We start from the raw sequence: 115,343 nt of genomic DNA on the forward strand, positions 1-115,343 counted from the left end.
GCATTTTCATCATGCGTTGGTTTAAGTGATTAAGGTGGTATGCGGGAGCTTCGGCATTGTGTTGCTCACACCTTAACAGGGCGTTATACGACCCTGGCGAGGCATAATTCTCCCAGGGCTTTGTACTTTTATCATCTTGAATTATTTGAAAACCTAATTAGCATAAAAAATAGTATGTAAAGAGCAATGTTTGCAAAAATAAGGTTGTTTAAGTCATTATCTATTAAATTAAAAAATCGATGTTCATATATTTTAAAATAAGAAATGTATGAACGGGAAAATAGCAATAAACAACGTTCAAAAGCTTTGGTCGGTCTATAAATGCAGTGGGATTTATAGTCGTTAAATATATCTTTGTATTGTTTCGCAAAGAAGAAAGGAAGTAGAAAAAGGTAAAATAGGACGTATTGTATTGTTTCTGCCAAAATTAGTTCCTCTTATTAGTAATTATTGATTGGGTAAAATTCAGACGTAGAAGTGCCCTCGCTATTAATCTGCGCAGTTCATCTTGGTATAGTTGAATTTGTTTTATCCAGATAAACGTAGCTCTCGCTTTAGGTAGCGCAGTGCTAGAGGTCTAAATGAATATACTTAGGGAAAGGACCGACTCGTCAGTTTAATGAGTGGCTTATATATATTTTAACACTAATGATAATTATTATCAACAATGATTCGTATAACAAAGCGTTTAAGACGGATTCACAACGCTTGGCATTTTTGGTTTGAATCAACTTTAGTGTTTACGGCACAATAGATTAGGTAGGGTGGTAGCGTTGCTCACCACTTAACGCGGCGTTAGCACTACAAGGTTAATTTAGGAGTTCATATGACAACGATTTACAATGGTTTGGAATTCGATACTGAACTAGAAGCTATTTGGGCTTCTTTTTTTGATTTGGCAGGTTGGCAATGGTGGTATAACCCTGTTGCTATTGATAACTGGAAGCCAGATTTTAAAGTTACTTTCCCATGTGCTCACTCGAGTGTGGTGGTAGCCATACACTGATGGTGTCAGTTGTTCCAACCCGTGATTTAGAAAGTCAATCATCACATCCTAGCTTGTCCTACTCGTATGGTGTTTATGACAAAAACAAGCGATATATAGCAGATGGAGGTGCATTAGTCGGTATGTCTCCAATAGTTTCAAAATGGGAAATTTCTCATGGTTCAGGCGGTGGTGTTGAGGACGTATTTTTCCGAGTTGATAATGCAAATGAACTGTGGGAAAAGGCTGTAGCATCAATCATGTAGTGCTAACAAACTGTTTAAGAGGGACTTTAAATGTAGGTGTAAATATATGATTGTTAAGATATTTTCACTAACTAGATTCCGAGGGGGTAACAATTGGGGTGACAGCAGAATAAAGTGCGTAAATGTGATTCATGTCACGCAGTTCGTCTATTTTATTCATTGTGACATACTGCTCGATTGTGTTTAGTTGAATATCAACTAACAACCTATTGATGTAAACTCTATTGCCATAAGTAAAAATAGTTACGGGCGTAAAAATGGTAACCCTTCTCAGTTGGCTTGGCAGGACAGATCTTGATCAAATGAAGCAGGATAAGCCTGCTTCAATTGCAACGATCGCTCTTAGCGGAAAAACTCTAGATAGCATTATTATCCTTGCCAGTACATGGGAAGATGAATGGCACGACTATCAAGAGTGGTTGGAGAGAAAGCTAGCTTATGCAGGGCGCTCCAAGACCTCAGTGACTATCCAACGCGTTCGATTGGCATCACCAATAGACTATTCATCTATAACCCGGGTGATGCAAAAACAACTGAGTGAAGCTTCCTCTAACTCTGAACAAGTTTATCTTAACCTCACTTCTGGAACGCCAGCAATGGCTGTTGTTTCTGTCTTGCTCGGTAAGAGCATTGGGAAATGCCAGTTACTTCAAACATCACCCAAAGGTGAGTTAATTGAAGTTGATATACCTGTCGATTTCGCGACGGAATACACCAAATCCTCCACTAGCGCTATACAGTCACTAACATCAGACAGCCCTAAATTAAATCCCGCTTTTGAAGCTATAACAGCAAAGTCAGGCATCATGCAGCTTTTAGTGAAAAAAGCTCACAGACTTGCATTATCTGATTTACCTGCACTCGTACTGGGTGAAAGTGGATCAGGCAAAGAAGTCATGGCAACAGCAATTCACAATGCAAGCTCTCGCGCTGAAATGCCATTTAGAGCCGTTAACTGCGGTGCATTACCAGAGAATTTGGTCGACTCAATTCTCTTTGGTCACGTCAAAGGGGCGTTTACTGGAGCGGATAAAGATCACTCAGGGCTATTTGAACAGGCAAATGGCGGCACCTTGTTCCTTGATGAAGTGGGCGAGCTGCCACTCAATGTCCAAGTTAAATTACTTAGAGCGTTGCAACAAAAAGAAATTACGAGAGTCGGTGACGTTAAATCTAAGGTTGTTGATGTGCGCATTATTGCGGCCACGCACCAAGATTTGTTTCAGATGACATCGCAAGGAGCCTTTCGGGAAGATTTGTTTTACCGACTTGCCGTCGGGGTTATTGAAATGCCACCACTTAGAGCAAGAGCGGAAGACATTCCAGAACTCATATCAACACTAATGAGTGATATCAATCAACAGGCTAAAAAACATCCTCTGTTCAAAAGTAAGAAAATTTCCGCTGATGCAATAAATTTTGCAAAATCTTATCCATGGCCAGGAAATATTCGGGAGCTTTGGAATACTTTAAATAGAGCAGTTTTGTGGTCTGAATCGAATACGATTTCTGCCGAAGACCTCCGTTCGTCAGTGTTAAGTGCGGGAATGAGCCAATATTCACAGGGTGAATTTTCTGTACCAGGAGACATTCAGCAATATATTGATAATATTAAGAAAGATGCGGTTGAATTAGCATTAGAGTATAGTCGTAATAATAAATCCAAAGCAGCTGAAGCTCTAGGTCTAAAGAGTCATCAAACGTTAAGCGGTTGGATGACAAAATTAGGTATTGAAGAATAAGCAAGTAGGCTAAACAGGGTTGGCATACCCATTGCTCATTGAGGTCAGGAGTACAATAAGAGTGAAAACGTCAGTGAACTTTGAACATCTTAGAAAAGACTGGCCAGAACTGGCTGAACTGGGCGCATTTGCCGAAGCTTATGCAGTGACTGATCCTCAAAGCTCAATGGTTAAGCTTCGTTGCTATGTCGAAAAAATCGTTGGTTATCTTTACCGAGAGCTACGTTTACCTGTTTTGCCGAATGCGTCGGTTCACGACAAGCTGACCAGTGCCTCGTTTACTGCCATCATTCATAAAGATATTCTTGATAAGTTTCACGCTGTACGCAAAGGCGGAAACAAAGCTGCCCATGACGGATATGTCAATCAGCACGATGCGCTCTGGTTACTCAAAGAGTCTTACCTAATTGGTTGCTGGCTTTTCATCGCCTATGGCGATGGCTCCCAAGAAGAATGCCCTCGCTATACTCAACCTAATAATGCTCCGTTAGAGGGTGAGTCTAAAGCGGACTTTAAACGCAAAAACAAACAGCTGCAGCAAAAGCTCGCCCAGAATAATGAGCAGCTTACACAGGCATTAAAAGAGCTTGAAGAGGCGAAAGAAGCCCAGTTGTTGGCCCAGCAGACTGCTAGCAAGCTCAAGTTGGAAGTTGATCAAACCAAAGCTGATAAGCTAAAGCGCAACACCCTCAAGTTGAAAAACAGCTTTGACTTTAACGAAGCGGAAACTCGTAAACGTCTAATCGATTCTGAGCTAAGAAGTGAAGGCTGGGACGTTGCACTGGCAGAAGTAAGCACCGAACAAGTATCAAAAGAGTACGAAGTGGATGGTCAGCCGACTCAATCAGGCAAAGGTCGTTGTGACTACGTACTTTGGGATGACAACGGCAAACCACTGGCAGTTATCGAAGCGAAGAAAACCCGAGTGGATGCGAGAGCAGGGCAGGAGCAGGCCAAAATTTACGCTGATGCGTTAGAAAAACAAACGGGCCAACGTCCAGTTATTTTCTATACCAATGGCTATGACATCTGGCTATGGGATGATGTCCAGGGTTACGTACCACGCAAACTGTTTGGCTACTATTCTAAAGACAGCCTGCAATACCTGATCCAGCAGCGTGCGCTGAAGAAAGATCTCAACAGCACACCGATCGATACAGAAGTCGCAGGGCGACTCTATCAAATGGAGTCGATCACTCGTGTATGTGAACGATTTAGCGATAAGCACCGTAAAGCGCTGATCGTGCAAGCAACAGGTACGGGTAAAACGCGCGTTTCTATTGCATTGACCAAGCGTTTACTTGATGCAGGTTGGGCAAAGCGAGTGCTGTTCTTATGCGACCGTAAAGAGCTGCGCAAACAAGCTGCGAACGCATTTAATGAATTCACCAAAGAGCCGCTATTCGTTAAAGGAAAAAGTAAAAAAGATCTCGCGAGTAAAGCGCGTATCGTGATCGCGACTTACCCAGGTATGATGCAAACCTTCGAAGAGTTCGATGTCGGTCACTTCGATCTTATTATTGCCGACGAATCGCACCGTTCCATCTACAACAAGTATGGCGAGCTGTTTAAGTATTTTGATGCGCTGCAAGTGGGTTTGACGGCAACTCCAGTTGAGATGATCTCTCGCTCGACTAGCCAGTTGTTTGGTTGTGACTACAAAATGCCAACAGCGAACTACCCGCTAGAGCAAGCGATAGAAGAGGGTAACCTTGTTCCTTTCAAAGTCGTTTCCCATACCACCAAGTTCTTACGTGATGGCATTAAAGGCAATGAGCTAACTGATGAGCAGATAGCAGAGCTTGAGGATCAAGGTATCGACCCGAATGAGCTCGATTTTGATTCAAAGCTGGTCGATAAAGCGATCTTTAATAAAGATACCAACCGCCAGATCATCCGTAACCTGATGGAGCGCGGTCTTAAAGATGCCGATAACCAATTACCGGGTAAATCGATCATCTTTGCCCGCAGCATAAAACACGCAGAACTCATCGCGGACTTGTTTGGAGAAATGTACCCCGACCTTGGCGGTAACTTTTGCCGAGTCATCCACTCCAAATATGAACGTGCGGATGAATTGATCGACAATTTCAAAAGTGCTGAAGGCAACAAAGAAGAGATCACCATTGCGGTTTCTGTCGACATGCTCGATACCGGTATTGACGTACCAGAATGTATCAACCTCGTGTTTGCTAAACCAATCAAATCGAAAGTGAAATTTTGGCAAATGGTAGGTCGTGGCACCCGTTTGTGTGAAAACCTATACGGTCACGGTTTAGATAAAAAGCATTTCTTAATTTTCGACCACTGGAACAACTTTGAATACTTCAAAATGAACCCAGAAGAAGATGAAGGTGCAAAAGGTAAGTCTCTCGCGCAAAAGGTATTTGAAGCGCGGCTAAATTTGGCTGATGAGGCACTTAAACGCGCAGAAATGGATATCTTCGATTCGGTGATCCCGCAGATTAAAGCCGATATTGATTCGCTTAACGACAAAACCATCGAGGTGCGTGAAAGCTGGCAAATCAAAGCGCAGTTAAGTGATGAGAAAACTCTGCATCAAATGGCACCAGACACCAAAGAGTTACTGCGATCCACTATGGCACCTCTAATGCAATGGAAGCCGATTACTGGCGAGAGTGAAGCTTTGCGTCTTGATCTCCAATTCTTAGAGTTAGAGCTCATCAAACTCAAGCAGCCTTCCAAGGTCGATATTGTTGCGATGCCTATTATGGAAAAGGTAACCACACTTTCTATGCACCTTAACGAGGTGCGCAGCAAGGCCAATTCTATCAAGCAGGTGCAGCAGCCAAACTTTTGGAACGATGCTGACCATAATGTTTTAGAAACATGCCGAAGCGAGCTGCGAACGGTTATTCATTTGCGTGATAAAGGCGCGACACCGCCAACTAAGCCAACACCAGTATTGGACGTAAAAGAAGAAGCCGCTGAATATCGCACTGAAGAAGTGAAAACCGATATTGTGACGGTGGACTACCAGATCTATAAGCAGGAAGTCGAAAAAACGCTTTCACCACTGTTTGAATCTAACGAAGTGTTGCGGAAAATACGTGCGGGGCAATCGGTAACAGAAGCGGATTTAGATACGCTCAATGCGCTTGTACATACCCATAACCCAAGTGTCGATCTGGAAATCTTGAAAGAGTTCTTCCCTGAATCGACAGCAGGGCTCGATCAAATCTTACGTACCATCGTTGGAATGGACGCTAAAGCTATTGAGAAAGAGTTCACGGCCTTTGTGCAGCAAGTACATACGCACCTTAACTCAAGACAACAACGATTTATCGGCATGCTAAAAAATCACCTTTGCCGATATGGCAGTGTCGATATTGAGCAGTTGTACGACGCACCATTCAACCAAATCGATGATGCTGGTTTAGATGGAGTGTTCCCAATCCAAGCGCAAGCGGACGTGGTGGAACAGTTTGTTCGCCGCTTTAGTGTCCATTTGGGTGAGAAACAAGCAAGTGTCGAGAAAGTAGTGAATTAACCCTTTGGCAAAAGGAACCGGCTAAGTACACTACAACCAATTACATTGGTCGCTGCTTTTTCAGGTAAATAGTGAAACTGCCAGCGTCAATTGCCATAAAAGAATATAGAGAATAGATAATGATTACATCAGGCGCATTGAAGAGCCAAATTGACAAACTATGGGAAGAATTTTGGACAGGCGGGATCACCAACCCGCTAACCGTAGTTGAGCAAATCACATATTTGATGTACGCCCGCATGCTTGATATGAATGAGCGTAACGACGAAAAACGTAGTGCTCGTACAGGTAAGGCATTCTCACATAGATTCCCTGATGATAAGCAGCACATCCGCTGGGAAAACTTCCGCCACCTTGGGGCAGAGCAGCTTTACCCATTGGTAAAAGACGAACTCTTTCCGTATTTCAAAGAACTCACATCTGATGACACGCTGTTTGCAGACTTTATGAAAGATGCTCAGTTAATGATCCAAAAGCCATCGCTGTTAGTGAAAGCGGTTGAGCTAGTGAGTGAATTACCACTGGAAAACAAGGATGTAAAAGGTGACTTGTACGAGTATTTGCTGTCTAAATTGACTACCGCAGGTATCAACGGTCAGTTCCGTACGCCGCGCCATATTATTCGCGCCATGATTGAAATGCTCGATGTAGAAGAAACGCACCGAGTGTGTGATCCAGCTTGTGGCACGGGTGGCTTCTTGTCTTCGACCTACGAATACCTTTTAGAAAAGTACTCATCGCCTGAAGGTGTAGAGAAAGAGCAAGCGTTTGATACTGAAGGTAAGCCAGTACTCGACGTTCAAGGTAACCCGGTGTTTAACTACTTATACGCAGGTGACTTACTGTCTAACCGTTGGCATATTGATGAAGATATGTTCCATGGCTTTGATTTTGACTCAACAATGCTTCGCGTTGCGGCAATGAACTTGGTGATGCACGGTGTTAAACAGCCAGACATTCACTACCAAGATACCCTAAGCCAAAGTTTTATTGAGCGTTTCCCTGATGAAGCGAAAAACGGTTTTGATATCATCCTCGCCAATCCGCCATTTAAGGGTAGCTTAGATGAAGAAGATGTCGATCCTGCGATTCTAAAAGTGGTCAAAACCAAAAAGACCGAACTGCTGTTTGTCGCACTGATCCAACGTATGCTAAAAGTGGGCGGCCGCACTGCCACCATCGTCCCTGATGGGGTGTTATTTGGTAGCTCTAAAGCGCACCAAACGCTACGTAAACACCTAGTTGAAGATAACCAGTTAGAAGCGGTGATCTCGCTGCCAAGTGGCGTATTTAAGCCTTATGCGGGCGTTTCAACCGCTATATTAATTTTCACCAAAGGTGGCAGTACCAATAACGTTTGGTTTTATGATGTACAGGCTGATGGTAAGTCGCTCGATGATAAGCGCATCCCAGTCAAAGACAATGACCTGCCAGACTTGGTTAAGCAGTACAAAGCCTACCAAGCGGCGGTAGCCGATGGGCAGTCAACTGAACAATGGGCAGACAAAACACAAAAAGCCTTCTTGGTAGAGAAAAACGACATCAAAGCGAACAAATATGACCTGTCGATCAACCGCTACAAAGAAGTGGTCTATGAGCAAGAAAGCTATGAAGAACCCAAAGTGATTCTAGGTAAACTCAAAGCACTAGAGAATGAGATTCTGGCTGATCTTACTGAGTTGGAGTCGATGCTATGAGTTGGCCTTTAGTATCACTGCATGACTTATGCAGACCGAAGCAATGGAAAACTATAGCCTCAAGTAAATTACTTGAAAGTGGATATCCAGTTTATGGAGCAAACGGCACTATAGGCTATTACAGTGAGTTTACTCATGAACATCCTACTTTGATGATTACTTGTCGTGGAGCTACTTGTGGGAACGTCCATATTTCACGCCCGAAATCGTACATTAATGGAAATGCGATGGCTTTGGACAATCTAGATGAAAGTCAAGTATTTCTAAAGTATTTGTTTTATTACTTTAAAGCTCGTGGTTTTTCAGATGTTATTTCGGGTTCAGCACAGCCGCAGATAACGGGACAGGGTTTAAAGAAAGTTCAAATCCCACTCCCACCACTAGACGAACAAAAACGCATCGCTGCCATTTTGGATAAAGCCGATGCTATTCGCCAGAAACGCACACAAGCCATTGACCTTGCCGATGAGTTCTTACGCAGCGTGTTTTTGGATATGTTTGGTGATCCGGTGTCAAATCCGAAAGGGTGGGATACTAGTACATTAGACGAGTTGGCAATAGGGAAGTTTCAAAATGGGGCATATTTCCCTAAAGACCAATATTCAACGGAAGGTGTTGAGATGGTTCATATGAGCGATGCTTTTTATGATTACGTCCCAAGAGGCTCAATGAAGCGCGTAATAGTTGGTGATGCAGATCTTAAGAAGTATGAAGTAAACGCCAAAGATCTATTGATTTCTCGACGTTCTTTGAACTACGAAGGAGCAGCTAAGCCATCTCTGATAGAAGCTTCCGATGCCCCATTACTATTTGAAAGTTCATTGATTCGTATTACACCAAACCCTCAGTTAGTTAACAAGTTGTACCTCTTTTCCTATCTGTCAAACGAAATAGTGAAAGAGCATAAGATTCGAAAATATGTTACTGGCGCAACAATCAAAGGTATTAGTCAAAAGAACTTAGAAAAAGTAGAAGTGTTAGTTCCCCCTGTTGAGTTACAGGAAAAATTTGCTCAGATTTTTATTAAGATTGAAAAGATTAAAACTCAACTTCATCAACCTCTATTAAATAGGGATGTATTTGAGTCACTTTCCCAAAAAGCCTTTTCAGGCCAACTATAAATTTAAGAGGTATCTTCGGATGCCTCTTTTTTGATCAAAGGTTAGGTAATAATGAAAATAACATCACTTACCGTTGGTGGGTTCAAAGGTATTAAGAATAAAGCCACGATTCCACTCGCACCCATTACGTTGTTCTTTGGCGCGAACAGTACTGGCAAAAGTACCGTTTTACATGCATTACTGTATCTGTATGAAGTGGTCGCCAAACGTAATTTCGATGCGCAGTACAGCTCAATCGCCGGGGATTCACTATACTTTGGCGGTTTTCAAAATATTGTTCATGGTAAGGATTTAAATGGAGTTATAACCCTTGGCGCAACTTTGGATTTTAGAGATAGCACAACGGATATTTGGGATGATTATTTATCAGAGTCTGAACGTTGGTTGCTAGAGAGTACACTATTCTTCACACCAGATTCAGACGCTGACATTTTATCCTTCGAGTTAGATATTAAATGGGACCATACCAAAAACCGTGCGTACATCAGCCGATATGTATGCAAAAGCCACGGCATTGAGTATTTCAAAACAACAGCTCAAGCAGGTCGACCAGATTGCCAAATTACTCACTATCAACCATTACCGCGTTGGGAAGTAGATGAATCATTTAAAGTTGAAAATCTTTTTGATTCTGGCCAGTGGGAAGATGTCTCCATAAATGGTCAAGATGCGTTGCCGAATATCTACAAGAGGCTTGACCTATCTAATGCTCCTTTCGATTGGTCTAATGTTTTCGAAGACCACCCATTAGCTGCCCAGTTGTTTGCCGAAGCTGTTTTATCACAGGCTGCGTTTGCACCATTAAAACTATTAGTGAAAAAACTTGAAGACTTACTTCACATTGGGCCGTTACGTATTGTGCCAACACGAGCAACCGTTTTGAACAAAAAGACTAACTCTCAGCGTTGGTATGACGGAACAGCGGGCTGGGAGACCTTCGCCTTTTCGAGTGAAAGGGTAAAAGCTAAAACTAATGAAAAGTTCGTCAGTAGCCAGTTCTTCGGCACTAATTATTGCTTTGAGTCTCCAGCTTACGGCGAAGCAAGTTTGAGTGAAAAATCAGTTATTCTTAAAGACTCTCATACTGACATCCCTTTATTGCCTTCAAGCGTTGGTGTCGGCGTATCGCAAGTGTTTCCTTTTGTAGTTGCTACATCGCTTGAGCAAGACCATATCGTATCGTGCGAGCAACCCGAACTGCATATTCACCCAAAGTGGCAGTTAGCCTTAGGGGATATGATGCTAGAGGCAACTAAGAAAAACCCTGACCGTATGTTCTTGGTTGAGACCCACAGCGAACATTTGTTACTGAGGCTGTTAAAACGTCGCCGCCAAACCGCAGATGAAGAGATCGAATACGAACCATTTGGTTGTAAGAAAAGTGATGTACAGATAGTTTTCTGTGAGCAATCCGAGGGTAAAACTCGTTTAATTCCAATCAAAACAACTGACGAGGGTGAGTTTGATGCACCTTGGCCAAATGGCTTCTTTGAAGAAAGAAGGGAGGAGTTGTTCTGATGTTGCATTTGGAGTTTGCGGTTGCGCCTAGTCAAATTAATTCTTTGATGGATCTTGTGATACTGGAAGCAAGAATGGGCTACGAGAAAGGAGCGGTGTTATCGCGTTTTCCCAAAGCCTGGTTTAGAGAAGTCCCTCAGCAGCTCAATGCTGAACTTGATGGAACCAAACTAGATAGAGCAACTGAAAAGCTCAGAGCTTTACAATCAAGCAAGTTAGTTTCATTTGGAAGAACGTTTGACGGAGAAGGTTGGGTTGAGGCTGCTAGAAATAGCCACGATGCTAAGTTATTCCATCGGTTGGTTGAAGACTCCTTCAATGATCTGCCTGTATTTGTTCCATCACTTTTAGATTTGGAGGATGCGGACTTTGCGTATGTATCTCTTTACACGCGTGAAGCCGAGTCTTTAGCAAGTGCAGCTTCCGGTCTTCTCTTTGGCGCAGAAAAGGTAACAATCTACGATCCATATATTTGCGCAACTAAAGCTGGTAGCCGCAAGACACTATTGGAATTGATGAAGCTATGTGAGAAAGGTGAAGTAGAGTTTCACGTCTTTTCGGAAGAAGATAGAAAACCTGCTTGGGAGCTAACAGAGCAAGCTCTCGTTGAGTTTAAGGAAGCTATGCCTGAAAACATTAAGCTGTATTGGTATTGCGCCGATGATAAAGACTCGGGATTTTTACACTCTCGAGGTTTATTTACAGCGAAGGGTGGGCTTATTTACGACAGAGGATTCTCAGAGCCAGGCGCTGTTGACCAGATTCAAGAGTTGACGGAGATTACGCCGATGCCAATTGATTTGCTACAAGCAAAAGCTAGTTCTTATAACGCCTCTCTTCAATATGAAGATTTTGAACTTGTTAGAGGTGTGTGGTCTTCTCATCCTTGATTAGCAATTGGAGTTTGCAACTTGATACGATACATGTGGCTGGCACTATTAAACATTGTTTCGAGTAGCTTAGGATTTCTTTATGCAACTTCAACTCAGCGCTACCAATGCACTCAACAAATGGCTGAAAGCTGATTTCCCTCGTTTGCCAGTGGAAGAGGGCAAACAAGCCGGGGTTAATAAACTGAGCTCGGATGCCGCTACTATGAGCTGGCAGGTGCACCTGATTGAAAACCGTTACCAATCCTCATAGAAGACTTTGATCGTCTGCGAAGCCAACAGCCGCTTCACCTATTTTATTCCGCTCAATCGGATGATTTTCTCGCCCGACGAACTCGCTGAACGGTTAAAAATAGAGTGGCAATTTGCCTTTGTTGAAGCTTTGGAAACTTATGCTTTGGAAAGTAACGGCTTAATTAGCCATTATGACATCGCCACACTGCTATCAAAGCTCAATGACATTCAGTTCTCAACGAAGTGGATAAAAAACACCGACCCGAGTGTTAACGGCCATATAGCCGACGCCGCCCAATGGGTTACGCAAACCTTAGAGGAGAGAAATCTCGCTCGCTTAAGCCAGCCACTGGCATTTGAGATTTCTAGCTATATCAATTGCCAAACCAAAAGCATCAAAGTGAACAACAAGAAGCAGCGCTTCATCCCAATCGAGCGATTGCTTGAATACGTCCAGCAAATCACGGAAACAACCCCACCTTCTGTTGACATGAGTAATGTTGTTCCCTTTAGGCGCTAGCGATGTCTTCACACACTCCATTTTACTCTCTCAATGTAATATCAGTTACCATTAGTAATCTTTCTTGCGGCTTTTCTCGGTAACCTTGTACTAATTTCAATAAATACAACGGGATAAGTTTTGGCATGTAACTTGTCTTAGTTTTCTACTCAAAAGCTATCTATCGATACCGCACACATTTGAAGTTGTTGATTGTTATGTGACAAGTGACATACAAATGTGTGATGTGGAACGTTAGAGAGCGTTGTTTTTATTGATATCATGTGAATACACAATAAAAACATAGAACTTCCATTTCAATACAAAGGCTGGGTAAAAAATGGATTTGAATATTCCTCCAGTGGAGGGGCGTATCGATGCAACAAGTAATTCGATATTGCCTATCACTATCGATGATTGGTTGACGAGGCTTTTGCATAGAAACGAGTTGTCATTACCAAGTGGGCAACCACTTTACCAATATCACGTTACAGAATCGGAATATATCGAGTTGCGCGGTATTCTAAGACGGATAGGTAAACCTCAATCAAGCAAAAATTGGTGCGCTGCTTTCTCAATTTTTTGTTCAGAATGGTATCGTCGCTTTTACATGGGGGGCTGGACTTGGTTTGGGATTTGGGAGTCATTAGGCTATGAACTCGATGCTAACAGTAGACAGAATGTCGTTGAGCGCGGGTTAAAAGCGTACTGGGGACGTCCTATTAGCCAATATCAAGACGAGAGAAACAGCTATCTTGGTTCTTTGTTTAAAGAGGGCGGTCTTCCTTATGGGCTCCTTGCCAGTGAGGGTAGCCGCTTTCAGGCAATATTCAAACGCATATTAAAGTCTTATGAAGATGCAAAAGACTTTGGATATTCGCCAGTAGAATTAGTGACCGAGTGTATGGACTCTTTACCCGAGGCATTTAAACAAGAGACCACAGTTAACTTAATTACTCGAATGACTGAGTTGTTATTGCGTCTAACTGAAGACTACGATTTGGATGAACAGAACAATCCAGCTGCATATCTGGATGATAACGCTGGCGGTTGGCGTGAACTGTTTCCTATCCCATTGGACGGCAATGCTGGTAACGAATTTTTGTCTGGTTTGCTTTCATCTGCATCACAACAACATCGAAATAAAAAACAAGCAGATAAGAGGATTACATGCCAGCAATGGCTCGCTAATACATCAGAATTCCAGTTTGTCACCCAGATCAAGCTCGCCAAAATAGTAGATATGCCTTTTAGGCGTGAAGATACGGTTACTAGTCGTGTAGAGCTATTTATTTATGAAGGTTGTACGCCAATTGCGGAAATCGGCGTTGGTCATATTCATAGTGATACTGGCAAGTGTAGCGTCGTTTTAAGGTCCACGTCTTGTCGTTTCAATCGAGTTGACCCAAAACAAACGCTGTACCTAATTGTACTTCAGGCAGGTAAGTTACTTCATAGAGAAGAAATATCTAATTCGGAAATAATGATTGGTGAGGTACCGGTAGTACTATGTTGCATCGATGAAAAAATGATGTTTGTTGGTACAGGTAGCATTAGTACTCGAGCGGAGTCGTTGACCGTGTTATGTCCACCAAATGCGGTACTAGATGAATCAGAAGCTAAAGATGCAAATATTAAGACAGACTATGGTTATACCGTAGGCACATTTAGCGGTACGTTGAAAGTCTCTGTGGATAATGGGCTTGAAATAGATCGTTACCTGATAAAGACCTCAGCGAACAACACTCAGTATGATGATGTCAGAATAGATGGAAAAATACTTCCGTTTAGTACCGAAAAAGGCCAGCCAGTTTATCTGGGGTTACCCAAAATTACTACGCAGGACATTTGCTCTCAGGTTGTAGTGGCAGGTGAGCCCGTGGGTGGGGGACATAAGGCAAGCATTTTTGGTTTACAAAGTATAAAAGTAAAGTCCACTAAAGGTCACACGCTTTTTCAAAAGAGATTAGCGATTTTGCCCAAGTCATTTGAGATCAGGTTAAGCTCTTCCGAAAACGCAGACAGAGGGAATATTGAACTCCATTGCATGAACCGATTTACCGTTAAGGTATTGAATGCTGCAGTTGATGTAGTCGCTCGTTCAACAGAGTATGGTAAATGCCTAGAGATCATATCAGCTTTAGGTATGCCTCCTCGTGAGCTTTTGTTAGAAATCACGACCAATTTAATGGCTGCTCCGGTTGTGGTAAGCGTGCCTTTTCCTTCAACGGGTGTTTTAGCTTACGACAAGGATAGCAATAAACTGCCCCAGTTACTGACAGTGGCGGACTTGCTGGGTAGTCGGCTTATGTTGTTTCCTAGGCTGGGTAAAAAACAGTGCAGCTATAAGATTGAACTTAGCTCTCCGAACAGTTCTCGACAGGCTTACTACTTATGGGAATATAAGGTTCAGGATCAGCCACTAGAAATCAGTTTGTATGAATTTAGACATAATGTACGAGAACTATTGGCTACAAATGGGAACCTGGATGATCTAGTCAGACTTGAGATAAGCGGGGCATGTAAGACTGTGCAATTTCAGATTGGACGCTATTCTTCTATGACTCAATTTGAAAACTCATGCATCAAGTTTGAAGGTGCGATTAAGGATTTTGGTAAGATTAAGCCAGTGCTAATTGATCTTACGAATCCAGCGGTTCACCCCAAACCATTGACCCAAAGAGAGTCTCAAGGTGTAGCTACTGGTATTTTTGAGCTTTCTTCGTCTCCTGAAAATCCATCTCTAATCGTACCATCACCTGATTCTGAAGTAGCATTTCGAGCTAGATTTGTTCCCGGAAGTAAAAATACTGAGAACCGAAACGATGTCCGAAGCTTACAGAAAGCCACAACAGTTTGTCATGTCAATCCTAATGCTATAGATGAAGTGTTGGGGCAAATGGTTGTGGATTTTGAGCATAGTGGCTGGACATTTCTTACTGACCTTGAAACAAGATTTGGCTATTTGCCGCTAGCAACGTTTGAAATCTGGAAGTCAGTAGTAAAAAGGCAGGACGTATTGGCAGCACTGGCATTTCGGTTTGACAACCCTATTCCTATGATGAGTAGGTTGCAGTCTGAGTTCAACGTAATGTGGGAGCTAATACCGATCATTGCTTGGAAGCGCGTTTCTCAAAATTTCATTCAAGGAATTCGTGATGACGGTTACCCAGAAAGGATTGTCACGAAGCTAATTAACCAGAAGCTAGACGATATATCGCAAATATGCCCTGTTTTCGAATCTGATTGCAGACATTTGGTTCTTGATAAAGCAATTATCCCTCAAGAGAATCTCAGAGGCGTACTACAGTACTTCTCGGCTCATTCAGTATCGGAAGTTAGAAGCTTACACACTAGTGACCGACGCTGGCCGACGATGTTTTCAAACGATATAGAAGAGTGGTGTCTCGACCATTACCAAGACCTTGTGACATTTTCTATCCCCGATGGTAAAGGTTTTCAAAAGGCGGTGTTGTACTTTCCATTGTATGCATCAGCTTTGGTTTTACAAAAAACAACGCTTTCCGAAATTGGTATTAGCGATGAGCCTGCGAATGAGTTTTTTCTTCGCCAGCTCATTGAGTTTGACCGTCAGTGGTTTGTTCCTATGTATAAATTATTACTTTGTATTATGGCTGGTGAGAGAAAATGAAAGGCTATTTTTCAACATTAAAACAACAAGCAAACAATCGTGCGAAAGAGTCAACATTGAGTGTTCTCGGTATCAGCAACCCCTCATTGCGTAACCACCTAAGCGAACGATTTGAAACAGTTGAGCCCTTTGTTCATGGCCCTGTTTTTGAGCAAACCTTTGCCTGGGAAGAAAGTAAAGTTCAAATGAGCGATCTGGTCTCAGAAGGACTCCTTTCAAAGGAGCTAGTAACAGCATTAGACGATGATATTAACGGAAGGTATGCATTTAAAGCTAAGTGGTCTCCATTCAAGCACCAGCTTGCGGCATGGCGAGACTTACTCAACCCAGAGCCTAAATCTAGAATTATTACCAGTGGTACAGGTTCGGGGAAAACCGAGTGTTTTATGGTTCCTGTCCTTGAAGACTTGGTGCGGGAAGTAAAAACCGAGGGGAAAGCACTAAAAGGCGTAAGAGCGCTATTCCTTTACCCTTTAAATGCATTAATCAATTCACAGAAAGAGCGTCTAAACGCTTGGACGCAACATTTTGAAGGTGATATCCGCTTTTGCTTGTTTAATGGCAATACTCCCAATGACCCAAGCGCTAGCCAGAGTCAAATACAGATCAAGCAGCCGCAAGAAGTGTTGTCACGTAATCTAATGCGCGATAACCCAGCTCCAATTTTGGTCACGAATGGAACAATGCTTGAGTATATGTTGGTGAGACAAGCTGATGCTCCTATTATCGAACAATCGAAAGGAAAATTAAGGTGGATTGTTTTAGATGAAGCGCATACTTACGTGGGTTCTCAAGCTGCTGAACTTGCGTTGCAACTTCGCAGGGTAATGCAGGCGTTTGAAGTAGAACCGGAAAATGTACGTTTTGTGGCTACATCGGCAACAATCGCTGGATCAGAGGCTGAATCACAACTTAGAACGTATTTAGCTGAGCTTGCTGGTGTAAGTGAGGCTCAAGTTGATGTTATTGGTGGTAAGCGAGCAGTACCGAAACTTCCTGATTACCCATTTAATAACAAAGATATCTCAGTCCTAGAGAGCATTGACCCTGACGGAGAGTTGCCTGAAAACAAAAAAGATGTCCAAGACCCTTATGTTTCGGCAAGTCGCTATCGAGCGTTATGTGAATCTGAAATTGCGAAAAGGATAAGATCTGCGTTTACGACCAACGACTCTAGTCCGCTACTCTTTTCTGAGTTAGCCAGTAGTTTAAGTCCAATCAATTTGACCGAGAATGAATTGTATCGTTGGTTAGATATATGCACTGGAACGAAAGAGTCATACGATAGAAATGCACAACCCTTCCTTAAATTGAGAGCTCATTACTTTCAACGAACTTTAAACGGACTTTGGGCTTGTATTGACCCCAATTGCTCTGAAAAGTCAGGCACCCATCTCAATCGAGATTGGCAGTTTGGTCAGGTGCTTAGTGAGCAAAGACAGAAATGTGACTGTGGTGCGCCGGTACTAGAGCTGTCATTTTGTAGCGAGTGTAATGAACCGCACTTGTTAGGTGTAGATAAGAGCGGGGTACTTACTCAATGGACAGGTAAGGTAAGTGATGAGTTTTCTCTCTTAGAAGAGGGAGAAAAACACATAGATGAGGAAAGAACAGACCAATATAGCGCTCTTAAAGCTAGCGATAGTATGCTGGTTCTCTCAGCTACTGAAAACCAAGAAAATATGTTTTTTGAAACTATTTATGACCACGATGGCAAAGAAGCGAGTGTTAAGTCGGGCAGTATACGGTTAGCTAAATATCTCGATGACGGAGAGCAGTGTAGCAAATGTGGATTCTCAGGTAGAGGACAACATGCTAAAGCATTACGACGAGGCTTATTAGGAGCTCCATTTTATACAACAACCGCTGTACCAACCGTTTTGGAGTATTGCCCCGATATCGAAAAAGATAAAGACACTGGCTACGGACCATTAGATGCTCCAGGGCGAGGTCGTCGCCTTATTACTTTTACTGACAGCCGCCAGGGCACTGCGAAAATGTCAGTTCAAATGCAGCAGGAAGCGGAACGTTCTCGACTACGCGGTTTAGTTTTCAAGGAGTTAAGGAAGCACGTTGAAGAGGAACTTGCGATCGATGATGAGTTGTTAGATATCGTTCGTCCATATATCGAGGATTCAACGGTTGAGGATATCGAAGAATTTATCCTTATTGCAGGGAAGAGGAAACCACAAGTTGCTGAAGCGCTAATTCAATACCTTTCAGCACTCGAGAAAGGAGCGTCAAGGTATTCTCCAAAAGCGATTTCTTGGAAGGAATTAGCCGATAGAATTAGCATGGATAAGGATTTACAGAACTCAATTTTGACAGAGAATAAGAGACTGTCTCCTGAGGTGTTTGACGTAACCACTGGCTCTTTAAAGCTCGCTAACATGTTATTGACAAGAGAACTTGCTAGGAGACCGAAGTTTAAAAACAACCTTGAAACACAAGGATTGATAAGGTTTGTTTATCCAGAAGTTGAAAAACTAAGTAAAGCTCCGGAGCAATGGAAAGAGAAAGGTGGTTTGACTCTGTCTGACTGGAAAGACTACCTAAAAGTCTGCCTTGACTTCTTTGTTCGTGAAAATACATACGTGAACATAGATAGGGAGTGGGGACGTTGGATCGGGATGCACTTTGCACCGAAAACCCTCATAGCTCCAGATTCAAAAGAAGAAGAAGAGAGCCGCATTAAGAAGTGGCCTCAGATAAATAAAGGTAGAAAAATTCAACAAAGATTGATCACGCTGTTGCGTGTAGCAACGGGTATCGATATAGAAAAAACGGAAGGAGAGCAGTTAATTAACGGGTGGTTGCAGGATGCTTGGAAGACGTTAACCAAATTGCAAATTCTTAGAGATTCAACTTCAGACAAACAATATAGCCTTGATTTGAGAGAAGTTAGTTTTGCTTTGTTAACTGAAGGGTTTATTTGCCCAGTTACAAATAAGGTGTTGGATACAACCTTTAGAGGCTTAACACCATACATTCCAGCGAATGGTAACTATTCAGACTATCAGTGTACTCGCGTTAACCTTCCACCAATTTGGAAGTTTGAAGGTAGCGATCGAGGGTATGACGAGTCGCTCCAATCAATACGTGCTGATATTGAGGAATCGCAGGAAATTCGTTCACTTAGAGAGCAGAATGTATGGACGGATATCAACGATAGAACCGTGGAAGGTGGTTTTTATTACGCAACTGCTGAACATTCGGCGCAGCAATCGGCAGAGCGCTTGGCAGACTACGAAGAGAAGTTCAAGAGTGGTAGGAAGAACGTTCTCAACTGCTCAACAACTATGGAAATGGGGGTTGATATTGGTGGTATTACTGCTGTTGTAATGAATAATGTGCCACCGCATCCGGCTAACTTTCTTCAACGAGCGGGGCGTGCTGGCCGTTCAAAAGAGTCTAGAGCTCTCAGCTATACGATATGCAAGAATAATCCTCATGACACATTAGTCTTTAATAACCCTAAATGGGCATTCACCACATCCATCCCTGCACCGCATGTTGAATTTAGTTCTAAGAAACTTGTGCAGCGTCATGTGAACTCCTACTTATTAGGACGCTATCTGGTCGATGTTATAGGCCCAACAGATAAAGAGAAGATTAACCTGAATCTTGAATGGTTTTATCTACCTGACATTGGGGTTAAGTCAGTTGCGGAACGTTTTGCTCTTTGGGTTATGAGTCTTGAAAATTCATATCTTGATGGTGTCAAAAAGTTAGTTAAGGGGACTGCTCTGTCGGGAGTGTCGCCTGACATTTTAGTAAAGCAGACTGCTAAAAAAATTCTAGAACTCAGTGAAAAGTGGGTTGGGGAATATAAATATATTCAGACAGAGCTTAATGATACGGCTCCAAATGGCCCATATGCTCATAAGCTCGACAACGAGAAGTCTCGCTTATGTAGAGAGTATCTGCTAAGGGACTTGGCAACAAAAGCATTTCTACCCGGTTATGGCTTCCCTACCGATGTTGTAAGTATAGATACGGACAACGTAGCTGATTATATTCGTGAGAAAAAATTCAAAAAGAACAAGAATAAGCTTGAGCGTGAAGACAACGTGTCAATTAACCGTGGCCTCCCTTCTCGAAACTTGTCTGTAGCTATTCGGGAATATGCACCAGGTTCGGAAATCGTCATTGACGGTAGAGTTCATCGTTCTGCTGGAATTTCTTTGAATTGGCAAAATGTTCATGTTGAAGGCTCAAGAGATGTCCAGAAATTTGATCTTGCATGGCGTTGTCCTCACTGTGGTCAGACAGGGTATGAGTCTAATCTGAATAAACAAGTTAACCTCGAGTCATTAACGTGCAGTAATGTAATGTGTGGAAAAGTTATCCCTATAGATAATGAGTACAGGAAAAAAGTTATCCAACCCACTGGTTTTGTGACTGATTATTATATTGAGCCGACTAACAACATTGCGCATCAAACCTATGTTCCAGTGCAACCTGCTTGGGTAAGTGCTAAGGGGGTTCCTGTACCTTTACCTGTCTCTGAATTAGGTTATATGATTACTGATCATCAAGGTAAAGTGTTTCATTATAGCTCGGGAATGAGTGGGACTGGATTTGCACTGTGCATGGCTTGTGGGCGGGCTGAATCTATGACATCAACGGGAGAGCTACCAAAAGCGCTAAACCTTGAACGTACACATAAGCCACCGCGGCCAAGTAAGTTTGCCAAAGATGAAAATGATCGGCACGGGGATTGTGATGGCTCAGGAAGAGTACTAGAAAGCATTCATCTTGGAGTTCATTCACAAACTGATGTGTTCGAGTTAGTTTTAAAGCACCCTGACACTGGAGAATATATCCCTGATAGTGATGAAGGTAGGGTCATTGCAACATCACTTGTTGTAGCGTTACGAAAAGCACTGGTAAAGACTTTAGGCATCTCAGTCAATGAAGTTGAATACAGTGTACGCCCAGCGGTTGTTGGTGAAAGTCAGCATGCGATGGTTTTACAGTTGTTTGATAGTGTAAGTGGTGGAGCTGGTTTTGCTACATCCACATCACATCACATTACTCAAGTATTGCGTCAAATGTTACGAGAGCTTGAATGCCCCAAGGCTTGTGATGCATTTTGTCCGGATTGTTTACTAGAGTCGGATTCAAGACACGACACCGACAAATTAAACAGACAGATTGCGCTCAAATGGTTGGGCGATAATTTTACACACCATTTAAATTTACCATCGAAGTATCAACGATTGCTAACTGAAGCTGAATATTGCCCTTTGAGCATTAAGGAGCAGCTTACATCCGTGGTTGCTGGCCAGGTTAGCGAAGTGAAGTTTGTTTTATCAAGCAATATAGAACGTTGGGATACGTCAGTAAACTTGCTCAAATCTCGAGTTTACGAAATGTTGAGTAATAATATTGATGTGTCATTTGTTGTTCCAGACGTCGATTATCCAGACGACATAAAATTATTCTTGGAGAACATCAACAATATAGGCGCGTCACTATACCTTACCAAGGACGATACTGGTCTGATGGTATTTCAAGCGCAAACTGATGTCGGCTGTTTTTCTTTAGCTAACCTAGAGGATAGTGCGCGAATACCTGGTATTGAATGGCTAATGTCTGACGATATCTCTGTCATCTCAACTGTTGAACCGGAACTTTCGGTAATTCCATACACTATCGAAGTAGAACCAGAGAACTTGTCTCAAGTTGGGGCTATCCAGATAGAAGCTCTCAAAGAGCTGAATGGAACGCTGACTCAATTAGGTGGGCGATTTAAGCAACTGGTGTGTGATAGTGATAGCCGTGTGAAGGAACTGCTATCGAGTGATGTTATAAAAAATGTGCATTATTCAGACCGTTACTTGCAAAGCCCGTCAGCCGTAATGCTGGTATCTGAAGCAATAAAGGGCTTGGTTTGTGGACATCATGATTGTGAGGTGTTGGTAGATACCTGTTTTGATGAAAAGAACGGAAGACCGCCAGCATTTATCAGTCACGATTGGGACTACAAAGCAGACTTTAGACAGATTTTTCAGGCTTGGTTAGAGAATGCTACTGGTAGAACAACTAAGATAAATATCGTTGAGGGCAAAAAGACAATTCAACATAGAAGGGTATTAACCATTAGCTTTGAGTCAGGTAACACAGTTCAGATAACTTTAGACCAAGGCTTTGGGTACTGGTGGCTGGAGTTAATGCATGGCTTGCACCGATTCGACTTTGAAAGAGATTGTCTCGATCAAGTTAAAAGAATGCTCGAAGTGCAAAAAAAGGCAAGCGTTAATAACAGTGCAGATTGGCCAACGTTAATAACGACAAGCTTGCTTTAGTTTGAAACTTCATGGCAATGGCAACTCGCAAATAAGTGCTTCGATTTGGCAATATAGCTAGCGACTTGAAACCGCCATCCATAGGGTGGCGGTTTTTTATGCACCAATAAGCAATAGTAAAATAAATAACTAATGGTAATATTATTTACTTTATATTTTTATGGGTTAAAGGTTATATACAATAAAAACAATGACTTAAATCTTGGCATGCTAGTTGATCAGTAACTCTTAACTTTCATAGAAAAAGGAAAAAGTTATGGGTTACGAAATTGATTTTTTAGGTGTTGGTGAAGAGTCTAAGAGTGGTGATGCGATCGCACTTCGCTACGGGAATCTACACGGTCCACGTGACGAGCAAACGGTGGTTGTGATTGATGGTGGCTTTCAAAGCACAAGTTCAAAGATTATTGATCACATCACCACTTGTTTTGGCACTTCTAAAGTGGACTTGGTCATTAATACTCATGCTGATCAAGACCACATTAACGGTTTGGAAATGGTCCTTAATGAACTCGAAGTACAAGAGCTTTGGATTCATCAGCCTTGGCTACACAACCAAGGGCTTGCTGATAAATTCAAAGATGGACGCGTAACGGACAGCAGCTTAGGGGAACGTTTTAAGCAAAACCTCGAAAAAGCATGGTCACTGGTTAGTTTGGCTGAATCGAAAGGGGTAAGTGTACGTGAACCTTTTACTGGTTTAACGGACACAGGCGGTGGTATTAAGGTTCTCGGCCCTTCTGTCGAATACTACGAATCCCTCATTCCTGACTTTGATGGCATGCCTGAAAAAGCCACTGCAACAAATGCTTTAGAAAGCTTTTTTGAAAAAACGGCTGCATCTATTCGTCGTTTCTTTGCCACTTGGGGTGAAGACCAGATTGATGATGAAGGGGTAACATCGGCAAAAAACAACTCGAGTGTGATCACCCAATTAGTCGTCGAAGGAAGACGCTCTGTTTTTACTGGGGACGCAGGCATTCAGGCTCTGGAACACGCGGCAGATCAAATAGATCAGTGTACAAGTGGAGCAGACCTTCGATTTATGCAGATCCCCCATCATGGAAGTAAGCGCAATATTGGGACGACCGTTCTAAATCGTTTAGTCGGGGAGCCTATTAGCCAAGGTGTTTCACGAAACATCACGGCAATTGCTTCTACGGCTAAAAATGGTGAACCTAAGCACCCACGGAAAGCTGTGATGAATGCTTTCACTCACCGAGGTGTTAACGCACTAGCGACGAGAGGTTCTGGAATTCGTCATCATTATAATGCGCCTGGGCGTGATGGGTGGAATAGTATGAACCCTGAGCCATATCACTTCGATTATGAAGAAGAGGTGGCATAATGATGGGGATCTCGATGAAAGCCAATAACATTGTCCCGCTCTCAGTATTGATGGTACTTCAGTTTGCAGTGGTATCACTCGTAAATCAAAGTGCTTTTGATATCAGTTATGTCGAGATGCTAAAAGACACGAGTGGTGCGATGTTAGCAATAGGTGCGGTTTCGGGGTGGCTTAGCCACCTCATGCCTCCTGACCTCAAGAACGTCTTGGTATTTTGGCGATGGAACAATGTGTTACCAGGGCATCGCTTTATTCAGTTATCAGAGAGAGATCGACGTATTGACACTGCACTCCTAAAGGCTCGCGTGTCCGAGTTTGAACTTTTGAAGCAAAATAATAGCGAGCAGAACAGTTATTGGTACAAAGAGTTTTATCGTCCATCCAATAAGCAGGACGAAGTGGCTTCAACTCACAGAGCTTACTTATTATACAGGGATGCAGCTGCTGTATCTTTTGTCAGTGCCTTTGCGCTGCTGGTCGCGAAGCAATTCTTGGGCGAGTATTTTTCAGAGGTAAGTTATCAGTCTTTGTGGGTATTTGCCTTGGCAATCATAGGTTTTTCAATCGCAGCAAAAAATGCGGGGAACAGGCTCGTAACAACGGCTGTAGCAATAAACTTAAGTGCTTAATAGATCGTTCAGATTTTAAATTTAACAAGGAAAGAGTTGGTTAGTAGTATGAATGTGAAAAGTAAAGAATATCAAACAAGCAAAGACAGCAAAAATATAAGAGTAGCCGCTCAGCCAGAAGTAAAAAAACGTATAACTCAACTATTGGAGCAGATCGGTGAAGGGTTACATGAGAGAGAGCATATTCTTTCTGTATCATTATTGAGCACGCTTAGTGGACAGAATACTTTCCTATTCGGTCCTCCGGGAACTGCCAAAAGCCTAATTTCCAGAAGGTTAGCATGTGCATTTGAGTCACCAAAGTATTATGAACATTTGATGAATCGGTTTACAACACCTGAAGAAGTATTTGGGCCTGTGTCAATTCAAGAACTCAAACAGGATAAGTATGTCCGTAAGACGGAAGGTTATCTTCCTGACGCAGAGTTTGCATTTCTTGATGAAATTTGGAAATCCAGCCCAGCGATTTTAAACACTCTGCTCACCTTAATTAATGAACATGTTTTCAAGAATGGCAGTGAAGTTATCAAGGCACCTATTCGTTCGGTTATTGGTGCCTCGAATGAAGTGCCTCAAGAAAACCAAGGGCTAGATGCTCTTTATGACCGATTTATTACTCGTTTAATGGTTCCGCCAATTGTACTTGAAGATAATTTTAATTTGTTGCTTAACGCGAAGCCTTCGACTAGTGAGCCTAATGTTGATGAGGAGCTTAGAGTATCTCTTTCAGAGCTTAGTCAGTGGAATGAAGCGATACATAACGTTGAGCTGAGTAAAGACACTTTGCTTGTTATCAAATATATACGTAATGAGATCAGTGAAAAAAATGAAGAGTTAGGTCTGTATGTTTCGGATCGACGTTGGCAGAAAGCTGCAATTTTGTTGAAAGCATCTGCGTTTTTCAACGAGCGTAATTATACAAACCTGACCGATACAATACTTCTAAAGCATTGTTTATGGACTTCTCCAGAAAACAGGGTTTGTACCGAAGAGATCGTGATGGACGCTATCGAGTCATGTGGAATTGCTGGTGATATCAATTTGGCTGCTCTTGATAATAGTAAAGATAGCTTAGAGAAAGAGATCACTAAGGAACTTTTCTATAAGGACGATGTATATGACGTAATTTCATTAGGTAATGAGGAATATTTTAAAGTAGTAGCAAAATTCAGAGAGCATAATTCATATTCTTATGGTAATCCGGAAATTAAGCAGAAAACGGTTCATATTCCTTTTAATAAATTTAAAAGTAATATTTCTTTTCATCCTGTCGACATATCGGGAAATGACATAAAAGAAGTTACATGTGAATTCGATGAGCAGGGATCTTGTACACTATCATATAGCAATAGACATTATGGAAATCGATATAACGACTTTGAATTCACCCCTTCTATTCTTTTCCACAAAGGAGATAAAAGAAGTGATGTAAATGAGAGGCTGATTAAATCTCTTTCAGGTTCAGTTGGTAATCTTAGAGGACAGCTAAAAAAAATTCTTAAAGAGACAGAAGATAAACTGCGTGTATATAAAGTGGAGCTGCATAGTCCGTTTACTACAAGCGCAGATACAGATGTCGCCTTGAAAGGTGTTCTTTCTCAAATAGATAAACTCAAAATACGAATTAAAGACTGTGAACGTCTGGAGGCTCTATGCCAGTAGAACTTATCCATAAGCAATCAGATAATCTGCTGAAAGAACTCACAAGTGAAAGAAGTGTATTGTTGGGTAATTTAGATGCGCTGTCATCTAAGGTAGAAGCCAAAGTTAGTGCTTGGAAAGTAGGTGTTGAACGGTCATTAGAAGTGGACAACCCTTTTTCCGATGATCAAGCGAATCTGAAAATATGGATGAATAATCACGATGTTAATGGATTACTAAAAAACTATATCTCATTTTGTCAGAAGGCTAAATATCACGTTGATTCTTCCTTTTGGCACAAAGAGTTGTTAGAGAAAAAGCCTAATGATACAGCTAGAAGTCTCCTGCTGTTAGATTGGCAGAAGAAGCTGGATAAATCTGTATCAGAGTGGTACTTCGAAACTCTGTCCAGAATGCGTGAAGAATTTTATAAACAGATTAGTGAATGGCTCAATTTGCTGGAAGAGTTGATGTACAGCTTGGAGAGTTTAGGTCTTGAGCCAGGAATGTACCTTGATTTATCTGATGCTGAATTAAAAAGTGGAAGTATAGAAGCACTAAAGAGATGGGCGGACTACCTCAAAAACGACAAAGGTGCCAAAAAGGTATCTGAGCTTTTAGGGAAAGTAAGGCAAATTGAGTCATCAACTAAAATTGAAACAGTATTGAAGTCGGTAGCATTCAAACAACCAGTTGTTGATATCAATTCAAAGGAAGAGATTGTAGGTGTGGTTCAAGGGAAGGATATTGAGCATGCGCTACCCTCTGAATTGGCACTTCTTTCGGATCCTGAAACATCAGTTCTTTTTGACCTTAAATATCTGGAATCACGCCTATTGAGTTTTGAAATGCAGGGCATTACAGAAATAGATCAGGAGGAGAGTATCCCCGTAGATGAATCTGTTGAAGAGGATTCGAATTTAGGGCCTATGATTTTATGCATAGATACGAGTGGTTCAATGTACGGTGCACCTGAACACATAGCCAAAGCTATGGCCTTGTACTTGTCTACTGTCGCTAGAAAGCAGGACCGAAATTGTTATCTAATTAACTTCTCAACATCTATTGTGACTTTTGATTTGACGGGTAAAAAAGGGCTGGAATCTTTGATTAAGTTCTTGAGTTCCTCTTTTCATGGAGGAACAGATGTTGCTCCAGCACTCCGTCATGCGACTGAGCTAATGAAGAGGGAGTTTTATGAAAACGCAGATGTTTTGGTTATCTCTGATTTCATCATGGGTGAACTACCAAAAAACGTTATGAAGAGCATTGAAGAGAAGAGAGAAAAAGGGAACAAATTTAATTCACTAGTCATCGGTGATTGTTTTATGTACCAACGGTCTAAGACGCAGTTTGATTTGGAGTGGATATATAATCCACATACTAGCAGTATTCAGGAGCTAGTTAACTTCAAACAAAGCATGAGTTTAGTGTAGATTGAAATTTACCACTCCGAGGGTTGCTCAACAAAACTGATGTCTTGCTAGTGAGCGATGGTGAATTTCCAGTTCCCTCGGGATTAAATAGGAAAATTAGCAACCGAAGAGAGAAGCAGGGGCTACAGGTACACGGTATACAAATCGGTAATTCTCACTACACATCAATGAGCAAAATTTGTGACCCTATTCATTACTGTTCGGAGTGGGTTGATTTAAAGCGTTAGCCGCTCGTTGGTGGTGCCAATCTTCTTTCAGCGCGATTAGCAGCCAAAAGTCACTAGCTTATTGAAGTAACTCAACTTTATTGAACCTAGTTATCATTGATTTAATCCTAAATATGGTAAATTCCACTTTATGCATATAGTCATGATAACTAGGACAAGGGATGTCAGAAGCGAAAGCCAATTTTGAGTACGCGATCTCAGACGCAGAGCAATTATTAGAGTGTTACGATCAGTTAAACGGATGCAACTCCAATTCTCAACCTCCAGAGGTGCTCAAGAGAGCCACTTTGATTATGACTCTTACAGCTTGGGAAACCTATGTAGAAGACATAGCAAAAGAGCTTGTTGATGCGAAGTATGGAGTCGTTAAGGGGTCTCAACTTGGGCGAATAGTAGAAAATCGGCTTGAGGAGCACCTCAAGTACTTCAACAATCCAGGCTCCAAGAAAACGAAAGCGCTATTCGAAGAGTTTTTTGGTATTGATGTTACTGAAGCCTGGATCTGGGCTAACTACATAACCGCGGATGAGTCTCGAACACAGCTTAATAAGTGGCTAAAAAAACGAGGTGAGGCTGTTCATCGCGCTCAAATCGACAGAACCGAAGCTCATATCGTCAAACGCGAAGAGTTGGATAAATGTATCCGGTTTTTTAGAGAATTAGTTACTGTTACTGATACACGGTTGGCGTTGTTGTAAATTTGTTTACGGTATTCAGATTACGAAAATCGATCGTCAAAATTTGAGCTACTACAGCCAAAACTATCATTGAACAAATTAGAGTCATTGAAGCAATCGCTGGTGGTGTCATCGAATATTGATGAGGAAGTTAACGAATCTGATGAATTCGTACGCCATTGCGATGATTATGGCGTAAACAGACGAGCAGATGAACTCAGTGTTTTGGTCGTTATCTGGCATGATTACCTTGGCGACAGTTATTGATATGGTTTGGCCATCATTCAAACGTTACTTGAAGAATCGAAATTCCTAATAACTTGAAAGCTTGTCTTATGCTTAATTCATTGATTTAAATGCAATTATAGTCCTTTTTGATTTGTCTTCACAATAGTGGACCTCGCCTCCAAATTTTGATAATAAGTGCGGTATTTCCATTGTTTCAACCAGGTGAACTTGGATAAAGCTCTTTTAAGCACTTTGGCAGTATATAGGGGTTTGATGGTTTATTGTGTTTGGAGCTATTGTTAGCTTACAACGGTTAATTAATGAGTATTCTAATAGGGTTATGATCAAATGGTAGAACATTTTACTCATCGTTCCAGATGCGTGGTAAATCGCTTTTTCACACTCATATATAGCCCTCACCACCGCTCTGTCTCGGGTTGAGCGTATTTTGGCATACTCAAACCAGTATTCCACTTCAGCTTCCATTGCCGCTTCTTGGCTTCGAGCAAATGAAAAGAGGAGGTAACGGTATTGCTGATGCTCGTATGCTTCGATGTCCGCTTTTAGTTTTTCAGCGTGCTTAATTGCCAGACTACGAATTTTGTTAAAATGAACCGTAGCTTGTTCCATGTTTTCATCGTGCTTATTGTAGTTGTCGATAAATAGAGCCTTGGCATCCATCACACCATTTTTAATGAGTTTGCCTAAGGTGTATTTGTTACCACTGCGTAGAGATGAGCCAGCAAGGCGATATTGATGAAATCGGTAGGCGATACCTTTAAATTGAGTGTTTGCGCTGTCGGGAATGAGTTCGATTTCAATGCCTTGGTTGAGAAGTGCCACTTCAAACTGAGCCAACGAGCAAGCAGAAGGGAGAGTACGAATCGCCGCATCCACTTTTCTTCTCATCATACGAATCACCGTTTTCTCTTTTTCGCCTTGTACATCAGTGTCGTAACTTGAGTGGAGTTCCTCTGAGCTTTGCACTGTTTGTAGCCCTAGCGTAACTTCTTGCTCCCTCATAATTTCTTGGGCTTTGAGGTGTGATTGCCAGTTCGAAATGATTTTACCTGTCAGTAAATCAGTCGTAGACGCTACAATATGGACGTGTTCATTGTCGGTATCGCAGTGTTTGAATGCGATATAACGAGCATTTCCATACCCTAGGTGCGTCATGAGCTTTTTAATTGTCTTTCGCCATTGGACTAGGGGTAACTGTTCCCCTTCCGCCAGGGAGACAACAAAGTGGCGAAAGGGCTGTTTCGTATTAGTATTAGCAAGATAAGCGCTTTGCAGTTCAGCAATAGCACGGCTCCAATCAATGTCTCGGGCATCTTGGTTCTTTGCATTCAGGGGAACCGAAGCGATTTCGTTGGCGCAGATAAACTGCGATGTTCCCCCGAGCTTGTCACCCTTTGAGCGACTTGAAGAATATTCAACCAGCAGTGTTACATCATCACTTTGCTTGGCACTATATTGAACTAACTGCGTGGCATCATGCACCGTTTGTTTATCATTCTTACATTGTAATTCCTCAAATATCATTACTGGCGTTCTCCACTTCTAGCTTGTTGCGGTAAAGCTCACGCAACGTACGGCTGTCCAAAAATTGCATGGCCAACAGCTCGGCGGTTTGAGAATTATGAGCGTCGATAGCGAGATTTCGGGTGAGTTGTAAATTCTGTTTTAGTTCATACAGAGCATCACCTAGTTGACGGGCTATTTCGTGGTCGTACGCAGGGTTACCTTCGTCAATGAGTGACTCCATCACTGTGGCGATGCGCTTTGTTTGCTTAAAGTACTCTGTGATTTCATCACTGCGTTGAGGTTTGACTGTGAGTTTTTGAGTTATGACCTCTCTCAGGAACCGACTCACTGATTTATAATTATAGCTGTGCATGACCTCAAGTAACTGCTGGTATTCGCTTTCAGTGAGATTGGTTTTCACTGCTTTGCAATACAGCTCTTTGTCACTTTTTCGTTGTTTTTTAAAATTCGCCTGAACGATACGAATTAACTTGCGTGCATTCATCAGCTCATTTTTATCGGCGTCATTGGGATGTTGGTGGAGATATAAAGCGTGAGAAAGCTCTGAAATAAAGGTTTGGTGTGAAGCGATGGCTACCCCAGATTCAATCGGCGAGGGTAACAGTCCTGCGAGTAGTGTAGTCAACTCATCTGCTGAGTAGCTGTGACTTTCAATGAATTCCGATAGTATTTGTTTATGTTTTCTAGATGTGCAGCGAATGACAGTTGCTGCGACTGTGTTTATATTAATATCCATTTTTTAAATTCTCTATTTATTATTTTAATTATTTAGAGTGTTTTGTGTTTTCAAGCGATAACGCCGAAGGCTGTTAGCGCAACCTCACCATGTGAGGCAAGTTTTCGTGCGTTTTTATTTGGAACAAATAAGGACGAGCGATATCAGCTTGTTACTGTTTTTGTTCTGAGTGTTTTTATTATAACGATATAATCAATGAGATTGGAAGTGTTTATTTTAAATAAGTGAAATGGAAATTATATGACGATTTTAATAATCCTGTGTTTACTGCGTAATATGACACGGAATTTGTCGAGTGCGACAGGGAAAGTGCGCGTTACGACATTGCAAATGCCGTTTGCGACAAAGCATTTGCGCTGCACTATCATTGTGTCTCTGGTGCTTTCAGTAGCTTTCAGGCTGTCTCACTGGAACTGAGTAAGTCGTTGTCGGGGCGGATATTACATAGATTAAGCTGAGTTTTATGGGGCGTAAAAATAAACGAGAGGTGTGATTATTGAGTGAAATGAATTAATAGAGAGGTTGTGTTAATACTTATCTATTCTTGATTGCTATAGCAGGCTATATCGATATGATGTTTAATATATGAAGTTTATATATTCTGCCTTCCGTGAAATATATAAGGCATGTATATTTACTTCTGGTTAAATAAATACGAAAAAATGATTGATTTTCACTTTAAAACTCGAATATTATATTTTTAACGGCTCCTTGAGCCATAATAATAAAAATAAACGGAGGCGTCTCATGGCGCTTATACACCCAATTAATCAACTGAAAATAGAAAAAAAGGCTGACGTATTAAAACGCGTTGGTTTATCTCAAGCTACCTTACATCGCCGAATTAATGATGGCACATTTCCGCCCGCAGTACAACTGGGTCCAAAGGCTGTGGGCTTCATGTCGCATGAAGTCGATGCGTTTCTTATTGCCTGTGCAATAGGAGAAGACAAAAAACGTGTGGTCGCTGAGCTGCTTGCTCAGCGTCAGACGCTCAAACAAGCGAATCCGCTCCTGCAATATATGAACTTTCAGTAAGAGGCCATCGAGCTCTGCGCTAAAGCGCAGAGCTTAATTCAGAAATTGAACGCCTATTCATTTCAAGACAGTAAAGGCGTTTCTCCGTCTTTCTAGTGATAGGCGTCTTATCTATACCTGATTAAAAAACAATAATAAAAATAGGGATTAATATATGACTTATCGAATTACCAGCGAATTGACCATAAGTGGCGATTCAGAAAGGTGCAAAGCACTGTACCATAATATTGTTGACCACTTTGGTCAAATTGACTTCAACAACATTGTCCCGATGCCAGCGGCGATACAAAACGCCACGGATTACTTTATAAAAGAGCCGTGGATGATGCGTCATTGGGGGGCCTGCGGTGTATTTGAATGCGGTGTGCCTTATCGATGCTTTAATCCATGGAAAGATGATTTTCCTGCAGATATGGGGGACTATATTAATTTGCTTCGGTTTCAGGAAGCATGCGAAGAAGGGGCTCCGCATTTAGAACCAATCATATTCACCACACTAAATACGTATCCTAAGGAGATAGTTTTTGCTTTGTCAGACCAAAACCCGGGGTTAACGTTTGACGTTCGTTTTTATGACGAGCATTTCAGTTGTGCCTGTGGTCGGATGCGAATTTGCGATGGGAGAGTTATTCAGTCTAAGGTAGCGCCACACCATGAATTTATGACGAGAGAGCAGTGTCAGTTTTGGGAAAACTATGCGCATCAGTTAGCGGGATTATTGCCATTTGAAGCGACGTTTTAAGCCATCGGTACACTATGTGATGTTGTTTGGCAGAGGTTTGAGAGTAACAAGTGTATCGTATAGCGGGTTTTGGCAGCGCTGTCCACGCATCGACGAAAGAGTTTAAAAGCACAAATTGACAGCAAATCCAATGACGCTTTGGACCTAGGAATATTTGACGCATCTCAATTAATCTCTCCATCAAAACAAACGCTACTACAATCACCTCTAACCCCTATAGGGGATAAAGTGATAATATCCCCTATAGAGGATAACTTTTACATTGGAGGCAGATATGCTCATAACAAGTCCTATGCAACTGGGAATATACCTACGTGATGTACGCAGAACTCAAGGACGCAACCAGACTAAAGCCGGCGACATTGTTGGGTTAAAACAGACAACAGTATCAAAGCTTGAACGCGATCCGGCCTCTTCTAGCATCGAAAGTCTGATGCGCCTTCTGTCATCTCTCGACCTAGAGCTACATATTCAAGATAAAGCTGTAAGCCGACAAGAAGCAAAGCTTCGTGAGCCAGATGATTGGTAAAACGCTGTAAAACAAAGCCAGCTTTATAATTAGGTTGTTCTCTCACAATCATCATCGGGTTAGCAAATCGATGAATGTGCGACCAGCTTATTTTTCCCCATTCCTCACTGGCAACTAAGAAGAAATCCTTCTCAGTTGCTTCCCCCAGTCACCGCGACAAACTTCTGCCCCATTATCAGTTTCGACCAAGATTTCGCGTTCGCAGCTGGATTTGCCTAAAGAAAAATCATCTGATGAATGCTAGTCTTATGTGGCTTTGGTGAGAGTTTATGCGGTCATTGAGGAGGTAATTAGAGATAAACTGCACAAGTCATTTCGATTTGACTAAAGCATGTTACATAAAATCGTACTTCGCTAGAGTTAGAGTCTGTCGACTGATACGCCACACATTCAACCTTTAAAACTTTCCTAGTCATGCGTCTTTCATTTCCCACCTCGTAAGCTTATTAACTCATTACCTCTTACTGAATAATTATCAAATAGCCACGCCAGAAGAATACATCTAGTGCCATATTGGTCTGTTTTTATTCTGTGGTTCAGTGCGAAATGTGATGAATTTCAAGGATATGGAAAATTCAAATCTAATGCTAAAGTGTTAGGTTTAGCTATTGTGTCAGGTGTTGTATAACAATCGAATCCATATTAGAACAAGCAGTATTCGAAGCTATTAAAGGAACGATTATGTTTTTGAACCGTTTATCAATAGATGAAAAGGAAGCATTTCTTGCTCTTGCTCATCATGTTGCGCATTCTGACAATGACTTTTCAATGGAAGAAGAAGTCTTGATTGCAAAGTACTGCATGGAAATGCAAATGGACGATATTGAGTATGATGCAGTAAGGTTTGATCTAGCATCAGTGCTCAATACTTTTGAGTGTGATAGCCATCAGAAAATTGCGTTACTTGAGTTAATGGCGCTTATTTATGCGGATGGAGAAGTTGCCAAGCAAGAGCAGCAACTATTGAATGATATGATTACGCACTTTGGACTTAATCCAAACTTGGCGATTGTTTATCGTGAGTGGTCTAAGAATATCTTATCTCTATTCACCCAAGGTGAAGCATTGATCCACCTATGAGTTACCCGTGCACCCGTTGCGGCTTGTGTTGCCAACAAATTCAACATGTACCTGAGTTGAAAATCTTTCACAACGGTGATGGTATTTGCTTGTACTTCAATGCTGATGTTGGCTGCACAATATATCAAGAGCGACCTTTAGTGTGCCGAATTGATGAAGGGTATCAGCAGCTTTTTGAAAACCAGTTTTCATTAACAGATTACTATCTTAAAAATGCTGAAGTTTGCAATTACATGCAATTGGAAGCCGAGCTTCCAAGTCATTACAGAGTTAAATTAAAAGATGGACAAACATAAACTATTGCAGTTTTTACCAACGGATGAGCAGAATGTAAACCGTTTGCTGTACTTGAAAAATAATGCGACTAAACCACGTATAGCAGTGTTTGGGAAATATAATCACGGTAAAAGTACATTATTAAATGCTATGGTAGGCGAAGCGATTTTCAAAGCAGCAGATAAACGCGAAACCATTGAGAACAAAGAGCTTGAACAAGATCATGTTATTTGGATTGACACCCCTGGGCTTGATGCCGATGTGCATAAACAAGATGACAAAGCTGCCATTAAAGGTGCGTTTGAAATGGCTGACTACTTGTTTTTAGTTCACCAAGCTCAAGCGGGTGAGCTAGATAAATATGAGATGCAAATTTTCCAACAATTAGCACGTCAGGACAAGAATTACAGTAAGAAGATGTTTTTAGTCTTAACGCAAATCGATCAAAAGTCTGCCGATGAAGTAGCTATTGTTGAGGAGAAAATTCGCCAACAATTACTAGGGAGTCTTGATTTACGTGATTTACAAATCATTTCTGTGTCAGCGCATCGTTATAACAGAGGTCTTCAAGAGGACAAAGCGGTTTTCTGCGAAAAGAGTGGTATCCATGCGCTCTTTGATCTGACTGCTACTTTAGTGTCTGAGATTGATGAATTACGCAAGAAAGAAATGAAACGCTTGAAGTCTAAACTATTGCTGGATTTTTCTGCGCAAAAAGAGGCATTGAATGCAGAGTTAAAAGGGCTACGCTCTCAGCAGAGCAGTGAACTTAGTATGTTAAAGCGTGACGTAAAACAATTATCAGCAGCCTTGGTTTAACCAAGAACAGTAATGTAAATAGTAGGAGTTAATTATGGCTATTCCTTGGTTAATTGGCGCTGCAGTGGTAGGTGTCGTTGGTGTTGTCGGTGCCGCATTATCTGATGATGATTCAAGTTCGAGTGCTAGCTCGGGCTCACGAGAATTAGAGCGAGAGAGAGAAAGAGCAGAATCTGAACGAAAAGCAAAAATAGCACAAGCCGAACGAGAAGCAAAAGAGCGGAAAATTACAGAACAAAATCGAGCGCACGCCAATCGTTTTATTAATAAATATAGCTTGTCGATTTCAGCAGATTCATTAGTCGCGGCATCAAAAAATAGCAATCTTGAAGTTACGGCAATTCAAGCATTTCAAGAAAGCAAAAAATCGACTAAACAGGCACGACAAATCGAACAAATTAGTAAGCAGCTAGAAGAAATGAAGCAGCTTGAAAACGATTTAATCAATTTGTAAGAGAATGGAAAAATGACCAATAGCAACCCATTTCTTACTGCGTTAGAAAAATTTAAGTCAGACTTCAAATACATATCGGATAAAGAGCAGGATTTAGTTGCAATAAAATCCGCTTTGGTTGTAGAGCTTACCCAAGCAGCTCAGTTTAGTAGCAAGCGGATCAATGAGCAGCATCCATTGTTTAAATTGGCGACACAACTAAAGGCTTCCATCTATCAAGGGGTGCTAAGTTGGGATGCAAAATTAGAAGAGGCGTCACCAATGCGAGCGCTCAGCGAGCAGTTTGCTGATCGTGTTATTTTACTTGTATTTGGCAAAGTGAATGCAGGTAAAAGCTCGTTTTGTAATTACTTAACGAATCTATTTGCTCCTGAACAGATTAAGCGTTTTTGCTTTAAAGACGGCAAAGTTAAATATTTTGAGGGTGCGTTTGCCGAAGGTGTCACCGAGACTACCGCTCAGATCCAAGGTGTAGAGCTGGGCTCAAACTTGGTGCTATTAGATTCACCGGGGCTTCACTCGATAGTGGATGAAAACGGTGATCTCACTCGTCTCTATACCGACAGCGCAGACGCTATTTTATGGCTTACGCCATCAAGTTCTCCAGGGCAAGTACAAGAATTGCAAGATCTCAAGCTTGAGCTTGAAAAGAAAAAACCATTACAACCCGTCATCACGAAAAGTGACGTATTGGTAGAGGATTGGTGTGATGAGGCGCAAGACCTTATCCAAAAAGTGGAAAATAAATCAGCCCAAGTTCGCCAATTGCAGCAAGAAGATGTGCATAGCCGAGTCACGGCATTAGGCGGTGTTGATGATTTGAAAGAAGCGGTATCCGTATCGGTTCATGCGTACAAAACACTTACAGCGACCTCTGAGAACGCATTACAAGAGGCTGGCTTGCAAACGCTGTTTGAACGCCTGGTAGTAATAGTGAACGAAGCTAACCAATATAAGGTGGTTAAAGCTAAGCGCCAAATGATTAACTTCTTGGATGGTGAAGTACTGCATTCATTGAATGAAAATGTTTTACCGCAAGTGCGAGAGTTGCAGCAACTACTAACAAAAACAACGTATAACTTACGCCAAAAGCAAAATGTGATGTCGAGCCAGATTCTTGATAACGTACTGTGTGAAGTACCCTTAATCGTCGATAAGCACATGAACAACCGCGATAAAGAAGCGATAAGTCGTGAGCTAAACCAATTAATTGAAGAGCAAATCAGCAATACGTTGACGCAGGAGCTATCTGGCTACGTTAACAATATTCAGCGTGTTTCAGGCGACCTGTCGAGTGGCAGTTTAGGTGATTTTGATGATATCACTATTGACGTTAAACAGGTCACGGGTAGGCGAGCGTCGAGTATCGCTTCGAGTGCTGGTGGATTAGGCGGGGCAGCTGCTGGGTTTGCGGTGGGTGGACCTATTGGTGCTTTGATTGGTGGTGCGATTGGCTCTTTTGGCGGCAATAAACTCGGTGAACGAATCTTTGTCGAAATCTCCACTCACAAAGAAGCGGTTGGGGTCTCGCCAGATCAAGTCATCCTAACCACATCAGCAGCAGTACGTCAGCAATTGCCACAATTGGTAGAACACGTCTTTAGTGATGTGCAAACATCTTTCATGCCCTTACAGCAATACGCTGATTCCATAGTAATTGCGATTGAAAACTGTGCTTCAAAAACTCAAGCATTGAAGGTATAAATTATGAGAAATCCATTTATTGAAATTACTCAGAACCTTGATGAATCAAAGTGTTTAGTTGGCGCCTATCATCCGAATAATCAGATTGAACGTGTTTATGCCGAGTTAAAAGAAAAGCTAGATGATAACACTCTGCAAGTCATGCTTTATGGTGCGTATAACGCAGGCAAAAGTACATTGATCAATGCGCTTATTGGTCAAGAGAAAGCAACCGTAAATGACATTCCGACCACCGACACGGTTGATTACTATGATTGGAACGGGTATCGACTGTTAGATACTCCAGGAGTCAACGCTCCCATTGAGCATGAACAGACTACAATTGAGCAGATTAAACGTACTCAAGTGATGTTGTTTGTCATCCGAGAAGGGGACCAAGATTCAAAGGATCTTTATCATCGATTATTTGAAATGATTAAGCTGAATAAGAAAATTTTCATTGTACTTAACCATCAGCTTACGAACGATTCAGATAAAGCAACAGCTTATCAGAAGATCCTTCAGATTCTTTGTCATAAAGCTTCTGAATATGGCGTGAGTAATGAAAGCATTCAGCATATTAAAGTGTTACCAATGAATGCGAAAACGGCATTGACGGGACGTTTAAAAGATAATCACCCTCAGTTGCTTGAACGCTCTGGTTACAGTGAGTTCATTGAGGTGTTTAATGACTGGTTAAAATCAACAGACAACCAAGACAATCAACTGTCAGCAATTCAGAGTGCAGTTAATGAACTTTGGTACCAGCCAGCGGTAAACCAACTGTCCACGACAGACACCTCAGAACATAACGAGATATTGATGCGTTGCCGAGAAGATAAGCAAATGCTTGTAAGTCGCCAACGCTCGTTAGTAATAGAAGCAAGAAATATGATCAGTCATGAACTGATGTTGATGAAGTCTGATATCAGTGGCTGTATACAGAGTACACAAGATCAAGCGCAACTTGATAGCCAGTTGCAGCGTTTAATTGACCCAATTGGAGACAAGCTAGAAGCGTGGATCAACGATAGTTTGGGTGAAGTTAAGGGTCTACTAAACGTTGAGGTTTCTCACCGCTTACAACAAAGTTTGAGCTCAAATAATTCTGAGTATCTAGACAAGGTGGTTAAAGGGCTTGGAAATATGGGCTCCGCTGACAATATCAAGGGCTTACTACTTCAAGGTCGTAAGTTAAAGATCCCGGGTTTAAAAGGACGATGGGAGAAAACGTTGGGTAAATGGGCAGGAAAAGGTGCAATCGCTGTTCAGCTACTTACCGCGTTATGGGATGTGTATAGCGAAGGCAAGGCGCAAGATCAGCAAAACGCTCAAGAGCGTCAAGCGGCTGTTAGTTTATATCAGGCAGTTGATGAGATCTGTTCAGTGGTTAAACGTGAGTATGGCAATACTTCTGAGCGGGTGATTACCGAAATCCTCAATGCTCAGATTCGCGCACTTGATGATGAAATCGCAAAAATTACAGCAGAAGAAAATCAAACTCAGCAAGATTTGCAACAAGTGCTGGACTTTCAGAATAAACTCAACTCGATTGGTTATTAGGACGAAAGAAGAGGTATTCACTCAAAACATTACTCATAAGCTCACGAACACCGCCCATAGAGTTCTGCCGTACTAAGTGAGGATGTAGCTCTCGCTTTCGGCTGTGTGTATGAAGGACGATGGTAAATCCCAACTCACCTTGGTTTTGCCTGTGAGCAAAGTCTTTTAACGTAGATGAAGCCACACGGAACATGGCTTGATAAAGCGCTCGGGGAGCAGATCGAGCTAAGCTTCTCAGTTCATAAGGTAATGTGAAGGTTACCATGTAGTAATGAACTGGAAGCGGCTTACTTTTCTGTCTTTCAAGCCAGTCGGATGTTGTACGATGCTGACATTGAGGACTGTGACGATTTCCACACGAGAGAGTGAGACGGTCGTCATGGTGGCAGTGGGAGCAATACCACTGCGAAAGTCCTTGTTTCTCTGTTTTACACCGTAGCATGGCAGAGATGGATCGTTTGATATCGCTGTTAAAGTGATGCCCATAGTCTTGTTCAAGCTCGTGACGATGTTGGCGTAACAGGTCGATAAAAGTGCTCACACGGTCAACTTCCAGTCGAGATGCAGGCGGTCAGCCAGTTGATTGAGGGCTTGATTAGCATCATGTAACTTGAGTTGTGTGAGTTGAGTATAACGAGCCGTTGTATTTCAACTCGCATGACCGAGAAGTATTTGCAGTGAACGCAGGTCAAGCCCTTGCTCTAAGAGGTGGGTTGCAAAGCAATGTCGAAGTGAGTGAGGTGTAATTCGCTTATGAATACCACATCCTATACAACCTGTTTAAGCGCTTTTTGTGCTCCTTGATCATTAAAAGCGACATCGCAACACTTACCTTTGCTTAGGAATAACAGTTGGGGATGTCGGTGGGAACACCAGTATCGGCGTAAAGTATGAAGCGTTCTGTGAGGGAGTGGGACCAATCGATCTTTGCCGCCTTTTCCATAGCGAATATGGACTTGCATATTATGATTGTCGATATCAGCGATGTGAGATTGAGAGCCTCATTAATCCGAAGCCCCATCGTGTATAAAGTAAGAATAACACTCGGTAACGGGGTTCACGGGTGGTGTTAATAATCTGAGCGGCTTGCTCAGGAGAAATGATATTCGGAAGACGTTTGACTTTCGGAGGCTTGAAATGCCGATCCATTCCCACTGTTTGTTGAGCGTATGTTTGTATAAGAATTGAAGCCCACAGCGGTCAAGTTTAATCGTGCTCCAGGAGACCTGCCCAATCAGTTGACTGAAATATCGTTGCAGGCCTTCAATGGTCAGGGTATCAGGATACCGATCAAAGTTCTCGGTGATACGTCGCACAGCCAGAGAGTATGCAGAGATGGTTTTTGCTCGCTTACCTTGAAGCTTGAGTTGGGTAAGGTGTTGTTGATATAAGGCGTCAAAGCGCTCCTTTTCAGACGGGGTCATAGTGTTTTCTCTCCAGTAACACACCACCGACATGATGGTGTTACTAAAGAGTATGATTGTTGGTGCTTATTCATTTCTGCCGCGGGGCGGCTTCGTTCAACTCACAAATGTCCAAAAGAGAGTAAAACAGCTTTCTTAAAAGAAAGCTGTATCTCTAGTTCTAATGCCATGTTTGAGATGTTCAAGGTGTCTAAGTTGGTATTCTGGTGTTACGCGTGTTTCTCTCAATCAAGGTTTTAAAATCAAGAATCTTCTTCTGATTTCTGAGCTTAGTCATGGCTTGAGCGTCATCCACGACACAAATCCCTGCTGCCGTGTTTTGACAAAATTTCGAAGCGAGGCAACGTACCTCTATGACGGCAGCTTTATCTCGGCGATGCGCTTGTAAAGTCAGGAGCGATTTCGGTTCGTCATACTCAATGAATTCGTAATCTCTGAACAGTAAAGCAAAACTCACCGCTGCTGCTTCGGCGTCTGTAGCGGGAACAGTGGCATAATGGCTTCGGGTGATAGGAACGGAGTGAATTGAGTAATCATCATTGAGTAATACCGATAAGTTTGGATGCATGTCAGCAATATGGCCTTGAATGTAGTCTCTGCGTATATCTTGATAAAATTTCTGGTATTGGAAGTACGAGAGCGTAATGCCGTGGCTAATATCCCAATTGTTATCTCGTAGTAAATCACTAAAACAATAATCATCAATCTTCAACAGTTGCTTGAAGTTGTCAAAACCACCCAACACACGTTTAATCTGCCTTGGACTCACTCCACGATCGAGCAGGTCAGTTTCATTGAGATATGGTTCAGTGCGTAATATCGTGGTGACTAGTTCAATGAGACCGATGTCTACCGCACTGATACCTTGCATCAGAAGCGGCGCAAAGTAGTCTGAATGGGAGTAAGCTAGGCCTTCATCGAGTGCAGAAATGACGCTGAGGCGTATCGGGTTAGTCATCATCATGGTTAAACTCCTAATTAAGAGAAAAGGGGACGTGTCAGTCTTGGGGTAGTGCAATAGCCTCGATAGGTCAGCCAGCGAAAGTAAAAGTGTACTGCATCAATACGCTGTTTTTGCTCTTTGTGGCATACGTTAGATTGGCGGAGTGACTCACGATATTGACGAATGTCTTGTGTCTGTATGTATAATCTTTCATTGCTGCTGGAGTGGTTGTCGTCAACGAAGCGTAAAAAATGATGAAGGTAGTCTGCAATCTGATTGAGTCTGAATTGAGACATTCCTGAATGCTCACGCTCTGCCATCAATTCACTTAACCAGTTGAAGTATGGAAAACGAAGTTCCTCTTCTGAATAGCTCAAGTCTAGAGGGGGCAAGGTTGGGAAGTCGCCTTTTGTCGGTTTGTGTTTGTAAGCACGAACCACAGGAAAATGCTTAGCCACTAAGTGTATTTGCACTAATAATTGCTGACTCAATGACAGAGAGTCGGGAAGGGCATGGGGGTTGTTTTGGAAAAAGAACTTAGCTTGTAAGCGCACTGCTTTCGCTCTGCTTATTGCATGTTTCGGTTCGTCTGTTTTCAGTGCTACAAAATAGTGGGGCTTAATATGGCCTGATATTTTTAATGAAATCGGCGGTGTGATTTTGACTTGATAAATGCCATGCTGATTGGTGGAAATATGATGGGCGCGAAGCTGACGGTGTTGTTTTACTCCGATGTTTCCGTTTTGACGGGGCAGGGCAAGGCGTCCTTTTCGACGTAAGCGGCGCAGTGCTTGCATTTCACTAAAGCGAGGATGTTCGCTGATGGGTTTTACCTCAAATTGGCTTAAGTGAGTTTGATGTAAGTTCGAATTTGGCATAGGCGTGATTCCTTCTTGGCTGAATTTAGGATGCAGAAAGCTGCACCCTAAACTGGTTGAGGGTGTCATAAGTGACGGTGAGTTAAGTGGTGTCAAGCCATTCAGGCTCAGTGGTAATGCATGCTGAAGCGCTGGTTATGCGCTCTGTTTATTCTCCGCTTGATATTGTCCTGCAATCGAATAGTAGTTGCCTGTCGATTCCACAATATAATCGCTCCAGAATTGAAGAATTTCGTATCGTTCATCGAGATACAACGCACTGTTGTATGAAGCTCGAGTGGTGTTCTTATCTAAATGAGCAAGACACATTTCAATTGCATCTTCACGGAACTGTTTGTGTTCATTGAGATACGTGCTAGCAATGCCCCTAAACCCATGACTGACGAGCCTTCCTTTTAAACTAGTGAGGTTGAGTGATGAATTCACGGCGTAAGGACTTATGTGCGGGAATTTGGTATTCGGCTTGTCAGATGGAAATACGTGGACGTGCTCTCCTGATATTGGTCGAATGAACTCTAATATCCCTAACGTGTAGTCATTCAGCGGCACCAAATGCTCACGTTTGCTTTTAGTGTAGAAAGCTGGGATTGTCCAAAGTTTATTCTTAATGTTGATATCACACCAGCGCATGGCAGCGAGTTCATCTGCGCGAGTCATCGTGTGCATTTGCATTTCGAACGCGCAACGGGTGACGGGTTTCATTTGGTTGTTTGACATGATAGCCATCACTTCACCAAGTTCGTTTGGCGGTACTTTGAGCATGTGAGTGACTTTCGATTTGGCAAAGTTGTCTTTAATATAGGCTAAGCAATTAGATTTAATGATGTTTGAGTTTACCGCGAATTTCATCACTTGATTGGCAATGCAGCATGCACGCTTAACATTTTCTAATTGTCCTTTAGCTTGCATAGGTTCGATGACCGAAATGACTCCAGCGGCGGTGATATAGGCCATAGGGAGGTTGCCTAGTTTAGGATATAGGTTACGTTTTAAGAAAAGACGCTTGCGATGTGACGAGCGTACTTTGTTGGTGATGCGGTCGATTTCATCTTGCCCGAATACCGTGCCGTTAATTCTAGCTCTCTCACGTTCTTCGACAATCAGCTTTTCTCGGTTAGTTGTCTCTTGAATTTCTTCTTTCAGAAGCATCTTTTCTGCGACCGCTTTAAAGGTCTGTTGGCTTTCAACCAAATGGTCTAACTTCTGCTTTTCACGAAACAGTTTTGGGTCAATACCGTTCGTCATTTGCTTACGAAGCTCTTTAGCGACCTTGCGTACTTCGTCCAGCGTCATATTAGGGTATGAGCCAAGCCCCATTTTTTTACGCTTTTTAGTGCTAAAGTCTGTGTAGATAAATAACCAGTTCTTAGAGCCGTTTTTACGTATTCTTAGGTAGAGGTTTCCACCATCTGATAGTGAATATTCTTTGTCACTTTTCGCTGCATTCTTGATTTGTGTATTTGTTAATTTATTGATAGCCATGCTGCTACCCTCCTGTTTATCTATTTGTTCCCCTTCAAATTATCAATCGATTTTGGGGTACGCAAGGGGGTGCTAGAGCTGTGAGATGTAGTGAGAAAAGGTGACTGTGAAAGAGTGTTATGTTATTTTAAATCAAACGGTTAGGTTGTTTTTTGAGAGGTGGTGAGTCATGGTGATTAGTGTCTGGGAATTCTTAAGAGGGATTCGCAACGCGTGGCATTTTTACTATGCGTTGGTTTTTGTGTTTAAGGTGGTATGCGGTGGCTTTTGTATTGCGTTGCTCACCCCTTAACAGGGCGTTAGCTTTCAAGGAGGAAAATTGAGCGCGAGTGACTATATCAAAGAAATTCGTTCCAAAATTGGAACTATGCCGTTACTTATCCCTAGCGTGGCGGGTGTCATTTTAAATGAAAACCAAGAGTTACTGCTTCAACAGAAATCAGATAATACATGGAGTCTTCCTGCCGGAATGATTGAACCTCAAGAATCTCCAGTACAAGCATTGGTTAGGGAAGTTCGTGAGGAAACCGGTTTAGCTGTTAAAGTAGAGCGTCTACTTGGTGTATTTGGCGGTGAGGGTTTTGGATTCACTTATCCAAATGGCGATCAAGTTGATTACACCGTAATCATGTTTAAATGTGTGGCAGACAGTCAGTTACAAACTGCAACCGACGATGAAACAGTGGCTTTAAAATGGTTTTCAAAGGGTAATTTGCCAACGCTTGAGCTACCTTACCCGATAGAGTGTTTGTTTGCAGAAAATGATTCAGTGTATTTCGTTGGCTAGAAAGCTAACAAGTTGCTTAAGTGTGATTCAGCACGCGTGGCATTTTTAATATGCGGTGGTTTTTGTGTTGAAGTGCCATGCAGATGCTTGGCCATTGCGTGCTTCACACCTTAGCAAAGCGTTAGTTGCCTTATCAATATCGCATGTTCAATTTACTGTACAAGTAGAGTGGCGAGGACTATACTTGTTCCATTAAACGTACATGTGGAGGTTCTTATGAGAATCGTATCTTTTACTGAAGCAAGAAATGGTCTTAAAGCTGTTTTGGACGGTGTAGTTAATGACGCTGATACAACAGTTATTACACGTCGTGATTCTGAAGATGCTGTGGTTATGTCCTTAGATTACTACAATAGCCTTATGGAGACAGTGCACTTACTACGCTCTCCTCAAAACGCTGAACACTTAAACCGTTCTATAGCACAGTACCGTGCTGGTAAAACAACAGCACGAGAGTTAATTGATGAGTAGTAGTCAGCGTTTACTGTCGTGGACTGATGACGCTTGGGATGATTACCTGTATTGGCAAACTCAAGACAAAAAAACACTCAAGCGCATCAATAAACTCATCAATGATGTTAAGCGTTCTCCATTTGAGGGCATCGGTAAACCTGAGCCATTGAAAGAGAACTTATCTGGTTTTTGGTCTCGTCGTATTGATGATACTAATAGGCTTGTTTACGCAGTCGATGATCAGGCCATAACGATAATCTCGTGTCGTTACCACTACTAAATTAGGTTCAGCGATCTGGCATCTAACAAACAATTTAAGAGTGATTCCCCACGCTTGGCATTTTTGGTTTGGGTCTAGTTCAGTGTTTATGGCGTCCATATTAAGTATTGTGGTAGCGTGGCTCACACCTTAATTGGGCGTTAGGTGTCTCCTTAAATCTTTACATAACAAAAATATTGGCTAGGAGTTTTTATAAAGTGAATACCAAGAAAAGAACGGTTGCTAAACCGCATAAGAAAGAATATCTCACGACCAGCTTTGGTCGATTTGTTGATTCAATTTCATATCCGAAGCTACTGCTAAGCACATTTTTCATATGGTTAGCAGCTGGCTTGTACTTTATGGAAGCTACATACTATCAACAAGGTATGAATTTTGATCCAGAGTGTGTTCTTGACACTTCAAAAGAATGTGTCCAACTAACTCGATTGGAAGTTGCTCAGTCATCATTTTATTTTGCAGGTGTTACTTTAACAACTCTAGGCTATGGCGATATTTCTCCGGTTGGCTTTGGTCGAGTCATCGCGGTTTTATTGGCAGTCTGTGGCTTAACCATCATAGCGATTTTAATTGCGAAAATTTCTTCAGAGCGCCAATCATCATTGCTACTATTACTGCACACTAGTGACGTAGAACGCAGAATGTCAGAGTTTGTAAATCAAATTGAATCGTACATCGTGCTATTGAATGAAAGTCGTGAACAGAATGAAATCGATAAGGCGTATAAAGAAATTAGAGGATTAAGATCATTATTAGAGGCTATTAGTAGCTATATTGTTTTCCATACGAACCAATCTCTATTCTTAGAAATTGGTACAGACACAGCAATCAAGGCGTTAATGTCAAAACTTGGTGATGCTCACGATGTACTCGTTACTTTTGATCAGATGGCGATCTCCACTGGAAAAATTGAAACAGCGTGTCTAAGCACATCTAAGAAAATGATGGATATTGAAGCATTACTCATTGCGCACAACGAGCATAAGGGCACTAATGTTAAAAATATAGACATCGCCAAGCTTAGTAAGAAATATGATGCTTTCGTTAAAAAGCAAAAAACGACCTTAACAGAGGCTAAAATCTCTGGAGTATATAAGCTGTTGCCTAAAACTCCGCGAGGACAGTGGCCCAAAAACCTTAATAGAACGATAGCAAATGAACTGAAAATTTCGGTACAAATGGTTCGAAAGTGTATTGAAGAACTGAAAGTTAGAGGTCAGTGCTAGCATATACACCTAACAATCTGTTTAAGAGTGATTCGCAACGCTTGGCACTTTTGCTATGCGTTGCGTTTTGTGTTTAAGGTGACATGCAGGAGTTTCGGTATTACGTTGCTCACACCTTAACAGGGCGTTAGTTGCCTACGAGGAAAACGCAGCTTAAGCAGAATGTTTAGAATTAAAATTAGTGTGTTTTTGGTGGCGTTTCGTACTTAAATTTTGAATCGTTCGGGTTCGTGAAAATCGTTCTCAGGTTTCTTTTGTGGTTGGATTTTCTGTTTCAGAAGCCGATTCGCTTGTTGAGAGTCAGCTCTGTGATATTGTCTTTTCAAATGGGCTTTTTGGTGTTGTTAGGCTGTATTCTACGGCGCTGTTTGTTCCGAGTGGTTTCAGTGACAGGCGCTTTGAAACTGCGCCTGATTTGAGTTTTTCAAAGCACATAAAACTAGTGTTGGCAAAGCGGCAATCAATTTCAAATCAAAGCTTTAGGTTTGGCAACTAACAAAGCATTCAAGAGGGATTCACAACGCTTGGCAGTTTTGGTTTGAATTAGCTTAAGTGTTTACGGCACAATGGGTTAGTTCGGGTGGAATGCGTTGTTCACCCCTTAATGCGGCGTTATAAGCTATCCGTAGTTGTAGGTTTGGAGAGTTAGGTGTACGAAACCCGTAAAGCTGAAAATAGTGACTATGAGTTCCTATTCGAACTTAAGAAATCAGCAGAATTTGAACCAATCAAAGCTGTATTTGGTTGGGACGAAAGTGTTCAAAGAGAAATTCATCACAATGAGTGGGTCGAAGAAAAGCCAACCATCATCGAAGTCGATGGCGTCGCCGTGGGCAGTTACTTGGTGCAGTACCATTCTGAGAATCTGTACTTTGGTCGCTTTTTCCTATTACCAGAACATCAGGGTAAAGGAATTGGTAGCCAAGTATTAAAAGCTGTCATTGAGCTTGCTGAACAAAAGTCGTTACCGATAAAGCTTTGCTACTTACAAGGAAACCGAGTAGGGCAACTTTACAAAAGGTTTGGCTTTGAGGTTACAGGGCAGGACGAACAGTTCGTGCACATGCTCAAACCACGCTTATAACAAACTGTTTAAGAGTGATTCGCAACGCGTGGCATTTTTACTATGCGTTGTTTTAAGTGATTAAGGTGGCATGCGGCAGCATCGGTATTGCGTTGCTCACACCTTAACAGGGCGTTATACGCCAGAGTACTCCTCGTGCTAGATAAAATATAAATTGAGTAATAAATGACGACACAACAATACCCGGCAATCAACTACGATGGCGCCCGAAAAGTATACAAAGAGCAACCAGGAAATATTGCAGCTTTAACAGATATCATTACAACTGAGTTGGCAGAAAGTGAGGGGTGGAATTATGTCAATCCAGGAGATTTGGGGTTTGCGATTTACACTAGATCACTATATTTAAAACTTGCGGACATTGACAGTGCGTTGCACTCTCTTGTCGCTTGGCAATATTTTGAATCAAAAAGTATTGAATATGCCTTACTGGAGGATGGCGAAAAGATTACTATTTCGTTACCAAATAAAGAGGTGTCATTTGGTTTTCACACAGACAGGGATTATCGGAGGATTCAAGGTGGTGATCTCTATGGTTTAACGTGGTTCTCTCTGTTGTGTGAAGATTTTGATAGCGCAAGACGCTTCGTCAAAACCGTGGATCACCCGCAAATTAAATGGCTAGGTCAATCTGGTAAAGTTTTACTGAGGTTGATCGGGTGCGTTTTCGGTTTGAGTGATGGTGAGCCCATGGATTTGATTCAGGAGTACGTCAACCTTAGTGCTTCTGAACCGGTGAATCACGGTGAGCCTGATGCTGTCACCTACCTTCATTTACCAATGATCGATGTGATAATGAAAGTATTTGGTGGAGCTGATGAAAAAACCTACCAAAAGGCAATGTTCTCGGCAGTTCAAAATCACCATGAATATTGGAGCCAGCCACGTTTGAATGATTCAAAACACGGCTATTTCTCCATGCAACTGACTACCCTGGCCAAAGTCGCCTTTGCAAGGTATGGTTACCGCATTGGTTTTGAGACTGACTATGTACCAGAGGCGTTCTATACCCGACCACTACCCACGTTGAGCTATGATTTTTTAAATAAATACACAGCACAAGAACACGACTAAACGGTATTGCCTCTTCTGATTTGCGTATAACAAACTGTTTAAGAGTGATTCGCAACGCGTGGCATTTTTACTATGCGTTGGTTTAAGTGATTAAGGTGGTATGCGGCGGCTTTTGTATCGCGTTGCTCACACCTTAACAGGGCGTTATGCGATTCATGAAGTCAGCGAAAGGAATAGAGATTTATGTACAAAGTTGGCGTTGTTATATTTGATGATTTCACAGATGTAGACTTTTTTCTTATGTATGATTTGCTTGGGAGAACAACCGATAGTTGGACGGTCAGCATACTGGGAACTAAACCTGAACATCATTCCCACCTTGGTATGAAAGTTATAACAGACGGGCATATTTCAGAGGTGACGAACCAAGATGTCGTTCTTATCACTAGTGGTAAACGTGGTATTCCAGCAGCGATGAAAGATGCTGAATTTATGTCAGCGTTGAGCCTTGACCCAAATAGACAGCTAATTGGCTCGATATGTGCTGGTTCATTTATCCTTCATGAGCTCGGTTTACTAAAAGGTAAGCCATTAACAACCAATCCAGATGCTAAAGGTGTTCTACAAAAGATGGGAGGAGACGTTATGGATCTACCTCTAGTAGTAGAAGGTAACATAGCCACTGCAGGAGGTTGTCTTTCACTGATGTATCTCATTGGTTGGGTAGCAGAGCGGCTGTTTGACTCAAGTAAACGAAAAACTATTCAGAATCAATTAATTCCAGCCGGTCAGTTAGAAATTTTTGAAGAGCTCATTACCACAACTATTCAGTCAGCAGAGTTGAAAAATTCGCATAACAAAGCGTTTAAGAGTGATTCGTAACACTTGGCATTTTTAATTTGCGTTGGTTTTGGTGTTTAAGGCGCAATGCAGAAAGTTCGGCATTGCGTTACTCACACCTTAACGCGGCGTTAACTAACTCCTTGGATCCGGTTTATAAATTAAAGAGAAATGTTTATATGACATCAAAAGAACACTTTAAACCAATACCATGTCATGCAGACTACCTAAAGAGACTTTCTAACCCATATGGGATGAAATGTAATCGACTGCTTGATGACTTTGATTTTTACTATGAAAGTGGGAAAGTCGATTTATATGATGTGAGCCTTGCAGGTCTTTCTCTAACAAGTTGTCTCTACCACAAGATTGGTGACATAGAATCGAGTCTTAGAGCGATGGATATGCATCAGTACTTTGATATTAAATTAGTACAGTCACAGCTATTCAGTGATGGAGAGACGATTTCGGTGGTACTCCCTAAAGCAAAGGTGACTTTAGGAGCGAAGACAGTTCAACACATTGCCCTAAGTGGAGCACACCTGATAGATTTAGCTTGGCTATCTTTGTTCTGTGAGCAAGTGAGCGATATCGAATACCTTGCCGACTCAGCCGATCACCCAGACACTGAGTGGTCTAATATTCGGTCCCATACCTTCTTTGAACTCCAAATGGTCATGCTGGGAATAAAATCTGGCGACGTTAAGTCGTTAATTCAGAAATTTATTGATGTTAGTACGCCTGAATACCTTGAGGGCTTAGCCTTCGAACACGCAAACCTTATCAATTTACCAACGATTAATGTGATGACAAAAGTTCTAAATAAATCAGGTTGTGGTGAAGTGGAATACCAAGAAGCGATGTATGAAGCGGTTAAAGGGCATCACAAGTATTGGAGTCAAAAAAAACTAAAAGAAGAGCTAACTGGCTATTTTTCTATGCCGTTACTGGCACTTGCAAAGCTTGCTTACCAGAAATACGGTTTTCACTTGGGGTTTGAAACGGATTATGTTCCAGAAGCCTTCTATACACGTAATATGCCCGAGCCGAGCTATAGCTTTCTAGATAAGTACAAATCGTAGTTAGTTAACAAACTGTTCAAGAGGGATTCGCAACGCGTGGCATTTTTACCATGCGTCGGTTTTAGTGTTTAAGGTGGTATGCAGCGGCTTTGGTATTGCGTTGCTCACCCCTTAACTGGGCGTTATGTGATTGGAGGAAATAGTGACTTTATCTGCAAAAGAGTTTCCAGAGTTTATGGAGTCAGTGCAAGAGCATGTAAATAGATTAAGTAAGGGAACGAAAGCCGAATCTTTAGGTAAAATTATAGATTTTCGGAAAACTATAACAGCGGAGTCCGATAGGGTTGTGCTTTGATGGCAGCAGCTTACATTGACGAAATGCCCAAAGACTTGTTAGATTCATACTTTGTTGATGACTCGACGGTATTGAAACGTTTACTAGGCAATAGCGGTGGACTAACTAGCTTCTCTGCGAGAATCGATCTTTCTTATGCTCTTGGACTACTTCCTAAGAATATCATGCGCGATCTATCTATATTAAGGAAAGATAAGAAATGATTTCGCACATGTGTCTAGTCCAGTAAGTTTTACCGATGAAGCGATGGTTTCAAGGTGTTTAGAGTTAAAGTGTGCCTTTGTCCCTAAAGAGTTCGACGCTCGGTCTAGGTTTTGTAGGGTAATGGTCGTTGCAGCAACACAGATTGAGTTAACTAAATGTTCATTAACTCGCTCTGTACCTATGGCAGACTATGATGACATTAGCTCAAGGGTGCAGCTCGATAAGTTCGTCAAATTCGTACAAGACAAGTTTAATTTAGATCTATCGCAAGACGTTTAGAATCACATAACAAAGCATTTAAGAGTGATTCGCAACGCTTGGCGTTTTTGCTTCGCTCAAGTATAGCCAAGAGCCGCTCACACCTTAATAATACGGCGTTATGTGCTTTCTCGGAAAATCATAAAATAGCGTACAATCAGCGTTTTGAAATAGCGGAAATTGTCATGTCTAAAACTGTTCAGCAGCAAATTGGAAACATCGCTCTAGTCGTTGAAAATTACGACGATGCTATTGAGTTCTATACTCAAAAACTTCAATTCACATTGGTTGAAGATACTGACTTAGGTGGTGGTAAACGCTGGGTTCAAGTTTCTCCTCCAAATTCCAGTGGTACGAACCTGCTTTTGGCTCAAGCGAGTACACCAGAACAAATGCAAGCAGTAGGGAATCAAACGGGTGGTCGTGTGTTCTTGTTCTTACAAACTAACGATTTCTGGCGAGACTACGAATTAATGAAGACAAATGGCATTGTATTTAATGAAGAGCCACGAGTTGAAGAATACGGGACAGTGGTGGTATTCCAAGATCTCTATGGTAACAAATGGGATTTACTGCAACTGAACAGAGCAACCAAATAGCATGCACATAACAAAGCGTTCAAGAGGGATTCTCAACGCTTGGCGGTTTTGGCTCAAAGTTTAGTTTTTGTGTTTATGGCACAATGGATTAAGTTGGGTGGTATAGCGTTATTCACCCCTTAACGCGGCGTTCTGTGCCAGAAGGAGTACAATTGAAATTTGAGTTTTTCTCTGATACTGAGAACTTTGCATTCAAGGTTGACGAGCCAACACAGTGCTCAGTTTGTTTTAAAGTAGGCATATGGTTCGACGCTGGAATGTACCCAGGGCAAACTGACATCGAGTGTATTTGTGATTCTTGTTTGTCTTCTGGCGCTTTGATAGAACTAGATATTGAACCTAACGATTGCGCTGAGAGTGATACAGAAGACTCAAAGACGATCACCTATAAAACTCCATCCTTACCATGTTGGCAAGACCATGAGTGGCCATTTATTAGTAGTGGCCAGTATCCAGTTTTTGAGCGAATAGCTTCAAAAGAGGACTTCACAGATAAACTAGAATTCATTGAAGCTTATATTCCGGAAGATACCGATGTAGACTTTGATTGGTTATGGGCAACGTTACCGAATGAAAGGCTTAAGAATTACACAGAGGCTGGTAATGTATCAGTATATTTGTTTAGTCTTGGTAAACGGAAATATTGATTTTTCGATTGTAACTAGCACATAACAAAGCGTTTAAGACAGATTCCCAACGCTTGGTATTTTTCATCCCATCGTTGGTTTTTGTGTTTACGGTGGTATGGTCAGGTTTCGTGGTGGCGTTGTTCACCCCTTAACGGGCGTTAGGCTTCAAGGAGGAAGTTGTTAGTGTTGATACCACAATGGGAATCCAAAAATTTGGTTTTCACTGAGTTTTCAAGTGATGAGGCGGAGCTAGCCAAGTCAATCTTTGACAGTAACTTAAATGTAAAAGCAATGGACCCAACGTTTAGGGAATGGTCTATCACCGAGTATGAAAAATTAATAGCTGAAAGCAACAAGTCAAAATTATCTGACGAGCAAGGTGCATTTTACCTAAGAAAAATTAGCACAAAGAAAGGTCATGTGGTTGGTTACGTACAGATGGAGTTTCATGCTCCGTCAACTGGCACACTTTGGCTTCCTATGTTAACAATTCTACCGAGTTTTAAAGGTAAAGGCTTGGGTTCAGAAATAGTTAGTAGCGTTATCGCCGTAGCCTGTGAGTACGCAAATCTACAAAACGTAGGTTTAAATGTTTATGCAGAAAACATTTCTGCTTTTAGGTTCTGGTACAGACAAGGTTTTACGCAAATTCGAGCTTTCGATCAAGAAATAGAATTCGGCAAAGAATACAATTGCTTAGTGCTATATCGTGAGCTAGAAGCCTAACAAACGCTTTAAGAGTGACTCGCAACGCGAGGCATTTTCACTATGCGTTGGTTTTAGTGTTTAAGGTGGTGTGCGGTAGCATCGGTGTTGCGTTGCTCACCCCTTAACAGGGTGTTAAATTCATGGAGGATAAATGGAACTCGTAATTGCACCAGTGGTGGTTTTCTGGATAGTGCCATTCTTTTTTACCTAGCGTATGGGGTTCTATCTTTTGATGGATAAACCTTGCCTACCCTGTATATTGACAATTATTTTTGTAGCATTACTTAGTGTACTCACATATGTACTTTGGGGTTTGTTTTCCTTTAAAGGTCGCAGCGAAATTTGGGACTTTGAAATCCAATGGTTTTTTCCATTAAATAAATATGCAATTGTGTAATTTCTTTTATCACTGATGGCTTATTTGTTTGGAAGTAATGTTTTTAACAGTGACATATCAAAGGCTGTAATTTTTATTATCGATTTCTCGGTTACGTTGGGGAGTTTGATCGGGTGTTTTAGCTCTAGTGCATTTATACAAAAGTACAATATTTCAGTGACGTACTAATGAATTTAACAAACAGTTCAAGAGGGGTTCAGCACGCACGGCATTTTTGGTATGCGTTGGTTTCGGTGTTGAAGTGCCATGCAGCAGCTTAGTCATTGCGTGCTTCACCCCTCAACTGGGCGTTATGCTCAATTTAAACTTGGAGTAGTTAAATAAAAATGAAAAAGGTCTTTACTATTTTGGCTGTATCAACACTAGCAGCTTGTGCAAACATAAATACACTTGAAAATTTGAGAAATGATGAACCTAAAAGTGAAAGATATGAATCAGGTGTACCTTTAGTAAAATTAGATGAAAATGTTAAAAGCTATATTTATAAATGCTATCGCTCAAAAGGCTCGACCGTCAAAATGAATGGAACGGCATTGGGTGCAGTAACTTTGTCTGTAGATAGAAATGAAACATCCAATGGAATTGAATATGTAATTAAGAGATGGGTTAAAGGGGGCTATAACCACTGGATACTTGTTTCGCTAAGAGGTGAAGGGCCATCTAATTCAAGTGGTGTTATACATATAGATGACTTCATGCCAAGCTACGTTTTCGGTAAGTTCGAGAAAGTGATAAAAAACGAAGAGGACATAAGTTGTCCGAGCTATTAAGCATAACAAGGCCCTAAACGCAAACAAAAACAGTTAGTTTCGCTCGTGCCTCGCAAAAATTTTAGCCAACTATTTTTAACCGGTTACAACGGTGTGATGCGTCTAGTTTACAAGGATTAATTAAATTGAAGGGAAATTATTTGTGCGGGGAAGTTTCGTTTGAGTTATAAGGAGAGTTACCTCTCATTTATCAATGTCATTGCTCATTGTGTCGCAAAGTGTCGGGTTTTTCATCTAGCTCAGTTTTGATTGTCAAAGTGTCAAATTTTGAATGGTAAACTGGCGAACCTCAAATTAAGATTTTCTCTACTAATTCGGGCTTTAAATCTGAGTCTTGTTCTCAATGTGGTAACCCATGACCTAATATCAGCTCAAACGGCGATGTATATTGGGTACCTGCTGGTTTGCTGTCCGAGCTTGTCGATGGCAAGGTTGCTACTCATGTGCATGTCGGTTCTAATGCAAACGGGATTTGCGAACGCTTCCACAAAACCATATTGAATGAGCTCTATCAAGTTACGTTCAGAAAGAAACTGTATGGCTCAATGGAAGAGTTGCAGAAATATCTGGGTGAATGGATGGAGTACTACAACAATCATCGTACTCATCAAGGAAAAATGTGCTGTGGCAGAACGCCAATAGAAACATTAGAGGATGGGAAATCAATCTGGGCTGAAAGGAATTTATCCCAGATATAATCTGACAGGCACCGAGTCTAAAAGTGGGTAGCTGTCAGCTCAGGTCTGAATTCGTACACTTTAGGGTATGTCATTTCTAAATGAGAGGTTATGTGCAGCTATTATTTCTCTAAATTACTTCTCCGTTACATCTAACGCTTTCATTTCTTGACCATCTTGTAACTCTGCATACTTCGCAATGACAGGAAACTGGGTATGTTCGATACGCTCTGACCAGATACGTTTTGGGATGTGGTTGAAGGTATCTGCGTAACTCGGCGCTACTTCAAGTACTAACTTGGCAATGTTATCTAGATCCAGCGACTCTACAGATGCTGGTATGGTGAGCACTATCGCGGGAGATTGCGCGAGATACTGTAAGTTCGAGTTCTCTTTTCCTAATAACTCCGGTGTTAGTCGGTGGGGCTTTTGTATATCTCCTAGGTCATAGTTACGTTGCAGAACCATGTATTTGTTTGGGATTGACTCGTGTGAGTTCCACCATTTACCGTCGACGGCGGCTAATACCAGTTTTGATTGAGATTTATCAACGACGCCAAGTTCTTGCAGACTTGCATTGAGAAGCAAGCTGACATTTTGGTTGTATTCTCTTTCGCTCAGCATCTTATATTGTTGAATGAGGTTAAGTACAATTTTAGCTCCCAACATGTTGGAGTAGAGGTCTTCAAGCGAGTAGGCGGAAATGGTTTCTGGCCAACCTGAAAAACTTGCGTAGCCGTGCCACTGGGCGATCTCGTGGGATTCAGCCTTGAAGTAGGCTAAGCGTGCGGCTAAATGAGCGGCCACAGACCACCTTTGTTCATCGGTTAGAGAAGATGCGTCGAACGAGGCCATCTCGATGTATCTTGGCCCTAATTCAGCAGGTAAATCAATGCGATGGGCTTGGCCTAAGTTGGCGAGTATCTCGAAAAATAAGCCCATGGTGTCATCGGCGGTATCGCGCACATGGGCGAGGTCGATAAAGCCACCTTTTTGCGTGTATAAGATTCCGTTATTTTCGCTACCGCCATGACCCAATGCCGATGAGGATGACGGTGTGTAGTGATATATCCCGCTGGCAAACTTGTGTGGGCCTATCTCCTCGAGTTCGACAACGTTGTTCAGTCGGAAAAAGGGCACTGGAACTGGTCCAATTTTGACTTTCTGCATATCCCCAAAGGCACAACACGGGCGTACGTTCTGCGGTACGGTCAATTGAGGGTAGCGAGACTCATCCAAATACCAATTTTGATTGGTCGTCAGATCACCTGCGAGCATATCAGCGGCCTGATTCGAACTTGGCATCGCATGAATTGCCCAATTGTCGGACGAGCATCCAGCCAAGAAGGTACAAAGGGTGGCAGTGTAAAGAGATATAAAAAGTATACGGTTCATTTCAGTTAAAACGCTTCATTAATTGCAAAGTAAAATCCACTTTGATCGTTACCAAAGCCGATATCTAAGCGCAGGTTAACTCGCTGCTTGATTTCAAATCGGTAGCCAACGCCGACAGAGTAGAGCCATTCGTCTTGACCCAGTTGATCAAATTCTTCAGCCAGTGTGCCTGCTCCTAACCAGTACACCATGCCATGGCGCCCAGATAGCGGCTGCCGGTACTCTACTTGGGAAATCAGCATATTTCTGCCGCGATATTGGCCTTGTTCATAGCCTCGAAGAGCCTCAGCGCCTCCGAGCATTGCCATTTGATCCCAGCTCACGTCGCCGAAGTTGGATTCGGAGCGTATTTGCCAGGCCAAAACACCAGGAATTGACGATAGGGAACGATAATCGCTGTAATTAAGCCTCACACGTTCAAAATCATTATCTGAGCCTAATTCAGTGCTGAAGCGCTGGTATTCAAGCTCAATCAGTCTGCCTTTTGAGGCATTTAGGGCGAAGTCCCGAGAGTCATAAGTGAGGTTGAGCATGCCGCCAATATTTCGCTGCGTGCTAGGAAACTCCGCCAAATCATCACCTATCCAGGGGATGTGTGTATTTTCTTGTTTGGCGTTGGATGCTTCATTGTGGAAAAAGGAGAGCCCTATGCCTAAGTAGGTAAATGGTAATACACGTGTCATACCAGTGATTGAGGCGGAATAACTGCGTCGGTCATAATTAACTCGTTCATTGTGCATTCCTGCATCAACGCCCAGACCATGAAATACATCGGGAGCATCCGTTAGCTCAGCGTCAACAAACAAACGGTATTTATCGTTGGTTAAGTAGTTGGCATTGTTGATAGATACCCCATAAGCACCATTTATTGACCCAAAACCGTTAACGGTAATAGAGCTTGGTTGGGAGTCGATATCATTGATATCTGGCTTATAGAGGCCGACCGCCGAGACGCCAATACCAAACTTTTTCTCTGGAGTATAAAAGGGACCGGGCATGACACTCCAGTCGATGCCTTTTTCAGGATCGAACTGACCATCCGCGCCTAGTTCCAGCAATAAGTTCTCAAGCCACGCTTGATATTGCTGATAGCTTGTCAGTTCTTGCATTTCTGACTTTTGGTTAGCCGCTTCGGCGAGAGTTGCTTCAGATAGAAATAGACAAACAATAGGAAGTAATCTTGTCATGCTTTCAATCCTAGAATCGACGACCTAATGAAAAGAATAAGGTCTCACGTTCCCCAAATCCGGCCTCCATCAATATCTCCCAGTCTTTGTTAAAGGCATATTGGAAACCAAGAACACTGTTCCAGTTCTCATCGGCACTTTGACTGACATTGAAGCCCGCATCAGGGCTCAAGTTTTCAACTAAGCCAAGTAGTTGCGGTGGTAGGTTTAAGCTTTTGAGGTCACCAGACAATTCTTGTTGAACATTTTGATACATGGCGCCAACAAATACGCGCAGTTCGCGTCCGCCATCGTATTGCCAGCGATATCCGACTCTAGGGGCAGCCACGAAGGTTTTAATATTGCCATCAATGGCGGCTATGCTGGTGTAGGTGTAGTTCATATCGAGTAGTGCGAACCAATTTCCCACACCGCCAGCTAATGTGGTGCCTGCTCCATAGGTTCCTCCGTCCATCTCTAACTCAAATGCGGCGCTATCCGGTAGTTCGTCACCCGCGGCATCGAGCAGCGAACACAGAACTTTGTTTCCGATACCTTGCACGGAGGAAGTATCGCAACTTAAAGCGTTAATTTTTGCTGTGCTCGTGCCTTGGGTATAACCAATAATTCCATAGATATTCATAAACGGGAAAATCCACACGTCTCCCCTTAGAGTAATATTGGAACCTTTAAAATCGGCGTGGTTAGCATCAATATCAAGTGCCTCAAGTACCGGATGTCCTGTTAAATCAATGCTGTTGACCGTGATTGGATTGCTCATGTCCATGTATGAAAGGGAAAGACCATAAGGTTTTGGCAGTGAATAGCCACGCTTTTCTGCTTCATCTCCCCAAAAAGGGAAAAATGAATCTTGAGCAAAACTTAACTGGGTAAATAAAGTGGTTAAAAATACCAGTCCTATTTTTAATTTCACAATGGTCTCTCTTTAATATTCTAAATACCCATTTTCTAAAAATGTGTATGTGTTATTTCAAAATTTATTTTGATAATTCATTACATGAATAGCATGGCTATTAATATCGAGTTTCTAAACTCTGCGCACATTTTGAGGTTTACAAAACAGGTCAGAAAACAATTTGCCGATCAGAAGAATAATTAAAATATTCGTCAGCATTAAAATTGGTGTTTCAATTCTATATATTGGAGTCAGGTTTAACGCGCCGGAGGTCAGTACAACCAATAGATTAATCCCTAGAACTCGATGAATCAGCATTTTGGGTGTTGAAAATACCTCCCAAATTACTATCGTGTTGATGAAGTAAAATAATGCCAACTGCCATAGCTCAGTCATGAGTGGCATCAAAAACACGTACTCCAGTAGAATTACGGTTCCTGTGCCTATAACACCAAAGAAAGCATCTTTAAGTACGCTCGGTGACATTGTAGGTAAGATGCAAGAAAAAGCCGCTGCGATCATCGGAAAAATAGAACCACCGGGTATTGGGAGATAAATCCAAACGAGCAATGATGTTACGAACATTGACACCCCGTGAAACACTTTACTTTTATCCTCTTTGATATGTTGGGAAAATGTTCGTTTTCCTTGGCGAAGTGATGAGTTAACGCTTTCTATTTTATCGCTATCTTTGACACCAATGAGCGAAGTTTGAGGCTTATCTACATAAAAGTTTTCTAACTGTTCGGTAAGAGCTTTCCATTCTGCACTGTTTGAATTTGACTTATCCCCTCGGTTTAGTAGTTTTTCTTGAATGTGAGTCAGTTCGTTGACTCGCTCAAGCCAAGCACGTCGGTGCTGTCTGAGCCGATAGCTGCCTTTTAACGGTAGGTTAAGCAGTTGATAAAGCTTGTTGATATTTCCTGAATTGGCTTCTAGCGCTTCAAGGTTAAAGTCGTGCTTATTTTTAAGAGCTTCCAGTAGCAACGTTCGACTGTCTTCAAACTGCTGAATAAATTTCTGCTCAGTATTTACTGGCCAAATGACTCGATAAACAACAGAGAATGTTATTACACCTAGAACTGTTTCTTGAAGTCGTAATATCGCGAAATGAAATATAGTTTGGTCGTCAAATTGACCCATACAAGCAACTAACGCACAAACCGTAAAGGCCATCGAAAATATGTAGCCATATTTTTCGTCACTCGACATGAAAATACACAAGCCAAGAAACAGAGTTAAAAAGCTCAAAAACAAAAATGGATCTTGAGGAAACGTACCAATTAAGAAAAGTGCATAAGCGATTCCGATGAGCGTTCCCCAAACGCGGTTGTGTCCTTTATGAATTGAGTGGGCAAAGCTTTCATTTAGTGCCATAACAGCAACCGCAATGGCCGCCCAATAAGGTTTTTCCCACTGAAACCACAGTGCAAGGCAAATAGCGACAACAATTGAGAGCGCTGCTTTTATTGCTTCTTTAGTCGATGAACTCAGCATGACCTTCACCTAATTAGTGTTTGATGATTTTTATCGATGCCGTCATGCCTACGCGAAGCTGCAGATCTTTTGGCATTTCATTCAATGTCACTTTGACTGGGATACGTTGAGCTAAGCGAATCCACTGAAAGTTAGGGTTCACTGTTGGCAGAAGGTCATTTCCTGTTGTGCCATCTTTTTTCGCAATGCCAAAACCAATGCTTTTGATTTTGCCTTCTAACGCGACGTCATCATGCATGAGTAATGTCACGGTTGCGCGGTCGTTAGGGGCAATGCCCGCGAGGTCTGTTTCTTTAAAGTAACCTTCAATCCAGAAGCTATTTTCATCAATAAGGGCGACAACAGGGGAGTTAGCGACCACTTGAGAGCCCACTCGAACGTTTAGATTGGTGATGTAACCATCGGTCGGCGCGTAAACTTTGGTGAAGTCCAAGTTAAGCTGCGCTTCTTCAATGTTTGCTTTCGCTAGTTCAACATTTGCCTGCGCTGTTTGTACGGCATTATGTAAATTGCTAAGTGTTAACGCAGGTACCGCACCGTGCGTACGTTTCTCTAATTTTCGTGCTCGCTGTTCTTCATTTTGTGCCTTTGCTAGCAATGCAGTCGCTTGTTTCTGGTTTGCCAGTGCTTTGTGGTAAGACGCAACGTATGTGCTTGGATCAATCTCAAACAGCAAATCTCCCATTTTTACTTTTGAGTTATCAGCAACATACACCTGCGTAACCTGCCCAGTGACTCGAGGTGTAATGGAGATAACATAGGCACTCACCTGTCCGTCTCGCGTCCATGGATTGTTTGTGTATGTTTGGTAGTGGGTGTAAAGCACAGTACCCGCGGTACACAACAAAATAAGGGTAATGAGATAACGTTTAATCACAGTGTGCTTTCCTCAAAAGATCGAAATAAATTGGCCAATAACGCCGGTAAAAATGACAATCAGACTTAGCTCTGCCAGTGCAGGGAATGCAACGTACTTATGTAGTCCGCATCTCGTTGCTAGAGAAGTCACCATCGTGGTCAGAACGTAAGCCAATCCGATGACTAAAAGCAGCGGCGGGAAATAGATTTCACCCCATACCAGCTCGTGCGGCATTGTGTTCATGAAGTTGTCTCGTTTGTCTTGGATGAGGCAAAGATAAGGGAAGAGATGAAAAGCTGATAATCGCATTTGTAGGACGCCATCCTACAAATGGTGTAAGTAAAATCTGAGCCTTGTTCTGCACCGAAAACCGAAGAGTGATGCGCTTGCTACTCAAAGCCTGAACAGTAGAGCTATTGCCAGCTCATCAATGTCATGAATGCACGTTTTTTGTTCATGTAAGACAATGAATCATTGAATCTTTGACTAAGCTTACTCAAGGGCAGTGTTCGTCGATTTGGCCGGAAACGATTAATGCCCTGACGATAGAAGTTTAGAGTTCGAGCTTCGATTTCACATCAACTCCATTGATGATCGTTTACCAACATTGCATTTGGTGAATAAGAAAATTAATCAACTCTTCAAAGAGAATCATGTTGAAATCTCTTACCCTCAAATTGATGTTCACATGAAGCATGCAGATCAGAAAAAGCGCTGACTTGTAACACTTCGGCGCATTCATATGTCACCAGCTCCCAACGGTTATGAGCTCTGCGAGCGAAGCTTTTGATGGTTGTCTATTACGTCCTTATGCGATGAAACCATTTGTAGGGTTAGGTCCTACATAAGCGATTGGTTGAGGTAACGCTTTTCGATAATACTGACCATATCAACGAGCAATAATCTAATTCACTTCCTATTGAAAAGGAAAATGGACATGACAAAACATTCAAAAATTTTCGCTGGCGTCGCTTCAGCAATTGCCCTTACTGCGGGCATTTCAGCTTGGGCGGCAAGCGATCAAGGCTTTAGCTCAATGCAGATGAAAGGCGTGGAGCAAATCGAAGTTAAGGTCGACTTAGATGGGGCAGGAAAACGCCTATCAAAAGCGGTGCAATTCCCAACGATTTCCAATCAAGATCGCAGTGATTTTGCACCAGATGTTTACACGATTACGGCAATTCAGTTGGAGAATACAACAGAGTTTGAAGGTTTCCATGGTGTGAATGAGCGCATCCGTGTAGACGAATACGGTCGTTCAATTGGTTTCTTCTACCAGCTTATGGATAACCTCGATAATTTGTGAGAACACTTGATAGCGAGGGATTCGAGCGTAATTGCTATGCCGAATACTCAATGAATAGATGTACAGCAAAGTAATGTAGGCATAGCGATGAAAGGTATCATTTCAATTAAAACTTACGGCGTAGGTAGGCATTTAAGTAGCAGCGTGACCGGGTTTCCTGTTCAACGAATGGGGTTGGACATATGGCCAATCCACGCTGTTCAGAATGCACAACAAATACGAGACCGTGAGGTGTTTGTCGGTAGAAGCCTTACCGATGAATTACTAGCGTTGACGGATGGTGTAGAAAGCCTCCGTCAGCTATCCGAATGTGGCGCTGTCATTGCGGGTTATCAAACGGACTTAAAGTTCTGCGATTCAGTTTGTGAGTTAGTTACGCGATTAAAGGAGGAAAGTCGCCAAGTACTTTATGTCTGTCACCCAGAGCTCGCTGAGCCTATCGCTGATAAAGAGTCTCACACTCCATTGTTTGAGAGCCTGATGCCAATGGCCGACGTGATTGTATCGAGTAAGTATGTGCTGGAGCAGTTTACAGGAGTCAAGATTAGTAATGTTGAATCAGCGACGCAGGCTTGCCAAAAGGCCCTCGAAATGGGGCCGAAGCTCATCCTTGTGACAAGTATTGAGCTTGAAGAACACTTCACGATGATGCTAGCGACACCGAAATCTATCTATCTAAGTCAAAGGCCGATGCTAGATTTTGAAACGCCACCTGCTGGTGTTGGGGACTTAATAGCGGTGGTGTTTACGGCCTGTTTAGTCAAGCGTATGTCTCCGGTTGCAGCGTTACGTCATACCAATAATGCGGTGTATGGCGTACTAGAGTTGACTTATGACAATGGGAGTTCGGAGTTAGAAACGATCGCAGGCCAGTATGAGTTTGTTGAGCCTACGTTTGATTTCCCTGTCAAGAAACTCATGGCGCTCTCGATGGTATAGAAATCTGGAATAGTAAACCGCGAGGCAATAAACTGATCGATTGTCACATCTCACTCATTTCTAATGACACGACGGTGAATGATAGTGATATTTTGAGTAAGTCACTGAACGTGGGGGAATAACATGACGTTTAACTTTGAGCAGCTGTTGGCATTTGTCACTGTGTATGAAGAATTATCATTTAGTAAAGCAGCCGTTAAGCTCAATAAGCACCGAACGACAACGGGGCAAGTCATCAGCAATCTTGAAGATCAGTTGGCTATCACTTTATTTGACCGAGTAGGCCGTTCTGTTGAGCCTACCGAAGATGGTCACTTGCTTTATCACTACGCCAAGAAAACAGTCGAACAGGCGAGGATATTTGAAAACATCGCACTGAGCCTTTCTTTCGGAGGTTTGGAGCGCGTGGTGATTGCCTATTCGAGCTTTATGCCGCCTTCTGCTTTGTTCATGATTCGCAAACAACTAGCGAAAGATTTTCCGACCATGCGTGTTGAGTTATTAGTGCGTGATCGCGCTGAAATCAAGCGCGGTATTGTTGATGGCTCAATCCACTTTGGATTAGTTAATGTGCACGAAAGTAGCGCGATGCACAGTATGGACTCGGTTTTTTTAGGCCACGTCGAGTTCGTTCCTTATGTTCAAGCTGGTGGACGGTTAGCGAAATTAGATCAGAACTCAGTTGTTGACGCGATGGTGACCGAGAGACAGTTCATTCTAAAATCGCTAGTTGATGAAGGCTTAAAAGAGAAATTCATATTTTCAGCCAATAATGAGCAAGTTGATCAGCTCTCCGTTGTCATCAATATGGTGCGAGAGGGGTTAGGGTGGTCGTGGCTACCCAAAGCATTAACCAAGCCTCAGTTTAAAGCAGAGGGTATCGAGCCAGTGAGTATCGACCTAATGCTAGAAGGGATGAAGCTGCCGCTTTCAATGTGGTGCCCACACGCGAAATATTTAAAGGATATTAAAGCGTCGATAATGCACGCAGTACATGAACATGTTGAGTCGTACAACCCGTAATATATTGATAGGTCGATAGCGCTTTAACGTAAGGAATTATCAAGGATGAATATGAGATCGAACTACCATGTCCACGAGGATATGTATGTTCAAGCCCGAAAAGAGGGCTGGGAAGGATGGGGAGGCAATGAGCGCATATCGCAAGCCATTCTTGTTCAGCGCTTTACTGAGCTAGAAGGAGCTCCGACTTTTGGCAAACTCTTGGAAGTTGGCTGCGGCGAAGGGCATCACTGTCGAGCATTTTTTAAATTAGGCTTTGAAGTAACAGGTATTGATATTTCACCGACTGCCATATCTTGGGCAAAAGAAAAAGCGAGAGATACTGGCATTCAAGGGGCGTTTTACGTCGCGGACTTGACCGAGAAAACGCTTGAGATTCCAGAGATCTATGATGTGGTGATCGACGGAAACTGTTTACACTGCATCATTGGTGAAGATCGGAATACTTTTCTAGGTCATATCTATAATTCTTTGGTTGAAAATGGCGTTTTCTTTGTGAGCAGCTTGTGTGCCAAAGACAGTAATAGCTACGAAATCACCAAAAATGACCATGTTTATCGACATGTATCTTCACAACAATCTTTGATTACGGAACTAGAACAGTCAGGCTTTCGTGTGGTTACTGCAAACGTCTACGAACGAGATGAGATAAATCACATTACTATACATGCTGTAAAAGTTGTTTATTCGCAATGAAATCGGTATTGTTTCCAGTCACGCCTTAGATAGCCATTATTAACTATTTATCAAACTCTTATCTAAGGTTTTTATTTCTATTTGCTTGCCGGAAATCAGAAAAATACTAATGAAAATAATATCCAAAGCGTTATTGGCAACGTGTTTTATTGCCTTTACTAGTGTTGCTTCACAGCTTGAAGAGCCTCAAACTGCGGTTTTAAACTACGGACAAACCTCGGTTTCAGCACCGATACAGGTTGATCGAGGATTTGACGCCGTTGAAGACAATGATGAGGAAATCATCGAGCTCTCAGGCTCCGTGATTAAGGAATATTCGGATTACGTTGTTGATGTGCTTGTGGTTCGCAAAAGTAAATCTCGTCACTCAAGTCGTGAGTTAAAAACCACGCTCTTTGTCCAGCAAGATCAGCTTGGAAAACCAATGATGATTGGTGGCGTGAACAACGAGGTGTTTACCATCACGTTAAAATAATTGGGTAACCTTTCAATCAGTATTAATGGTTTTAACGCATAACTTTTCGGTTATGCGTTTTTTGTAGGTAGTAACATAGCGATGGAGTCGTGATGCCCAAAGTCATATTAAAAGGATTTATATTGGTGCCTGAAGAGGAACTTGAAACGGTAAAAAGTGCGCTGCCTATTCATATGCGATTAACTAAAAGCGAGGCTGGGTGCCTTGTGTTTCAAGTGGTGGAAAACCCTGACAACCCGTTGCGCTTTGATGTGTACGAAGAGTTTACAAATCGAGATACGTTTGAGCACCATCAACTCCGAGTCAAAGATTCAGACTGGGGGCGGGTGACCGTGAATGTTGAGCGCCATTATGAAATTTTGGATGTTCAGGAATAATGAGGCGAGTCATTCTGTGTCAAATTTGACTCAAATAGTGTTTTTTGCCCAGTTGGCGACTTTACGTTAGCTTACCTATTAATTTAAACCGTTTAAGGTAAAGAAATGACGAGAAGAATATTCGTATTGCGCCATGGTGAAACAGAGTTTAACGCAGATAAAAAGTTACAAGGTCACTGTAACTCTTCACTGACATCTAAAGGCAGCGACCAAGCAAGACGCGTTGGCACGACGCTCAAACAGTATGTTGAAAACCGTCCTTTCCGTGTCTACTCAAGTACGCTTGGGAGAGCACTGCAAACATCGCAAATCGTATGTGAAGAGCTTAACTACTCGTATGAAAACCTCAACAAAGAGCCTAGGTTAAAAGAGTTTTCTCTTGGTGAGTGGGAGCAAAGAACGATTCCCAGCTTAGTGCAAGAAATTCCCAACTTACTGGCTCAAAATGACTGGTACCTTCAAGCGCCAAACTGTGAAACTTATGAGTCGGTAAGGGAGCGTTTGTCCTGCTGGCTGAGTGATGTAACGCATGACGAAGACATTGTCGTGGTGAGCCATGGGCTAACAGGCATCGTGCTAAGAGGATTGCTGTTGGGTATGGATTACACTCAAGTTTGGCAGCAAGATTTACCTCAAGATGCCTTTTTCATTATCGAAGACGGTCGAATCACTCGTGTCAACTGTGTGGATACTGTTGAGGTAGTCTGACTTGATTTGTTTATGTTTGCGTCTGCTTGATTTTGGTCAGTAATCAAAATAACTTAGTACACAGGCTTATAGAAAATACGCTTGCAAGGCTGATCATGGACGATTGGTCTCAAATGTACATTTATAGAATGCAATTCAAGGATGGATGATGACGTACAAACAGTGGTTTTTTGCCGCAGCGCTGCTTTTAAGTGGCCCAACTTTACTGCCTTTTACTCTAGAGGCTATTGTGTTGATAGAAATCATCGGAATGGCGGGAGTGGTGGCACTTTATAGCGCTTATTCACAATGGCTTTTTAAACATCCGTTAACGGTTCGGGCTTGTGAGGTCGCGACGAGCCTAGATATCCAGCCTCAAAGAGTTATTACTAAACCAGATTTACGCTCTCTGCCTTATTTGTTTCCGCACTACTTGCCAATCAATACTTTGTTAGTGAGCGCGATTGTGACCACGTTTTTGTTTCGTCTGTCTGGAACACTGTAATGATGCTTTCAATACGCAGCTATCGCGCTGATGATGCGCCAACACTATGGACGCTCTTCTACCATACGGTTCGAGAAGTAAACTGCCGCGATTACCAAACAGATCAAGTGAAAGCTTGGGCTCCCGATGATTTTGAACGACAAACTTGGCAAGCAAGGATGGACACCATTACCCCATTTATTGCCGAAATTGAAGGTGAGATTGTCGGTTACGCGGACTTACAGCCAGATGGTTTCATTGACCATTTCTTTTGTCATCATCGGCATCAAAGGACAGGTGTTGGCCGCGCATTGATGGCTCATATTTTCTCTCAAGCGGAGTCATTAGCGTTACCGTATTTGTACTCAGAGGTCAGTATCACTGCTCGTCCGTTCTTTGAACGAATGGGATTTAAAGTGATTAAACATCAAGAAGTTGAAGTGAGAGGACAACACTTAACTAATTATGTGATGAAGAAGTATCTATCGCGTAATTAGTGAGCTTGGACACAGATAAGAGATGTTTTCTGATGTGAATTCCAGTTCATTGATCTAAGACCAAAATTTCGTTTCAAAACAGTGTACATAATCTCTACTCAGAGTTATCAAACAGGTATGTTTCTATCTCACAACCGCAAAGTTGTTCATAAAAATCAGATTGATAGAAAGATGACTGAATGTGGCTCGAAATGCCTAATGTCATGGCCAACCAACTCAGGAAGAGTAGTAGTACTATGCGCCCATATCTCAAATACATCATCCCAACGGTGATTCCGTTATTTATTTGGCTGATGCCTTTGTCAGCGTTTCCTTTTGACGGCATCACCATCGTCCAACAGCGAGTTATCGCGATCTTTTTGCTGGCAGCGCTCTGTTGGGTGTTCGAGCCTATTCCAATTTATGCCACGTCGGTGGTGATCATCGTGCTTGAGTTATTGCTCGTTTCGAACAAAGGCATTGTCTTGTTTAGAACACAAGAAGGGCTGCCTCATTTTGGCGAACTACTGCAATACCACGAAATCATGGCTACCTTTGCAAGCCCAATCATCATGCTGTTTTTAGGTGGTTTTTTCTTAGCAATGGCCGCAACCAAATATCGTTTGGATGTGAACCTCGCTAGGGTGTTGCTCAAGCCGTTTGGGCAAAACCCTAAGTTTGTCATGTTAGGCCTGATGCTGATCACCGCAATATTCTCGATGTTTATGTCGAATACCGCGACCACCGCGATGATGTTGTCGATATTAACGCCAGTTATCGCCGTGTTTGGGCCTCAAGACCCGGGTCGAATTGCATTCGCGCTTTGTATTCCTGTTGCTGCAAACATCGGTGGTATTGGTACGCCAATCGGTACGCCACCAAACGCGATTGCTTTGAAATACCTCGTGGGTGATAACTTGATTACCTTTGGGGAATGGATGGTGTTCGGCGTACCATTTGTGGTGATCATGATGGCGCTCGCTTGGCTTCTGATAGGTTATTTATACAAAGCCGAGCAGACGAAAATTGATCTGAACATCAAAAGTAAGTTCCTAAAAACACCAAAGGCGATGATTGTTTACGTCACATTCGCTGGCACCATCATTCTTTGGTTGATGGGCTCAGCACATGGCATGAACTCATACACCGTCGCTTTAATTCCGGTTGCCGTGTTCTCGCTGACAGGGATCATCAACAAAGAAGACCTCAAAAAGATCTCTTGGGATGTGCTTTGGTTAGTATCGGGTGGTATTGCTCTCGGTTTAGCGCTCGACAAAACAGGGCTTGCGAAGCTGGTGGTGCACAGTATTCCGTTTGATGAATTCTCGCCTTATGTGGTGCTATTCGGCGCGGCATTCCTCTGCTTACTAATGGCAAACTTTATGTCACACACGGCCACAGCCAACTTGCTGATGCCAATAATGGCTGCGCTTGGTACGTCCATGGCTTCTTTAACGCCATTAGGAGGTGAAGTCACGCTTATTCTTGTTGTGACCTTCGCGGCTTCGCTTGGTATGTCACTGCCTATCAGTACGCCGCCTAACGCACTCGCGCATGCCACTGGGCATGTAGAAAGTAGCCAAATGGCGAAAGTGGGTGCGGTACTTGGTATTGTTGGTGTGCTGCTAAGCTTTGTGATGGTGTGGATTCTTCATACGGTTGGGCATATTGGGTAATACATGTACGAAACCAAGTTAGATGCGTTAGTAGAACGCTACTTTAATCATATCGAACGTCGGCTGACTGTGTTGGCCGGCTCCGTATTGATCGAACAGCAAGGCTACAACGACCGTCTATACTATGTGCTCTCTGGCGAGCTTGCTGGCTTCTATGCGGACGAAGACAGAAAGCCCATTCAGGTATTTTCTGCTTCTCAAGGGGCATTTATTGGAGTGCACAGTTTTTTTTCAGGAACATGGACTGCCTCATCTACGGTTGTTGCACAAACCGATGTAGAACTTGCGTGGATAGAACGCGATACGCCAGCCGTTGAAGAAGAAACTTACGGGCCATTAACCACACAGTTTATGCCCGTTATGGTGAATGAGTTGTCTCGCCGTCAGCGCCGCGCGATGCAAGAAGCGATAGCAAAAGAAAAGGCGCTGCAAAAGCTCCACACCGCAGAGCAAATGACAACACTCGGTCAGTTAGCTGCAGGTATCGCACACGAACTTAACAATGCGATTGGTGTGGTCAGCAGTAAGTCGGAGCGTTTAGAGTCCGTCATTATGACGCTGCTTGAAGAAGTGCATCCAGAGGCGAGTCAGTTCTTTGATTTTGGTTTGATGCAAGGGCAAAAAGTATCGTCTAGTGAAGCGAGAAAGCGCGGTCGTCATTTCGAAAAATATTATGGGTTGCCTAAAGAGTTGGCGCGTGATTTAGCGCGAGCCGTGCCGAGTAACTACCTCTCGGAGCATTGGTTAAAAAGGCCAGAAGAGGCGATTCGTTACTGGCAAGTTGGGCGAGACCTGCATGACTTGCGTATCGCGTCTAAGCATACGGTGGGCATTGTTCGTTCCGTTAAGCAATTGGGCAGAACGGATATCGACCTTGATGAGGCCATCAACATCAATGATTCGATAAATCGTGCGTTGGCGTTGCTGCAGAGTGATTTGAGGCGCGTTAGTGTGCGTTTCAGCCCTGCAGAACTGCCGATTTTTGTTGGATCGCAAACTGAGCTTGTTCAAATTTGGGTGAATATTTTAAAAAATGCGTGCGATGCGATGATTAACATTGAGTCGCCGACCATTGAAATTCATACACGCGTGAGCAAAGGAAAGATTTTAGTCACGATCGCCAACAACGGCCCTGAAATTGATGAGGCCACACGCCGAAAAATCTTTAGGCCGAACTTTACAACGAAGAAGGGCGGATTGTCTTTTGGGTTGGGGCTTGGGCTCTCGATCGTTAAACGAATTATTGCAGGTTACAACGGTTCCATTGTCGTAAAAAGTGACAGTGAAAAGACCATTTTTAGAATCAAATTACCGGTAGAGGGTGAACATGGAGAAGCTTAATTTAATTTGCGTTGATGACCAACGAGAGGTATTAAGTGCGGTTCTACAAGATCTAGAACCGTTGAATAAATGGTTGAATATTGAGGATTGTGAGTCTGCTGATGAAGTGCTTGAGCTGATGGATGAGCTTGATGCAGATGGTGAAATGATCGCGTTAATTATTTCGGATCACGTGATGCCAGGTAAAACGGGTGTTGAGCTGCTGACGGAAATTTCCAAAGACAGCCGCTTTGTTCGCACTCGCAAAGTCTTGTTGACTGGGCAGGCCACGCACACTGATACGATCAATGCGATTAACTCTGCGGGCATCGATCGATATTTCGAAAAGCCTTGGCAAGCCAATCAGTTGATTGAGTGCGTAAGAAACCTCGTTACACAATACATTTTTGATATGGGGCTCGATTACACGCAATATCACGAGCACTTAGATCAAAACGTTGTGTTTGACCGCTTAAGATAGGTGGGTAAAGTTAACCTGAGTTTTCGCCACAGCCACGTTCTGTTTCGATGTAAAAACCGGTAACTAAACGGTGGCTGTGCGGAACAGGTGAGAATTCCAAAATTCGAACTATGAATTCAATGAATATCGGCTAGCACTTGCGACAGACAAGGGTTTTGAGAACCAGTAACCTTGTAAATAGTCGACGCCCATCTGAGTAAAGAAGTCGCACATCTTCGCATCCTCAATGCCTTCAATCACTACCTCAATATTGTTCTCGTGGCACATTGCAATCAAAAACTTTAGGTACTCTCGCGAAGAGTGGTTTGTCAGCGTTTTCCAAGCCATCGATTTATCGATTTTTATCTGCGTCATCGGTAAATCAAAGAAGCAGTTTAAAGAACTGTACCCGGAACCAAAGTCATCCAAAGACAACGCAAAGCCCAACTCACGAAGCGTGTTTAAGGGGGCCATAGCCGTTTGGTTGTTATCCAAAATGAATGTTTCGGTGAGCTCTAGCACGATAGACTGAGGTGCGACGCCAGCCTCGTCAGCCATGGCTTTGATTCTTGAGGGAAACTCACCATTCATAAGCTGCAGAACGGAGACGTTTACGTTCACTCTTACTTCATTTTGGTAGCGTTCACGGTATTGTTTTATGAACTGACAAGCTTTCGCGAACACTTGATAGCCTAGCTCGACGATCAAGCCTTTGTTCTCGGCTACGGGAATAAACTCATCGGGATAAATTTCGCCAAACTCTTTGCTACGCCAGCGAACGAGAGATTCAAAACTCACCACTTCGGAGCTTTTTGCATTAATGATTGGTTGAAACTTCACACTCAAGGTTTGCTTTTCTAGTGCGCTTTTCAAACCTTGTTCGATAAAAAAGTAACGATCTACCGCGTGTTGAGTGCGTTGGCTGTAAATGGCAATCCTATCTTTATTTTGTTCACTGGCGTATTGGCATGTTCTTGCAGCTTTACGCAAAATTTCATCCGCAGAGTGCGCAGGGTCGATACAAGGGTACAAGCCAATGCTGATGTTACTGCCAAGATACTGGCCTTCTTCCACCACGGCTTCGTGATAGGTTTGTTTTATCGTCTCAGCGTAAGCTTGAAGCGTGTCTATTGAGCAATCGTCCTGAATTAAAATTGCGAAATCGTCATCATGTACGCGATACACTGAGCAGTTGGGGGATGGCAGATGACTGAGCGTTTGCAGCAGCTTTTCCACCAAACCATTGACCAGTTCATTGCCGTACTGGTTCAGATAGGATTTGATCTCATTGATTTGGATGTAGCAAATCGACGTTGGCGTGTCTGTCGAACAGACGTGTTCTTCAATATCAAGCAGCAAATGCGCGCGGTTTGCCATACCTGAGGCGTTATCATGGAACGCGACTTGATGAATGTAGCTTTCCATTAATTTACGTTCAGAAATGTCGCGATGGCTACCCACCATATAATGGCCATGCTCAGTTTCTTTGGTCATCGCAACGCCTTCAATCCAAACGTATTGCCCGTTGGGTTTGCGCAGGCGGTAAGTGGTTGTGACGCGCTTATTGTCGGTATTAATGTGGGCATCGACGCGCTTGGACAATCTTTCCCTATCCAACGGATGCACCAAATCCAACCAACGATCTAGGTTGATGCGTCCAGCATTGATTCCAAGTTGCTCATAAAATCCCTGATTGTAGAAAACCATCGTCCCGAACTCGTCCATGTAGAAGAGGCCTTCGTTGAACACATCAAAGATATGAATAAAGCGTTCTTCGACGATCTTGAGAAACTCGCGATCATTGTCTGAGGCCTGTTGATCAAAAATGGTGGTCAAGACATGTCCTCCTCGTGCCTTACTGGCAACAGAGATGAGTGGGCGTTCCTGTAACAGGGAAATGAAGTAATCATGCGCATTATTAAGATACAAATGCTAATTTAAAATAGTAGACAGTCATGTTCTTGCGCTTTCAAATGAATAAAACTTCGTTCAGTTTAACTTGCTGATCATCGATATTTATAAAACTTAGTCAACAGTAAATCGTGTTTATATGAAATAGTTATTGATGCATTCCTCAAATTATTAAAATTAGTTAATAATGCTGTCATTTCTTGAGCTAAGTCCATAAAAATAAAATGGTTTTATGAAGTGAATCGCTCTATTAATTGATTGAATGCTCATTAATTGAAATGAATTGAGGATTCTTATAACAGCTATGCGCGATATCTTTTATAATGCACGCGTTACCTAATAGTATTTAATAAATGTCACCATATGCAGTACAACCCAGAAGACTCAATTAAAATTGCAATCGCAGATGTTGCTGTCGGCATGTTTGTTACCGCGATAGAGCATAACAAACGAGTCAATTTAGCCAATGCTGGTCGAGTTTCGAGCGCAGAAGGCATTAAAAAGCTTCGCGCAAGTGGCGTGAAATTCGTTTGGGTTGATCAATCACTTTCTGCTCAGCAGTGCGTATTCAAACCCGTCGAAGAACCTATCGATATCGAAGTAGGGGATAAAACGCTTTCCGTATCAAGCAAAGTACAACGTGCGTATCGCTCGCGAGAAGTCCAACACAAGCGTGCTAAAAAGCTGATTGCGGAAGCAAAAGGCCTAGCGCAGAAACTTCTCAACCAAACTTTTGAAGGCAAAGTTATCCAAGTCGACGAGATTGAATCGTGGGCGGATGACATGATCGAAAGTGTATTTATTGATTCAGACGCTTTGCAGTGTGTTTCTGCATTGCGCCAGAAAGATTCTTATTTACTCGAGCATTCAGTAAATGTCGCCTGTCTGCTGGTTTCGTTCGGCAAACACTTAGGCTTAGACAAAGATACCCTCAAGCAATTGGCGATTGGTGGCATCATTCACGATGTAGGTAAAATCAAAGTGGACGATAAAATTCTTCACAAGCCAGCGCGTTTAACGCCAGAAGAGTTTGAGCACATGAAGTTGCACCAAGTCTTCGCGGGCGAGATCATCGTTGAAGTGAAAGGGTTGAGCGATGTCAGCCGAGACGTGTGTTTAATGCATCATGAAAAGCTTGATGGAACAGGGTATCCGCGCGGACTATCGGACGACGAGATTCCGATTCATGGTCGCATGAGTTGTATCGTCGATATATATGATGCACTCACCGCTGATCGTTGCTACAAAAAAGGCATGAGCTCAGCAGAAGCATTTAAGATTTTGCTCAGTCTAACGCCTTTCCATCTCGACCATGATCTGGTTTACAAGTTCATTAACTGCATTGGTGTGTATCCAGTAGGTTCTATCGTGGAACTCAGTGATGGCCGAGTGGGTATTGTGTGGTCTTCGAATCCATCTCAAGCGTTAAAGCCAGAAGTGAAATGTTTCTACTCCCGTAAGTACAAACGATACATTGATGTCGCAATGGTGGATTTAAAAACAAGTACGCACAAAATTGAAAGAGCGATAGCGCCTTCATCTTTAGAAATCGATCCAAAACCGTTCTATGACTAAATCAGTGCTTAGCTTGAATCATTACTGACTATTTTCTTTACACTATTGCATATAGCGAGTATTTTGGTTGCATAATTAATGCGCAATTAGGATTGCGCATTTGCCTCAAAAATACGTTTCAAGGATAGAAGCGTCGATGCTACATCACTTAGCTTAAGGCTTAATCTGTGGCATCAAACCATGATTGGAAAGGAGCGCCAATGCAACTCGATACTTGGATTTACTACACTCTCGCGATACTCGTTCTCACTGCTTCTCCTGGGCCAAGTTCTCTACTTTGCTTAAGTAAAGGCGTCAGCAGCGGTTTTCGCCTCGCACTGACGACGGCTCTAGGCAGTTTAAGTGCGATCACCATCATTCTTACCCTTTCTTTTACAGGTTTAGGCGTTGTGATTGCGTCTTCTGAGTTCGTGTTTAACATCATCAAATGGTGTGGTGCGGCATATTTGATTTGGTTAGGCATTCAAGCATTTCGATCAAAACAAAACGATTTTTCGAAGTCCGGTTCTGCACAGGTGTCAACCAGCCACGTCAGCGCCTATACCAGTGGTTTTATCGTTGGTTCCAGTAATCCGAAAGCCATTATTTTCTTTACGGCACTATTCCCACAATTCATTGACCCAACCGCTTCGCTGTTGACCCAATATGCGATTTTCGCGGGTACGTTCGTAGTATTCGAATTGAGCTGGTTAACCTTTTACGCTTTATTAGGGGTGAAAACATCCAATTGGTTATTTGAAGCAGGACGAGCTAAGTTGTTCAATCGTTTAACGGGTGGGGTGTTTATCAGTGCTGGTGTGATGCTATCCACGGCGAATCGCAGCTAGATTGTGATGTAACCCCTAATTTAGGGATAGCTTATTTCCAATATGGAAATTAACGGTTTGTTTTTTTTCATTAGTGGCAAGGCTTAACTAGGCGTAAAATTCAATCTAGCCCTTTAGGGGTAATGGTCTGTACCTACCCAGATCCAGATGTCGTGGTCTTTTTTGCAGGAACATCCTTGATGACAAGCCTATCTGAACTCCAACAGCGTTTTCTCAATATCGCAACTGACGGCCGTTTGTCTCCGAAACAGAAGTCTAACTTTCTCGCTTTAGAAGCCGAAGCATGTATTCCATACATGCCCATTTCTGAAGCACTTCGTGAAGCGATGAGCGATGGCGTAATCTGTGACATGTTTGAAGGTCATGCGCCTTTTAAACCGCGTTACGTTTTACCTGACTATGCTAAGTTTTTATCTCAAGGCTCTGAGTATTTGGAGTTGTCATCTGCAGAAGATTTTGATGATGCGCTAAATATGCTTACCATCATCTATCATCATGTGCCGTCTGTTACCAATATTCCCGTGTATTTAGGGCAGTTAGACGACGTCCTGATGCCTTATGTAGGCGACCAAACTGAAGCGCAGATTTACAAAAAACTTCGACATTTCTGGATCATGTTGGATCGCACGTTGCCGGATGCCTTCATGCACGTGAATATCGGGCCGACAGACAACATTATCTGTCGCACTATTTTGCGTGTGGACGCAGAGCTCAAGCAAATTGCACCAAATCTCACGTTTATGTACGACGAATCGATCACACCAGATGATTTGTTACGTCAGGCGACGAAAAATATTTGTGACTGTAGCAAGCCTCATATTGCGAATTACCCAATTCACGCAAATGCTTATGACGGAGCGCGGTTTGGTATCGTCAGTTGCTACAACTCACTCCCGCTAGCTGGTGGTTCAAACACGCTTGTACGCATGAATCTAAAAGAAGTGGCGAAACGTGCAGCAAGTCGCGACGATTTTTTCAGTAATGTATTACCGACGTATCATCAACTAATGACGGAGTTGATGGATGCAAGAAGCTCGCACTTGCATGAACAATCACAGTTCTTCCAAGGCTTCTTAACCCAAGAAGGCTTGATTGAAGAGTCACGCTTTGCGCCAATGTACGGCATTTATGGTATGGCTGAAGCGGTCAACTTACTTCTTGAAAAAGAAGGGCAAACTTCCCTCTACGGACAAGACGAACATGCAAATGCATTAGGCCACGAAATTTCAGCGACACTAGCGAAATTGGTTGATTCTACGCCTGTGAGATATGGCTTAGAGGGCAAAGCGTTGTTGCATGCTCAAGGTGGTATCAGTCTAGATCTGGATGTGACGCCAGGAGTGCGCCTTCCTTACGGTAACGAGCCAGACCCTGTTACTTATGTACAAGCAACTGCGGCGCATCATCAATATTATCGAGCGGGTATCAGCGATATTCTAACGATTGATGAAACGGTGAAGTCAAACCCAGAAGCCATGTTCAATTTATGCAAGGGCGCGTTGAACGCGGGGTATCGAGAGTTCACCGCAAACGTCGCATCGAATGATTTAGTTCGAGTGACCGGTTATATGGTGAAGTTATCTGATATCGCGAAATACGAAGCAGAAGGTTCCCGTACTAATACGACGTTTTTGGGCGCTGAAGCGGCGAAAAACACAGGAATTTTAGAGCGTTCACCACGAGTGGTGAGCCAAGAAATGTCGCCAGTCTACAAGTAACTGGTGACGGAAAGAACAAGATGTCTAGACGAAGTGAAAGCCTTTTGGCGAAAGTAACTCGTATCCTTCCTTTCTCTTGTGTTGATGGGCCAGGAAATCGTCTAGTCATCTTTCTACAAGGTTGTAACTATCAGTGTTTGAACTGTCACAACCCTCACACTATCAACCATTGTAATCACTGTGGTGATTGTGTTGCAGAGTGTCCGGCAGGCGCATTGAAGTTCGACGAAAGCAACAACGTTGTTTGGCTTAAAGAGGAGTGCACCCACTGCGATCATTGTATAGAGATATGTCAGAACCAATCTAATCCAAAAATTACTGACTACTCTGTGCCGACAATGCTCGATTTGATACGAAAACAACGCTTTTTTATTAGCGGTGTGACGGTATCCGGTGGGGAATCTACCTTACAACTTCCTTTCATTATTGAGCTGTTTAAAGGGATCAAGCGGGATCCTGAACTACAGCACCTCACCTGTTTCATCGACAGCAATGGTTCATTGTCAGTCTCGGGATGGTTGCGTGTCTTACCTTTTATGGATGGCGCAATGATTGATTTAAAATCGTGGCAAACCGACACACATCGTTGGTTAACTGGCCGAGAACATCACCGAGTTTTTCAGACGATTGAGTTTCTTGCAGAACAACAAAAGCTGCACGAAGTACGTCTTCTGCATATTCCTGGTAAAAGTGACTTAGATACGGAAATCGAATCGGTAGGGCGGTATCTTAATGCGCTACCAAGCTCGGTACACGTTCGCCTCAATGCCTTTCAACATCATGGCGTGGTAGGAGAGGCACGTAGCTGGGACAAGTGTTCAAAAGAAGAGATAGAGCAACTAAAGAAACAGCTTGGAAAGTTTGTTGATCGTCCTATCGCTGTTCCTTCCGTATGCGTTTAGAGCTGCCTCTTATCTTTACACACCGCAGCCTTCGAGCTCTTTACAAGCATCAAGCAATTGTTGTTGTAGCCATCTCAGAGCAGGATCATTGAGACTCGCTTTGTTCCACACCAAGCTGTAAGCCACTTGCCCGTAATCAAACGGTAAAGAGCGCTGCACTAAACCTTTCGCTTGATGTGCGACTCCCGCCCAAAGTTTTGAACATGTAAATAGATAATCGGAATGATGGCACATGACGGCTGCCGAACCGAAATCTGCCACACGCATCGCCATATTACGTTTTGAATGCTGCTGAGTGAGGTTTTGCTCGAAGTAAGGCTGAGAAAGATCTTTATCGTGAATCCCGATGTGGCGAGCGCAAAGATAGCCTTCAATCGACAGGGGCGCTTTAGCTAACGGGTTTGATTCGCCCATTAAACACACCATTTCATCTTTCAAGATTGTTTGCCAAACCAAGTCTTTATTTTGAGTTGGCGGCTGGCTGATGTCATGCGGCAGCAACAAAAAGTCGACTTGTCCTCTCACTAGTGAATCAAAACTCATCTCTTCTTTTGCATGGACGCTTAAGTGAGCATTGTTCCCCAACTGTTGAGAAATGCGCGTTAACACGGGAGCAAACAGCTCAAAAGAACTGCCTCTCATCGACAGAGAAAACGTACCTTGATAATAAGCTGGGTTGAATGAACCTTGGTGCAATAGGCCGTTCATACTAGACAGAATACCGTGAATGGACGGGCCAATATTCAACGCAAATGGTGTGGGCACCAAACGCGTACCATCACGATAGAAAAGATCATCTTTGAGCGTTTCACGCAACTGGCTTAACGTTTTACTGACACTAGAAGGCGTCACACAAAGTCGCTCGGCCGCCTGAGTGACACTGTGAGTTGTCAGCAACATGTGAAGGACGGTGAGGTGTTTTAAGCTAATGCGCGATAGAGCGATATAATCCATGAGAGCGATGATTTCTTGTGATTTCTGCCAGTATATCAGCATGAAACAAATTTTTACTATTGATCACTGAGTAAAAATAGCATCTTTTTCTTTGAGCTCAATGGAATAGCTTAAGGTCCATTGTTGGCTTTATTTGATAAAAGATGCTTGGCAGACTTGTCGTTTTATTTGCCGAATATCTGAATATGCTTGATATAGAAGCGTTCCGAATGGGGATGTTCCTTAAGCCTACACTATAAACTTTTCCGAGTGATAAACAGATGAGGGGTGAGATGGAAAGAATCCTTTAGAGCACAAATAAAGACACTAGTTTTTGTGTTGAAAAGAGTATTGTGTTGCAAACCAAGAGGTGCTTAACTCTAGATCCCTAAGTAACAGAGGTATAAATAATTAATGGACGACCCCTTTAGTCGACTGAACCCTTCTCCGTATCGCTTCCACTCTCAGGAGGCATACTCATGTTAGAACTTTTCATGCAGCCTGAAGCATGGGTGATATTTGCCACCTTATTTGCTCTCGAAGTTGTTTTAGGCGTAGATAACGTCGTTTTTATTTCCGTTTTATGTGAAAGATTGCCATCCCACCAGAGAAAGCTCGCACGAAATCTAGGTATTGGTCTCGCGGTGTTAGCGCGTATTGGATTGGTGTTTTCTATCACATGGATCATGCAACTTACACAGCCACTATTTAGCGTTGCAGACCATGCGGTGACAGGTCGAGATATGATAATGATCTTGGGTGGTGCGTTTTTGTTAGCGAAAAGCTTAAAAGAGCTTTGGAGCTGGTTAACTCACAACGAAACCAATCACTCTAACCATGTACGCACGGGATTGGCGGTGGTTTTGTTACAAATCGTTGCGGTTGATGCGGTATTCTCGATGGACTCTGTCATCACAGCAGTCGGTTTAACAAGTGAAGTACCACTTATGGTTGCTGCAATTATTGCTTCTGCATTGGTCATGGTTATGACTGCTGAGAAGATCAATAACCTAGTTACCCGTTACCCTGGTTTCAAAACCTTAGCGCTACTGTTCCTAGTATTGCTGGGTGGCTTGCTGATGGCCGAAGGCTTCGCAATCCATATCAATAAAGGGTATGTGTACTTTGCGATGGCGTTTGGTTTAGTGCTGGAACTCAGTCACATCCAACTAAAGAACAAACAACGCCGAACTATCCAGCGAATCAGACCGATGCATCAACCAACCGTGGTCTATGGTGCCCGATAACTTATTAATTTAGCCGCTCAAGAGAGCGGTTTTTTGTGTGCTTTTCTTTCAATTTTATTTACTGATTCAGAATTTGTCGTTTCGACAAAAAGTTGCATTTGTTGCATTGGATTGAATTTTTTATATAAACCGCCCAATCCACACGAGTGAATAAAATAAATGAACAAGCTGATCGATGCGTTAGCAACGGATGGTTACTACATTTGGGATGACTTTCTTTCTGAAGACGAAGTAACCCAATTACGTGATTGCATACCGGATAATTGGAAGAAAGCACGCATTGGTCGAAATGATGATGTGACCCGAATTGAATCAATTCGCAGTGACAAAATTCAATGGTTAAAACCAGCTATGGGCCAGCCAATCGCGAATTATTTGAGCAAAATGGAAGAGATTCGACAAGAGGTTAACCGCCATTTTTTCTTGGGTTTGTTTGAGTATGAAGCACACTTTGCAAAGTACGAAAAAGGCGATTTTTACCAAAAACACCTTGATTGCTTTAAAGGGAACGAAAACCGTCGCTTAACCACGGTGTTCTACATGAATGAATCTTGGAGTGAAGAGGACGCGGGCGAACTGGTCGTCTATGACCTCAATGACAAAGAAATCGCGACAATACCGCCTCGTGGGGGGCGTCTACTGGTGTTCTTATCTGAACAGTTTCCTCATGAAGTGCTGCCGACTAACGCGGAGCGTTTCAGTATCGCAGGCTGGTTCAGAATTAATGGTGTGAGAGATAACCTTCTGGATATCGCGAGTTAACATCTAGGCACTAAATACTAAAAAGGGCGCGTGATGCGCCCTTTTTAATGTCCGGAAATCGGCTTTTAGTGGCAAATAGATATGTTGTAGCAAGCCGTCATATTCTGCTCTAACACTTCATAGACGTGAGCGCAGAGTTTATTCTGCTCAATTAGGTCATCCATGATCTCAGCAATTTGTGTTTGGCTCATTCGTCCTCGATAAGGGCGATCTTGCGATAGTGCCTGAAACACATCGGCAACGGCAATAATGCGAGAAGGGATGTCGAGTTCTTCTGCTGTTTTATGGTAAGGGTAGCCAGAGCCGTCCAAGCGTTCATGGTGATTTGAAGCCCATTCTGCGATTTTGGCGTTTGGGAACACCTTATGCAGCGCAAGTTGAGTATCTATCGTATGTCGTTTGATTCTCGTGTATTCCTGCTTACTGAGCGCGCCTTCCTTATGTAGAATTTCATCCGGCGTCTTTAGCTTACCTATGTCGTGAACCAAACCGGCAATAAACAGCATTTCTTGGTCGTGTTCATCGAGTCCTAATTTGCCCGCCAAATAGCGCGATAACTCAGCAACTTTCTGCGAGTGTTGATAAGTAAATGGGCTTTTCGCATCGACAATGCGCGCCAGAAATAATCCAAGGCTGTTCATGTCCCAAATGGTTAACTGTTTTTGTAACCAATCAATGCTCTTAAAATTCAGACCAATGGTTTCGATGTTTTCTGATTCCATTGCGAACCAAAATCCGTCGGTCATGATGAGCTTAACCATAGCTTCGCACATAACGGGATTAAATAAGGTGCCAGCATTCGCCAATACACATTCTGCAATCAATTCCTCATGCAGCGTGACAATGTCACAGTGGCAGTTCATTACATAGCGTGCACGCATGAAGTCTAGTCGATCAGAAAGGTAGAGTAGGGCCGCAACGTCTTTTTCGAATTCAGGCAGGTCGAGATGTTGCAGCTCATCCCAATGGGTGTGGTGATAAAGCACTGGAACGGCAAATTGACTTAAAAGGCGACATTGTTTGAGCGTTTGGTAGCCGCGCAGACAGTGTGCTTTGGCATCTTGAGGGATGAGCTCGTCCAGCAGCATTTTATGTTCTTGCGTTTCAGAGACGCCACAATCGTGAATCATGCCTGCAAAGTAACAAAACTCTGCTTTCTTTAAATCCCAATTTAAGGCTAGAGCACATTGGTAGGCGATGTATGCGACGCGGTGACTGTGGTGAGTGTCATCGACACCTACATAGTCGAGTGCACGGGCGACCCAGATAAGTGCTTGTTTTAGATCGACTTCAAAACCCGCAATAGCATCGGGAGAGGAAGAATGCTTCATTATTTATACCGACATGTTTTTAAGCCCACGCAAACCGACATCATGGCCTGATATTTAGAGAAAGGGCGCGACAGCGAAAAGAACCCTTAAAGGTGGGCTATTTGGACGTAATTTTAATTATGGCGTAGATAATAATCCTAGTTGCATAAGAATATCACTCGAAGCTCACTGTTTAACGTCAGTTCTTTGAGCTGAGTATTGGTTTTAAAAGATTCTTGTTGCTTTGGTTGACTTCTTTGAAAACGACAATAAATCATGATGCAACGTATTCTTATTTCTACTTTTGACTAAAACATCAGCACACAAAGGGGGAGAGACGACTTTAGGGTTTTCGGCCTCAAAGTGACGGTGCACGTTTTGCTGCCACTCTCAATGTAATTCGTAAGGACGGTGCAGATGGAATACCTATTGTGGTGGTCACTGTAGGAAAGAAAATATCCCCATTTTGTTTCTTAATTAGCTCAATGAGTTAAAGGAAGAAAAGGTAAACGACTCGATTGCGAATTTGTGAAGCCGCAAAGAAGAGTTGCCTGAAAAAACTACTAGACTAATTGCTCCAACTCAAAAGGAATTTGTATGTTGAAACATTGTTTGTATCGCAGTTACACCAAAGGGCTAAAAATCGCCGCGCATGTGCTGCCACTTCCACGGCCGACGCTGTTTTCTGGTTCGGGAGCCGTATCTGAGTTGTTGGAGGCGATATCTGATCTAGGTTTTCGACGTTTGTTGCTAGTGACCGATGAGGGATTAGTTCGAATCGGTATGGTAGGTAAAGTCTTGGAGCAAACGCAGGGGTTGGGTTTACAGGTGGGCGTGTTTTCTGAAGTAAAACCAGACCCAACTTACGATCAAGTGGAAGATGGATTACGTGTTTACAACGCCTCTCAATCGGAAGCCATTTTGGCGTTAGGTGGCGGATCTGCCATTGACTGTGCAAAAGTGATTGCTGCAAGAGTAAGTAACAAGCGCTCAATCAAAAAGCTCTCAGGACTTTTCAAAGTATGGCGAACCCCAGCGCCTCTGTTTGTTATTCCAACCACTTCTGGCACTGGTTCTGAAGTGACGATCGCGGCAGTGGTTTCAGACCCAGACACACATTTAAAAACGCCCTTGATGGACCCGAAACTGGTGCCGATTATGGCCGCGCTCGATCCTGACTTGCTTATCGGTTTGCCAGCCAAAATCACTGCTGACACAGGGATTGATGCGTTAACTCATGCGGTAGAAGCCTACATTTCGCGCAATGCGACACCAGAAACTCAAGCGTATTCAGTCGCTGCAATCAAATTGATATTTCGTTATTTACCCAAAGCAGTGGCTCAGGGGGGAGATATTGAAGCTCGATACAAAATGGCCATGGCGTCTTACTACGCAGGGTTAGCTTTTACCAAGGCAAGTCTAGGGTACGTGCATGCTTTTGCGCACAACTTAGGGGCAAGGTATGGTTTGCCACATGGCATGGCAAATGGATTAGCGTTGCTACCCGTCTTAAAGTTCTCTTTGCCTGAAATTGAAGATGAGCTAAGAACGCTTGCCGAGAAGACCAATATCAATACGAAAGACAAACCAAGTGCTGAGCATTTCTTGGTACAGATTGAATCCTTGTACGATGCTATTGGTATCGAAAAATGCACAACAGCCATAAAACAAGATGATATCGAAGACTTGGTTGACCTGATTCTGAAAGAGGCACATTGGAATTACCCCGTTCCCAAGTTTATGAATTCTGAAGAATGCGCTCGCTTATTGATAGAAATAAGCGCTTAGATTGTATTGTGTAAACATAATTTTACGGTCGTGGTTTTTTATCCTTACACTTTGCTTGATCTTCTCTCAAAGATCCTACAATATCGTGTTTATTACAAAGATGGTGTCAGTTTTGGTGCGCCGTTGCCCGATCTGATGCTGATAACCGCCAATAAGATGTAAAGATAAATATACAATGAGTCGTTCTAAAGTGTTTGGTAGTACCCTAATTATTGCTGGTACTACAATTGGGGCTGGTATGCTAGCTCTTCCTCTTGCCTCCGCTGGCATTGGTTTTACTACATCACTGATCATCATGTTGAGTTTGTGGGCATTGATGGCCTTTACTGCGTTACTGATGCTTGAACTTCACCAATATGCTGAAAGTAGTGCAACACTTCATACCTTGGCGAAACAAATCCTTGGTCAAAAGGGTAAGTGGGTTGCCAGTTTTGCGATGCTATTTTTGTTCTACTCATTGTGTGCGGCATACATCGCTGGTGGCGGTGCCCAATTTGGTGACCGCTTATCTCAGTGGTTTGAGTTAGACATTTCTGGCCCGACAGCGACAGTGATTTTCACTCTGATCGTTACTTTAGTGGTGACTATTGGTACAGGAACAGTTGATAAAGTAAACCGCGTGTTGTTTGCGTTAAAGCTAGTCGCGATGGTTGCGGTACTGTCATTTTTAGCGCCAAACGTTACCGAGTCATACTTGCTAAGCATGCCTATCGAACAGGGACTTATTGTTGCGGCGATTCCAGTGATTTTCACATCGTTTGGTTTCCACGGCAGTATTCCTGCAATCGTAAACTACCTAGATGGCGATACGTCATCTTTGCGCAAAGCGGTTATTGTTGGTTCGACGATTCCTTTAGTTATCTACATTTTCTGGCAAATCGTTACCTTAGGCGTAGTAAGCCAAGATGCGCTTATTGAAAACGGTGGCTTGAGTGCACTTATTGGTCAATTATCTCAAACTGTTCACAAATCCAACTTGAGCAGCATTGTAGGTGTATTTGCCGACCTTGCACTTCTCACCTCGTTTTTAGGTGTGAGCTTAGGTTTGTTCGAATTTTTAGGTGATACGATCAAAGGCAAAAGTGAGAAACCAAATCGCTTGTTAGCTGCAGTGATTACGTTTACTCCACCACTTGGTTTTGCGCTTTTTTACCCACAAGGCTTCATTATGGCGCTGGGTTACGCGGCAATTGCATTGGCTATTCTTGCGATTTTCCTTCCTCTTGTCATGGTGATCAAGGTTCGTCGTTCCGATGATTTCTCAGGTGAATATCGTGTCGCAGGTGGGCAAGGAGCGCTGGTCGTCACTGGTATAGCGGGTACGGGCATCGTTTTAGCGCAAGTGCTAATTACTTTAGGTGTATTACCTGCTCTAGGTTAGTTCCACTGTTTAAATTGAACGCGAAAAGCCAATAGGGAAACCTGTTGGCTTTTTTAATCTGGATCAAATTACCGTAAGATATTCGGTGAAAAAATTGGCGGAAAACTGTTTTTATTTCGTACACTTAGATTGTGGTATATCAATTATTTAAGTGGGGAAAAGCCGCTCTAAGATCATCAAAATTTCTGACAGAAAGGAGCTTTTTCTTCTGGTTTCTCTACTTGGGTGTGGAGGTGAAGTATGGCGCACCGGAGTTTTTACCCGTTTGCTAAACCGCTTAATGAGCAACTGCAAACGTTGAAGAATAGAATGCAGGCACATTTGCCGTGTATCGATAGGGTGTCGTTTGCGAAATATCATCCTCATCAAGACATGCTCAAATCTTTCGCCGAAAGTGAATTTGATACTTGGTGCTTGGCCCATCATGAGGCGCCGTTTAGAAAGCTCCACAACCTTACTATCTCCGCTGAAAAAGCAATACCACGTATTGTCGATGATATTCACGACATCAATCATTGTTCCCGCATACAAACCCTGCTTAAAGAAGGCTATCAGTCATCAGTCGCGATTCCTTGCTATGACAACAAAGCCTTTACCGGATTTGTCTTTTTAAATTCTGCCCAGCCCCAAGCTTTTAAGCTTGAAGCATTGAATGGACTTAAGCCTTATTTTGAGATGGTTCAATTTGCTGTTGAGTCTGAGGATCATGTCGTTCATGCCATCGAAACGCTTGCCGATCGAATGCAGGGTATGATGCCGGGTTATTCGCCAGAATATTATGCCCATACTAAACGGATGAAATATTACAGCCAGTTAATCGCCACACAACTCGCGGATCATCATCATTTCAATGACGAAACGGTTGAGCATATTGGTACGTTTGCGCAGTTTCATGCATTGAGCGATATTCAACTGCCGATAGAAATAGCCTGTAGTAGAACACGTTACACGAGAGAGCAGGAGGCGATTCTTCTTCAACATATCGAGCAGTGTATCGAATCTGCAGACGATATAGTGGCGCGTATTGGTAATCCAGTTCACCCAAGCGTGACGCTGTTTTTGCAGATGATTACGTACCAATACGAAAACCTTAATGGTTCTGGTTATCCGTACGGTTTGAAGAAAGAGGCGATCCCAATTGCAGCGCAAATCGTTGCGGTGGCTAACGCATTCGATGTGCTTACGACTCATCACCCATATCGCCAAGCTTGGTCGATACCTTACGCCTTGCTTGAGTTGGAGAAATGGGTGTATCAAGGATTGTTGTCCAGAGAATGTGTCAACGCGCTGCGTGAGCATCAAAATTATCTAAAACAAATCATCCATAAATATCCTGAGCACTACACAGGCTTAGGGCTGATGTAATCCCCGTAAACGAAGGAGTACGAATATTGACTAGGAGGAAATTATAAACAATACTGTTTTTATATACAGTATCTGGTTTGGAGGTGAAGTATGTTGTGGGAAACCCTTGAGAGAGTAAACCGCTTACGCCAACAAGCACTTGCGAACCCTGAGTTTGTGCAGTCAGCGAAAGAGCACGAAGAAGCACTTCAGGAGCAAGAATATCACTATCATGCAAAGAAAAAGCGTTCAGCCAAAGACAAACAAGGTAAGAAGTCACTGGCCGATATCTATAAAGAAGTAGAATTTGGCGCTGACGCTCGTCATTAAATTAACCGCTATGGCGTCATTTCAATCCTTCAACGCCATAGGTCAAAAACGAGAACTCAAGTATCTCGAGTTTACTTGAGTTGAATATCAGTCTTGCATTTTTATTGTATTAACGTGTAGATAAACACCCCTAAATTTAGGGGTGTTTAATTAGATGTCTGCTTTGCGTACAAAGTGAGGATTTTTGTATTTCTTCTCTGGACCAAAAGTGGATATAACCAATTTGTTCCACAGTGTTTTGTCGAACTCGCCTTTTGGAATGGAAGGGTAGAGTGTTTCTTCTTCTTCCCTTGCAAAATTCATGTACTGCTTTTTCTTGATTTGGTTGTATTTTTTCGCAATCTGATTGTGTTTTTGAACCCACTCCAATTTGTATTTTCGAAGTGCCTTTTCACCATCTTCTGCATTCATACGCGACATGAACAGCCGCTTATACGATACCTTTCTATCTAACATGGTACGCATGACTGTTTGGATGTACTTACCGTGGTGCGTAATGGTGATGTCGTTTTCGTCAATAGGAGTAACACACCAGCCTTTAGGTAGAAAGTCTGGTTTTTTTAACTGTTTATTACGCTCCATTAGCGCCTGATGTAAAACCAAATCAGAGGTGCCGCGGAACGTTTTTTGCCATTTACCGATACGAATTTGAATCGAACCAGGCAAGCGATAGATGTTAGTAAACTTATCTTTGTCCATGGACTTGTGTCATGAGATTAATATGCAATATGAGAAATAGGTAATCAGCTCACCGAGTCATCGGCAAGAAGTTGAGCTGAAGTTCGTTACGATTTTACAATGACCTTGCGTTATATAGCGAGGGGTTATGTCAATAATAGGTAAGAAATAAAAAATTAGTTTAAATTGTGAATGGATTTAACTAAATGGAGCCACCTGCATTGCGATTTTCAGGTGGCTTGTACAGTGCTTAAACAGCTTCTTCTAGTTGTTTAGCATCTTCTTGCTCAATCTGTTGAAGGTGTCTATTCGCTTGTTGTAACTGGTACATTTGAGCGTAGCGACCATTTTGTTGCAATAAGGCTTTATGCGTGCCTTGTTCGACCAAGTCACCATGGTGTAGAACCACAATTTGGTCTGCATCCAATATGGTGGACAGTCGGTGAGCAATGACCACTAACGTCATGTTCTGGCGCAAAACTTTTAAGCTTTTTTGAATGAGAGCCTCAGTTCCTGAATCGATGTTTGCCGTTGCCTCATCCAAAATTAAGATTTTTGGTTTAGCTACTAACACTCGGGCTAACGCAAGTAATTGCTTTTGACCTGCCGAAAGGTTGGTTTCACCTTGACCGAGTTGAGTGTCTAAGCCGTTTGGATAGCGGCGAATTTGCTCCGACAAACCTACCTTATCTAACGCATCCCATATTTGCTCATCGCTCACTGCTCGGCTAAGAGAAATGTTCTCACGTACAGAGGCTGGGAGAATGTGCGGATCTTGTTGAACCATTGCTACGTCTTTGCGAAGTACGTCTTTACCCAATATATTAAGTGGCCGCCCATCAATCAATAACTTGCCCACATTGGTTGGATAAAAGCCCATGAGCAAAGATGCTAACGTGCTCTTGCCGCTGCCCGTATGGCCGACCAGCGCGATAAAATCTTGATGAGCGGCTTTCAAGGAGATGTCTTTCAATACATCTTGCTTACCATCATAACTGAACGTCAGATTACTTAGCTCAATTGAGCCCGTTTTAAGTGGTTTATGATCGTCACCGTAAGTTTGTGGCTTCGCATCAATCAACTCAAAAACACGTTCACTCGACACCAACGCTTGTTGTAAAAGTGCAAGTTGTTGGGTCATTTCAATCAGAGGTTCGGTCACACGCGCCAAATAACTGATGAACGCATAAAGTACACCGACACCAATCAACTCGACACCATTAAAGCCAAAGATGGCAACTAAGCAGAGTAGGGCAAGGCCAGCCAACAGATCCATGAGAGGCCGCAGCAGATACCCGTTTAAGCGAATGACTTTTTTGGATGCGACCAAATGCTCAGCAGTGAGTTCGTTAAATTGTTTGTTAAAGCGCTCTTCTTGTTGCATCAGCTGAATCACGCTCATCCCTTGGATTGATTCGCTTAAGTTGGCGTTAATGTCCGTGAGCAAGTCACGCATTCTGCGATAACTCTCGGTACTGAGTTGTTTAAACAGATACATAAAGCCAATTACGATCGGTAACAGGACGAGAACAACCAGCGTCAACTTCCAACTCATGAAGAACATGACACCCAACATCACCACGATCATCACAACGTTCTTAACCACGGTCGCGATTAACAACTCGTAAAACTGCTGAAGTGATTCTGTATCATTCGTGATTCGAGAAACAAGCTTACCAGCAGGCGTGTAGTCAAACGCAGAAAGTGGCTGTTTGATCACTCCCGAAAACACTTGCTTGCGAATGGTTTTGATCGTGTTCGTTGCCACCATGCTAAATTGCAACGATTGAAGATATTGGAACGTTGCTGAAATGACTTGAAGTGACACGTAGCCCAACGCTAAAGCAATCAATACGTTACGAGAGTAGTCGCCTTTGGCAATGTGTTCATCAATAAAATACTGGATCAACCAAGGGCCACTCGCACTCGCTAACGCCGCGATAAACAGCAAAGCTAAGCCTTTTATCATTGGCTTCGGCTGAGACAATGGATAAGACAACAACCGCTTAAATGTACTGGTTTGTTTCATTGATTACTCCTCCATTGCTTGTTCGAGTTTTTGGTACTGGAACATTTCTGCGTACCAGCCTTGGTGTTCGAGTAGAGAATGATGTTTTCCTCGCTCGGTGACATGGCCATGATTAAGAACGATGATTTCATCAGCCGCTTCCAATGCGGTTAATCGGTGTGCGATAACGATCAACGCTTGATCACGGTAGTATGTTTCAAGGTTCTTGAGAATCTGGTGTTCGGTTCGACCATCTACGGCGGATAGGGCATCATCTAAAACTAACACTTGAGCGTTGAGAAGCATGGCGCGTGCAATCGCAATACGCTGCTTCTGACCGCCAGAAAGAGTAATGCCTTTTTCGCCAACTTCGGTTTGGTATCCGTCAGGGAATTTCTCTATATCGTCGTGGATACACGCCAATTTCGCTGCTTGATAAACTTGCTCCTTTGTTGCTTGAGGATTACCAAGAGCGATGTTGTCAAAGATCGATTTTGAGAACAAAAATGGACTCTGATTCACAACCGCAAAGCGATTACGCCATTGAGGTAAGATAGCGTCTTTGATTTTGACATCGCCAAACTGAATGGTGCCATTTTCTAAATCATGTTGACGCAATAGCAGGGTGAGTAACGTCGATTTGCCACTGCCTACTGGGCCTGCAATTCCGAGCATTTTCCCTGGCTCTAACGTTACGTCCACAGCGGCAAGAGCTGGTGGGAGTTCTTTACTCCAATGGAACGCGTCAATCTTGATGTGTAGCGGTAATGGTTTGTTATCTAGAGGTTGTGTACCACCAATGATCTCTGGTTGTTCATCGAAGATTTCTTGTAGCCGATTCCATGCGGCAGAACCGCGCTCTAAGATGTTAAACAAGAATGCGAACGCTAGCATTGGCCAAATCATCAAACCCAAGTACATGGTGAAGGCTGTCAAATCACCAAGAGTGATTTCGCCTTTGTCGACCAGATACGCGCCTGCCGCCACACTAAGAAGAAACGAAAGACCAATCGTCAACTGAATCGCAGGGTCAAAGCGCGCATCTACTCTTGCTACCGCGATGTTTTTAGCACCGGTATCGTCAACGACATCTTCAAATCGTTGTTGCTCTTGGTTTTCTAAACCAAAAGCACGCAGCATTCGCACACCATTTAGGGATTCTTGCGTCATATCGGACATCGAAGAGAATGCTTCCTGCGCGACACGAAAACGTTGGTGAAGAATGCGGACGATAAAGAAAATAATTACCGCGAGAAATGGCATTGGCAACAGGGCCATAACGGTCAGTTTCCAACTGACTTGCGTGACCATGATGATCAATACTGCTATGCCTGTGATAACCGAGTCGGCTGCCGTTAATACCCCTTCGCCAGCTGTCATAACGATGTTTCTTACGTCGTTCGTGCCGCGCGCCATCAAATCGCCAGTTTTGTATCGTTCAAAAAAGCGGGGAGGTTGAGTCGAAAGGTGGCGGTAAAGGCGGTTGCGTAAAATGGTTCCAAGTTCCCAACTCGCACCAAATAGCCATATACGCCAGAGGATTCTGCACCCGTAGATGGTGAAAAGTAGAACAATAAGGCCTAACAACCACATGATTAACGTGTTTGTTTCTAATGTGTTATCAACAACGCCATCGACAATCACTCCGACTGCCTTGGGTGGAACCAGCTGAAGGGCAGAGATTACTGCAAATAAAAGAATGGAACCCACATAATGTTTCCATTTTTGTCGGAAATACCAACGCAGCTGCCAGAAAATTCTCATTACGCCTCCTGCTTTAAATTATTGAATTTGTTATGGAACTATTATTGAGCGAAATGATGAGTTTACAAGCACAATTTTTGAGCGAAGAAGAAAACAACAGATTGTGTCGATTTTGAATATATGCGCTCAGGAATTACTTGCTTTCTCGCTGCAAGAAAACCATGCAACAATATTATGTGAAATCTATGTTAAGTTGAGGTTTTGGCGCGTAAGTTAGCGCTAAAAGTAGAAAGCTTCAAAATGTACAATTTTGAAGCTTGTTTGGGAGGGTTTTTAGCAGTCTTCAGTTTGAATTCCATAGCGAAGTTGTCCGCCTGGTGTTTTAGGGTAGTACACTTCGACATAACACAGGTGATGGATGCTCACGGGTTTGTTGGCAAAGCCGATAAGGAAGTAGGGTTCAGTCTCTGAATCGGCGCCGTACCATTTGTTGATGGTGAGTTGTGGGTCAAAACCGGCAAGCTCTTTTGCTGGAATCACGTTTTTGATTAACCCAAAGTAACCAATAAGATCGTTTACTCCGTCGTTATCTAAGTCGATGTTTCGCGTGTCTTCTGAGTTGATGTTCTCTTGAGACTGAATAACGGCTTTAGTGTAAACAAGGTTGTTGGCTGTCATTAGCGCTTCTCTTGCGCCATACAAAACGGCAATTCGTGCGTCTTTTTGTATTCCGAGGAACTTGGGCAGGGCAACAACGCCAACAACACCAAGAATGATGATGCACATTATTAACTCGATAAGGGTAAATCCTCGTGAACCACGCACAACCAGCCTCCAGTTTTGTCATTTTATAGGCTGCTATTCTGGAATAAAAATGGGGTTATATCGGTATTAAAAAAGAATGAGAAGGTGTGACTGCTATTGCAAATCTCATATATAAAACAAGTTGCTTATTTGTTCATTAGAGATTGAAGCGGTTTCTCAATTGGGATTTTAAAGAGAGGAGTAAAAAGGAAAAAGATGAATAAAGATGTGCTCGGGAGGAAAAATCTCCCGAGCCGGAGTACTTAAGACGCGTCCGTTACCGTTTGGCCACTGCGTTTAAATACAAATCTCCAGATGAACAGGACTACTGCGATATAAGCTAAGCCGACACCAAGTGCTTGCCACTCCATACCGTTATACATCGCGATAGGCATCAGAGAGATGATAAAGATATCCGTAATTGAACCAGGTACATAAGCAATGGCGTAGTCATCCAGAACTTTGCTACGCATTTTAGGGTCAACAATGCGCAATAGCGCGATGCCCATTGCAACTGTGCCTGTTAGCCAGCCCCAGGAGAATATGCCTTTTTCAAACCAATCATCGCCCATAATTCGAGGCGCAACCCAGAAGATCAGCCACAACGTAAATGCGATGCCACCAATGGCGAGTACGATCATTGGCGCAAGGTACTGAGCAAGAACAGTAATTTTGATTGCTGAAATACCAAATATGATCAGGTAGTCGGTGCTGATACCAGCCGCGTGCTTAAATGCTCCATCACAAAGGTATCGTGACGCTTTGGTTTGTTTCGCGACAATTCGTACGAGCATTCCGCCCAAAAAGCCCGTTACAAATGTCGGAATTTGTACTTTGTCGTGGAACGACGATAAGTAGTTTGCTGCGACATAAGAGAAAGCCGTAACGACGACGACAAGGGCTGCGTGAATAGCAAATGAATCCACAGAGAGTGAAGACATTGTGTCTTTCATCACTGGTTCTTGTTCTGTTGGTCTTACAAGACCTTTTCGTTCATGTTCATCCATGCTGTCAAAAGTTGTAAAGCTTCGAATCCAACCCATTTTTAGAGCAAATTGAAGCATCAGCATGCCGATGGAAATTGAGATGAAGATACCGACTGTCGCAAAGGTCAAACCAAGCGTGAAGCCATCTTCCCAACCAAGACCCGTGAAAATATCTCCCACAACTGAGGCTGAACCATGACCACCCATGAAACCCGCAGACATTGTTACGCCAAAGCCAGGATTGATTTCTGGCCAGAAAAATGTAGTTAAGAGCAGGCCAAACATTGCAGCAAATAACCACTGTGAGACAGAAGCAATTTGGTTAAATGCCCATAACGAGCCTGCGCGTTGTGCGACAATTTTTGGGGATGGAACATCCGTTGCTAACCCTAACGCAGAAAAAAGTGCAGCGGTTAATAGGCTTGCGTTAGCGGTAAACGTGTCTGTCCACGGTAATAGATCGAGCATGGCAGGGCCAAACACGAGACCAAATAAACCTGCCAATACAGCAGATGGAATGTACATGCGTTGTAGCAATGGCGTGTGCACGCGAATCACTTTCGCTACAATCAAAAGTAAGCCTGCGATGGCTAAGTCAGTCAGCATTAGACCTTTTGGCATTTTTTGTCCTCCAGTAAATGCATTCAAGGGGCATCATCCGTTTGACCAACCTTGATGAAATAAATAACTCCACGTAAGAAAGCGCGAATACGAAATCTTTCGAGTACGGAGCAATGGTCGTTTCAATCAGCGCTCAAGTGCGCTAAAAATCATGAAATGAATATAATTGTCGAGAATGTTCGTGAACTGTTGAGAAACTCGAGCAAGTTTCTCGATTTTATTTTTGATAGTTCACTCAGGAAGGGCGTGTATCCTAGTCAGTTTGAATAGGCAATGCAATTGAGCAGAATCAATAAAACATGCCTAATAAAACATCAACCATAGGTAGGTGTTTGATAAATAAAAATATTGTATGAAAAATTAATTTTATCGATACGACAATTATTTGTAATTCTCAAGATGGGAAGGTGGTTGAAGTTTAATGAAGCCAAGAGTGGAGCTAGAGATATGGCCAGCAAAAGCACACTGTGATAAGAGCCAATGTGCTTATCAACTTGTCGTTAGAGTCGATTATCACCGGTACTAAATGCAATGATTTGACTGATTTCGGTGAGGATACGACCGCTCTCTTTTTGCCATTGCATAAACGCTTGGGTTGCTGCATCGTGAGATTTTTTGGTGTCTTTTCCGCCTTCGATGATTTTGCAATTGCGCAAGTATGCTTCCACATCGTTAGACAAAATAAACGTATCAGCACCCATTTGACGTAAAGTATATGGCCCTGTATTACCGCCCAAACGGTTGCCATGTTTTTTTAGATACGCCCAAAGCTCAGTGATTTTCTCCTGAGGCCAATCTGCAACCATTTTGCCAAATGACCCATGCTGGATTGATGCTTCGTGGATCATTCGAGCATTGGCAGGAATCGACATCACTTTCGTTAGGTGGCGAATAATGCGCTCATCGGTCGCTTTGGTTTCCCATTGTTCGTCAGACAGCATCAGCAATGGTTCAATCTTAAAGCCGAAAAAGACCTCTTCGAAGTTCGGCCATTTCTTACGAACTACGCTCCACGAGATGCCACTTTGAAATACCTTCATCGAAAATGCCGCTAACCAACGGTCGTTTGGAATGGCAGCTAACTCTTCTTTACTTAATGGATGCGACAGCAGTGCTTCGAGCTGATCTTCTCCACCTTTTCGTTCGGCGGCACGTTGATAGATGGCGTCAAATTTTTCGATACTCATAAAAGAAGTTAACCTTAGTGTATGTCGATATTTAGGAAACATACTACGCTTAAGTGGCTGAATCGTAAATTGATGGAGTGTCACAAATGAAGAAGGTCACATTAACGTTTGTCGGAGAAGGTTCGGAGCGTATTGCGGATAAATTCTATTCTTGGCTTGCTGATGGTGGATTAGAAGACAGCCTAATTGAGACTCTATCGGACAGAGAAGTGTCGGTGGTCGGTATTAGTGATATGGATAACGAAACGCGCGATGTGGTGATTACGACAGAAATGAATTAGCGCGTTGTGCGCGGTCAAAACCAAAAGAATGCGATAAACAAAGCCCTTCGTCGGAAGGGCTTTGTACGTTTAACTCGTCTTCTTTTGTAAAGTGGATTTAATGATGAACCAGCGTTAAACCGCTTGGTAAAGCATCACCGAAGACACGTTTTGATTCGCTTTCTGAAAGCTCTTTCACTTCTTCAACCAGCGATACCCACGACTCAGGTACTTTGCTCTGTTTGAGTTTTGTTAGAACTTGTTCCCGGTAGTCGTCAGAAATATCGAATAATCGGTCACCCGTCTTACGACAAATCATTACGGCTGCGAAAGCGATCATTGGTTCTTTCAGCCAATTTTGTTCCAAAAGCTTAGGTAACCATTGCTCAGCTTGTTCACGAGGAATGACGTTGTGCTGGCTGCCATAAAGCGGTGTGCGAGAAGCCAAACGTCCCATCGCCCACCAGTGTGCTTGTTCAAACTGGTTTTGGTTGATGGCTTTGCTTAAGAACCACGTCGCCAGCAGGACTTTATCTTCCACTTCTAGATGCTCCAGAGAGGCTGAAAGGCGCACCATGGATTCGTAACCCATCTCCTGAGCTGCTTTTGCTGACTGCGGATTTTTCATCGCGCCGGGATGCAGATATTTTGCGATGTCTGCCAAAATGGTTTCTTGTTGTTCTTGGCTTAGACCGCCCGCGATACGTCGCCAGAATACCCACCAGTCTGTCCAGCCTTGATGGTTTTTGAACTGAATGTTCTGCTGGTACAGTCCCCAAACTTGCTCAATACGCCAAGAGTCGGTTGGATCGCCAAAGCCCGGACGCAGTGCAAAGCCAGCCAAACGAAGCCAGTTTTTCTCATGTTGTTCAGAGCGACGACGACGCTTACGACCTTGCGCAAAAGTATCGAAAAGCTGACGGAGTGTGGTGAAATCCCACTCATCGCGTTTGCCGAGTTTTTTCTCAAGATCTTTCGCTAAGGTTTTGATCTCATTGCCTTCTGCGCTTTTCTTGTTACCACTGTACAGGCGAGCTATCAGTTCCTTGCATTCGTTCAATCTTGGATGAAGCTGAATTTCCTCACCCTCATCGGTTTGTTTATTGCGAACTTCAAATTCGAGTTCCCAACGTTTTTTGTCGTCCTCGGCGCTGACACACTCCATCTTAAGAGTGCCAACTTCTGTTAGTTGACAAGCCAATTGCACTTCGACACGCTCTTTCTGGTTGGCTTGTAGCTCTGCGCCTTCACCTTCAAGTGTGGTGATGTAAGGCGGTAGCGGAGCAAACAAGTCTGGGTCAACATCAACCATCACGCCGTTTTGAATAGCGGTGTTATTGGTTAAGGTGTCGTGGGTAGAAGTCAGCAAGTTAAAGCGAACGGGCTCACCTAGGGTAAGCGAGAAACGACGACCACTTAAGCGGATCTCGTGACCTTCTTCTGTGCCTTTTGCGAGCAAACAGAGCGCTTTGCCCATCTTGTTTTTTTCTTGTAGATGCAAGAAGTAAGAGCGTGCAGCACCACCGCCAATTTTCAGTTGTGCGCCACGACGCGCTTTACCAAACGCAACAGCACCTAGTGCGACTGACCAATCTGGATGTGGGTTATCTAATACCGTAACTGGTGCGCCGCGCCAGTCAGAAAGTAGGGTTGTGACACGTTCAGTTACCAGATCACTGTTGAACACGCCACCGTTCAGCAATAAGCCAACTGGGATCGCGTTTTGTTTGTCGTCTTCAATGCCAAGAGCGGTGCGAGACACTTGCTGATGTTGAGTTAAGAACTCGGCAACGTGCTTACTGACGGCTGGGTCAGCAACGTATGGAAGACCAAACTCGACAACCGCGCTGCGGCGTTTGTCTGGTACTTCACTGAAATCAGAAAGCGGGAAGAAGCCATCTAATGCGATTTGGTGCACTTCTTGTTTGCTTAGAGCAATACTCTTTGTGCCCCCAAGCAGCTTAGAACCACTGCCTAGCATGGTGATCTTTACTTCGTCAGGCGCGCTTGTTGAGAGCAGGTTTTCTTTGGCTTTACGAGTTTGTTGAATCAGCTTAGTCAGGCTTGCTGCAGTGAGTTTTTTGTTTTGACTGAAGCGACTTTCAGCAAGGTGCGCTAACGCTAAGTCGAGGTTATCACCCCCTAGCATTAAGTGTTCACCAACGCCAATACGATCAAGTGCTAAGTCGTCATGAGTGAACTTAGCTTCGATAAGACTTAAGTCTGTTGTACCACCACCCACATCGCAAACAAGGATTAGTGGCAGATCTTTTAATTCGTTAGCCGCGGTTTGCTGGTGGCGTGCGTACCAGTCGTAACACACCGCCTGTGGCTCTTCGAGCAAGACGATTTTTTTCAAGCCAGCAAGCTCGGCGGCTTCAAGTGTCAGTTTACGCGCGGTTTCATCAAATGATGCCGGAACGGTGACAACTACGTCTTGATCTTCGAGTTTGTTACTTGGATGACGGTAGTTCCATGCTTGACGAATGTGATTGAGGTAACTTGCACTGGCAATAACTGGCGAGACTTTATCCACGTCTTGCGCACCAGCCCAAGGAAGAATGTCTGAGTTACGATCAACCGCTTGATGTGAGAGCCAGCTTTTCGCGCTGGATACCTGACGGCCTTCTACTTTCGCGCCTAATTCGCGAGCCCATTCACCAACGATTACATTGTTAATGTCGCCGGCAACAGGTTCGTTGTCCCAAGGAAGAGTGAGGTCAGAAGGGGAGATTTGACCTACAGCTGGATGATAGCGGAAAGAGGGCAGAAGTGGTTTACGAACGACTTCGCCCGGACCAATCAGTTGGTCAATGTCAAATAGGGATACTTCGGATTGTTCAAGGTTGTCGGTTATTTCACAGTAGGCCACCACAGTGTTTGTGGTGCCAAGGTCAATGCCAACAAGGAAACGAGGAGATGCCATACAAAACCAAACCTTCGTGTATTTAAAAACGGCACCCGATTGGATGCCGTTTGACTTCTAATTATTGTTCTTCCTTTGAGTCACTTTTCGCGTCTTCGCGCACATCGAACTCAACATGCCATTTTTGCCCGTTATCTGCGGCGATGGCTTCTAAGTAAAGCGTGCCAAGCTCTGTGACGCGAGAAGCAAGAGTTACTGGAACCACTTCACCTTCACGACGACCTTCAGATACAGGCAGCGTTACTTGGATTTCTGGTAGCTCTTCAAGCTCTTCAGGTGCCCAGTAGTCAAGGTGAGTACCTGCTAGGTCATCACGACGAACGGTTGAGCCGAAGAATTGGAAGTTAACTGGCTGACCGATGATCAAACCAAACTCTTGGCTTGGTACGTCAACGCTTGAGCCTTCTTCCATGCCAAATGGTGCGACACAAAGTGCTTCCATTGGAGGCGCCATGCCCGGAATCGCAGGCATCGCACTTTCGATACCCACGTAGTACGCCGAAGCAATACCACCACGGATACGCACACCTTGACCACGACGCACAGAGCCGTAGTAAGCCGCACCGCTAGCAACCGCAAGGTCTAGATCCACACCTGTTAGGCGTTTCGCCATTTCTGCATCTGCTTCTAGTAGCCATTCGTTGATCGTGTCTTCTAGACGAGTTGCTAGAAGTTTCGATTTCAGAACACCGCCGTTGAATAGGATTGCAGTTGGCTTGATGAAGTCAGCCGATTGCGCTGCATCCGCGCCAGGCATACCTGGCATGTTTGCAAATGGGTTGAAATCTTGAGCTTGCGCTGATTCTCCGCCGCTTTGCGCGTGTGCTTGCTTAGACAAGAATGCTGCAATGTGGCGAGTAATACCCGCATCTTGTGCGTAAGGCAGCCCCATTTGTGTTAGTGCACCACGGTTACGTTGAACAGGGTGGTCTGTAATCGCAACTTGAGGGAAGAAACCGTCAACTAATGTTTGTTGTACTTCTTCTTGAGTCAGTTCAGTTTTCAGCGTTGCACCAAGCAGTTTAGAACCGCGGCTTGGTACAACGATTGGCACTGACTGAAGCTCGCTGTCGTTCAATAGCGCTTCTTTAGCATCACGACATGCGTGCGTCATCGCCTGAACTTGCCATGGCTGTAGCTCTTTGCCTTCTTGCGCTAGCTTCATCTTCAAGCGGTACGCAAGTGCAAGGTCCATGTTGTCACCGCCAAGTAGGATATGTTCACCTACCGCGATACGATTCAAAGTTAGGTTGCCTTCGTCTTCTGTTACTTCAACTAAAGAAAGGTCGGTTGTACCACCACCGATATCGACCACAAGCACGATGTCGCCAACTTCAACTTCGTCGCGCCATTTGTCGTTGCTGTTATCAATCCAGTTGTAAAGCGCAGCTTGAGGCTCTTCTAGAAGCGTTAGGTGCACAAAACCAACGTTGCGTGCAGCTTCGGCTGTCAGGTCACGAGCCGCAGGATCGAAAGAAGCTGGAACCGTAATGGTAACGTCTTGATCGGCAAGTTTGTGGTTTGGATTCGCGTGATTCCAAGCGTCTTTTAGGTGCTCAAGGTATAGCTCTGTCGCGCGAAGAGGGGATACTTTTTCCACTTCTTCTGGGCTACCTGCTGGTAGGAATGCGTCACGACGGTTTACACCAGCGTGGCAAAGCCAAGATTTTGCACTAGCAACTAAACGAATTGGTGTTTTTGAACCTAGGTTACGAGCAATCGCACCGACAAGTGCCTTTGGTTCGCTCGACCATGGAAGAACGCGTGATTGCGGGTTCATTTCATGCTCATGCGGCTGGTATAGGAACGAGCCTAATTGGCTGCGAGTTTCTACAGTACCCGGAGCTGTTAGCTGCGGGATAGGCATGACTTGTACACGAGCGTCTTCGTCTTGAGTATCAACGTAAGACATTACGCAGTGAGTGGTACCTAAGTCGATACCAACACTGAATTTAGGAGACTGTTGCTCTTGCGCTGTCTCTTGAGAAAGGTTTTCTTGGTTCATGTGTTCCATTACAGCTCAACCTCAGCTGGAGCAATCACAGAAGCATCGTAGTTCTCAGCCAGTTTAGGCAGGTTCATAGACGTTGCCTTCCAACCTTTGTGAACTAGAGTGCCTTGGAACGGCGCGCTGCCTGTCACGTTACCAGTTAGGCGGATTTCTTGTGGGTTGAAGCCTTCTTCAACCGTAATACGAGTTTCTTCTTCTTCGTTACGAACGTGCGCAAGTGTCACGTAATCGTTCAATACTTTTTGACCGCCAGTGTGGATAACACGAGCCGCAGCGCCTACTTCTTCATCAGAGAACGAAGTTAGGTCTTCTTTCAAGAAGTCGATTAGACGCGCTTCTTGCTGCATGATAGAAAGCAGCTGCATTGCAGAATCAGTAGAAGCTGTTGCAAGTTTTGATTCAACTTCCACCACTTTTTCTACGACTTTCTCTACTTCTACAACCTTTTCCACTTCAACGATCTTCTCGACTGGCTTTTCAACCTCGACGATTTTCTCGACAGGTTTCTCTACCACTTTCTCAATCACTTTTGATTTGCGTGATACTGCGATCAGAAGAAGCAATACGCTCGAAGCAGCAAGGCCTGCGTGCAGCATATCGAACGTTTGAGGAATTAGGTTCAAATCAATGTTCATGACGTTTTTTCTCTTTCTATTGATTGCTCGGTGCTCAGTGTTGGCTCAATTTATTGACTAAAAGCGATCGTCTTTGCGATCTTGCACCAAGTTTAGACATTAAAATGATGACGGATGGTAGCATATTCAAGGCCTAAGGCTGTAATAATTCGTGAATATACCGTACGATCAGCGTGAAAAATCAACGATTGGACTAAGCTTGGTAGGTTGCTGCTTGATGTTTATTCGCTGGTAACGCAGTATTTCCCTAAATACCGAAGTTTAACTTACGGAAATATCAGTAGACGAGATGACCACAAGCACTGCTCAAAAGAGCTTTATAAAGAGACACTCTGATTCCATTTCTGCTTTTGTAGCGGCGCTCCTCGTCACTGCAGGCGTAGTTGGTGTGGCCTACCAAATTCAGCAACGATATACCCTCGCTACTTTTGCAACCCTTGCAGATCGACAAGCTGAATCTCTAAAAGCAAATGTTGAAAATGATTTGAAATTTATCGGAGCGGGGGCCAATTTTTATCATTCTATAGACAGTTCTTATTGGTCAGCATTTCCCGTTTATGCAGAGCAGGTTATCAATAGCTCGCACAGTTTGATTGGTTTGCAGTGGATGCAACGAGTAGAGCGAGAAGATTTAGACGCGCACATTGCTAAAATGCGTCAAACATACCCAGATTACCAAATCTTTACTGTTCCAAAAGATCAGCCCAAAACCTTTGGCTACATTCTAGAAAACAACACTCCTGTTTACGTTGCAACGGACATCTACCCAAGAACCCAAGCCAACTTATCTTTACTTGGTTTTTACTTCTCTCGAAAGCGTTTTGATTTGATCTTTGACGACATCTCGACGCACAAACGCGCAAATGTTTCCGATAAAGTTCGTCTGCTTCAAGACGGCTACGACAAATCCATCCCCAAATCGGGCTTGCTGGTATATCACCCGGTCTTTGACTTCGAGAATAAAAACCTGTTGGGTGTGGTCACAGGTGTGATTCGTAGCACTGTTTATTTCGAAGAACTTATCACTAAGACAGCGACGGAACTTGAGATGTCGGTCAGAGTGGAAGACTTAGGCTTTGATGCCTCTGATGACCCGTTTTTGTTTCAAAGTGAAAACTGGGATCGGATCAGCGGTAAAGTGATCAGCCGAACGATTCAGCTGCCTAATCGACAATGGCGAATTGATTTCAAACTTTCAGATGCCGTGTCTGCTTGGGAGCGCTCCATTTTAACGGGAACGACCATCGCAGGTCTTCTGATTGCGTTTTTGATCAGCTACATAGTTAACTTACAGTCACGAGAAAAAGAACGTTTAGCCGAAATGCTTGATATTAAAACGGTTGAGCTTAAACGCATGGCCGAGTTAGACCCTCTGACGCAATTGTTGAACCGTCGAGTATTTAACGACAATTTGCTCAATCAAATTAATAGCGGTAAACCGTTCTCTTTGGTTGGTTTCGATATTGACCACTTTAAAGTGATTAATGATAAGCACGGCCATTTGGCGGGTGATGAAGCGTTACTTCATGTCACGAAATTGGTTAATGCCAACTTAAATGCGGGTGACCGATTCTATCGCGCAGGTGGAGATGAGTTTTGTATTCTTTCCACGGTGACGGACACAGAAGAGCTAGAAGCGTATCTTGAAAAATTACGCGGCATCGTGGCGAGCTCGTCATTTGACTATGAAGAGGCGTCTATAATTTGCACATTGAGTATTGGTGCGGTAGTTCATCACGACGAAGATCCGGAAAACTTGTACCACAAAATGGATGCTCAACTGTACTTAAGTAAGGAAAATGGCCGCAATACCGTGTCGATCGGTGATTAAATCAGCGCGCAAATTCGAGTTTTTCATAGTGTTGCGGTAGAATCGCACCCTTTCAAATTTACGCTAGGAACCAAGACAAGCTATGAACCATAACCGTATCGTCTGCTTCGATTTAGAAATGTGCTGCTGGAGCGAGAATGGCGTCGGCCGCACGGGAGAGATCATCGAAGTAGGGTTAGCTGAAATAGATTTGTCTAAAGGCGAGATCGTCAAGCGTGCTCAATACTACGTGAAGCCAGAACATGATGAAGTGTCACTGTTTTGTGCCGAGCTGACGGGCATCACGCCGCGTAAAATCGAAAAGCAAGGCAGACCATTGGCCGAAGTAATCAAATCTATGATTAAGAACTTTGGTGGTCGCAACAAGATTTATGCTTCTTGGGGGCGTGACGATGTCATTCTTCTTGAAGAGTGTAAACAAAAAGGCATTGAAGCGCCGTTTACGGAATTCATCAATCTCGCGACGCTGTACCGTATTCAAAACCGTTTAAAAGACAAGCGAATTGGCCACCGAGCTGCGCAAGAAGCAAAAGGCATTGAGTGGGAAGGGCGTCAGCACTCGGGCTACGTGGACGCGCACAACCTAGCGAAGCTTGCGCTCACCATGCTGTAATTAATTCGTCATCCAATCATTGTTGTTTTGTCATGGATGTAGCTTAGTGTAGAAGCTGTCAAACACATTCATACCTTGACCAATATTTTAATAACAATGTCGTTGGCTGAAGAAAAAACGCGCGTCATGCGCGTTTTTTTATTGGTAGAAAATGAGCATTGAGCACAAGTTTTATTGCCACAGCGTTACTGTGATTGCAGTTTTGCGCGGATAAAATCGCTGTGGTCAACGTACAAGAGTTCTGCGGTTTTGCGAATTACGGCATCCTCAAGTGGGTCGATTTGTCCATCGGCATAAGCGACTTCCCACATGCTCTTAATCAAGTTGTAGCGAGTCTCTTGTGTGAGTTCTCGAAGCTGGGAAGTAAAATCGTACAAAGAGGTAGCGTCTTGCGTTTTTTCTTTTGCCTGAGCAAGTAATTGCTCCGATTCTTGCTCGTTTAACTCGAGCAACTTCATCAGTAAAGAACGCTTTGTGCTTTCTTCTTTTTCATCAATTAGATGATCCGCACCAGACACTTCACACAGCAGACATGCGATCGCCATGTTTGGCGATAGTGCACTGGTTTTGCTCAAATCCGAGCCGTCGATAAGTTGTTTGAACAACGAAGTAAGAGAATTAAACATAGTAAGCACCAAGCTGTTTTCTTTTAAGATGGTAATAGATACGGTAAATCTCAAGGTGTCCTATCAAATTTAGCACCGCACTGACAGGTTATTTTCCTTTATCTTCTGCGCGAGTTGGAGGGAAGTTAATCTCCTCTCCGTCGCTAGTCAGAATGCCGATGTGACTCGGTTTCCCTTCATCGTTCAAGCGTAACTCTCCGATAGCACTGTGATTAACCAAGCGATAAAAATTGTGAGTGCTTGGCGCGCGTTTGTAGATCTTCAAGCGTTTACGTTTCGTAAACCAGTTGAGTGGTGAACGCGGACTGTAAAGCATTCTGTCTAGGCCATCGCAGATCGTGAGCAGTTGCGTAGGGAACTGGTTTTTAATGCCGCTACAGGTGATTTGATAAATATTCGGGCTGTTTTTTCGATAACGCAATTTGATGTCATAGGCGAACGAGTAGTGAACGTCACCAGACAAAATCACAAAGTTGGTTGGTGTTTTGGTATGCGTAAAAATACTGATGAGCGTATTGGCACTGCCCGGATGCGCCATCCAGTTTTCGGCATCGACCATCAACGGTTTGCCAAGCATTGTTACCACACGCTGCAAGGCTTCAATGAATTTCACACCAAACATGGGAGCGGCAGAAACAATAATCACTTTGTCTTGATGCACCAGCTCTTGGTGGAAGTCAATCATCGCTTCCCAATCCATCAAACCCGATGGTTTATTCATGCGAGATTCAGACCGCCAGCGGCGAGTTCGTGTGTCGAGTACCACGACCTTTGGTGAAGTAGGGATAGTGTAATGCCATTCTTCGAAGCGATAGAGATGTTGAATAAAGGCATCTTGAGCTTGCGAAGAGGGCGCGTCGAAAAAGTGGTTCGCGTGTCGCCAAAACGTCTCGTTAAACTTTTCTGGCGCATTTCCCCAGCCTTGGCAAAGCCAGTACGCGATCAAACTGTTGCCGATAATGCGTTTTGAGAAAGCGTTGCTGTAAGCCGCTTGTTCCCAGCCGATGGTTAAGTTCCAATCGTCGGTTACGTCGTGATCATCAAAGATCATATAGGTAGGGATGTGTGCGAGCAGTCTTTGTACCTTCGCCAAACCTGCAACAAAGTTATCAATTTGGACTTTTTCATCGCGCCATTGCTGTTGCCATTTTGGTTCGAGAGTTTTTCCACCAACCGTGAATGCAGTTTCCAGCAAGCGGTCGCGTTTGATTAGATCCCAAAGGGTAGGTGACCAAACTAGCAGATACATCGCAAAGCATTCAGCGAAACTGATCAGGTGGTTTTCACACTCTTTCGCACTAAAAATGGGTGTGCCACGATGAGGGAACAGCTTAGTTAACAAACTACCATCATCGACATAATGTGGCAGAAGCTTATCGCGTCCATAGTAGCAATCTGGGTGTTTATACAGTGCTTTTGTATCTGCAATGGGCGCTTGCTCAAATTGCTCGTCTGGTAACCCTAGTAGCTTAACGACTTGCTCAATGGCGTCCAAAGTCGGCCCGGCTACGTGGTCTGCATAAATTTGGTCACCACTCATGATCAGCATGTCTGGTCGCTCATCAACACGTAAGCTAGCGATCTTTTCGTCTGCAGTGACTAAAGTGTCTTTACTAAAATGGTGAGGATTTCGACAAGAGCCATGAAGAACGTAATCGGCTTTTTCGCTGATCACAAACTCCAATCCTTGATGTGGATGTTGGTCTTGTTCATAGTTCAGATGTGGCAACAGCTCAGTCAATAGACCATCTTGAGTTTGAATTTGGTAGCGAAGCGGTTGATGAGTTGGGTAATCACCTTTAATGGCGAGTAAGCTTACCCACGCGCTCTGACCTATTTGGAGCTGCTGAAGTTCATCAAGTGATTGTGATGTGTATGCGTTGTGAGTGCTTGCATCCATTACTTCAACCACGCCTTTAAGAGGCTTGGTCGTCACTAACCAAATGTTGATTTCAGACGCGGTAACTTTGCGCAGGACAGGCCCTGCAATAATAAGAGGAAGGGGAGTAGGTTCAGTATTGGTCAACGTTGTTGGCAAAGCGCTTCCTTATGTATCTGATTCTTCTTCTAATACTTCGATGACTTGAGAGCTACTAAGTTCATGCCCCATTAAGAACAAACCTAGCATCGCATCCGCTTTTGATGCGTTGTCACTGTCTTCATCCAGAATTTGTTGCAGGCGAGTGCGGATCAAATCTATTTCATGATCGACAAAACCACGGCCTTCTTCGTCACCTTGTCCATCTTCAGGTGCGTTATCGAAGTGCAAAAACAGGAGCTCACCATCGAGCTTGGTATCCACTAATCTTTCAGGTAGCCACTCTTCTCCCATCACGATGTCTGGGTTGGAGTTAGACGGCAAATTATTGAGGATAGAGATAAGTTCTGATGCTTTCACGTTTACTTCGTTATGTTTAAGTTCAAGCTAAACCCATAAGTGGCTGCTTTTAATGATTTTTGATGACGACATGCCTAGATTGCTGGCATAGTTCGTTGTTAGGTTAACAACGCACTGAGATTATGTTCATGCCAACGTATCAAAGTGCATGACACGAACTGTCACGCACATGACAACGTTAAGTATTGTAACGGCTAATATCGAAAGAACATAAGCTTAATTCACTGATTTTCTCCATCAACTTTGATTAAAACCCATGAAGAGATTGAAACAAGCCACCATGATGCTTCCGCTCGCTGCGGCTGTATCAACGGCTTATGCAACAGATGAGCAAACGTGGGGCATTGCCGCCATGTATCGCACGGCCTCGATTCCTTTTTACACTGCTAACGATGACTCTACGGTGAGCACCTTCGTGCCGATGATGTTTTTTGAAAATGAACATTTGTACATTAACGGACTCGAGGGCGGCGCTTTTCTGTTTAACGAAGAGGATTCTGACTGGCGAGTGAGCGCGATTACGCGTCTTCGTTTTGTCGACATTCCTAAATCCGTTCAAAACGCGTTTGAAGGTGATCGCGTCGATTTTGGTGGCCAACTGCGTTATGACTTCAATGAAAACTGGCGCGCTGAAGTGGAATTGATGACGGATGACGAGTTTCAGTTCCACTCAAACTACAGAATTGCAGCAAATTACGAGCTGGGTGATTGGGAGTTCGAACCATCTTTTACCATCCGTTATAAGGACTCTGATTTCAACAGCGAGTATTACGCTTTCAAAGATGTGACAGGGGAAAGAATCGGTGCTGGCGCAGATGCTAATCTGGGCATCAAAGCGCGTTATCACGTGATTTCTAACCTCTATTTGTTGGGCGAAACCAGCGTGACGCGCTTAGACAACGAAGCTTACAAGAGCGGAATTGTCGAAGATCGTTACCAAGGTGAAGTGTTTGTCGGTTTCGGCTTCTTTAACGACAAAGGCAAAGAGCGAAAATCTGACCTTCACAATCGTCCATATTTGCGAATTGCGCACGGCTGGGCGACGCCTTCCAATATGGGCGACATTTTCAAGTTCAACGCTGAAAAGGATGAATACGATAATCAGCTCACTTCGTTTTTCTACGGACATCCGTTGACTGATGAACTGTTTGGTTTGCCTCTTGATATCTATTTAACGCCTGGTTTGGTTCACCATTGGTCGTCGGATGTTCAGTCGTCTAGTACCGAATACGTTATGGCGATTAAAGCGTATTACACCTTTAACTGGCCGACTCAATGGCGCTTTGGTGTTGCGGAAGGGATGTCTTACATCGACAACATCACCTATATTGAAGGTACAGAAATGGAAGAGAAGGGTTACACGCCAAGTAACTTGCTTAACTATCTGGACTTTTCATTGGATGTGAACGTCGGTGACCTATTTAACCAAAAAGATTGGGATAACATGTGGGTGGGGTATTCGTTACACCATCGCTCTGCGATCTTCGAAAACGCCTCTCAATTTGGCAGAATTAAAGGTGGAAGTAACTACAACACGATTTATTTCCAATACGAATTCTAAATACATTATTAAGCCCTGTAATCCTACAGGGCTTTTTATTATCCAATGATTGATAACAATTACTATTTTTATTCTTCTGTATTCTATTTTTGTATTTATATATTCAATTTAGATTAGTAAATATTATCTATTTTACCTAGCTCTGACCTATTCATATTGCATTAATAAAAAATCGTAAAATGAAATATAAGATTACGCATCGTGCCATTTATAAATTGATAGTGGTCAAACTTATTAACCATTAAATCTACAAGGATATCGATAGTGGTTTCTTGTCTGGCTTTAGTTGCTCAAGGCCTGATAAGTAAAGCTTGATTAATAGATCTTAGAAATGTCACTTTGACCTCAAAGTGTTTTAGATATTTTCAAATCATGCCTATTTTGAAAATACGATCTCTATATCTTATTTGTTTCTAATTAGTGTTCTTTCCCCACTTGTTATTAATTAAGCGCCACTCCCAATTTTAAATGCACTTAGGAAAAAACCATGAGTCAAAATGGTAAGTTTAATATTACTCGGCGTGATGCTTTAAAGGGCGGTTCTGCACTTGGCGCTTTAGCGTTAGCAGGAAACGCGCTTTCTCTCCCGTTCGCAACTAAAGCGGTTGCCAAAGAAACGCCAGCAAAACCAAATGAAAAAATTGTCTGGTCGGCATGTACCGTAAACTGTGGTTCTCGTTGTCCGCTTCGTATGCACGTGGTCGATGGTGAAATTAAATGGGTAGAAACCGATAACACGGGTGATGATGTGTATAACCACAATCATCAAGTTCGTGCTTGTTTGCGTGGTCGCTCTATGCGTCGCCGTGTTTACTCGCCAGACCGTTTGAAATACCCACTTCTTCGCGTTGGTAAACGTGGTGAAGGTAAGTTCAAACGCATTACTTGGGACGAAGCCTTTGACCTCATCGGTGATAACCTAAAACGCATCATTAAAGACTACGGTAATGACGCGGTTTACCTAAACTACGGTACGGGTACCTTGGGCGGTACGGTAACTAAGAGTTGGGATCCAAGCGCGACATTGGTTGCACGTATGATGAACTTGTGTGGTGGCTACCTGAACCACTATGGTGACTACTCAGCAGCGAACATTGAATGTATGTCTGAGTATTTCTACGGCACTTGGGTAGACAACAACTCGATTGACGACGTACAGAACGCAGATCTTTGTCTGATGTTTGGTAACAACCCCGCCGAGACGCGTATGTCGGGTGGTGGTCAAATCCACAACTACGTGGACGCAAAAAATATTAGCCACACACGTTCGATTTGTATCGACCCTCGTTACACCGATACTGCCGCTGGCCGTGAAGACCAATGGATTCCTATCAAACACGGTACCGATGCGGCTCTTGTCGCTGCTATCGCCCATGTACTGATCAGCGAAGATAAAGTCGACCAAGACTTCCTTGACCGCTACTGTGTGGGTTACGACCGTAAAACTCTGCCAGCATCAGCGCCAGAAAATGGCAGCTACAAAGATTACATCATGGGCACAGGTCCGGATGGTATCGAGAAAACACCAGAGTGGGCACAGCCAATCACAGGTATTCCTGCTGATGTGATTTTGAAACTTGCGCGTGAAATCGGCGATGCAAAACGTATTTACATCACGCAAGGTTGGGGGCTACAACGCTCAGCAAACGGTGAGCAAGCGTGTAAAGCGATCATGATGCTGTCTCTTCTTCGTGGTCAGGTTGGTCTACAAGGTGGTGGTACTGGTGCTCGTGAGGGTAACCACTCTTACCCATTCCAACGCTTCCCGAAAGTGCCAAACCCAATCAGCGCTTCTATCCCAATGTTCCTTTGGACAGACGCGATTTTCCGTGGCACTGAGATGACCGATCTTACTGACGGTATCAAAGGTGTTCAGAAGCTGCAAAACAACATCAAGTTCATCTGGAACTACGCGGGTAACTGTCTGATTAACCAACACTCAGACATCAACCGCACACACGACATTCTTCAAGATGAAAAAGCGTGTGAAATGATTGTAGTGATCGACAACCACATGACGTCTTCTGCGAAGTATGCCGATATCGTACTGCCAGACTGTACAACGTCCGAGCAATCAGATTTCTGTATGGATGGTGCGGCAGCGTCAATGCCTTACTTCATCTTTGCAAGCCAAGCGATTCAACCTCGTTTCGAATGTAAGCCAATCTACGACATCATGTCTGGCGTGGCGAAGCGTATGGGCGTGTTTGATGAATTTACTGAAGGTCGCACTCAAGAAGAGTGGCTGCAATGGATGTACGCTCAGACCGTCAAACAAAACAACGATCCAAACCTGCCGTCTTACGATGAGATGAGAAAACAGGGTATCTACAAGAAGCAGTTCGATCGTCCACACGTGGCGTTTGAAGACTTCCGTCGTGACCCAGAAGCGAATCCGTTGCCTTCACCGTCAGGTAAGATTGAGATCTACTCAGAGACCCTCGCGAAGATCAACGAAGAATGGGAACTGGACGAAGATGAATCCATCACACCGTTGCCAGAATATGTTTCGACATTCAACGGCTGGGATTCGCCAGATCGTAAAGAGTTCCCACTTCAACTAACGGGCTTCCACTACAAATCGCGCGCGCACTCAACGTACGGCAACGTGGACATCCTAAAAGCAGCAGCGCCACAAGAGCTTTGGATCAACCCAGTCGATGCCGCTTCTCGCAACATTGATAACGGCGATTTGGTGAGCGTTCGTAGCAAGTTCGGCGAAATGAACGTTCGCGTAAAAGTGACCCCCCGCATCATGCCGCATGTTGTTGGCTTAGGTGAGGGGGCATGGTACGCACCAAACGCAAAAGGTGTTGACCAAGCGGGTTCAATCAACGTGCTGACAACACAACGTCCAAGCCCATTGGCAAAATCGAACCCGAGCCATACCAACCTCGTTGAAGTGACGCTAATTAAGAAAATGGGGGCTAAATAATGAGCACAGCGAAGCAGTATGGCTTTTACATTGATTCAAGCAAATGTACCGGCTGCAAAACATGTCAGCTCTCTTGTAAAGACAACAAAGATCTGGGTATCGACCGTAACTTCCGTCGTGTTTACGAATATGTAGGCGGCAACTGGACAGAAGAAAACGGCGCGTTCCGTCAAAACGTGTTTGCGTACTACTTATCGATCTCTTGTAACCACTGTACTAACCCAGCGTGTACCAAGGTTTGTCCATCAGGTGCAATGCACAAGCGTGAAGAAGACGGCTTTGTTGTTGTCGATGAAAGCGTGTGTATCGGCTGTAAATCTTGTCACATGGCGTGTCCTTACGGCGCACCTCAATACAGTGAAGAAAAAGGTCACATGACTAAGTGTGATGGCTGTTATGAACGTGTCGCAGAAGGCTTAATGCCAGTGTGTGTTGATAGCTGTCCACTACGTGCGATTGAGTTTGGTCCAATTGATGAACTACGCGCGAAATACGGTTCAAACGCGGATGTGGCACCACTGCCAGATTCTCGCATTACTAGCCCGAACCTGATCGTGAAGCTAAATCCAAATGGTCGACCAACCAATGACCGCACGGGTTTCCTACAGAATCCAAGAGAGGTGAAATAATGTTATACGAAGCACCATTAGTTGCCTTTACGGTTCTTGCTCAAACTGCGGTTGGCGCGCACTTAACGGTTAATGCGTTCGAGAAATTCGGTAAGCCACCACGCGTGACAGAACCTCGTATGAACATCGCTCGATTCGCAATTTTGGTTGTAATGGGTTTGGGTTTCTTGTTCTCAACCACTCACTTAGGTAGCCCACTTCGTGCCTTCAACGCATTAAACCGTGTTGGTAGTGCGGCGCTATCTAACGAGATCTTAACGGGTGCAAGCTTTCTGTCTCTAGCGGGTTTGTACTGGTTGCTGACGATTCTAAAAATCGGCAGCGAAGGCGTTCGCAAAATCGTGAACTGGTTGTCTATCGCGGTCGGCGTGATTTTCATGTTCACGATGGCAAATGTTTACCAAATCGAAACGGTTCCAGCATGGTACTCACCAATGACAACGGTTGCGTTTTGGTTCACGGTTGTGACTTCGGGCCTGATGTTTGGTTATACGCTGATCAACGTATTGGACGTGACGGCTGAGAAAACTAACCGTCGCCTAATGTGGACAGGTGTGAGTTTGATTGCGTTGAACCTAGCTTTCACAGTGATGCAAACCATTCACTTCGCAGGTATCTCAACCGCGATTCACAGTGGCTTAGATCAAATCACCATGCTATCTGGCTATGTTGCCGGTCATGTGCTGTTGCTTGTGGTTGCTGCTGCTCTTTGGGTATTCGCTGAGTTGTTTACCGCAGAAGGTCGTCAGAAGAACTTGCTGGTTATCGTGGCATTTGTTGCCTTGTTCGTCGCAGAGATTCTGGGTCGCAACGTGTTCTACGGCATGCACTTTACATCTGGTTTGTACTAATAACCGTGATTTGTACTAATCGCCGTTATTTGTACTGATAACCATTAATAGAGTGGGGCGAGTGTTCGTCCCACCTCTTTTCCGTTTTACTTAATCGAAGAATAAAAACACCAGTCATCAAAGGTACTTCATGCAAATTTCTCAACTTGAACCACAAGATACCAGCATCGTTCTTAAGCTGTTTGGTGCACTGTTTTACTACCAGCCAAAAGATTACCCAGCGGCAAACCTCGATACGTTGCTGAGCAATACAGATACACCAATCGAAGCGCTTAATGACATGCTACGCAGCTTTCAAAGCGAGAGCGAAGAGGCACTGCAAATGGAGCACGATCGCATGTTTGCTGGTATTGGTGAGATGCCAGCGCCACCTTGGGGTTCGGCTTATCTGGATAAAGAAGCGGTGTTGTTTGGTGAATCAACCATTGAATATCGTTACTTCTTGCAGCGTTGTGGTTTTGCTTTGGAATCGGACCAACGTGAGCCAGAAGACCAGATCGGTTTGATGCTGATGGTGTTAGGCATGTTGATTGAAACTGATCAACAAAAACTGGCGGCTGAAATGCTACGCGAACACTTGATGACATGGTTTGGCTTTTTCAATAAGCGCTTCAAAAAAGCGGTGACACTGACGCCTTACTCAAAACTGTCGAACCTTACTGAAGAATTACTTCAATCCCTGAGTGAGCAATACCAAGTCGTTGTGCCTGCAAAGAGAGATTACTCGGATGCGCCAGTCTGAATCGGTTGATCTAAGCAAGCGGCGTTTGTTTTCGTTCCGTCGTGCGCCGGTTGAACAAGCTCAAGAGCCTCGTGTTAAAGCGAGACCTCCGTATGCGGTGGAAGAATCAATGTTCACGCGGCTTTGTGATGGGTGCGGTAAGTGCGCTTCGGCATGTCCAAGCCAAATCATTGAAATGGTCGATGGCGTGGCCGCGTTAGACATCAGCTACTCAGCATGTGATTTATGCGGTGAGTGTAAGTCGGCGTGTCATACATTGGCGCTTGCCAACCAAATAGAATCAACCGGCTTGATTGCAACTATCTCGAACAGCTGCGAAAACTTATACGGTTATTGCGGTAGCTGCGAGGACAGTTGTCCTTACGATGCATTGCAATGGCAAGACGATGCCAAACCCAAAATTGATGCAGCCAAATGCAAAGGTTGTGGGCAATGTGCGCAAAGCTGTTACACCAGCATGATCAGCTTTGACTTAAAACGATAAAAAAGGGATTGGCGTAAACCAATCCCTTTTCGTTTGTATTCTTTTTGTCGTTGAAGTTATACCATTGTGGCAAGTTGGCTTTGCGCATCTGAAATACCTTTCGATGCCGCATCCTCACCCATGTTTAGCGCCTCTGCGTAAACAAATTCCACATCAGTGATTCCTACAAAACCCAGTACAGTGCGTAGGTATGGCGTCACGTTGTCGGTTGGTGAATCTTTATGGATACCACCGCGCGTCGTTACTACGATCGCTTTCTTACCTTCAATCAAACCTTGAACGCCGTTTTCTGTGTATTTGAATGTCACGCCTGCACGAGCAATCAAATCAATCCAGCTTTTAAGCTGAGTCGGAATGGTGAAGTTGTACATTGGTGCAGCGATAACCAAAGTGTCTGCGGCCTTTACTTCTTCAATCAAGGTATCAGACAAGTCGACAACCGCTTGTTGTTCTTGTGAAAGATCTTCCGTTGCGCGAAGTGCAGTGGCAACGGCGAAGTCCAAAACTGGCAGTGGGTTTGCAGCCAAATCACGAACGGTCAGTTTGTCTTGGTCTACATTTTTGATGAAGTCTTCAACCAATTTGTTTGATTGAGAGTAATCGCCAAGAATGCTTGATTTTAGAGCTAGTACACGAGACATAATGGTTATTCCTTAAATAAGTGCTTTCGACTATGGGAGCCATTATAAGCAAGGTAAGTGCGTTCAAAAGCCTAGCTATTCGCTTAACATGTTCGAAAAAATTGAATGAGCTTTCGGTTATCTTGTTGCAGACCTTGTGTGATACAATCCGCGCAGTTTTTGTAATGAAAAGAATAGGAAACGCTTTGACTTCGTCACAGCCCCCAAAAAAGACCCCCGCTGAAGAGCAAGCGACACCGTCAAATGGTGCGCAAAAGGCGACAGCGAAACAAGCTCAAACACCTCAGGCTCAAGTGAACAGCGCGGCATCTCTGCGTAAAGCACTGAATCAGTGCATGATGCGCGACCGTTTTCGTTTGAGTAAAAGAATCTCTGGTGCAAGCAAAATTAAGAAGGACGCAGCGCGTAACGCTGTGTTTGATGAAATCGCATTAGACATTGCTAAATCGATGATGGTTGCGGAACAACGCAGCAACTACAAGCCAACGATTGAATACCCTGAAATCCTGCCAGTCAGCCAAAAACGCGACGACATTGCGAAAGCGATTGAAGAAAACCAAGTGGTTATCGTTGCGGGTGAAACCGGCTCAGGTAAAACCACTCAGCTACCAAAAATTTGTGCTGAGCTTGGTCGCGGTAAGTTTGGTCTGATTGGCCACACTCAGCCTCGTCGTCTTGCTGCGCGTTCGGTTGCGAACCGTATTGCCGAAGAGATGGAAACCAAGCTTGGTGAGTTTGTTGGTTACAAGGTTCGATTCAACGACCAGATCTCTGAAAACACCCAAATCAAATTGATGACAGACGGTATCTTACTGGCTGAGATTCAACACGACCGTTTCTTGAATCAATACGACACCATCATTATCGATGAAGCGCACGAGCGCAGCCTTAACATCGATTTCATCTTGGGTTACTTGAAAGAGTTGCTACCACGTCGTCCTGATTTGAAAGTGATCATCACGTCGGCAACCATCGACCCAGAGCGTTTTTCAAAACACTTCAACAATGCACCAATTATTGAAGTGTCTGGTCGTACTTACCCAGTAGAAACGCGTTACCGCCCACTAAGTGGTGATGACGACAACGATCGTGACCAGCTTGAAGGTATTTTCGAAGCGGTAGACGAACTGTGTGATGAAGGTTTAGGTGACATCCTGATCTTCATGAACGGTGAGCGTGAAATCCGTGATACCGCTGATGCACTGTCTAAACGTAACCTGAAGAGCACGGAAATTGTGCCGCTTTACGCGCGCTTGTCGGCGGGTGAACAGAACAAAATCTTCCAACCGCATGCTGGTCGTCGAATTGTACTGGCAACCAAC

The 115,343-nt window shown here is 43.3% G+C and carries 98 protein-coding genes and 4 pseudogenes (1 of these 102 running past the window's edge); 73 read left to right on the top strand and 29 right to left on the bottom strand.

The window, feature by feature from the left end:
• The first annotated feature begins 826 nt into the window (after positions 1-826).
• The 17 genes from ACF8CV_RS12620 to ACF8CV_RS12700 all read left to right on the top strand — a co-directional run bounded on the left by ACF8CV_RS12620 (position 827) and on the right by ACF8CV_RS12700 (position 28,651).
• The gene (locus ACF8CV_RS12620; protein WP_206383821.1) at positions 827-1,006 is read left to right on the top strand and encodes a hypothetical protein; all 180 of its coding nucleotides are present in this window, start codon (positions 827-829) and stop codon (positions 1,004-1,006) included.
• Positions 1,007-1,508: 502 nt separating this feature from the next.
• Positions 1,509-2,993, top strand: coding sequence for a sigma-54-dependent Fis family transcriptional regulator (locus ACF8CV_RS12625; RefSeq protein WP_140079436.1), 1,485 nt, complete (start codon positions 1,509-1,511; stop codon positions 2,991-2,993).
• A gap of 61 nt (positions 2,994-3,054) precedes the next feature.
• Positions 3,055-6,504 (top strand): DEAD/DEAH box helicase family protein, encoded by a 3,450-nt coding sequence (locus ACF8CV_RS12630; protein ID WP_206926135.1) that lies wholly within the window; start codon positions 3,055-3,057, stop codon positions 6,502-6,504.
• Positions 6,505-6,623: 119 nt separating this feature from the next.
• The gene (locus ACF8CV_RS12635; protein WP_206926134.1) at positions 6,624-8,201 is read left to right on the top strand and encodes a class I SAM-dependent DNA methyltransferase; all 1,578 of its coding nucleotides are present in this window, start codon (positions 6,624-6,626) and stop codon (positions 8,199-8,201) included.
• On the top strand, positions 8,198-9,322 hold the full coding sequence (locus tag ACF8CV_RS12640; RefSeq protein ID WP_392417275.1) for a restriction endonuclease subunit S: 1,125 nt from the start codon (positions 8,198-8,200) through the stop codon (positions 9,320-9,322). Before ACF8CV_RS12635 ends, ACF8CV_RS12640 begins: the two co-directional genes overlap by 4 nt.
• A 51-nt stretch (positions 9,323-9,373) precedes the next feature.
• Positions 9,374-10,840 (top strand): AAA family ATPase, encoded by a 1,467-nt coding sequence (locus tag ACF8CV_RS12645; protein ID WP_206926132.1) that lies wholly within the window; start codon positions 9,374-9,376, stop codon positions 10,838-10,840.
• On the top strand, positions 10,840-11,730 hold the full coding sequence (locus tag ACF8CV_RS12650) for a hypothetical protein (protein ID WP_392417272.1): 891 nt from the start codon (positions 10,840-10,842) through the stop codon (positions 11,728-11,730). Before ACF8CV_RS12645 ends, ACF8CV_RS12650 begins: the two co-directional genes overlap by 1 nt.
• Before the next feature lie 82 nt (positions 11,731-11,812).
• Positions 11,813-11,983: a hypothetical protein gene (locus tag ACF8CV_RS12655; protein WP_206926131.1), complete on the top strand. Its 171-nt coding sequence runs from the start codon at positions 11,813-11,815 to the stop codon at positions 11,981-11,983.
• Between the two features lie 6 nt (positions 11,984-11,989).
• A complete protein-coding gene (locus tag ACF8CV_RS12660; protein WP_206926130.1) occupies positions 11,990-12,484 on the top strand; it encodes an amino acid adenylation in 495 nt (164 codons plus the stop codon).
• A gap of 319 nt (positions 12,485-12,803) precedes the next feature.
• A complete protein-coding gene (locus ACF8CV_RS12665) occupies positions 12,804-16,115 on the top strand; it encodes an STY4851/ECs_5259 family protein (RefSeq protein ID WP_069501043.1) in 3,312 nt (1,103 codons plus the stop codon).
• Positions 16,112-22,426 (top strand): DEAD/DEAH box helicase, encoded by a 6,315-nt coding sequence (locus tag ACF8CV_RS12670; protein WP_140147251.1) that lies wholly within the window; start codon positions 16,112-16,114, stop codon positions 22,424-22,426. The genes ACF8CV_RS12665 and ACF8CV_RS12670 overlap by 4 nt, the downstream gene beginning before the upstream one ends.
• A 256-nt stretch (positions 22,427-22,682) precedes the next feature.
• Positions 22,683-23,774 carry a ComEC/Rec2 family competence protein gene (locus ACF8CV_RS12675; RefSeq protein ID WP_069501041.1) on the top strand — a complete coding sequence of 364 codons (1,092 nt, stop codon included), beginning with the start codon at positions 22,683-22,685 and terminating at the stop codon, positions 23,772-23,774.
• A gap of 14 nt (positions 23,775-23,788) precedes the next feature.
• Positions 23,789-24,403, top strand: coding sequence for a hypothetical protein (locus tag ACF8CV_RS12680; protein WP_239073761.1), 615 nt, complete (start codon positions 23,789-23,791; stop codon positions 24,401-24,403).
• Positions 24,404-24,451: 48 nt separating this feature from the next.
• Positions 24,452-26,065, top strand: coding sequence for an AAA family ATPase (locus ACF8CV_RS12685; RefSeq protein ID WP_180701475.1), 1,614 nt, complete (start codon positions 24,452-24,454; stop codon positions 26,063-26,065).
• Positions 26,056-27,480, top strand: a complete 1,425-nt coding sequence (locus tag ACF8CV_RS12690; protein WP_069501038.1) for a VWA domain-containing protein — start codon at positions 26,056-26,058, stop codon at positions 27,478-27,480. Before ACF8CV_RS12685 ends, ACF8CV_RS12690 begins: the two co-directional genes overlap by 10 nt.
• Before the next feature lie 388 nt (positions 27,481-27,868).
• On the top strand, positions 27,869-28,405 hold the full coding sequence (locus ACF8CV_RS12695; RefSeq protein WP_069501037.1) for a HEPN domain-containing protein: 537 nt from the start codon (positions 27,869-27,871) through the stop codon (positions 28,403-28,405).
• Between the two features lie 69 nt (positions 28,406-28,474).
• The gene (locus tag ACF8CV_RS12700; protein ID WP_392425397.1) at positions 28,475-28,651 is read left to right on the top strand and encodes a hypothetical protein; all 177 of its coding nucleotides are present in this window, start codon (positions 28,475-28,477) and stop codon (positions 28,649-28,651) included.
• Between the two features lie 204 nt (positions 28,652-28,855).
• On the opposite strand, the gene ACF8CV_RS12705 is transcribed toward ACF8CV_RS12700, so the two are convergent.
• Both ACF8CV_RS12705 and ACF8CV_RS12710 read right to left on the bottom strand, forming a co-directional pair.
• Complete coding sequence (locus tag ACF8CV_RS12705) at positions 28,856-30,157, bottom strand: relaxase/mobilization nuclease domain-containing protein (RefSeq protein WP_140147874.1); 1,302 nt, start codon at positions 30,155-30,157, stop codon at positions 28,856-28,858.
• The gene (locus ACF8CV_RS12710) at positions 30,147-30,896 is read right to left on the bottom strand and encodes a chromosome segregation ATPase (RefSeq protein WP_140079448.1); all 750 of its coding nucleotides are present in this window, start codon (positions 30,894-30,896) and stop codon (positions 30,147-30,149) included. The genes ACF8CV_RS12705 and ACF8CV_RS12710 overlap by 11 nt, the downstream gene beginning before the upstream one ends.
• A gap of 747 nt (positions 30,897-31,643) precedes the next feature.
• On the opposite strand from ACF8CV_RS12710, the gene ACF8CV_RS12715 reads away from it, so the two are divergent.
• From ACF8CV_RS12715 to ACF8CV_RS12755, 9 genes are all read left to right on the top strand, one after another.
• Positions 31,644-31,934, top strand: a complete 291-nt coding sequence (locus ACF8CV_RS12715) for an AlpA family transcriptional regulator (protein WP_045545244.1) — start codon at positions 31,644-31,646, stop codon at positions 31,932-31,934.
• A gap of 154 nt (positions 31,935-32,088) precedes the next feature.
• Positions 32,089-32,676 (top strand): hypothetical protein, encoded by a 588-nt coding sequence (locus ACF8CV_RS12720; protein WP_069501034.1) that lies wholly within the window; start codon positions 32,089-32,091, stop codon positions 32,674-32,676.
• 274 nt (positions 32,677-32,950) lie between these two features.
• The gene (locus ACF8CV_RS12725; protein WP_045545245.1) at positions 32,951-33,205 is read left to right on the top strand and encodes a helix-turn-helix domain-containing protein; all 255 of its coding nucleotides are present in this window, start codon (positions 32,951-32,953) and stop codon (positions 33,203-33,205) included.
• 681 nt (positions 33,206-33,886) lie between these two features.
• Positions 33,887-34,285, top strand: a complete 399-nt coding sequence (locus ACF8CV_RS12730; protein ID WP_029851779.1) for a hypothetical protein — start codon at positions 33,887-33,889, stop codon at positions 34,283-34,285.
• Positions 34,282-34,581 carry a YkgJ family cysteine cluster protein gene (locus ACF8CV_RS12735; protein WP_029851778.1) on the top strand — a complete coding sequence of 100 codons (300 nt, stop codon included), beginning with the start codon at positions 34,282-34,284 and terminating at the stop codon, positions 34,579-34,581. Before ACF8CV_RS12730 ends, ACF8CV_RS12735 begins: the two co-directional genes overlap by 4 nt.
• Positions 34,568-35,380, top strand: a complete 813-nt coding sequence (locus ACF8CV_RS12740; protein ID WP_029851777.1) for a GTPase — start codon at positions 34,568-34,570, stop codon at positions 35,378-35,380. The genes ACF8CV_RS12735 and ACF8CV_RS12740 overlap by 14 nt, the downstream gene beginning before the upstream one ends.
• A 34-nt stretch (positions 35,381-35,414) precedes the next feature.
• Positions 35,415-35,834: a hypothetical protein gene (locus ACF8CV_RS12745; protein WP_046028465.1), complete on the top strand. Its 420-nt coding sequence runs from the start codon at positions 35,415-35,417 to the stop codon at positions 35,832-35,834.
• A 12-nt stretch (positions 35,835-35,846) separates the two neighbouring features.
• On the top strand, positions 35,847-37,538 hold the full coding sequence (locus ACF8CV_RS12750) for a dynamin family protein (RefSeq protein WP_069501032.1): 1,692 nt from the start codon (positions 35,847-35,849) through the stop codon (positions 37,536-37,538).
• Positions 37,539-37,541: 3 nt separating this feature from the next.
• The gene (locus ACF8CV_RS12755; protein WP_046028461.1) at positions 37,542-39,080 is read left to right on the top strand and encodes a GTPase; all 1,539 of its coding nucleotides are present in this window, start codon (positions 37,542-37,544) and stop codon (positions 39,078-39,080) included.
• Positions 39,081-39,153: 73 nt separating this feature from the next.
• On the opposite strand, the pseudogene ACF8CV_RS12760 reads toward ACF8CV_RS12755, so the two are convergent.
• The 5 genes and pseudogenes from ACF8CV_RS12760 to ACF8CV_RS12780 form a co-directional block, all read right to left on the bottom strand.
• A pseudogene (locus tag ACF8CV_RS12760) lies at positions 39,154-39,621 on the bottom strand (transposase zinc-binding domain-containing protein); the annotation flags it as partial.
• Positions 39,618-40,504, bottom strand: a pseudogene (locus tag ACF8CV_RS12765) (tyrosine-type recombinase/integrase). The pseudogenes ACF8CV_RS12760 and ACF8CV_RS12765, both read right to left, overlap by 4 nt.
• 190 nt (positions 40,505-40,694) lie before the next feature.
• Positions 40,695-41,468, bottom strand: coding sequence for a hypothetical protein (locus tag ACF8CV_RS12770; RefSeq protein WP_046028459.1), 774 nt, complete (start codon positions 41,466-41,468; stop codon positions 40,695-40,697).
• A 14-nt stretch (positions 41,469-41,482) separates the two neighbouring features.
• The gene (locus ACF8CV_RS12775; RefSeq protein WP_069501030.1) at positions 41,483-42,325 is read right to left on the bottom strand and encodes a hypothetical protein; all 843 of its coding nucleotides are present in this window, start codon (positions 42,323-42,325) and stop codon (positions 41,483-41,485) included.
• A gap of 135 nt (positions 42,326-42,460) precedes the next feature.
• Positions 42,461-43,807, bottom strand: coding sequence for an integrase arm-type DNA-binding domain-containing protein (locus tag ACF8CV_RS12780; protein WP_069501029.1), 1,347 nt, complete (start codon positions 43,805-43,807; stop codon positions 42,461-42,463).
• A 319-nt stretch (positions 43,808-44,126) separates the two neighbouring features.
• Here ACF8CV_RS12780 and ACF8CV_RS12785 point away from each other — a divergent pair, with 319 nt between their 5' ends.
• From ACF8CV_RS12785 to ACF8CV_RS12850, 14 genes and pseudogenes are all read left to right on the top strand, one after another.
• Complete coding sequence (locus tag ACF8CV_RS12785; protein ID WP_021485179.1) at positions 44,127-44,594, top strand: NUDIX domain-containing protein; 468 nt, start codon at positions 44,127-44,129, stop codon at positions 44,592-44,594.
• Positions 44,595-44,810: 216 nt separating this feature from the next.
• Positions 44,811-45,065, top strand: coding sequence for a type II toxin-antitoxin system Phd/YefM family antitoxin (locus ACF8CV_RS12790; protein ID WP_005526636.1), 255 nt, complete (start codon positions 44,811-44,813; stop codon positions 45,063-45,065).
• Positions 45,058-45,327: a Txe/YoeB family addiction module toxin gene (locus ACF8CV_RS12795; protein ID WP_005464459.1), complete on the top strand. Its 270-nt coding sequence runs from the start codon at positions 45,058-45,060 to the stop codon at positions 45,325-45,327. The genes ACF8CV_RS12790 and ACF8CV_RS12795 overlap by 8 nt, the downstream gene beginning before the upstream one ends.
• A 197-nt stretch (positions 45,328-45,524) precedes the next feature.
• Positions 45,525-46,553, top strand: coding sequence for a potassium channel family protein (locus ACF8CV_RS12800; RefSeq protein WP_229611598.1), 1,029 nt, complete (start codon positions 45,525-45,527; stop codon positions 46,551-46,553).
• A gap of 256 nt (positions 46,554-46,809) precedes the next feature.
• Entirely contained in the window at positions 46,810-47,049 is a 240-nt protein-coding gene (locus tag ACF8CV_RS12805) for a hypothetical protein (RefSeq protein WP_079881100.1), read from the top strand.
• Between the two features lie 153 nt (positions 47,050-47,202).
• A complete protein-coding gene (locus ACF8CV_RS12810; RefSeq protein WP_009696110.1) occupies positions 47,203-47,637 on the top strand; it encodes a GNAT family N-acetyltransferase in 435 nt (144 codons plus the stop codon).
• Between the two features lie 165 nt (positions 47,638-47,802).
• Positions 47,803-48,711 carry an Imm49 family immunity protein gene (locus ACF8CV_RS12815; RefSeq protein ID WP_138938729.1) on the top strand — a complete coding sequence of 303 codons (909 nt, stop codon included), beginning with the start codon at positions 47,803-47,805 and terminating at the stop codon, positions 48,709-48,711.
• Between the two features lie 183 nt (positions 48,712-48,894).
• Positions 48,895-49,533, top strand: a complete 639-nt coding sequence (locus ACF8CV_RS12820) for a DJ-1/PfpI family protein (protein ID WP_025499005.1) — start codon at positions 48,895-48,897, stop codon at positions 49,531-49,533.
• A gap of 137 nt (positions 49,534-49,670) precedes the next feature.
• Positions 49,671-50,573: an Imm49 family immunity protein gene (locus ACF8CV_RS12825; protein WP_089190344.1), complete on the top strand. Its 903-nt coding sequence runs from the start codon at positions 49,671-49,673 to the stop codon at positions 50,571-50,573.
• A gap of 942 nt (positions 50,574-51,515) precedes the next feature.
• Entirely contained in the window at positions 51,516-51,929 is a 414-nt protein-coding gene (locus ACF8CV_RS12830; protein WP_005483188.1) for a VOC family protein, read from the top strand.
• Positions 51,930-52,081: 152 nt separating this feature from the next.
• Entirely contained in the window at positions 52,082-52,576 is a 495-nt protein-coding gene (locus ACF8CV_RS12835) for a CbrC family protein (RefSeq protein WP_025632120.1), read from the top strand.
• Positions 52,577-52,741: 165 nt separating this feature from the next.
• A complete protein-coding gene (locus ACF8CV_RS12840; protein WP_025499008.1) occupies positions 52,742-53,284 on the top strand; it encodes an N-acetyltransferase in 543 nt (180 codons plus the stop codon).
• A 705-nt stretch (positions 53,285-53,989) separates the two neighbouring features.
• Positions 53,990-54,433, top strand: coding sequence for a hypothetical protein (locus tag ACF8CV_RS12845; protein WP_138938727.1), 444 nt, complete (start codon positions 53,990-53,992; stop codon positions 54,431-54,433).
• Positions 54,434-54,897: 464 nt separating this feature from the next.
• Positions 54,898-55,131: pseudogene (locus tag ACF8CV_RS12850) on the top strand (integrase core domain-containing protein); the annotation flags it as partial.
• A 114-nt stretch (positions 55,132-55,245) separates the two neighbouring features.
• Here the strand turns inward: ACF8CV_RS12850 and ACF8CV_RS12855 are convergent.
• The 6 genes from ACF8CV_RS12855 to ACF8CV_RS12880 all read right to left on the bottom strand — a co-directional run bounded on the left by ACF8CV_RS12855 (position 55,246) and on the right by ACF8CV_RS12880 (position 61,186).
• Positions 55,246-56,415, bottom strand: coding sequence for a DUF4056 domain-containing protein (locus ACF8CV_RS12855; protein WP_230391724.1), 1,170 nt, complete (start codon positions 56,413-56,415; stop codon positions 55,246-55,248).
• A gap of 95 nt (positions 56,416-56,510) precedes the next feature.
• Positions 56,511-57,692: a BamA/TamA family outer membrane protein gene (locus ACF8CV_RS12860; RefSeq protein WP_138938725.1), complete on the bottom strand. Its 1,182-nt coding sequence runs from the start codon at positions 57,690-57,692 to the stop codon at positions 56,511-56,513.
• A gap of 10 nt (positions 57,693-57,702) precedes the next feature.
• Positions 57,703-58,605: a hypothetical protein gene (locus tag ACF8CV_RS12865; protein WP_138938724.1), complete on the bottom strand. Its 903-nt coding sequence runs from the start codon at positions 58,603-58,605 to the stop codon at positions 57,703-57,705.
• 114 nt (positions 58,606-58,719) lie between these two features.
• On the bottom strand, positions 58,720-60,084 hold the full coding sequence (locus ACF8CV_RS12870; RefSeq protein WP_171056010.1) for an FUSC family protein: 1,365 nt from the start codon (positions 60,082-60,084) through the stop codon (positions 58,720-58,722).
• A 13-nt stretch (positions 60,085-60,097) separates the two neighbouring features.
• Positions 60,098-60,961, bottom strand: a complete 864-nt coding sequence (locus ACF8CV_RS12875) for an HlyD family secretion protein (RefSeq protein ID WP_392417260.1) — start codon at positions 60,959-60,961, stop codon at positions 60,098-60,100.
• Between the two features lie 12 nt (positions 60,962-60,973).
• Positions 60,974-61,186 carry a DUF1656 domain-containing protein gene (locus tag ACF8CV_RS12880; protein WP_005454886.1) on the bottom strand — a complete coding sequence of 71 codons (213 nt, stop codon included), beginning with the start codon at positions 61,184-61,186 and terminating at the stop codon, positions 60,974-60,976.
• Positions 61,187-61,496: 310 nt separating this feature from the next.
• On the opposite strand from ACF8CV_RS12880, the pseudogene ACF8CV_RS12885 reads away from it, so the two are divergent.
• From ACF8CV_RS12885 to ACF8CV_RS12945, 13 genes and pseudogenes are all read left to right on the top strand, one after another.
• Positions 61,497-61,661: pseudogene (locus ACF8CV_RS12885) on the top strand (hypothetical protein); the annotation flags it as partial.
• Between the two features lie 219 nt (positions 61,662-61,880).
• Positions 61,881-62,249, top strand: coding sequence for a hypothetical protein (locus ACF8CV_RS12890; protein ID WP_025542164.1), 369 nt, complete (start codon positions 61,881-61,883; stop codon positions 62,247-62,249).
• 87 nt (positions 62,250-62,336) lie between these two features.
• Positions 62,337-63,188 carry a pyridoxal kinase gene (pdxY, locus tag ACF8CV_RS12895; RefSeq protein WP_138938722.1) on the top strand — a complete coding sequence of 284 codons (852 nt, stop codon included), beginning with the start codon at positions 62,337-62,339 and terminating at the stop codon, positions 63,186-63,188.
• 123 nt (positions 63,189-63,311) lie between these two features.
• Entirely contained in the window at positions 63,312-64,211 is a 900-nt protein-coding gene (locus ACF8CV_RS12900; RefSeq protein WP_017448586.1) for a LysR family transcriptional regulator, read from the top strand.
• Positions 64,212-64,256: 45 nt separating this feature from the next.
• Positions 64,257-64,907 (top strand): bifunctional 2-polyprenyl-6-hydroxyphenol methylase/3-demethylubiquinol 3-O-methyltransferase UbiG, encoded by a 651-nt coding sequence (locus tag ACF8CV_RS12905; RefSeq protein WP_005495284.1) that lies wholly within the window; start codon positions 64,257-64,259, stop codon positions 64,905-64,907.
• A gap of 109 nt (positions 64,908-65,016) precedes the next feature.
• On the top strand, positions 65,017-65,382 hold the full coding sequence (locus tag ACF8CV_RS12910; RefSeq protein WP_138938721.1) for a hypothetical protein: 366 nt from the start codon (positions 65,017-65,019) through the stop codon (positions 65,380-65,382).
• Between the two features lie 92 nt (positions 65,383-65,474).
• Positions 65,475-65,759, top strand: a complete 285-nt coding sequence (locus ACF8CV_RS12915; protein ID WP_025792189.1) for a putative quinol monooxygenase — start codon at positions 65,475-65,477, stop codon at positions 65,757-65,759.
• Between the two features lie 105 nt (positions 65,760-65,864).
• The gene (locus tag ACF8CV_RS12920) at positions 65,865-66,467 is read left to right on the top strand and encodes a histidine phosphatase family protein (RefSeq protein WP_025498967.1); all 603 of its coding nucleotides are present in this window, start codon (positions 65,865-65,867) and stop codon (positions 66,465-66,467) included.
• A 148-nt stretch (positions 66,468-66,615) separates the two neighbouring features.
• Positions 66,616-66,951, top strand: coding sequence for a hypothetical protein (locus tag ACF8CV_RS12925; protein ID WP_025609618.1), 336 nt, complete (start codon positions 66,616-66,618; stop codon positions 66,949-66,951).
• Complete coding sequence (locus ACF8CV_RS12930) at positions 66,951-67,427, top strand: GNAT family N-acetyltransferase (RefSeq protein ID WP_005480622.1); 477 nt, start codon at positions 66,951-66,953, stop codon at positions 67,425-67,427. Before ACF8CV_RS12925 ends, ACF8CV_RS12930 begins: the two co-directional genes overlap by 1 nt.
• Positions 67,428-67,663: 236 nt before the next feature.
• Entirely contained in the window at positions 67,664-69,082 is a 1,419-nt protein-coding gene (locus tag ACF8CV_RS12935; protein ID WP_171056009.1) for a DASS family sodium-coupled anion symporter, read from the top strand.
• 3 nt (positions 69,083-69,085) lie between these two features.
• Positions 69,086-70,423 (top strand): sensor histidine kinase, encoded by a 1,338-nt coding sequence (locus tag ACF8CV_RS12940; RefSeq protein ID WP_029850843.1) that lies wholly within the window; start codon positions 69,086-69,088, stop codon positions 70,421-70,423.
• Entirely contained in the window at positions 70,410-70,883 is a 474-nt protein-coding gene (locus ACF8CV_RS12945) for a response regulator (protein ID WP_005454901.1), read from the top strand. Before ACF8CV_RS12940 ends, ACF8CV_RS12945 begins: the two co-directional genes overlap by 14 nt.
• Positions 70,884-70,991: 108 nt before the next feature.
• Here ACF8CV_RS12945 and scrG read toward each other — a convergent pair whose 3' ends face one another.
• Positions 70,992-72,791 (bottom strand): regulatory protein ScrG, encoded by a 1,800-nt coding sequence (gene scrG / locus ACF8CV_RS12950; protein WP_011105816.1) that lies wholly within the window; start codon positions 72,789-72,791, stop codon positions 70,992-70,994.
• Positions 72,792-73,136: 345 nt separating this feature from the next.
• Between scrG and ACF8CV_RS12955 the strand changes: the two genes are divergently transcribed.
• The 4 genes from ACF8CV_RS12955 (at position 73,137) to ACF8CV_RS12970 (ending at position 77,795) form a co-directional block, all read left to right on the top strand.
• Positions 73,137-74,348: an HD-GYP domain-containing protein gene (locus ACF8CV_RS12955; RefSeq protein WP_031416109.1), complete on the top strand. Its 1,212-nt coding sequence runs from the start codon at positions 73,137-73,139 to the stop codon at positions 74,346-74,348.
• Positions 74,349-74,548: 200 nt separating this feature from the next.
• Entirely contained in the window at positions 74,549-75,175 is a 627-nt protein-coding gene (locus ACF8CV_RS12960) for a LysE family translocator (RefSeq protein WP_025509711.1), read from the top strand.
• 179 nt (positions 75,176-75,354) lie between these two features.
• The gene (locus tag ACF8CV_RS12965) at positions 75,355-76,893 is read left to right on the top strand and encodes a YjjI family glycine radical enzyme (protein ID WP_196216418.1); all 1,539 of its coding nucleotides are present in this window, start codon (positions 75,355-75,357) and stop codon (positions 76,891-76,893) included.
• Between the two features lie 20 nt (positions 76,894-76,913).
• Positions 76,914-77,795, top strand: coding sequence for a YjjW family glycine radical enzyme activase (locus tag ACF8CV_RS12970; protein WP_025525318.1), 882 nt, complete (start codon positions 76,914-76,916; stop codon positions 77,793-77,795).
• A gap of 15 nt (positions 77,796-77,810) precedes the next feature.
• On the opposite strand, the gene ACF8CV_RS12975 is transcribed toward ACF8CV_RS12970, so the two are convergent.
• A complete protein-coding gene (locus ACF8CV_RS12975; protein WP_025525319.1) occupies positions 77,811-78,749 on the bottom strand; it encodes a LysR family transcriptional regulator in 939 nt (312 codons plus the stop codon).
• A 458-nt stretch (positions 78,750-79,207) separates the two neighbouring features.
• Between ACF8CV_RS12975 and ACF8CV_RS12980 the strand changes: the two genes are divergently transcribed.
• Entirely contained in the window at positions 79,208-79,975 is a 768-nt protein-coding gene (locus ACF8CV_RS12980; RefSeq protein WP_392417250.1) for a TerC family protein, read from the top strand.
• A 159-nt stretch (positions 79,976-80,134) separates the two neighbouring features.
• Entirely contained in the window at positions 80,135-80,737 is a 603-nt protein-coding gene (locus ACF8CV_RS12985; protein ID WP_005454888.1) for a 2OG-Fe(II) oxygenase, read from the top strand.
• 65 nt (positions 80,738-80,802) lie between these two features.
• On the opposite strand, the gene ACF8CV_RS12990 is transcribed toward ACF8CV_RS12985, so the two are convergent.
• Complete coding sequence (locus ACF8CV_RS12990; RefSeq protein ID WP_005480753.1) at positions 80,803-82,068, bottom strand: HD-GYP domain-containing protein; 1,266 nt, start codon at positions 82,066-82,068, stop codon at positions 80,803-80,805.
• Positions 82,069-82,644: 576 nt separating this feature from the next.
• On the opposite strand from ACF8CV_RS12990, the gene ACF8CV_RS12995 reads away from it, so the two are divergent.
• The 4 genes from ACF8CV_RS12995 to ACF8CV_RS13010 all read left to right on the top strand — a co-directional run bounded on the left by ACF8CV_RS12995 (position 82,645) and on the right by ACF8CV_RS13010 (position 86,890).
• A complete protein-coding gene (locus ACF8CV_RS12995; RefSeq protein WP_138938718.1) occupies positions 82,645-83,835 on the top strand; it encodes an iron-containing alcohol dehydrogenase in 1,191 nt (396 codons plus the stop codon).
• 175 nt (positions 83,836-84,010) lie between these two features.
• Positions 84,011-85,216 (top strand): aromatic amino acid transport family protein, encoded by a 1,206-nt coding sequence (locus tag ACF8CV_RS13000; protein WP_005455065.1) that lies wholly within the window; start codon positions 84,011-84,013, stop codon positions 85,214-85,216.
• A 240-nt stretch (positions 85,217-85,456) separates the two neighbouring features.
• Positions 85,457-86,581: an HD-GYP domain-containing protein gene (locus ACF8CV_RS13005; RefSeq protein ID WP_138938717.1), complete on the top strand. Its 1,125-nt coding sequence runs from the start codon at positions 85,457-85,459 to the stop codon at positions 86,579-86,581.
• Between the two features lie 90 nt (positions 86,582-86,671).
• Entirely contained in the window at positions 86,672-86,890 is a 219-nt protein-coding gene (locus tag ACF8CV_RS13010) for a hypothetical protein (protein WP_005455055.1), read from the top strand.
• A gap of 150 nt (positions 86,891-87,040) precedes the next feature.
• On the opposite strand, the gene ACF8CV_RS13015 is transcribed toward ACF8CV_RS13010, so the two are convergent.
• The 6 genes from ACF8CV_RS13015 to ACF8CV_RS13040 form a co-directional block, all read right to left on the bottom strand.
• Positions 87,041-87,589 carry a hypothetical protein gene (locus tag ACF8CV_RS13015; RefSeq protein WP_138938716.1) on the bottom strand — a complete coding sequence of 183 codons (549 nt, stop codon included), beginning with the start codon at positions 87,587-87,589 and terminating at the stop codon, positions 87,041-87,043.
• A gap of 229 nt (positions 87,590-87,818) precedes the next feature.
• On the bottom strand, positions 87,819-89,597 hold the full coding sequence (locus ACF8CV_RS13020) for an ABC transporter transmembrane domain-containing protein (protein ID WP_138938715.1): 1,779 nt from the start codon (positions 89,595-89,597) through the stop codon (positions 87,819-87,821).
• Positions 89,598-89,600: 3 nt separating this feature from the next.
• Positions 89,601-91,340, bottom strand: coding sequence for an ABC transporter transmembrane domain-containing protein (locus ACF8CV_RS13025; protein ID WP_138938714.1), 1,740 nt, complete (start codon positions 91,338-91,340; stop codon positions 89,601-89,603).
• Between the two features lie 273 nt (positions 91,341-91,613).
• Complete coding sequence (locus ACF8CV_RS13030; RefSeq protein WP_005454955.1) at positions 91,614-92,105, bottom strand: prepilin-type N-terminal cleavage/methylation domain-containing protein; 492 nt, start codon at positions 92,103-92,105, stop codon at positions 91,614-91,616.
• A gap of 242 nt (positions 92,106-92,347) precedes the next feature.
• Positions 92,348-93,691: a sodium/glutamate symporter gene (locus ACF8CV_RS13035; RefSeq protein WP_138938713.1), complete on the bottom strand. Its 1,344-nt coding sequence runs from the start codon at positions 93,689-93,691 to the stop codon at positions 92,348-92,350.
• Between the two features lie 500 nt (positions 93,692-94,191).
• Positions 94,192-94,878, bottom strand: a complete 687-nt coding sequence (locus ACF8CV_RS13040; protein WP_171056007.1) for a DNA-3-methyladenine glycosylase I — start codon at positions 94,876-94,878, stop codon at positions 94,192-94,194.
• 86 nt (positions 94,879-94,964) lie between these two features.
• On the opposite strand from ACF8CV_RS13040, the gene ACF8CV_RS13045 reads away from it, so the two are divergent.
• Entirely contained in the window at positions 94,965-95,159 is a 195-nt protein-coding gene (locus tag ACF8CV_RS13045) for a hypothetical protein (RefSeq protein WP_005455030.1), read from the top strand.
• A 97-nt stretch (positions 95,160-95,256) separates the two neighbouring features.
• Here ACF8CV_RS13045 and ACF8CV_RS13050 read toward each other — a convergent pair whose 3' ends face one another.
• The 3 genes from ACF8CV_RS13050 to ACF8CV_RS13060 all read right to left on the bottom strand — a co-directional run bounded on the left by ACF8CV_RS13050 (position 95,257) and on the right by ACF8CV_RS13060 (position 100,710).
• Positions 95,257-98,064, bottom strand: a complete 2,808-nt coding sequence (locus ACF8CV_RS13050) for an Hsp70 family protein (RefSeq protein ID WP_138938711.1) — start codon at positions 98,062-98,064, stop codon at positions 95,257-95,259.
• Between the two features lie 61 nt (positions 98,065-98,125).
• The gene (locus tag ACF8CV_RS13055; RefSeq protein ID WP_171056006.1) at positions 98,126-100,078 is read right to left on the bottom strand and encodes an Hsp70 family protein; all 1,953 of its coding nucleotides are present in this window, start codon (positions 100,076-100,078) and stop codon (positions 98,126-98,128) included.
• Positions 100,078-100,710, bottom strand: coding sequence for a DUF2760 domain-containing protein (locus ACF8CV_RS13060; protein ID WP_065770851.1), 633 nt, complete (start codon positions 100,708-100,710; stop codon positions 100,078-100,080). Before ACF8CV_RS13060 ends, ACF8CV_RS13055 begins: the two co-directional genes overlap by 1 nt.
• Positions 100,711-100,999: 289 nt before the next feature.
• Here ACF8CV_RS13060 and ACF8CV_RS13065 point away from each other — a divergent pair, with 289 nt between their 5' ends.
• A complete protein-coding gene (locus ACF8CV_RS13065) occupies positions 101,000-102,541 on the top strand; it encodes a sensor domain-containing diguanylate cyclase (protein WP_005495145.1) in 1,542 nt (513 codons plus the stop codon).
• Between the two features lie 82 nt (positions 102,542-102,623).
• Entirely contained in the window at positions 102,624-103,154 is a 531-nt protein-coding gene (locus ACF8CV_RS13070; RefSeq protein WP_005454828.1) for a 3'-5' exonuclease, read from the top strand.
• A gap of 185 nt (positions 103,155-103,339) precedes the next feature.
• Here the strand turns inward: ACF8CV_RS13070 and ACF8CV_RS13075 are convergent, their stop codons facing one another.
• The 3 genes from ACF8CV_RS13075 to ACF8CV_RS13085 form a co-directional block, all read right to left on the bottom strand.
• Entirely contained in the window at positions 103,340-103,780 is a 441-nt protein-coding gene (locus tag ACF8CV_RS13075) for a TerB family tellurite resistance protein (protein WP_045602070.1), read from the bottom strand.
• An 88-nt stretch (positions 103,781-103,868) separates the two neighbouring features.
• Entirely contained in the window at positions 103,869-105,818 is a 1,950-nt protein-coding gene (locus ACF8CV_RS13080) for an alkaline phosphatase D family protein (protein WP_138938710.1), read from the bottom strand.
• Between the two features lie 9 nt (positions 105,819-105,827).
• Positions 105,828-106,178: a hypothetical protein gene (locus ACF8CV_RS13085; protein WP_015296697.1), complete on the bottom strand. Its 351-nt coding sequence runs from the start codon at positions 106,176-106,178 to the stop codon at positions 105,828-105,830.
• Between the two features lie 280 nt (positions 106,179-106,458).
• Here ACF8CV_RS13085 and ACF8CV_RS13090 point away from each other — a divergent pair, with 280 nt between their 5' ends.
• From ACF8CV_RS13090 to ACF8CV_RS13115, 6 genes are all read left to right on the top strand, one after another.
• On the top strand, positions 106,459-107,739 hold the full coding sequence (locus ACF8CV_RS13090; RefSeq protein WP_226056715.1) for a MipA/OmpV family protein: 1,281 nt from the start codon (positions 106,459-106,461) through the stop codon (positions 107,737-107,739).
• Positions 107,740-108,226: 487 nt separating this feature from the next.
• Positions 108,227-110,674 (top strand): DmsA/YnfE/YnfF family dimethyl sulfoxide reductase, encoded by a 2,448-nt coding sequence (locus tag ACF8CV_RS13095; protein WP_077672097.1) that lies wholly within the window; start codon positions 108,227-108,229, stop codon positions 110,672-110,674.
• Positions 110,674-111,303 carry a DMSO/selenate family reductase complex B subunit gene (locus ACF8CV_RS13100; RefSeq protein WP_005433785.1) on the top strand — a complete coding sequence of 210 codons (630 nt, stop codon included), beginning with the start codon at positions 110,674-110,676 and terminating at the stop codon, positions 111,301-111,303. Before ACF8CV_RS13095 ends, ACF8CV_RS13100 begins: the two co-directional genes overlap by 1 nt.
• A complete protein-coding gene (locus tag ACF8CV_RS13105) occupies positions 111,303-112,154 on the top strand; it encodes a DmsC/YnfH family molybdoenzyme membrane anchor subunit (protein WP_077672098.1) in 852 nt (283 codons plus the stop codon). Before ACF8CV_RS13100 ends, ACF8CV_RS13105 begins: the two co-directional genes overlap by 1 nt.
• A 130-nt stretch (positions 112,155-112,284) precedes the next feature.
• A complete protein-coding gene (locus ACF8CV_RS13110; protein ID WP_029840134.1) occupies positions 112,285-112,896 on the top strand; it encodes a molecular chaperone in 612 nt (203 codons plus the stop codon).
• The gene (locus tag ACF8CV_RS13115) at positions 112,883-113,380 is read left to right on the top strand and encodes a 4Fe-4S binding protein (protein ID WP_031380946.1); all 498 of its coding nucleotides are present in this window, start codon (positions 112,883-112,885) and stop codon (positions 113,378-113,380) included. Before ACF8CV_RS13110 ends, ACF8CV_RS13115 begins: the two co-directional genes overlap by 14 nt.
• Positions 113,381-113,436: 56 nt before the next feature.
• Here the strand turns inward: ACF8CV_RS13115 and ACF8CV_RS13120 are convergent, their stop codons facing one another.
• Positions 113,437-114,021 (bottom strand): FMN-dependent NADH-azoreductase, encoded by a 585-nt coding sequence (locus ACF8CV_RS13120; protein WP_138938709.1) that lies wholly within the window; start codon positions 114,019-114,021, stop codon positions 113,437-113,439.
• A gap of 185 nt (positions 114,022-114,206) precedes the next feature.
• On the opposite strand from ACF8CV_RS13120, the gene hrpA reads away from it, so the two are divergent.
• Positions 114,207-115,343: the beginning of an ATP-dependent RNA helicase HrpA gene (gene hrpA, locus ACF8CV_RS13125; RefSeq protein WP_171056005.1), read on the top strand. The gene runs 2,850 nt beyond the window's last position; only the first 1,137 of its 3,987 coding nucleotides appear in the window; its start codon is at positions 114,207-114,209; its stop codon lies beyond the right edge, outside the window.

This window comes from Vibrio sp. zbq_1 (assembly GCF_043102935.1).
GTDB classification, from domain to species: Bacteria; Pseudomonadota; Gammaproteobacteria; order Enterobacterales; family Vibrionaceae; genus Vibrio; species Vibrio parahaemolyticus.

Excerpts from the sequence above, each read along its gene's own strand:
- ACF8CV_RS12730 (WP_029851779.1), top strand. The coding sequence starts at position 33,887 with ATGTTTTTGAACCGTTTATCAATAGATGAAAAGGAAGCATTTCTTGCT.
- ACF8CV_RS12945 (WP_005454901.1), top strand. The coding sequence starts at position 70,410 with ATGGAGAAGCTTAATTTAATTTGCGTTGATGACCAACGAGAGGTATTA.
- ACF8CV_RS12685 (WP_180701475.1), top strand. The coding sequence starts at position 24,452 with ATGAATGTGAAAAGTAAAGAATATCAAACAAGCAAAGACAGCAAAAAT.
- ACF8CV_RS13075 (WP_045602070.1), bottom strand. The coding sequence starts at position 103,780 with ATGTTTAATTCTCTTACTTCGTTGTTCAAACAACTTATCGACGGCTCG.
- ACF8CV_RS12845 (WP_138938727.1), top strand. The coding sequence starts at position 53,990 with ATGAAAAAGGTCTTTACTATTTTGGCTGTATCAACACTAGCAGCTTGT.
- ACF8CV_RS12690 (WP_069501038.1), top strand. The coding sequence starts at position 26,056 with ATGCCAGTAGAACTTATCCATAAGCAATCAGATAATCTGCTGAAAGAA.
- ACF8CV_RS12855 (WP_230391724.1), bottom strand. The coding sequence starts at position 56,415 with ATGCCAAGTTCGAATCAGGCCGCTGATATGCTCGCAGGTGATCTGACG.
- ACF8CV_RS13035 (WP_138938713.1), bottom strand. The coding sequence starts at position 93,691 with ATGCCAAAAGGTCTAATGCTGACTGACTTAGCCATCGCAGGCTTACTT.
- ACF8CV_RS12620 (WP_206383821.1), top strand. The coding sequence starts at position 827 with ATGACAACGATTTACAATGGTTTGGAATTCGATACTGAACTAGAAGCT.
- ACF8CV_RS12645 (WP_206926132.1), top strand. The coding sequence starts at position 9,374 with ATGAAAATAACATCACTTACCGTTGGTGGGTTCAAAGGTATTAAGAAT.
- ACF8CV_RS12665 (WP_069501043.1), top strand. The coding sequence starts at position 12,804 with ATGGATTTGAATATTCCTCCAGTGGAGGGGCGTATCGATGCAACAAGT.
- ACF8CV_RS12770 (WP_046028459.1), bottom strand. The coding sequence starts at position 41,468 with ATGATGATGACTAACCCGATACGCCTCAGCGTCATTTCTGCACTCGAT.
- ACF8CV_RS12625 (WP_140079436.1), top strand. The coding sequence starts at position 1,509 with ATGGTAACCCTTCTCAGTTGGCTTGGCAGGACAGATCTTGATCAAATG.
- ACF8CV_RS12995 (WP_138938718.1), top strand. The coding sequence starts at position 82,645 with ATGTTGAAACATTGTTTGTATCGCAGTTACACCAAAGGGCTAAAAATC.
- ACF8CV_RS12745 (WP_046028465.1), top strand. The coding sequence starts at position 35,415 with ATGGCTATTCCTTGGTTAATTGGCGCTGCAGTGGTAGGTGTCGTTGGT.
- ACF8CV_RS13025 (WP_138938714.1), bottom strand. The coding sequence starts at position 91,340 with ATGAGAATTTTCTGGCAGCTGCGTTGGTATTTCCGACAAAAATGGAAA.
- ACF8CV_RS12905 (WP_005495284.1), top strand. The coding sequence starts at position 64,257 with ATGAATATGAGATCGAACTACCATGTCCACGAGGATATGTATGTTCAA.
- pdxY (WP_138938722.1), top strand. The coding sequence starts at position 62,337 with ATGAAAGGTATCATTTCAATTAAAACTTACGGCGTAGGTAGGCATTTA.
- ACF8CV_RS12725 (WP_045545245.1), top strand. The coding sequence starts at position 32,951 with ATGCTCATAACAAGTCCTATGCAACTGGGAATATACCTACGTGATGTA.
- ACF8CV_RS12720 (WP_069501034.1), top strand. The coding sequence starts at position 32,089 with ATGACTTATCGAATTACCAGCGAATTGACCATAAGTGGCGATTCAGAA.
- ACF8CV_RS12830 (WP_005483188.1), top strand. The coding sequence starts at position 51,516 with ATGTCTAAAACTGTTCAGCAGCAAATTGGAAACATCGCTCTAGTCGTT.
- ACF8CV_RS12930 (WP_005480622.1), top strand. The coding sequence starts at position 66,951 with ATGATGCTTTCAATACGCAGCTATCGCGCTGATGATGCGCCAACACTA.
- ACF8CV_RS13090 (WP_226056715.1), top strand. The coding sequence starts at position 106,459 with ATGATGCTTCCGCTCGCTGCGGCTGTATCAACGGCTTATGCAACAGAT.
- ACF8CV_RS13010 (WP_005455055.1), top strand. The coding sequence starts at position 86,672 with ATGTTGTGGGAAACCCTTGAGAGAGTAAACCGCTTACGCCAACAAGCA.
- ACF8CV_RS12650 (WP_392417272.1), top strand. The coding sequence starts at position 10,840 with ATGTTGCATTTGGAGTTTGCGGTTGCGCCTAGTCAAATTAATTCTTTG.
- ACF8CV_RS12820 (WP_025499005.1), top strand. The coding sequence starts at position 48,895 with ATGTACAAAGTTGGCGTTGTTATATTTGATGATTTCACAGATGTAGAC.
- ACF8CV_RS13020 (WP_138938715.1), bottom strand. The coding sequence starts at position 89,597 with ATGAAACAAACCAGTACATTTAAGCGGTTGTTGTCTTATCCATTGTCT.
- ACF8CV_RS12940 (WP_029850843.1), top strand. The coding sequence starts at position 69,086 with ATGTACGAAACCAAGTTAGATGCGTTAGTAGAACGCTACTTTAATCAT.
- ACF8CV_RS13095 (WP_077672097.1), top strand. The coding sequence starts at position 108,227 with ATGAGTCAAAATGGTAAGTTTAATATTACTCGGCGTGATGCTTTAAAG.
- ACF8CV_RS12775 (WP_069501030.1), bottom strand. The coding sequence starts at position 42,325 with ATGCCAAATTCGAACTTACATCAAACTCACTTAAGCCAATTTGAGGTA.
- ACF8CV_RS12870 (WP_171056010.1), bottom strand. The coding sequence starts at position 60,084 with ATGCTGAGTTCATCGACTAAAGAAGCAATAAAAGCAGCGCTCTCAATT.
- ACF8CV_RS13055 (WP_171056006.1), bottom strand. The coding sequence starts at position 100,078 with ATGGAACACATGAACCAAGAAAACCTTTCTCAAGAGACAGCGCAAGAG.
- ACF8CV_RS12705 (WP_140147874.1), bottom strand. The coding sequence starts at position 30,157 with ATGATATTTGAGGAATTACAATGTAAGAATGATAAACAAACGGTGCAT.
- ACF8CV_RS12640 (WP_392417275.1), top strand. The coding sequence starts at position 8,198 with ATGAGTTGGCCTTTAGTATCACTGCATGACTTATGCAGACCGAAGCAA.
- ACF8CV_RS12825 (WP_089190344.1), top strand. The coding sequence starts at position 49,671 with ATGACATCAAAAGAACACTTTAAACCAATACCATGTCATGCAGACTAC.
- ACF8CV_RS12935 (WP_171056009.1), top strand. The coding sequence starts at position 67,664 with ATGCGCCCATATCTCAAATACATCATCCCAACGGTGATTCCGTTATTT.
- ACF8CV_RS13065 (WP_005495145.1), top strand. The coding sequence starts at position 101,000 with ATGACCACAAGCACTGCTCAAAAGAGCTTTATAAAGAGACACTCTGAT.
- ACF8CV_RS13105 (WP_077672098.1), top strand. The coding sequence starts at position 111,303 with ATGTTATACGAAGCACCATTAGTTGCCTTTACGGTTCTTGCTCAAACT.
- ACF8CV_RS13005 (WP_138938717.1), top strand. The coding sequence starts at position 85,457 with ATGGCGCACCGGAGTTTTTACCCGTTTGCTAAACCGCTTAATGAGCAA.
- ACF8CV_RS12960 (WP_025509711.1), top strand. The coding sequence starts at position 74,549 with ATGCAACTCGATACTTGGATTTACTACACTCTCGCGATACTCGTTCTC.
- ACF8CV_RS12695 (WP_069501037.1), top strand. The coding sequence starts at position 27,869 with ATGTCAGAAGCGAAAGCCAATTTTGAGTACGCGATCTCAGACGCAGAG.
- ACF8CV_RS13045 (WP_005455030.1), top strand. The coding sequence starts at position 94,965 with ATGAAGAAGGTCACATTAACGTTTGTCGGAGAAGGTTCGGAGCGTATT.
- ACF8CV_RS12715 (WP_045545244.1), top strand. The coding sequence starts at position 31,644 with ATGGCGCTTATACACCCAATTAATCAACTGAAAATAGAAAAAAAGGCT.
- ACF8CV_RS12955 (WP_031416109.1), top strand. The coding sequence starts at position 73,137 with ATGCAGTACAACCCAGAAGACTCAATTAAAATTGCAATCGCAGATGTT.
- ACF8CV_RS12790 (WP_005526636.1), top strand. The coding sequence starts at position 44,811 with ATGAGAATCGTATCTTTTACTGAAGCAAGAAATGGTCTTAAAGCTGTT.
- ACF8CV_RS12980 (WP_392417250.1), top strand. The coding sequence starts at position 79,208 with ATGTTAGAACTTTTCATGCAGCCTGAAGCATGGGTGATATTTGCCACC.
- ACF8CV_RS13115 (WP_031380946.1), top strand. The coding sequence starts at position 112,883 with ATGCGCCAGTCTGAATCGGTTGATCTAAGCAAGCGGCGTTTGTTTTCG.
- ACF8CV_RS12900 (WP_017448586.1), top strand. The coding sequence starts at position 63,312 with ATGACGTTTAACTTTGAGCAGCTGTTGGCATTTGTCACTGTGTATGAA.
- ACF8CV_RS13000 (WP_005455065.1), top strand. The coding sequence starts at position 84,011 with ATGAGTCGTTCTAAAGTGTTTGGTAGTACCCTAATTATTGCTGGTACT.
- ACF8CV_RS12795 (WP_005464459.1), top strand. The coding sequence starts at position 45,058 with ATGAGTAGTAGTCAGCGTTTACTGTCGTGGACTGATGACGCTTGGGAT.
- ACF8CV_RS12925 (WP_025609618.1), top strand. The coding sequence starts at position 66,616 with ATGACGTACAAACAGTGGTTTTTTGCCGCAGCGCTGCTTTTAAGTGGC.
- ACF8CV_RS13040 (WP_171056007.1), bottom strand. The coding sequence starts at position 94,878 with ATGAGTATCGAAAAATTTGACGCCATCTATCAACGTGCCGCCGAACGA.
- ACF8CV_RS12710 (WP_140079448.1), bottom strand. The coding sequence starts at position 30,896 with ATGGATATTAATATAAACACAGTCGCAGCAACTGTCATTCGCTGCACA.
- ACF8CV_RS12880 (WP_005454886.1), bottom strand. The coding sequence starts at position 61,186 with ATGAACACAATGCCGCACGAGCTGGTATGGGGTGAAATCTATTTCCCG.
- ACF8CV_RS12970 (WP_025525318.1), top strand. The coding sequence starts at position 76,914 with ATGTCTAGACGAAGTGAAAGCCTTTTGGCGAAAGTAACTCGTATCCTT.
- ACF8CV_RS13060 (WP_065770851.1), bottom strand. The coding sequence starts at position 100,710 with ATGAACATTGATTTGAACCTAATTCCTCAAACGTTCGATATGCTGCAC.
- ACF8CV_RS12815 (WP_138938729.1), top strand. The coding sequence starts at position 47,803 with ATGACGACACAACAATACCCGGCAATCAACTACGATGGCGCCCGAAAA.
- ACF8CV_RS13100 (WP_005433785.1), top strand. The coding sequence starts at position 110,674 with ATGAGCACAGCGAAGCAGTATGGCTTTTACATTGATTCAAGCAAATGT.
- ACF8CV_RS12860 (WP_138938725.1), bottom strand. The coding sequence starts at position 57,692 with ATGACAAGATTACTTCCTATTGTTTGTCTATTTCTATCTGAAGCAACT.
- ACF8CV_RS12780 (WP_069501029.1), bottom strand. The coding sequence starts at position 43,807 with ATGGCTATCAATAAATTAACAAATACACAAATCAAGAATGCAGCGAAA.
- ACF8CV_RS12680 (WP_239073761.1), top strand. The coding sequence starts at position 23,789 with ATGAAAGCCAATAACATTGTCCCGCTCTCAGTATTGATGGTACTTCAG.
- ACF8CV_RS12755 (WP_046028461.1), top strand. The coding sequence starts at position 37,542 with ATGAGAAATCCATTTATTGAAATTACTCAGAACCTTGATGAATCAAAG.
- ACF8CV_RS12675 (WP_069501041.1), top strand. The coding sequence starts at position 22,683 with ATGGGTTACGAAATTGATTTTTTAGGTGTTGGTGAAGAGTCTAAGAGT.
- ACF8CV_RS12915 (WP_025792189.1), top strand. The coding sequence starts at position 65,475 with ATGCCCAAAGTCATATTAAAAGGATTTATATTGGTGCCTGAAGAGGAA.
- ACF8CV_RS13015 (WP_138938716.1), bottom strand. The coding sequence starts at position 87,589 with ATGGACAAAGATAAGTTTACTAACATCTATCGCTTGCCTGGTTCGATT.
- ACF8CV_RS12920 (WP_025498967.1), top strand. The coding sequence starts at position 65,865 with ATGACGAGAAGAATATTCGTATTGCGCCATGGTGAAACAGAGTTTAAC.
- ACF8CV_RS12985 (WP_005454888.1), top strand. The coding sequence starts at position 80,135 with ATGAACAAGCTGATCGATGCGTTAGCAACGGATGGTTACTACATTTGG.
- ACF8CV_RS12975 (WP_025525319.1), bottom strand. The coding sequence starts at position 78,749 with ATGGATTATATCGCTCTATCGCGCATTAGCTTAAAACACCTCACCGTC.
- ACF8CV_RS12735 (WP_029851778.1), top strand. The coding sequence starts at position 34,282 with ATGAGTTACCCGTGCACCCGTTGCGGCTTGTGTTGCCAACAAATTCAA.
- ACF8CV_RS12890 (WP_025542164.1), top strand. The coding sequence starts at position 61,881 with ATGACAAAACATTCAAAAATTTTCGCTGGCGTCGCTTCAGCAATTGCC.
- ACF8CV_RS13050 (WP_138938711.1), bottom strand. The coding sequence starts at position 98,064 with ATGGCATCTCCTCGTTTCCTTGTTGGCATTGACCTTGGCACCACAAAC.
- ACF8CV_RS13070 (WP_005454828.1), top strand. The coding sequence starts at position 102,624 with ATGAACCATAACCGTATCGTCTGCTTCGATTTAGAAATGTGCTGCTGG.
- ACF8CV_RS13110 (WP_029840134.1), top strand. The coding sequence starts at position 112,285 with ATGCAAATTTCTCAACTTGAACCACAAGATACCAGCATCGTTCTTAAG.
- ACF8CV_RS12655 (WP_206926131.1), top strand. The coding sequence starts at position 11,813 with ATGCAACTTCAACTCAGCGCTACCAATGCACTCAACAAATGGCTGAAA.
- ACF8CV_RS12740 (WP_029851777.1), top strand. The coding sequence starts at position 34,568 with ATGGACAAACATAAACTATTGCAGTTTTTACCAACGGATGAGCAGAAT.
- ACF8CV_RS12910 (WP_138938721.1), top strand. The coding sequence starts at position 65,017 with ATGAAAATAATATCCAAAGCGTTATTGGCAACGTGTTTTATTGCCTTT.
- ACF8CV_RS12670 (WP_140147251.1), top strand. The coding sequence starts at position 16,112 with ATGAAAGGCTATTTTTCAACATTAAAACAACAAGCAAACAATCGTGCG.
- ACF8CV_RS12965 (WP_196216418.1), top strand. The coding sequence starts at position 75,355 with ATGACAAGCCTATCTGAACTCCAACAGCGTTTTCTCAATATCGCAACT.
- ACF8CV_RS12635 (WP_206926134.1), top strand. The coding sequence starts at position 6,624 with ATGATTACATCAGGCGCATTGAAGAGCCAAATTGACAAACTATGGGAA.
- ACF8CV_RS13120 (WP_138938709.1), bottom strand. The coding sequence starts at position 114,021 with ATGTCTCGTGTACTAGCTCTAAAATCAAGCATTCTTGGCGATTACTCT.
- ACF8CV_RS12750 (WP_069501032.1), top strand. The coding sequence starts at position 35,847 with ATGACCAATAGCAACCCATTTCTTACTGCGTTAGAAAAATTTAAGTCA.
- ACF8CV_RS12990 (WP_005480753.1), bottom strand. The coding sequence starts at position 82,068 with ATGAAGCATTCTTCCTCTCCCGATGCTATTGCGGGTTTTGAAGTCGAT.